This is a genomic window from Sinorhizobium chiapasense, assembly GCF_045277575.1.
Lineage (GTDB): Bacteria > Pseudomonadota > Alphaproteobacteria > Rhizobiales > Rhizobiaceae > Ensifer > Ensifer chiapasense_A.
In genome coordinates this window covers 342,829-444,306 of sequence record NZ_CP144207.1, presented here as the reverse complement: position 1 = coordinate 444,306, position 101,478 = coordinate 342,829, and the positions used below count along the sequence as shown (strand labels likewise).

General features: G+C 58.8%; 81 protein-coding genes and 6 pseudogenes (1 of these 87 only partly in view). 49 read left to right on the top strand and 38 right to left on the bottom strand.

Going from position 1 to position 101,478, the window contains the following annotated elements; genetic code table 11:
- Positions 1–313 precede the first annotated feature (313 nt).
- The 10 genes and pseudogenes from QM996_RS33215 to QM996_RS33170 all read right to left on the bottom strand — a co-directional run.
- A complete protein-coding gene (locus QM996_RS33215; protein ID WP_334141885.1) occupies positions 314–1,201 on the bottom strand; it encodes a DUF7007 domain-containing protein in 888 nt (295 codons plus the stop codon).
- Positions 1,198–1,674, bottom strand: coding sequence for a UCP036055 family protein (locus QM996_RS33210; RefSeq protein WP_334141884.1), 477 nt, complete (start codon positions 1,672–1,674; stop codon positions 1,198–1,200). The genes QM996_RS33215 and QM996_RS33210 overlap by 4 nt, the downstream gene beginning before the upstream one ends.
- A 96-nt stretch (positions 1,675–1,770) precedes the next feature.
- Positions 1,771–3,222, bottom strand: a pseudogene (locus tag QM996_RS33205) (plasmid partitioning protein); the annotation flags it as partial.
- 118 nt (positions 3,223–3,340) lie between these two features.
- Positions 3,341–3,973 (bottom strand): plasmid pRiA4b ORF-3 family protein, encoded by a 633-nt coding sequence (locus QM996_RS33200; protein ID WP_050746828.1) that lies wholly within the window; start codon positions 3,971–3,973, stop codon positions 3,341–3,343.
- Between the two features lie 89 nt (positions 3,974–4,062).
- Positions 4,063–4,563, bottom strand: a complete 501-nt coding sequence (locus tag QM996_RS33195; RefSeq protein WP_500270555.1) for a hypothetical protein — start codon at positions 4,561–4,563, stop codon at positions 4,063–4,065.
- Entirely contained in the window at positions 4,535–6,409 is a 1,875-nt protein-coding gene (locus QM996_RS33190) for an integrase (protein ID WP_334141881.1), read from the bottom strand. Before QM996_RS33190 ends, QM996_RS33195 begins: the two co-directional genes overlap by 29 nt.
- 3 nt (positions 6,410–6,412) lie before the next feature.
- A complete protein-coding gene (locus QM996_RS33185) occupies positions 6,413–7,369 on the bottom strand; it encodes a site-specific integrase (protein WP_500270554.1) in 957 nt (318 codons plus the stop codon).
- Positions 7,366–8,217, bottom strand: a complete 852-nt coding sequence (locus QM996_RS33180; RefSeq protein ID WP_334141877.1) for a site-specific integrase — start codon at positions 8,215–8,217, stop codon at positions 7,366–7,368. Before QM996_RS33180 ends, QM996_RS33185 begins: the two co-directional genes overlap by 4 nt.
- Positions 8,207–9,364, bottom strand: coding sequence for a tyrosine-type recombinase/integrase (locus tag QM996_RS33175; RefSeq protein ID WP_425536862.1), 1,158 nt, complete (start codon positions 9,362–9,364; stop codon positions 8,207–8,209). Before QM996_RS33175 ends, QM996_RS33180 begins: the two co-directional genes overlap by 11 nt.
- A gap of 379 nt (positions 9,365–9,743) precedes the next feature.
- A pseudogene (locus tag QM996_RS33170) lies at positions 9,744–10,049 on the bottom strand (ParB N-terminal domain-containing protein); the annotation flags it as partial.
- 354 nt (positions 10,050–10,403) lie between these two features.
- On the opposite strand from QM996_RS33170, the gene QM996_RS33165 reads away from it, so the two are divergent.
- Positions 10,404–10,679: a hypothetical protein gene (locus QM996_RS33165; RefSeq protein WP_334141873.1), complete on the top strand. Its 276-nt coding sequence runs from the start codon at positions 10,404–10,406 to the stop codon at positions 10,677–10,679.
- A gap of 203 nt (positions 10,680–10,882) precedes the next feature.
- Here the strand turns inward: QM996_RS33165 and QM996_RS33160 are convergent, their stop codons facing one another.
- The 4 genes from QM996_RS33160 to QM996_RS33145 form a co-directional block, all read right to left on the bottom strand.
- Positions 10,883–16,054, bottom strand: a complete 5,172-nt coding sequence (locus QM996_RS33160) for a helicase-like domain-containing protein (RefSeq protein WP_334141871.1) — start codon at positions 16,052–16,054, stop codon at positions 10,883–10,885.
- Between the two features lie 119 nt (positions 16,055–16,173).
- Positions 16,174–16,575 (bottom strand): DUF3085 domain-containing protein, encoded by a 402-nt coding sequence (locus QM996_RS33155; protein ID WP_334142289.1) that lies wholly within the window; start codon positions 16,573–16,575, stop codon positions 16,174–16,176.
- Positions 16,576–16,589: 14 nt separating this feature from the next.
- Positions 16,590–17,195, bottom strand: a complete 606-nt coding sequence (locus QM996_RS33150) for a DUF1419 domain-containing protein (RefSeq protein ID WP_334141869.1) — start codon at positions 17,193–17,195, stop codon at positions 16,590–16,592.
- A gap of 67 nt (positions 17,196–17,262) precedes the next feature.
- Positions 17,263–18,291, bottom strand: coding sequence for a DUF3991 and toprim domain-containing protein (locus tag QM996_RS33145; RefSeq protein ID WP_334141867.1), 1,029 nt, complete (start codon positions 18,289–18,291; stop codon positions 17,263–17,265).
- 221 nt (positions 18,292–18,512) lie between these two features.
- On the opposite strand from QM996_RS33145, the gene QM996_RS33140 reads away from it, so the two are divergent.
- The 3 genes from QM996_RS33140 (at position 18,513) to QM996_RS33130 (ending at position 20,148) form a co-directional block, all read left to right on the top strand.
- Positions 18,513–18,791, top strand: a complete 279-nt coding sequence (locus QM996_RS33140) for a hypothetical protein (RefSeq protein WP_334142293.1) — start codon at positions 18,513–18,515, stop codon at positions 18,789–18,791.
- 656 nt (positions 18,792–19,447) lie between these two features.
- The gene (locus QM996_RS33135) at positions 19,448–19,714 is read left to right on the top strand and encodes an antitoxin (RefSeq protein WP_334141865.1); all 267 of its coding nucleotides are present in this window, start codon (positions 19,448–19,450) and stop codon (positions 19,712–19,714) included.
- Positions 19,711–20,148 carry a type II toxin-antitoxin system VapC family toxin gene (locus QM996_RS33130; RefSeq protein ID WP_334141863.1) on the top strand — a complete coding sequence of 146 codons (438 nt, stop codon included), beginning with the start codon at positions 19,711–19,713 and terminating at the stop codon, positions 20,146–20,148. Before QM996_RS33135 ends, QM996_RS33130 begins: the two co-directional genes overlap by 4 nt.
- 209 nt (positions 20,149–20,357) lie before the next feature.
- Here QM996_RS33130 and QM996_RS33125 read toward each other — a convergent pair.
- From QM996_RS33125 to QM996_RS33110, 4 genes and pseudogenes are all read right to left on the bottom strand, one after another.
- Positions 20,358–21,316, bottom strand: a pseudogene (locus tag QM996_RS33125) (nucleoside hydrolase).
- 119 nt (positions 21,317–21,435) lie between these two features.
- Positions 21,436–22,065: a CoA transferase subunit B gene (locus QM996_RS33120; RefSeq protein WP_334141861.1), complete on the bottom strand. Its 630-nt coding sequence runs from the start codon at positions 22,063–22,065 to the stop codon at positions 21,436–21,438.
- A gap of 3 nt (positions 22,066–22,068) precedes the next feature.
- Positions 22,069–22,770, bottom strand: coding sequence for a CoA transferase subunit A (locus QM996_RS33115; RefSeq protein WP_334141860.1), 702 nt, complete (start codon positions 22,768–22,770; stop codon positions 22,069–22,071).
- A gap of 195 nt (positions 22,771–22,965) precedes the next feature.
- Complete coding sequence (locus QM996_RS33110) at positions 22,966–24,102, bottom strand: saccharopine dehydrogenase family protein (protein ID WP_334141858.1); 1,137 nt, start codon at positions 24,100–24,102, stop codon at positions 22,966–22,968.
- A gap of 179 nt (positions 24,103–24,281) precedes the next feature.
- On the opposite strand from QM996_RS33110, the gene QM996_RS33105 reads away from it, so the two are divergent.
- From QM996_RS33105 to QM996_RS33090, 4 genes are all read left to right on the top strand, one after another.
- Positions 24,282–25,295 carry a beta-keto acid cleavage family enzyme gene (locus tag QM996_RS33105; protein ID WP_334141856.1) on the top strand — a complete coding sequence of 338 codons (1,014 nt, stop codon included), beginning with the start codon at positions 24,282–24,284 and terminating at the stop codon, positions 25,293–25,295.
- A 165-nt stretch (positions 25,296–25,460) separates the two neighbouring features.
- Positions 25,461–26,978, top strand: a complete 1,518-nt coding sequence (locus QM996_RS33100) for a class I adenylate-forming enzyme family protein (RefSeq protein ID WP_334141854.1) — start codon at positions 25,461–25,463, stop codon at positions 26,976–26,978.
- Between the two features lie 41 nt (positions 26,979–27,019).
- Entirely contained in the window at positions 27,020–27,388 is a 369-nt protein-coding gene (locus QM996_RS33095) for a EutQ-related cupin domain-containing protein (RefSeq protein ID WP_334141852.1), read from the top strand.
- Between the two features lie 190 nt (positions 27,389–27,578).
- On the top strand, positions 27,579–28,937 hold the full coding sequence (locus QM996_RS33090; protein ID WP_334141850.1) for an IS5-like element ISRsp18 family transposase: 1,359 nt from the start codon (positions 27,579–27,581) through the stop codon (positions 28,935–28,937).
- Between the two features lie 74 nt (positions 28,938–29,011).
- Here QM996_RS33090 and QM996_RS33085 read toward each other — a convergent pair whose 3' ends face one another.
- Positions 29,012–29,539: a TetR/AcrR family transcriptional regulator gene (locus QM996_RS33085; protein ID WP_334141848.1), complete on the bottom strand. Its 528-nt coding sequence runs from the start codon at positions 29,537–29,539 to the stop codon at positions 29,012–29,014.
- A gap of 759 nt (positions 29,540–30,298) precedes the next feature.
- Here QM996_RS33085 and QM996_RS33080 point away from each other — a divergent pair.
- The 12 genes from QM996_RS33080 to QM996_RS33025 all read left to right on the top strand — a co-directional run bounded on the left by QM996_RS33080 (position 30,299) and on the right by QM996_RS33025 (position 43,097).
- Entirely contained in the window at positions 30,299–31,735 is a 1,437-nt protein-coding gene (locus tag QM996_RS33080; RefSeq protein ID WP_500270553.1) for a purine-cytosine permease family protein, read from the top strand.
- Positions 31,736–32,061: 326 nt separating this feature from the next.
- On the top strand, positions 32,062–33,501 hold the full coding sequence (locus QM996_RS33075; protein WP_334141844.1) for an aldehyde dehydrogenase family protein: 1,440 nt from the start codon (positions 32,062–32,064) through the stop codon (positions 33,499–33,501).
- On the top strand, positions 33,501–34,529 hold the full coding sequence (locus tag QM996_RS33070) for a phosphotransferase (protein ID WP_334141842.1): 1,029 nt from the start codon (positions 33,501–33,503) through the stop codon (positions 34,527–34,529). Before QM996_RS33075 ends, QM996_RS33070 begins: the two co-directional genes overlap by 1 nt.
- Positions 34,530–34,727: 198 nt before the next feature.
- Positions 34,728–35,903 carry a saccharopine dehydrogenase family protein gene (locus QM996_RS33065; protein WP_334141840.1) on the top strand — a complete coding sequence of 392 codons (1,176 nt, stop codon included), beginning with the start codon at positions 34,728–34,730 and terminating at the stop codon, positions 35,901–35,903.
- Positions 35,900–36,694 (top strand): SDR family NAD(P)-dependent oxidoreductase, encoded by a 795-nt coding sequence (locus tag QM996_RS33060; protein ID WP_334141838.1) that lies wholly within the window; start codon positions 35,900–35,902, stop codon positions 36,692–36,694. The genes QM996_RS33065 and QM996_RS33060 overlap by 4 nt, the downstream gene beginning before the upstream one ends.
- Before the next feature lie 12 nt (positions 36,695–36,706).
- Positions 36,707–37,861, top strand: a complete 1,155-nt coding sequence (locus QM996_RS33055; protein WP_334141836.1) for an NAD(P)/FAD-dependent oxidoreductase — start codon at positions 36,707–36,709, stop codon at positions 37,859–37,861.
- 29 nt (positions 37,862–37,890) lie between these two features.
- Positions 37,891–38,718, top strand: coding sequence for a 5'/3'-nucleotidase SurE (gene surE / locus QM996_RS33050; protein ID WP_334141834.1), 828 nt, complete (start codon positions 37,891–37,893; stop codon positions 38,716–38,718).
- Positions 38,719–38,759: 41 nt separating this feature from the next.
- Positions 38,760–39,575, top strand: a complete 816-nt coding sequence (locus tag QM996_RS33045) for an SDR family NAD(P)-dependent oxidoreductase (RefSeq protein WP_500270552.1) — start codon at positions 38,760–38,762, stop codon at positions 39,573–39,575.
- Entirely contained in the window at positions 39,542–40,366 is an 825-nt protein-coding gene (locus QM996_RS33040) for an SDR family NAD(P)-dependent oxidoreductase (RefSeq protein WP_500270551.1), read from the top strand. Before QM996_RS33045 ends, QM996_RS33040 begins: the two co-directional genes overlap by 34 nt.
- A 79-nt stretch (positions 40,367–40,445) precedes the next feature.
- Positions 40,446–41,195, top strand: a complete 750-nt coding sequence (locus QM996_RS33035; RefSeq protein ID WP_334141826.1) for an electron transfer flavoprotein subunit beta/FixA family protein — start codon at positions 40,446–40,448, stop codon at positions 41,193–41,195.
- 23 nt (positions 41,196–41,218) lie between these two features.
- Positions 41,219–42,151, top strand: a complete 933-nt coding sequence (locus tag QM996_RS33030) for an electron transfer flavoprotein subunit alpha/FixB family protein (protein ID WP_334141824.1) — start codon at positions 41,219–41,221, stop codon at positions 42,149–42,151.
- Positions 42,152–42,197: 46 nt separating this feature from the next.
- Entirely contained in the window at positions 42,198–43,097 is a 900-nt protein-coding gene (locus QM996_RS33025) for an alpha/beta hydrolase (protein WP_334141821.1), read from the top strand.
- A gap of 166 nt (positions 43,098–43,263) precedes the next feature.
- On the opposite strand, the gene QM996_RS33020 is transcribed toward QM996_RS33025, so the two are convergent.
- The 11 genes from QM996_RS33020 to QM996_RS32970 all read right to left on the bottom strand — a co-directional run bounded on the left by QM996_RS33020 (position 43,264) and on the right by QM996_RS32970 (position 59,857).
- Positions 43,264–45,474, bottom strand: coding sequence for a methyl-accepting chemotaxis protein (locus QM996_RS33020; RefSeq protein ID WP_500270550.1), 2,211 nt, complete (start codon positions 45,472–45,474; stop codon positions 43,264–43,266).
- A 1,010-nt stretch (positions 45,475–46,484) separates the two neighbouring features.
- Positions 46,485–47,684 carry an IS256 family transposase gene (locus QM996_RS33015; protein WP_334141816.1) on the bottom strand — a complete coding sequence of 400 codons (1,200 nt, stop codon included), beginning with the start codon at positions 47,682–47,684 and terminating at the stop codon, positions 46,485–46,487.
- A gap of 40 nt (positions 47,685–47,724) precedes the next feature.
- Positions 47,725–48,387: an HAD-IA family hydrolase gene (locus tag QM996_RS33010; protein ID WP_500270574.1), complete on the bottom strand. Its 663-nt coding sequence runs from the start codon at positions 48,385–48,387 to the stop codon at positions 47,725–47,727.
- A gap of 114 nt (positions 48,388–48,501) precedes the next feature.
- Positions 48,502–51,021, bottom strand: coding sequence for a methyl-accepting chemotaxis protein (locus QM996_RS33005; protein ID WP_334141812.1), 2,520 nt, complete (start codon positions 51,019–51,021; stop codon positions 48,502–48,504).
- Positions 51,022–51,220: 199 nt separating this feature from the next.
- Positions 51,221–52,285, bottom strand: coding sequence for a class II fructose-bisphosphate aldolase (fba, locus tag QM996_RS33000; protein ID WP_334141810.1), 1,065 nt, complete (start codon positions 52,283–52,285; stop codon positions 51,221–51,223).
- Between the two features lie 81 nt (positions 52,286–52,366).
- Positions 52,367–53,806, bottom strand: coding sequence for a dihydrolipoyl dehydrogenase (gene lpdA, locus QM996_RS32995; protein ID WP_334141808.1), 1,440 nt, complete (start codon positions 53,804–53,806; stop codon positions 52,367–52,369).
- 77 nt (positions 53,807–53,883) lie between these two features.
- Positions 53,884–55,170: a pyruvate dehydrogenase complex dihydrolipoamide acetyltransferase gene (locus QM996_RS32990; protein ID WP_334141805.1), complete on the bottom strand. Its 1,287-nt coding sequence runs from the start codon at positions 55,168–55,170 to the stop codon at positions 53,884–53,886.
- 1 nt (position 55,171) lies between these two features.
- On the bottom strand, positions 55,172–56,170 hold the full coding sequence (locus QM996_RS32985) for an alpha-ketoacid dehydrogenase subunit beta (RefSeq protein ID WP_334141802.1): 999 nt from the start codon (positions 56,168–56,170) through the stop codon (positions 55,172–55,174).
- Positions 56,171–57,202 (bottom strand): thiamine pyrophosphate-dependent dehydrogenase E1 component subunit alpha, encoded by a 1,032-nt coding sequence (locus tag QM996_RS32980; protein WP_334141800.1) that lies wholly within the window; start codon positions 57,200–57,202, stop codon positions 56,171–56,173.
- Positions 57,203–58,528, bottom strand: a complete 1,326-nt coding sequence (locus QM996_RS32975; RefSeq protein WP_334141799.1) for an NAD(P)H-dependent oxidoreductase — start codon at positions 58,526–58,528, stop codon at positions 57,203–57,205.
- Between the two features lie 336 nt (positions 58,529–58,864).
- Positions 58,865–59,857 carry a sugar-binding transcriptional regulator gene (locus QM996_RS32970; RefSeq protein ID WP_334141796.1) on the bottom strand — a complete coding sequence of 331 codons (993 nt, stop codon included), beginning with the start codon at positions 59,855–59,857 and terminating at the stop codon, positions 58,865–58,867.
- 416 nt (positions 59,858–60,273) lie between these two features.
- Here QM996_RS32970 and QM996_RS32965 point away from each other — a divergent pair, with 416 nt between their 5' ends.
- The 19 genes and pseudogenes from QM996_RS32965 (at position 60,274) to QM996_RS32875 (ending at position 81,468) form a co-directional block, all read left to right on the top strand.
- The gene (locus QM996_RS32965; RefSeq protein ID WP_334141794.1) at positions 60,274–61,830 is read left to right on the top strand and encodes an ABC transporter substrate-binding protein; all 1,557 of its coding nucleotides are present in this window, start codon (positions 60,274–60,276) and stop codon (positions 61,828–61,830) included.
- A 4-nt stretch (positions 61,831–61,834) separates the two neighbouring features.
- Complete coding sequence (locus tag QM996_RS32960) at positions 61,835–62,782, top strand: carbohydrate ABC transporter permease (protein WP_334141791.1); 948 nt, start codon at positions 61,835–61,837, stop codon at positions 62,780–62,782.
- A gap of 1 nt (position 62,783) precedes the next feature.
- Positions 62,784–63,626, top strand: a complete 843-nt coding sequence (locus QM996_RS32955; protein ID WP_334141789.1) for a carbohydrate ABC transporter permease — start codon at positions 62,784–62,786, stop codon at positions 63,624–63,626.
- 4 nt (positions 63,627–63,630) lie between these two features.
- Entirely contained in the window at positions 63,631–64,674 is a 1,044-nt protein-coding gene (locus QM996_RS32950; RefSeq protein ID WP_334141787.1) for an ABC transporter ATP-binding protein, read from the top strand.
- Positions 64,674–65,663 (top strand): carbohydrate kinase family protein, encoded by a 990-nt coding sequence (locus tag QM996_RS32945; protein WP_334141784.1) that lies wholly within the window; start codon positions 64,674–64,676, stop codon positions 65,661–65,663. Before QM996_RS32950 ends, QM996_RS32945 begins: the two co-directional genes overlap by 1 nt.
- Positions 65,664–65,674: 11 nt before the next feature.
- Positions 65,675–66,364 (top strand): hypothetical protein, encoded by a 690-nt coding sequence (locus tag QM996_RS32940; RefSeq protein ID WP_334141782.1) that lies wholly within the window; start codon positions 65,675–65,677, stop codon positions 66,362–66,364.
- Positions 66,315–67,019 carry a hypothetical protein gene (locus QM996_RS32935; RefSeq protein ID WP_500270549.1) on the top strand — a complete coding sequence of 235 codons (705 nt, stop codon included), beginning with the start codon at positions 66,315–66,317 and terminating at the stop codon, positions 67,017–67,019. Before QM996_RS32940 ends, QM996_RS32935 begins: the two co-directional genes overlap by 50 nt.
- A 595-nt stretch (positions 67,020–67,614) precedes the next feature.
- Positions 67,615–68,085 (top strand): IS66-like element accessory protein TnpA, encoded by a 471-nt coding sequence (gene tnpA / locus QM996_RS32930; RefSeq protein ID WP_334141775.1) that lies wholly within the window; start codon positions 67,615–67,617, stop codon positions 68,083–68,085.
- Positions 68,082–68,438 carry an IS66 family insertion sequence element accessory protein TnpB gene (tnpB, locus tag QM996_RS32925; RefSeq protein WP_291165224.1) on the top strand — a complete coding sequence of 119 codons (357 nt, stop codon included), beginning with the start codon at positions 68,082–68,084 and terminating at the stop codon, positions 68,436–68,438. The genes tnpA and tnpB overlap by 4 nt, the downstream gene beginning before the upstream one ends.
- 48 nt (positions 68,439–68,486) lie before the next feature.
- A complete protein-coding gene (gene tnpC, locus QM996_RS32920; protein WP_334141772.1) occupies positions 68,487–70,061 on the top strand; it encodes an IS66 family transposase in 1,575 nt (524 codons plus the stop codon).
- Positions 70,058–70,624, top strand: a complete 567-nt coding sequence (locus QM996_RS32915; RefSeq protein ID WP_334141769.1) for a UPF0149 family protein — start codon at positions 70,058–70,060, stop codon at positions 70,622–70,624. Before tnpC ends, QM996_RS32915 begins: the two co-directional genes overlap by 4 nt.
- A 170-nt stretch (positions 70,625–70,794) precedes the next feature.
- Complete coding sequence (locus QM996_RS32910; RefSeq protein WP_334141766.1) at positions 70,795–71,397, top strand: ANTAR domain-containing response regulator; 603 nt, start codon at positions 70,795–70,797, stop codon at positions 71,395–71,397.
- Positions 71,394–72,611 carry a CmpA/NrtA family ABC transporter substrate-binding protein gene (locus QM996_RS32905; RefSeq protein WP_334141764.1) on the top strand — a complete coding sequence of 406 codons (1,218 nt, stop codon included), beginning with the start codon at positions 71,394–71,396 and terminating at the stop codon, positions 72,609–72,611. The genes QM996_RS32910 and QM996_RS32905 overlap by 4 nt, the downstream gene beginning before the upstream one ends.
- Positions 72,612–72,924: 313 nt before the next feature.
- On the top strand, positions 72,925–74,169 hold the full coding sequence (locus QM996_RS32900; RefSeq protein ID WP_334141761.1) for an MFS transporter: 1,245 nt from the start codon (positions 72,925–72,927) through the stop codon (positions 74,167–74,169).
- Between the two features lie 17 nt (positions 74,170–74,186).
- Complete coding sequence (gene nirB, locus QM996_RS32895; protein WP_334141760.1) at positions 74,187–76,637, top strand: nitrite reductase large subunit NirB; 2,451 nt, start codon at positions 74,187–74,189, stop codon at positions 76,635–76,637.
- A 4-nt stretch (positions 76,638–76,641) separates the two neighbouring features.
- Positions 76,642–76,977 (top strand): nitrite reductase small subunit NirD, encoded by a 336-nt coding sequence (gene nirD, locus QM996_RS32890; protein WP_334141757.1) that lies wholly within the window; start codon positions 76,642–76,644, stop codon positions 76,975–76,977.
- 215 nt (positions 76,978–77,192) lie between these two features.
- On the top strand, positions 77,193–79,847 hold the full coding sequence (locus QM996_RS32885) for a nitrate reductase (protein ID WP_334141756.1): 2,655 nt from the start codon (positions 77,193–77,195) through the stop codon (positions 79,845–79,847).
- Positions 79,819–81,277: pseudogene (gene cysG, locus QM996_RS32880) on the top strand (siroheme synthase CysG). Before QM996_RS32885 ends, cysG begins: the two are co-directional and overlap by 29 nt.
- The gene (locus QM996_RS32875) at positions 81,277–81,468 is read left to right on the top strand and encodes a hypothetical protein (protein ID WP_500270548.1); all 192 of its coding nucleotides are present in this window, start codon (positions 81,277–81,279) and stop codon (positions 81,466–81,468) included. The pseudogene cysG and the gene QM996_RS32875 overlap by 1 nt, the downstream one beginning before the upstream one ends.
- Positions 81,469–81,789: 321 nt before the next feature.
- On the opposite strand, the gene QM996_RS32870 is transcribed toward QM996_RS32875, so the two are convergent.
- The gene (locus QM996_RS32870) at positions 81,790–82,206 is read right to left on the bottom strand and encodes a tripartite tricarboxylate transporter permease (protein WP_500270547.1); all 417 of its coding nucleotides are present in this window, start codon (positions 82,204–82,206) and stop codon (positions 81,790–81,792) included.
- A gap of 15 nt (positions 82,207–82,221) precedes the next feature.
- Here QM996_RS32870 and QM996_RS32865 point away from each other — a divergent pair.
- Positions 82,222–82,483: pseudogene (locus QM996_RS32865) on the top strand (transposase); the annotation flags it as partial.
- Between the two features lie 239 nt (positions 82,484–82,722).
- Here the strand turns inward: QM996_RS32865 and QM996_RS32860 are convergent.
- The 4 genes and pseudogenes from QM996_RS32860 to QM996_RS32845 all read right to left on the bottom strand — a co-directional run.
- Positions 82,723–83,374: pseudogene (locus QM996_RS32860) on the bottom strand (IS110 family RNA-guided transposase); the annotation flags it as partial.
- A gap of 301 nt (positions 83,375–83,675) precedes the next feature.
- A complete protein-coding gene (locus QM996_RS32855) occupies positions 83,676–84,197 on the bottom strand; it encodes a thioesterase family protein (protein ID WP_500270546.1) in 522 nt (173 codons plus the stop codon).
- 1 nt (position 84,198) lies between these two features.
- The gene (locus QM996_RS32850) at positions 84,199–85,869 is read right to left on the bottom strand and encodes an acetyl/propionyl/methylcrotonyl-CoA carboxylase subunit alpha (protein WP_334141751.1); all 1,671 of its coding nucleotides are present in this window, start codon (positions 85,867–85,869) and stop codon (positions 84,199–84,201) included.
- A gap of 19 nt (positions 85,870–85,888) precedes the next feature.
- Positions 85,889–87,028, bottom strand: a complete 1,140-nt coding sequence (locus QM996_RS32845; protein ID WP_500270545.1) for an ABC transporter ATP-binding protein — start codon at positions 87,026–87,028, stop codon at positions 85,889–85,891.
- Positions 87,029–87,222: 194 nt separating this feature from the next.
- On the opposite strand from QM996_RS32845, the gene QM996_RS32840 reads away from it, so the two are divergent.
- From QM996_RS32840 to QM996_RS32800, 9 genes are read left to right on the top strand one after another with little or no spacing between them, the layout of a single operon-like run.
- A complete protein-coding gene (locus QM996_RS32840; protein WP_500270544.1) occupies positions 87,223–88,320 on the top strand; it encodes a type 2 periplasmic-binding domain-containing protein in 1,098 nt (365 codons plus the stop codon).
- Positions 88,321–88,332: 12 nt separating this feature from the next.
- The gene (locus tag QM996_RS32835; protein WP_500270543.1) at positions 88,333–88,980 is read left to right on the top strand and encodes a TetR/AcrR family transcriptional regulator; all 648 of its coding nucleotides are present in this window, start codon (positions 88,333–88,335) and stop codon (positions 88,978–88,980) included.
- Between the two features lie 31 nt (positions 88,981–89,011).
- A complete protein-coding gene (locus QM996_RS32830; RefSeq protein WP_334141743.1) occupies positions 89,012–90,574 on the top strand; it encodes a class I adenylate-forming enzyme family protein in 1,563 nt (520 codons plus the stop codon).
- Between the two features lie 10 nt (positions 90,575–90,584).
- Positions 90,585–92,132: an acyl-CoA carboxylase subunit beta gene (locus QM996_RS32825; RefSeq protein ID WP_334141741.1), complete on the top strand. Its 1,548-nt coding sequence runs from the start codon at positions 90,585–90,587 to the stop codon at positions 92,130–92,132.
- Positions 92,129–93,853 carry an ABC transporter permease gene (locus tag QM996_RS32820; protein ID WP_334141739.1) on the top strand — a complete coding sequence of 575 codons (1,725 nt, stop codon included), beginning with the start codon at positions 92,129–92,131 and terminating at the stop codon, positions 93,851–93,853. The genes QM996_RS32825 and QM996_RS32820 overlap by 4 nt, the downstream gene beginning before the upstream one ends.
- Before the next feature lie 3 nt (positions 93,854–93,856).
- Positions 93,857–95,029 carry a thiolase C-terminal domain-containing protein gene (locus tag QM996_RS32815; RefSeq protein ID WP_334141736.1) on the top strand — a complete coding sequence of 391 codons (1,173 nt, stop codon included), beginning with the start codon at positions 93,857–93,859 and terminating at the stop codon, positions 95,027–95,029.
- Positions 95,029–95,436, top strand: a complete 408-nt coding sequence (locus QM996_RS32810; protein ID WP_500270542.1) for a Zn-ribbon domain-containing OB-fold protein — start codon at positions 95,029–95,031, stop codon at positions 95,434–95,436. Before QM996_RS32815 ends, QM996_RS32810 begins: the two co-directional genes overlap by 1 nt.
- A 3-nt stretch (positions 95,437–95,439) precedes the next feature.
- The gene (locus tag QM996_RS32805; RefSeq protein WP_334141732.1) at positions 95,440–95,883 is read left to right on the top strand and encodes a MaoC family dehydratase; all 444 of its coding nucleotides are present in this window, start codon (positions 95,440–95,442) and stop codon (positions 95,881–95,883) included.
- Positions 95,883–96,620 (top strand): SDR family oxidoreductase, encoded by a 738-nt coding sequence (locus QM996_RS32800; RefSeq protein ID WP_334141729.1) that lies wholly within the window; start codon positions 95,883–95,885, stop codon positions 96,618–96,620. Before QM996_RS32805 ends, QM996_RS32800 begins: the two co-directional genes overlap by 1 nt.
- Before the next feature lie 103 nt (positions 96,621–96,723).
- Here QM996_RS32800 and QM996_RS32795 read toward each other — a convergent pair whose 3' ends face one another.
- From QM996_RS32795 to QM996_RS32785, 3 genes are all read right to left on the bottom strand, one after another.
- Complete coding sequence (locus QM996_RS32795) at positions 96,724–97,458, bottom strand: NmrA family NAD(P)-binding protein (protein WP_334141727.1); 735 nt, start codon at positions 97,456–97,458, stop codon at positions 96,724–96,726.
- 154 nt (positions 97,459–97,612) lie between these two features.
- Positions 97,613–100,069 carry a GcvT family protein gene (locus QM996_RS32790; RefSeq protein ID WP_334141724.1) on the bottom strand — a complete coding sequence of 819 codons (2,457 nt, stop codon included), beginning with the start codon at positions 100,067–100,069 and terminating at the stop codon, positions 97,613–97,615.
- A 610-nt stretch (positions 100,070–100,679) separates the two neighbouring features.
- A protein-coding gene (locus tag QM996_RS32785) for a MerR family transcriptional regulator (protein ID WP_334141722.1) crosses the window boundary here: on the bottom strand, positions 100,680–101,478 show its 3' portion. It continues 5 nt past the right edge of the window; 799 of the gene's 804 nt are visible here — the last part of the coding sequence; the start codon falls outside the window, past its right edge; it ends in the stop codon at positions 100,680–100,682.

The window sequence follows — 101,478 nt, the reverse complement described above, 5'->3', positions numbered from 1 at the left end:
GGGCAAACCGGCACGGGCCCGATCCAACCAGGTGCTCAAAGGAAGATGGCGGCCGGGGACGCTACACGTCGTCGTCACTTCCCGAACTCGCCTCAGGCTCAACTGTCGCGATGACCGTCTCGACCGAAGGCTTCGACTTGGCCATCCGGCGCCTTCCCGCGCCGATATCCAGTTTGCCGTCCCGCGAGCTGCGGCAGGACCGATGTTATCCGGCGCAAGACCTGGCGATCGATCAAATCCAACTGGCGCTGCGTCTGCCGCCGCGCTTCTTCCATAGGCGACAGTTGCGCATGGTGGATTGGTGTTGCAGTCATCACGCAACCCTCCCCTGCCAACCCACAAAACTGGACGGGCCGTCATTGGGATTGTGACGGCCAGGATCGATGACGAAACCGAAGCGATCACGCGCAGCGTATTCGGGGCGGGGCACGAGAAAGCGCATCTCCTCCGCCTGCCCATCGCGCCGGCCGCCGCGTGTCGCGATGACCTCCGTCATTTCGGCATGGTGGCTGGAAATGATCGCGGAAATCACGATCCAGTCGCCGGCATGCTTGCGCTCGAAAGCTTCCCGGTCCTTTGTCCAGGATTGGCCGGGGGCGAGTTCGCGGCCGTGGATCTCCTCCCAGGCGGACGGCCAACTGTTGCGGATGGTCTTGTCGGCACATTCGCGCTCGTAGGCCGTGAACAGGTCCGGAAAGGAGAGGGCGACAATCGCCCATTCCGCGTCTTCCTCGTACCAGGGCGAGGACTTTCGCAGCATCGGCAGGACGCGGGCATTCCGCTCGGCCGACAGATGAAACCCGCCATGGCCGGCCGTCACATGGGAGACGATCCCCTCGGCATAGATGGTCGCGTGCTGCGACGAACCCCATGGCGTACTTGCGGCCACGCGGGTTTGGATCCGCCCGAGGGCGGAGAGTTCACGCTTATGCCGCGCCGTTTCGAACACACGCGTGCGGAACGCTGCCTCATCTTCGAGGCGCCCTTCGTGACCGTAGAAATCGGTGCGCGTCAGCTTTGACATCGGACGGACGAGCCGCCAGCCGCTTGCGAGGAAGCTGGTTCCATCCCGCGCCGGCACCATAGCCAAAAGGATATCTCCGAGGCGGGCGACCGGAAACCCGTCGGCGCTGACCCCTAATTCCACACCCAAATCCTCTGAAGTCGAGACCAGTTCATGCTGGAGATCGGGCGTCCTCATGCCGCAGCCCTCCCTTCGACATGAGCAGCAGCCGCCTCGTCGGCGGTCACCTCTTCGAGCACGGCGTTGGGATAGCCGTGTTCTTTCAGCCAGGCCGCCGCCGCCTCGCAATTGTCGGCGAGATGGACAAGCTCCGCGTTCGCACCGGCGCGATCGAAGACGCGGATAGAACCGAGGGCGGGGCGCTCGAGAACCTTGAAGGTCAGAACGGAATCGAGACAGAAGGTTCGGTGAATGCGCAAGACGACGCTATTCTTGCCGCCGAAATCCGCCTCATGCAGCGTGAAATATCCCGGAGAGACGTAGTTTCCGGATTGGCGCGGACCCTCCTTGCGGATCAGGCGGCCGCTGCTGTTGCGGGTCTGCCAGGCCGCGAGCTTTTTCTTGAAACGCTCTGGCGGGCGAGGCGAGCCGTCGGACCAGGCGACGATACAGCCGATCGGGGCGAGGTCGTAGATCAGGGACGCAGACATCAGATATCTCCTTGAAATTCTGCGGTTCATGGAAACGAAGCCGCCGCCGGTGGTGGCCGGCGGCGAGTGTCGATCGGATGAGAAGGGAAGTGCGGGCTATTCGGCCGCAATGCCGTAGGCGGCTTCGTCCTCGTCGGGCGCGCCGTCATCGGCCTCCGGATCGTTGACGTCGAGACCGGCCGCCTCGCCGGGAGTGCTGCCGTCGGCGAGCTCGCCGTCAAGACCAAGAGTCGCTTCTCCGGAAGCGGCCGCGTCCTCCTCTTCCACGATCTCGCCTTGCTTGATCAGATCGGCAAGATCCTTTGGATCGGGTGCGAACAGGGCTGCCGGATGGACGAAGTGCCCTTGCCTGAAGTGCTCGACGAGCGCAGCGCGGGTCTCGCGGACCTTGGGGCGCGGGAGAACCGAGGCGTCCTTGCACGAGGCCTCAAGTGCCTGCCGCGACAGGCAAAGCAGGAAGTCTTCCGTGCCCATATTCGGGAGATAGCCATCCGCGCCGATGGCGTCGCCGGCGATGCGCGAAGCGATCCCGCTGTTCGACATGCCGCGGCGGCAGGAGAGCACGTCGACCAGCATCGAGCGGGCGGCAACCCGCAACGTGTCTATGTCGAAGGAAAGCTTGCCGTCGCCGTCGATCAGCCGAACCGCATGGCGCGCAAACCGCTTCGTCCCGAAGACGGTGTCGTTTGCCCCGGAGTCGACCCGGACATTCATGCCGGCAAAGGCAAGCACGAGGAGGGCCATCAGCGTGTCGTCCTCGATCGGCGCGCGTGCGAGCGCCTCGTGCAGCGCATCGGTCCTGAGGTCACCGATCATGTCGTGGCCCTTTTGCGTGACATCAGGACGCGGCTTCGGCGCGTCGATCACATCGTCGCCCGCGGTGGCACCACCTTCGACAACCGCTCCCTTGCCCCCAGACTTCTTCTCCTCCGGCATGCGGTAATGGACGGTCTGAACCTTGCCGTTCCGATCCAGATACATGGCGGTGTGATCGCCCTTGCCTGGTTTGCCGTAGACGCGGCTTGCCTTCTGCGGCAGCTTCACGTCACCCCACTGTGTGACTTCCGCAATCATGCCCTTCTTGGGCAGATTGTTCGTCATCCACTCCTGCTGGGCGCCGAGATAGGCATCGACGTTGGTGGTGTAGCGGCTGTCCTCGTCTGCGGGAGCGAACAGATCCTCGATCCATTCGATGCCGTAGGCTTCCCTGAGATCGTCGCCGAAGCGCGCATCCTTGGCATACATGCGGGTCTTGCTCAGCGCGTTGGCGATCTGCCACCACGCAGCAGGCTGGCCCTTCTTTGGCTTCTGCGCCTTCCAGACTTCCTTCTGCTCATCGAGGCTGGCAGCCGCGATTGTCCGAAGCTGCTGCTCGTTCGGCATGTCGCCGAGAACCATCTGATCGAGCATTGCCGCGAAGACGTTGGCGAGCAGCCGCAACTTGCGGATCTGCCGGACGGGCAGTGCAAGCGCAACCGCGATCGCTTCCTCCGTCCAGTCGAGTGCGATCAGGCGCTCGATGCCACGCCACTGGTCGACGGGGTTGAGATCTTAGGTTATGCGTCAAGTGTCCTTTTAGCTGGAAGATACTGATTGTGGGGACTTTTCAGCTCTGACCGGTATTTCGAGTGTATCTTTGGCTCCGCAACTCTCTTGGAGCCGTCAATCAGGCACATTCGCGACGGAAGCGATAGTTGCCCTTTGATACGCGCATGGCCTTGGCAATCGCCTTATTGATGTCATCGAGATTGCAAGTTTCCGGATGGAACTTGCGGCCTACCCATCGCCGCATGGCTTTGTGCTCATCATGCTCAGGATCGAGCCAGGCGTCGAGGAAGTCGGCATAACCTGAAGTTCCTCCAACATCTTCTGGAGGCCCGGACCGTTTGCCGGCAATGCAGCGGGGATATTGCACACCTTCCTCGCGGGCGACGCGCTCCAGACGCAGCAGATGACGCCAATTATCGCCGAAGTCGTATTCGTAGAGGATCGTCAGAGCGCTTTCGTCGCGGTCGTACGGGAAGTGAAGGTCAATCATTCTGACCTCGGTCGCCTCAAAGGTCCGGCTGTCGGACAGACCGTCCTCATCGAACTCCGGGGCGCCGTAGATCAAACCGCCGATGTTGAACTGATGCAGATGACTGTCGGTCCAGCCGAAGGCAGCCTGCAGCACTTCGTGGAGTTGGGCGAGGTTGAGAGTGATTGGCAGTTCGAGAGTGCGGCTGATCTCGGGATCGATGTCGAGGATATGAACCTCGGCGCGCACGATGAAGCTATCTGGGTCAAACGGGTCGAGCATATCGGGATCATGCCGGGCATAATGGTCGCACGCAATGGATGAGCCAGCAATTGTTGAGTGTGGCGACACAAAGTACTCCGTGATCGCGATCAGGATTTTGGTCCGCGCGGGATAGGAACGGGTTTCATGCCGCGATCGCGTTCGGCAACAAGGCGGGCATTATGACGTTTCTGCCGCTCAACCTCCGTTTCGGCTTCGAGGATGCGCTTCAATAGGACGGCATTTTCCGTCACCATACGCCGCTCCTCGATCTGCAAGACCTGGATCAGAGCGCGCTGCTGGGCGAGTTTGTCTTCCCAGGCCGCCAGCTTCTCGGGGACGATCTTGCGATCGCTGGCGCGACGCAACTCGTCGAACATCGAGCGGTGGTTGGTGTAGATGGCGTTGCGGCCGACACGCGCTTCGCGTGCGAGCGTGGCAATGGTCAGACGGTAGGATCGCTTTTGCAGGTCCGGGTGTGTGGGCAGTCCCTTCACCAGGCGCTCCAGAGCCTCCCGCAGCTTGCGGTCGGTGTTGCGCAGGCGTTTTTCCTGCGGCGTCAGCGCCGGTGTTTTACTCAATTTACGTGCCATCGCGACCATCCTTTCCATGATCGAGTTCGCCAAGGATGCGATCGCATTCGGCGATCCGTGTTTCCGCAACCCTGCGGCTGACCGGGTCGAGGCCAGGATGAGCGAGAAGATCGGCATTGCGGTCGCGGCGCGCCTGCCAGACCGGTCGATGCCGGGCCGTGACGGCAAAGTTGGCGCAGGTGAGACACGTGCTTTCAGTCCGCAGCGCGGGGTTGGGTCCTTTCTCGTCGCCGAAGCAGGCAGCCGTTTCGACGCGGTAGACACAATAGCCCCAGTCGCAGACCCCGAGGCGGAGGTCCGTTTCTTCCATCAGGAAACGGACATAAGCCTGGACATCGCCGTCGCGTGTGCGCCCGCGGAACTGCGAGCGAGCGGCAATCATGCGTCCACCCTTGCCGGCGAGCGTCATCGCCGTCAGCACCTCTTCCAGGGCGGCGCGGGTTTCTTCCCGGGTATGCCGATCGATCAGGTCGTCAAGCGCGAAGTCGGTTCCGACATAGCCACGATCGGTCATGGCCCGGGTCACATGGCCGAAGTGCGCCTGAAGCGCATGTAGTCCGGTGCGGTCGCGTTTGCCGACAAAGCGCGCAAAGGTCTTTCGGCCCTGATGGGTGTTCAGATGCCAGGGCTCGCCCTCGTGGTCCGGCAGGCCGATGAACGGTGCGAACAGATCGTTCAGCCGCCGTATGATCGTGGAGACGACGGGCAGGTCAGTTCTCGCAGCGGGACCGACAAGGCCCGTGCTGGCCATCACCAGAAAGAGCTCGGATCGCCCGCTTTGGGCCCGCAGGCGAGCGGTCAGTTGCTCCATGACCAAGACGGCCCGTTCGACGGGCGCTGGAGCAACCCAGCGGTGGGCTTCGCCGTCGACGCCGCCCGCCGTCTTGTAGATCTGGCCGGCGAGATAGGCGAAGCTCTCGCTGCCATCACTGGCAGGATGCTGCTCGATGCAGCCGACCTGAAGGCCAAGGATCTCCGAGACGCGGGCGCCGACCAGATAAGCGATGACGACAAAGCATGCGTCGTAAATGCGATCTGCAAGATACCGCACCTGCTTAGTGCTGGTGACAGGCGCTTCATGCCAGGGAGATTCCTCTCCGGACAGGGTCGAGAAGGTAAACTCCCGGATCGCGTCGGTCGCGACGAACCCGGCCTTCGTCTGGCTGATGCCCCTGGCAAGGGCATCGTCATACGCAACCTGCGCCTGCGTTTGCAAAGCGATGACTTCGTCCGCCGGCTGTTCGATCAGCCGCAAGGCCGCCGAGACCAATGGCACGGCGACCGCGTCCGGCGTATAGGGGAGCCAGCCTCGGTCACGCCGAACGAACGGCGGCACGATTCCTGGGAATGGATCATCAATTGTCACTTCCGGGAACTTCGATCCTTGGAGATACAGAAGCGTCAGCAAATTTGCGTAGTGTTGCAGGGTCATGGCCGACAGCGCCTTGCCCGGCTTGCTGCCAGGACGCTGCGCCATCGCCGCCAAGAACCTATCGCTGCCATCGCGGTCGAGATCGGCGAAGCTGCGGTACCCTTGCGCCGCCATCCAGCGGATCAGCGTCCTCTGCATATTAAAGACGCGGACGATCGTCGAATCGTGAACGTTGCGGCGGCCTGCAGGCGGGTCCAGCTTCAGGCTCCACAGGAACAGTTTGGCCGCCTCTCGCCAGTCAGCCCATTGCGGATCGCTGAACCCGCTGTCGTCGGCCAGGGCAAATCCCCAGTCGAGCGAGAAGTCACTCCGGTTTGCGCCGGGGCGATGGCCGTCGAGATGCCAGACCTGGTCTGACCATACCGAGCGCGCCGATATTCGAAGCGCTGGCCTTGCCGCGGCTGCAAGATCGGGTGCCGTGGACGCTTGCATCGCTCACTCCAGCGCCGGCAGGATTGGCAGAGCCAACATTCGACCTTCGGCTTCCGCACGCAGCGACTGCGGGAAGTCCGGCAGGATGTCGTCGACCAGGATGCGCAGGCTCGGCGCATACAGAAGCTCGAAGCGGCGCGGATCGATGCGCTCGCGTGCGCGATCCAGTTCCTCCTTCGCCTGAAGGACACGCGCCATGTGCTCCGCATCGATCGGGATGACCAGTCCCGGGCAGCGCAGGCATCCGCCGAAGTGCCGGCAGATCCTGCCAGTCGCCGATCCAGGCGCTGTGCCAGTGGCCGGGTTGAGGCAATCATGGCTGAACGGAGCCGTCGCATCGCTCGCCAACGCAATCCGGTCACGTTGCGCCTGATCTCCGGCGTCCGCTCTTATTCCGATGATCCAACCGAGCATCAGCCCCTGCAACCGGGCGATGGTCTCGCGTTGGACGCGACGCGTCTCTGGCCCCTTGATGTAAAGCTCAGTCGTGTCGGCGCGAGCGTGATTGAGCACGTCTTGTGTCGCGACGATGTCGCCGCCGGACGCCTTGTAATATTCGGTGGCGACGCTGCCCCGCAGCAGAACGGCGGCAAAATCCGGCAAGAGTTGGCGTGCGCGCTCGGGCGCCGCCTTGTTCCAGATGGATATCCGGGCATTCGAGCGTTTGATGAACGCCTTCAGGGCATGCGACAAGGTCGCCTCCACGACGAGCGTCACCGCGTCCTTCTTCTCACTCTTCACCAGGAATAGCCGGTTGCGATCCTGGCGGCTGGCCCGGGCCGCGAGCGGCGCGGTCATCGCCAGCAATTTATCGATTAAGTTCGGCGCCGCATGTCGCCGACGCCGGTCGAAGGATCGCCGCTGCGCGCGCTTCACCTTCGCACCGGCCCGGGGCTTGGCCCATTCGACGATGATACGATGCTCATCGAGCGGATGCGCCACTTGGCAGTCGCGCGTCACCAGTCGCAGTGCATCCGGATTGCCCGCCGCCTGGATCGAAAGCGCGATAAAGAATGCGACGACCGTTTCGCCGGTAGATAACCGCCAAGGTGACGAAGGCCGCCATGACGATTGACCGCCGATATGTTGACGCCGCCGCGGATCGCAAGCGTCCGCGACGGCAGCACGCCGGCATTCACACCCGCAAGCGCCAGGACCAGGTGGCACAGCTCGGGATCGACGCCATCGACCGGGCCGCTCGCCGCAAGGATGGTCCGTCCCGTTTCGAAGCGCTCCCACGCCTCGTCGATTTCCTCATAGCACGCGCCCAGGATCGCCTTGAGATCCGCTGCGCCAAGACGCGGTCGCGTATCGGCATTGCGGCTCGGCCAGACCCGCCAAGGGAAGTCGATGCGGGCAGGCAGCCGGGACGGATGCCGGCGCTTGGTCCAGTCGATCATCTGGCGAAGCTGCATCAGCACATTCGCCCGCGATCCCTTCGACCAGGGCCGGTTCGTCTGTCCTCCAACCTGGCGATCCAGCCACGCGATGTAGCGCCCCACCATCGCACTGGTCAGATCGTCGGCGGACAGGACCTGGCCGTCCTCCACCACAAAGCGCGCGAACGTCCGCAGCGCCATCCAGCAATGACGCTGTGTCTCCCGGCTCGATGCCGCATGATGGTGGCGGAAAGCATCGGCCAAAAGTATCGCGATGTCCGACGGCAATCCGAGCGTGCCGGGCTCGTAGCGCTTTGTGACCTCGCCCCAGCCGTCGCGGAAGACGACGATGGTGTCGGCCGGCCGGTCCAGAACGATCGGTGTCGCAGCCGACAGCCGCCGGTCGATGTGCCCGCGTCTAACGGCCATCGGGGATCAACTCGCCATAGAGATAGTCGATGCTGTCGGCGAGTTCCCGGGCATTGAGCTCGACGCAGCGCAGGTAGATCGCCGTGCTCTGGATCGAGCTGTGCCCCAGCAGAACCTGCACGATCTTCAGCGGATTGAGGTCCGGCGTGGTCAATGCCTGCCGCTGCAACCGCACCAGCATCGTCATCGCGAATGTGTGCCTCAGATAATGCAAGGTTCCCGTCACACCGGCCGCCCGGAAGGCCTCAGCAAACACCGCCGTCAATCGCGCCTTGCTGACGGCGTTTCCCTGAAGGTTGAGAAAGAGCGTGGAGGGCGGCCGATAATCCGGTCGCTGGCGCCGCAACGCCCGGACCTGCGGCGTGCGAACCTCGTCGATATAGCGCTGCGTGCGGTCGACCAGGCGGATCGGCGGGTAGATCGTGCGCGGCTTGTCACCCTTGGTGATTGTCAGCGGCACGCCGATCAGAGGATGATCGTCGTCATCCAGATGCGCCGTCTCCGGAACCTGGAAGACGGCAAGGCCGCAAAGCTCCTTGCGCCGCAATCCCGTCGCCAGCGCCCATTCCGCCATCAACCGGTAGGGCATCTCGAGATGCGCAAACACCCGGCGCAACTGATCGACACGCAACGGTCTCGGCAGACGTTCGTGCTCGGCGACCGTCAGGATATTCGCCGCCATGATCCCCGGACGCCCATCCACATGCGCCAGGAATGATTGTCGCCGGCCGGAGCCCACTCGAACGTCGACGAACTGGAACGGCAGGCTCTCAATCCAGCCGCGGCCCTGGGCCCATGCATAGAACCGGCAGACCGTACGGACCCGATCGTTCACCGTCGAGCGCGCGTATGGCCGTTTCGTATGCGGGCTCGGCTGTGACAGCATGCGATTGCGCCAGGCCGCAATCTCCGCCTCGCTCACACCGCGCCAGTCGAGACCGGATTGCTCCAGGCTGTCGAACCAGTCATGCAAGTGCTCGCCGTAAGTCCGGATAGTTTCCGCGGCGTGGCTACGACCGGGAATCGTCGCCAGTTCCATCAGCCAGGCAAACGCCGGCTCGATGATCGACATCCGTTCCGACACCAAAATTGGAAAGCCGGCCGGGATTGCGGCATAACCCATCGCCGCCCTGATGATCCGCACCACGATCTGTCCTCTTTGCCCGCCGTCGCTCAAAACAACAAAAGACATCAGCAGGACCCAAAGCCCTGCCCAGCAACAAAGAAGACAGTTTCTCGAACCGGATGTTATCTTGAGCGGAGCGCCTTCGGCGCACTCTTCTCTTTTGAATGCGAGGGGTTCCCCTCGCGCTCTCCCGTTCGCCACGTGGCAGGGGTGCAGGACTTCGCCTACACCCCATCAAAAAAGCTTGTGGTGTCGCCGCCGCCTCAAGTGTTGTCCTCGCTACGCTGCGGGAACACTTGACCCGGACGTCCGTGTGCCTTCCTCGATATGCCCCGCGAATATGGCCCACAACCATGACGGTCATACGAACTCAACAGGACAGTTGCGACGCAGAACCTAAGAGCGGCTCCCTGGCGATGTTCTCGACCATCGACCGCATGGCGCCATTGTCGTTGGCGGCTTCGACGACGAGTACGTCGATTTCCTCAAGGCCCGCGGCGATCGCCATGCGGGTGCGTCGATGGCCGGCTTCGATGACGTAGCCGTTCCCGCCATCGGTTTCCGGAAAGATGACGGGCGGTTGGATGATGCCGACAGCCTTGATCGTGGCGAGCAACAGGGCGTCGGCCTGTGGGGTGGACTTCGACTGGCGGGTATTGTCCGGATTGTCCTTCAACGAGCGCGGATCGACCTTCATGATGTGCATGGGATTTTCCTCTTCCGGGGTGCGGGACGCGGCTTCGTTGCCGGTCCTTCCTGTCTTCATTTTTTTCGAAGACACCTCCCGGACCGCAGGGCGGGCGGCCCGCCGCAATTGCGGCCGAGCGTCCCTGCTGCGATGTCTAAGCGGGGCTTGAGAGCCCTGCGCAGGACGAGTGGCCGGGATGCGGAGGCGGCGGTTGAGAGCAAGCGGCGACGGGAGGACCGATCTGCGACCGGTTTCTCTTCCCTCTGCCTTCTTCTTGCGCTCCCTTCTTCGCGAAACTGCAGCTCACACTTTTGATAGTTCACACCAGCGGGAAAGGAGGCGTAGATAGGCCGTAGCTCGAGGAGGTTCAGGATGCATGATACGAAAGAGATATTTGCCTATCAGGTCATTCCAGGAACAGACGAAGTCCTGGCGTTCACGGAGACCTTGGGAACCGCCCGGCAAGAGGCGTCCCAACATTTCGAAGGCCTGAGAGCCGAGGACGAAAAGGTGGACGCCGGAATTGCAATCTACAAAGTCAGCTTGAAGAATCCGGATCTTTTCGACTTCGTAAATGTCCTGAACCACCCCGAGGATGCGAGGGAGCGGCTGGTCGAAACGATCGAGCGGGTCGAGCTGATTTCCTGAACGCAGGAAAACCGCGGCGAGGATGACCGCGTAGAGGCCGTTTCGGCGAACGGAAATCAGGTCAAAAAAAGAGGGCCACGAGAAAGCTCGGGCCCTGTAGGTATGAAGGTAATTTAAACCTCCAGAGGGGAACAGCTGCTGCGGCGGCACTGGGAGGAAAACCGCCATGTGCATCAGCTGGGTGCGTTATGATCGCTTTTTGATCAGGTGGAAATGAATTTTTGTGCAATGCAGCTATGCGAATGCTGCGTCGCATCTAAAATGGCGCCCTGATCAAGCAGCCTGGCTTCGGCGCCCTCAACCGCCGCAGCAGCGAGAGCATCGTCGACTTCGCGCAGCTGGCGGCGCTTTTCGGCAAGTTCGTCGGCGAAGGCGAAAGTGCCGCCTTCGCGCGAGCGATAGGAGGCAAGCCGCCGGTGCGCGTCATCCAGACGATGGCGATAGCGCTCCCGCTCGTCCTCAAACCCGCCGAGTGCATGCTCGAGGCGGGAAATGGCACCGAGCGGGGTCACGGTGACCCCAAGATCGATCTCGTAGCCGGCGCCGGTGCGCTGGAGCGTGGTGGAGTAGCGATATCCATCACCCTTTCCGAAGCGCTCGCCCTCATAGACCAGGTCGAAGCCGCCGATCGATGCGAGGCAAACCTCGCCCTGCTGTTGTAGCTGGAGAAGCGTGAGGATTTCCTTCATCAGTGCGCGACCGGCGTCCTTGCGCTCGTCGTAAGCCCTGCCGGCGATGTTCATCGAAAACACCTCGCCCGCAGTCGGCACAAGTCGTTCGATGTCCTGGCCGATCTCTGCGATGCGACGGGTCGAAACCTCGATGTCACGCTCTGCATCGCGAACCTGCCGGCGCACCGCATACTGGTCATCGTCGTGCGCCGAGCGCAGCCGTTCCAGCCGCGCGACATCGGCTTCGAGACCCGCTTTCTGCATCAGCCGCTCATCACCGGAGGCGATCGCCTTGGCCATGGCGAACTGGTTGGCTTGCCCTTCACTGAGGTCTTCGAGCCGGCGGATCGAAGTATCTCCGCTGAGTGCAGCCGCGATGAAGCGCGCCTTGCGCTCGTTGTTCTGCCACATGGAAGCGTCGAGGCTGCCCTCCGTCGCATAGGCGAAAATATCGACGACATCATGCTGGTTGCCCTGTCGGACGATGCGGCCCTCGCGCTGTTCGATCTGGGACGGCAGCCACGGCACATCGAGGTGATGCAGTGCCTTGAGCCGGAGCTGAACGTTGACGCCCGTCCCCATCGTCTCCGACGATCCGATCAGGAACCGTACCCGGCCGGCGCGGACATCACCGAACAGCCGCTGCTTGGCCTCGGTCTTCTTGTAATCCTGCATGAAAGCAATTTCAGAAGCCGGAACGCCCAGCCGGACGAGCTCGTCGCGGATCCAGCGGTAGGCGGAAAAGCCGCGGGTTTTCTCGACATTGATCGTTCCCAAATCGGAGAAGATCATCTGCGCGGCGCCGGGCAGGTCATAGGGCTTGCCATCCGGCCGGAGATAAGCGGCATCACCCGTTTCTTCCCAAATCCGAAAGGCATTGCGGACGAGAAGGTTGAGCTTGTTGTCCTCCTCGTTGTCGTTGGCCGGCATAACTAGGCGGAGATCAATCGCTGCATGGCGACCGTCGGTAATGACCGAGAGCAGGATATCGTCGCCGGGCTGCGCCGGTCCCTCGCGCATCTCGATTGCCTTGATGCGGGCGTCGAGGATCTGCTGATAGGCCTTGAACGCCGGCGTCGGCTTGGCGGTCAGGATCTGGCGCCGCCCGGTGGAGATATCAGGCACCCTGACGTAATCGCGGAGATCCTCCGGCATGACGACATCGGCAAAGGCCCGGAACATGGCAATAAGTTCGGGAACGTTGACGAAGCTCGCAAAGCGGCTGACCGGCTTGTATTTGCCGGACGGCTGGATCTCCAGCTCGGTCGTCGTATCCCCGAAGCACGACGCCCAGGCGTCGAATTCGTGCAGCCCGCGTTCGGCGAGAGCCTGATGACCGAGCAGCCGCTGGATCGAGAACATCTCACCGAGCGTGTTGGTGATCGGCGTACCGGAGGCAAGCACCAGGGCGCGCCCGGGATTCTTCGTTTCCACGAAGTGGGATTTGACATAGAGGTCCCAGGCGCGCTGGGAACCGTTTGGGTCGATGCCCTTCAGCGTCGACATGTTGGTCGCGAAGGAAAGCTTCCGGAACTCCTGGGCTTCATCGACGATGATCTGGTCGACACCGATCTCGGAGATGGTGAGCAGATCGTCCTTGCGGGTCGCAAGCCCTTCCAGACGTTCCTGCAAGCCTTCCTTCAAACGCTCAAGACGCTTGCGCGAGACGCGGTCCTCGCTGTCGACCTTGGTCAGCAGATCCTCGTAGAGTTGCAGCTCATCGTGGATCATCTGCTGTTCGAAGGCAGACGGCACGGCGATGAACCTGAAGGCCGAGTGCGTGATGATGATCGCATCCCAGGTGGCGGTGGCCGCCCGCGACAGGAATCGCGCCCGCTTGTCCTTGGTGAAGTTCGTCTCGTCGGCGACGAGGATACGGGCATTGGGGTAGAGCGCAAGAAACTCGCGCGCCGCCTGCGCCAGGCAATGGCCGGGCACCACCAGCATCGCCTTTGCGATCAAGCCGAGCCGGCGCTGTTCCATCACGGCTGCGGCCATTGTCATGGTCTTGCCGGCGCCGACCGCGTGGGCCAGATAGGTCGAGCCGGAAGAGATGATCCGCCAGATGCCGCGTTTCTGGTGCCCATAAAGTACGAAGGCGCCAGAGGTACCCGGAAGTTTCAGATGCGAGCCGTCGAACCGCCTGGGCGCGATGTTGTTGAACCGGTCGTTATAGACCCGCGCCAGCCGGTCGGTGCGATCGGGATCCGTCCAGACCCAGTTCTGGAAGGCTTGCTTTGTCTTCTGCAGCTTGTCGCGCGCCGCCTCGGTATCGACGACGTTCAGGACCCGCCGCTCGCCGCCGGCGTCCTTGAAGACATCGAAGATCTGCGGCACGCGGCTGTTCAGCGCATCGGCCAGCAGTTCGCCGGCATCACGGCGGCTGGTGCCCCATTCGGAGGTGCCGGCCGCACTATAGGAAAGCTGCCGTGCCTCGACGGTCCAGGAGCCGAGCTCCGGCATATGGTGGATCCTGATGTCGGCGCCCATCATCTCCTTCACGAAGGCGACGACGTCGCTTGCCGGAATCCACGGCGCACCGAGGCGCGCGGTGATGTCGGAGGGGCGAAGATCGGCGGGCTGTACCGCCTGAAGCGCGCGAACGTTGCGCTCGTAGGCCGGATCGAGCGCCGCGGCTGCTTCGGCGACAGCAAGCTTCGTGCGGACCGCTCCAGACAGGTAGGCATCCGAGGTCTGCCAGGAGCCATTGGCAGGATCCTGGAAGATCGCATCGCCGAGTTCGTCGACGACCGCGTCGACCTCTCTGTGCAGCAGCTCGGCGATATGCTCAACATCAACGCGACCACGCTCGTTGAGGACAACGGCCAACGCATCGGCAGCACTGGTGATCACAGGCGGGGCAGGGGGAGAAATCACGCGTTCGGAAAAGATCGGACCCGGCTTTGCCGTGTCGGTGTCGAGGTCGTAGTCTTCGATCGAAGCGACCAGCCAGCAATCTGGATCGTCGAGAAAGGGCTGCAGGTTCGGACGGCGGTGCGTTTCGCGGACCTCGCCGGATTGTTCGTCCTCGCTGATCGAAACCGTGGTCCGATTGATCGGACCGAAATCGCGCACGAAGCTCGACCAGGCGATCCTCAGACGTACCTGTGCATCACGCCAGGGCCGATCCAACTCCTGGGCTTTCAGCACTTCGCGAACGGCATCGCGGATGGGGATCAGTTTCCTGATAATGCCGATATGCTTTTCCGGGATGCCGTCACCGGTACGGCCCTTGCGCACCTGGACTTCGACTGGCGTGCCGTCGAGCATCTGCATGAGACCGCGGCGACTGTCGACAAAGAAACTACCCTCCCGGACCTGCCGGCTTTCAGGGCGAAGATCGACGATCTCGCCGAGCTCATCCTCGAGGTCGATGTCGATCTTGGTCGGCTCGCTGTCATAGCGGCCTTCGGGAAGGAGACGAATGGCCGTCTGCAGTGCCCCCTCAAGGTCCTCGCTGGCACGCAGCCGGCAGGTGTAGGTCTCGCCGAACGGCCCCGAGGTGAGGGCATGTTCGCCAAGCACGAATTCGGGATGCTCTGCGAACCAGCGGTTCACACGGATAGCGCCCTCGTCCTGCATCGCGGGCCGCACCGCCTCGAGATCGAGCCACGACAGATCGGCCTCGGCTTCCCCGACCTTGCGCTTGCGGAAGAAGAGAAGGTCGACGACGACATCCGTACCGGCGTCGCGGCGGAAGCTGCCCTCCGGCAGTCGGATCGCTGCGATCAGGTCGGCGGTCCCGGCGATATGCTCGCGCGCTGTCGCGTCTGCCTTGTCCATAGTCCCGGAGCTGGTGACAAAGGCGGCGAGTGCTCCGGGCTTCAGGAGGTCGATCGACCGGGCGATGAAGTAGTCGTGCAACCGGAGCCCGAGCGAACGATAGGCCCGGTCAGACCGGACGGTCCGGTCGGAGAAGGGCGGATTGCCGATTGCAAGATCGTAGATTGGCGCCAGATCGGTCCGCGCAAAGTCGCCGTTGATGATGCGGGCCTTCGGCTGCAGCAGCTTGACGATACGGGCAGTGACGGGATCGAGCTCGACGCCGGTGACGAAGCTCCCGTCGCGGAACGCCGCCGGCATCAGGGCAGGAAACAGGCCCGTGCCGATGCCTGGCTCGAGTACGCGGCCGCCGCGCCAGCCCATGCGCTCCAAGCCCGCCCAGATCGCCCGGATGATGAATTCCGGCGTGAAATGGGCATATTGCGTGCAGCGAGCGAGCGACGCGTAGTCGGCGCCCGAAACGGCGGTCTCGAGCGAGCTGCCGAGTTCGCTCCAGCCTTCGCGGTAATCGATCTCCCCGGGACGGCGGAACATCCCGTTCGCCAGTTCCGAGGCGCCGAACCCCGTGAAGCGGATGAGTTGCGCCTGCTCCTTCGGGGTGGCAGGTCGATCCTGCTTCTCGATGTTGTTCGCGATCAGGATCGCGGCAACATTGGCGCGGGCGCGATCCTTCCAGGATCCGGCCAAGCCTCGATCCGCATCGTCGAGGTAGAAATTCGATCGGTTGCCGCGTCGCCGGGGCGCCGGACGTTCTATCGCCGTTACCGGCAAGGCCGGGGCAGGAGAGGGCGGCGGCGGTTCGGGGTCGTCGTCGTTGGCGGCGACCGGCTCGAAGCCGCCGAATGCCGTGACGCCCAGGCCCAGGCCGGACGACAATGCGCTCCTGCCGAACATGTCGAGAGTGAAGGGATCGTTGCTCATGAAATTTCCTCTCAAGTGGGCGAGCGTCATCGACCCGCGGGAAACCACTTGCGGGATTGAAGAGCGCTCAGGGTTTTGGGGATTGGTAGCCGAAGGGGCCTGGGCTGGTCGCGAGAGGCCTAGGGCTTCGCGATCAGGGCGAGCTGCATCGAATCCTGAAGAAACGCGATGCGAAGGTGCGTCGCCTCCGGGGCGGCCGCCATCATGGCTTCCAGCTGTTCCGCATCGATGAAATCGACGCCATCATCGCCGCCAAAGGTCCGTCGTTTGACGTCGAACCAATCGTCATTGGTGCGAGGGTCGCATTCCTCGGCATAGACGACCAGCGGCCTTGTACCTTCGGGCAGTTTGCCGTTGGACATCAGATAGACGCCGTGATCTCCGACGAGGCAGAGACCCGGCTGTTCGTCCTTGCCAGGGAGCAGACCGTAATAGGGGTTGCGGAAGCCTCCATTGGCTTGCGCGTCGGCACGGCCGCGGGCGATCGCCTCACGCACGGCTGTAAGCGGGAAGGAAAGCACGAGGGTGGCCTCCTTCACGCGGCGATCGGCGAGGGGAGGTGGCGCAGCTGCACCGGTAGCTTGGCCGCGATTTCGTCGTCGGTCAGATCGTCCAGCAGTTTCAACGTGCTGCCCGTCTGGCCGTCGTAGAGTGTGATCGTGCGCCTGCCGCGCGCGGCTTCGGGCCAGCGATCGCCAGCATAGCCACGATAGTCGGCCGCCGTGGTGCTCCAGATGTGCTCCAGACGTTCGTCGCGCGTCATGGCGCATACTGGCCGGCTTTCGCGCTCGATGATCGCAACGCGCATGCGCTCGACGGCCCCTTTGTCGGAAAGATCGCAATAGCCATGGAAATGGCGGATGACGCCATCGATACGCAGGGCGAAGAATACGCTCGTCACCGATCCGGTCAGAAACTCGCGCATCGCGAACATCGCTCCACGAATCCAAAGCGGTGGCAGGATTTCGAACATGTAGTCATGCTCGGCCTCGATGATCTCGAACCATTCGCCGGTATAGAGCGGCGCGGCGTCGCCGTCCCAACGGTTCGGACGCTGGGCATGCCGGTCGAACATGCGGAACATTTGCTGACGTGAGGCGACACCCTGGAAGACCTTGCGGATTGCGGGAGAGGGATTCATCTGCGGCTCCTTCGAGATGGTTCCGGACCGAAGCGTGAGCACTGTCCTTCCGACCTTGCCATCCTCTTCAGTCCTTCATGACACCTCCCAGGCCGCCGGCATCGCGGCCGGCCGGGTCAAGGGCCGGCTCCGCCGGGCGAAGCTTCCCTTGACGCGGGCGGCGCGAATGCGGCACGCCGCCTTCCTTCCTTTGCCTCTTTTCTTTCTCCCTGATCTTCAGGGTCTCGTTCCAATCCTCCTCGGACGGGCGGAGCCGCGACCAGTCGCAGCCGGTATCGTCGGCGAGCCCACGCAAGCGCTCGGCAAACATCTCTCCTTGTGGATTGGCGTCAGTGGCGGCGACCAGGAGAACGTCAGGTCGTGAAGCCATCTCCCGCAGCGCCGCCTCCGTGGACGGCGACCATCCACCGCCAGTGCTCAGGTAAAGGGTGCCGTCCCGCAGCCCCTCGATGGCGGCAAGGCTCATGGCGTCGATCGCAGCTTCTGTGACGGCCAGGCGCAACGCTGTGTCCGGCCCCAGACGGAAGAGAACCTTCGTTCCTCCGGAGGCGAACCCTCTGTACTCAGGACCTCGCGCCTCCCAGCCGGTCACAGTTCCAGCGTTATCCGTATGCGTCGCCCACATGCTGCCATATGGGCCCTCCCGGAGACGATCTTGCCGGATCGCGGCGCGGAGCAAACGGGCCGGCAGGAAGCGCTCACCGTAGAGATAGCCCCATGTCGACGAGCCGGGCCAGGGACGGCGCCGTGCCTGCCAACGCTCGGGCAAAGAAAGATCGTATTCTTGATCAGGCCTCTGGCGCTGCAATTCCGGCTCCGTGATCGCAAAGCCGACGAGACCGGCGACCCTTCCGGCCCCTTCGAGAAAGCCGACATGATCGAGATGCTCTACGAGCCCGAACACATCGCCTTTCGCGTCGCTCAGCGGATCGAACCATCCGCGTCCCTGATGGGTGACGATGATGATCTCGCTCCCCCGGCGAAACTTCATCGCCCGCCGGGTACTCTCCTTCACATCTATCGCGAAGCCCGCCTTCTCGAGAACGGCAGCACAGCTGACCCGTTCGCGTAGGGCCTCTATTTCTTCTCTGTTCATGCCTCTTCTCCTTGGCCTTTCCTTGCCCGTCGCCGCGGGCACACTTCCACCCGCCGCGAAGAGCAAAGGCCGCAAGGGCGCGCCCGGCAATTGTCGGATCATGCAAACCGGCGTTGGCCGCGGCGAAGCCTCCCTTGCGGCCTGCCGCTCGCAAGCGGCAGGTCGGAACGGCCCAAGGACCGAAAGACGGCGGCTCAATGAGCCGCCCAAGGGAAAAATTCATGGACGATCTCAAGATCGTCATCAGCGTCGATCTCGTCAGAAGGGAGGACGCCGTATTCGCCGTCGACCGAGAAGAGAGTGACCGGGACTATCAGGTCGCGGGAGAGCTGGAAGGCGTGGGACTGGGCGAGAGAAAGGTCGTGCGACATTTGAGAGGCTCCATCTGGAGCGGGCCAATTCCCGCTCGATGGCTCCTCAAAAGGCCCGGCGACGGGCGCGATCACCGCGAGGCGAAGCCGGAGCGGCCGCAGCTTGCTAGCGGACCCTTTACGGGTTGATCGTGGAAGATCCGGCGCAGGGCCAGGACGCCATCAAAGAGAGCGGGGTTGGATTCTCTCTAATCGGCTCGGGCTCTTCGCGTGTCTTTTGTGAGTGTTCCGCCGTTCACGGGCATCAGCGTGGTGAACACGGCCTTCCGTATCAACGCTCATCATTGGGCGTCGGATCGACACTACGGTGAGTGTGCGCAATAGGTGGCACCGAAGCCGACCCAACCTGCCAGAGTTCCCTCAGATCATTCGGACTTGCGATGGTTTGCCTTGTCAGGTGGATCCGCTATCGGCTTTGTCGCGAGCGAGACACGCGCGTGTTCCAGATGCCGCTCAATTTCGGTAACGCTTTTGCCTACCCGCTGCCTTGATTGCGCCGCGCTCGAGTTCTGAAGATACATCGCGACATCCGCTCGCACCCTTTCTGGACCGCGCGACAGGGCCGCGTCCTGCTTCCCGGGGCGTAGCGGGAGCGCAGAGAAGGAAGGTGGGCGAAATGCTGTTTGGAAGAGAAGGGGCAAAGCCCCGATTCCACCAATCGGCGCTTTGGGCAACGGATCGTCATTTACCCGAAACTGGACCTTCACCGAGCAGGTCAGGCTCTCGCTTGAAATCTCCCTCGCCAGCATGTATATGCAGATGTATATGCAGAAGAGGAGAGTTTCATGCCGCAGACCAGACACCACGAACCTCCTGCAAGGGAAGCTAAGCTCTTCCGGAATAACAGGAGCCAGGCTGTTCGCATCCCGGCCGACTTTGAGCTTCCTGGCGATCGAGTGATGATCCACCGTGACGGGGATCGGCTTATCATAGAGCCGGTGCGCCGCAAGAACCTGCTGGAAGTCCTGGCAGGTCTGGATCCCCTTGGGCCTGAGGATCAGTTCCCCGATATTGACGAGACTTTGTTGCCCGCCAAGGAAATCGACCTGTGAGTAGCCTTTTCATGCTGGACACCAATATTGTGTCCGAGCTGGCACGGAACCCGAGAGGGCAGGTTGCTGAACGCATTGCCGAGGTCGGACCAGATGCAATCTGCGTCAGCATTATAACGGCGGCAGAGCTGCGTTATGGATGCGCCAAGAAGGGATCCCCGAAGCTGCTAGCCCAGATCGAAGCCATTCTCGGAAGTATTCTGGTGCTCGCACTCGACGTGCCCGCCGACACCAAGTACGGCGACATCCGGACTGAGTTGGAAGCCAAGGGCAAACCAATCGGCCCAAATGACCTATTGATCGCCGCTCATGCCTGTGCCGCCGAAGCAGTCCTCGTCACAGCCAATACCGGGGAGTTCATGCGCATTCCCAACCTCCGCGTTGAAAACTGGCTGGACTTGACCTCAAGGCAATCAAAGGGCGCCGCCAGCTGAGGAAACCTTGGGCGCCGGCAAATTGCCGTTATGTTATATCATTACTAAAATCACGTAAGAGTTATTATGGAACTTTTTTAACAGTTCTGTGTCGGCCAGTTCGTCAGCGTCTCTTGGCTGTGGCCGAACGAAGGAATTCTTCGAGGGCCCCTTCAAGACACAACTTCGCGTAAAACGCGCAAAAATGGTTTTGATTTTTTGGTACGCCCTCAAGGGAGCGTCCGAAGGCGATCGATCAAGAAGGCATAGAACTGATCGGCGTCGATGTCGTGCATGAAATCAACGTTTGGCTGGCGTTGCGTTACCTGCCACCAATCCACAACACTCATACCATAAGTCAGTTCCCCCTGAGCTCGATGCCCACATGAACTCGACGACCGTGAAACAACTCGGGCCGGAGCAAAAAGGCAATTGCACATGGGTCATGGAGAGGAGCCGCTTCCCAACCGTACTTCTCCACATCGAAAGACTCAGAGAAGGAAAGCATGTCAGCGACAGCGCGGCCGCAGCGATTGCCGATTGTCCGCATGGCTTCAAGCCGTGTCTCGGTGGTAAGGCATTTGTGCATCACGTCCAACGGGATCATCGTGATCGGCAAGCCGCTGCGTAAAACAAGATCGGCGGCTTCCGGATCGACATACTCGTTGAAACTTGCTGCTGGCGTGATGTTCCCGCCTTCAAGATGAGTTCCCATGATCATGACGAGCCGCTCAATCTTCTCCGCGATATCCGGAGCTTTGACGAGCGCTATCGCAAGATTGGTTACTGGACCTAGAGTAACAAGCGTAATGCTGCGTGCCGGATTTCTCCGAAACGTATCGATCAAGTAATCCACCCCGTGAATGTCGGACACCGGAACCTTAGGGTCGGATAAATCGACGCCATCAAGGCCGGTTTCTCCATGCACATGCTCCGCCGTAACGAGGTCCCGTCTCATTGGCCTGACGGCTCCAGCATAGATCGGCACGTCAGCGCGATCGGCTAATTCTCGTATTTGCTGTGCATTGCGAGTCGTGCGGTGAAGTGGAACATTTCCAGCAACAGTCACGATCCCCACTACTTCCAGTTCCGGCGACGCCAAAGCCAGCAAGATCGCAACAGCATCATCCTGACCGGGATCTGTATCAATAATGATTTTGGTAGAAGCTATGCTCTTTCTCCTCTGCATGAAGGTCATTTCGCTTGAGGTTGTTCTTCACCTCACCATTCTGAATTTGAAATGGCACGCGCTCAGCTAACGGGAGAAACGCTCAGGGAAAAATAATTTGCCGTCAGTCCGGATCGGTGTCACGCGATCACACGCGCCTCGGTTGCCTCGCGGAGACTATGTTCAGCGACCCCTGGCGCCAATTCCACGATCTTTAGTCCCGCGGGTGTCACGTCAAGCACACCAAGATTACTGATAATTCGATTCACAACCTGCTTTCCGGTTAGCGGCAGGGTGCATTTACGCAACACCTTAGACTCGCCGGCCTTATTCGTGTGATCCATCAGAACGACCACGCGCCTCACGCCAGCGACTAGATCCATAGCACCTCCCATACCCTTGACGAGTTTTCCCGGTATCATCCAATTTGCGAGATCGCCCTCCTCCGAAACCTCCATCGCGCCTAGGATTGCCATCGCGATTTTGCCGCCGCGGATCATGCCAAAGGAAGTGGCGCTATCAAAATAGGCAGTTTGCGGAAGTTCCGTGATTGTCTGCTTGCCTGCGTTAATCAGATCGGGGTCCTCATCGCCTTCAAAAGGAAACGGCCCCATTCCCAACATACCGTTCTCAGATTGCAAGGTTACCCGTATCCCCTCGGGGATGTAGTTTGACACCAAAGTCGGGATACCAATACCAAGATTCACATACCAGCCGTCCTGAAGCTCTTGGGCAGCGCGCGCTGCCATTTGGTTTCGATCCCAAGCCATACTTTAGGCCTCCTTTTTACGGACGGTTCGCTGCTCGATCTTCTTCTGATGCTGTCCCTGAATAAGGCGGTGGACGTAGATCCCAGGCAAATGGATGTGGTCAGGATCGAGCGAGCCCAGCGGTACGATCTCCTCAACCTCTGCGACGCAAATCTTCCCGCAGCTGGCGGCTGGCGGATTGAAGTTGCGGGCGGTTTTTCGAAAGATCAGATTACCTGTGGGATCGGCTTTCCACGCTTTCACGATCGAAACGTCGGCAACAATCGCGCGCTCGAGAATGAAAGTCCTGCCGTCAAACTCCTTGTGCTCCTTGCCGTCGGCTATGACCGTTCCAACCCCTGTTGGGGTATAGAAGGCCGGGATCCCCGCCCCGCCCGCTCGCATGCGCTCGGCTAGAGTGCCTTGCGGATTGAATTCCAACTCAAGCTCGCCACTCAGATATTGCCGCATGAATTCGGCGTTCTCGCCCACGTAGGATGAGATCATTTTTTTGATCTGCCGCGTCTTGAGAAGGATGCCGAGACCGAAGTCGTCGATGCCGCAGTTGTTCGACGCGATAACGATTTCTCTGGTACCCGCGTTCCTTATCGCCGAAATCAGAAGTTCAGGAATGCCGCACAACCCGAAGCCGCCCGAGGCGATCGTCATGCCGTCAAACAGAATGCCGGCAAGCGCCGCCTCGGCGCTTGAATAGATCTTGCTCATACTTGCCCTTCCCTCCCATTTCGCACCAGACCAGCGCGCCGACTTCCCCTGATTTCTCTCGCCGGAAAAATATCCGTCGAGACCTCATATTAAGCATCATCGAACGCGTGCTGCGTTGGCCGATTGGGCGGCAGCAGATGCTTCAGCATTGTAAAGTCAACGCCATTTCAACTGCGTCCACAATTGGGCCTGCATTCAAAAGCAGGTGGTTACAATCCCATCCGCGAAAGTCCCCGCTTCCCTCGCTAGGCGCAGGAAGTGATCGATGCCTTTCTGATAAGAAATGACCTCAACTCCATTTGCTCCCGCTGGGACGCTACCCTCTAAAAGCGAGAGGGCCGCAGCCGCCATGCCAAGTCCGGTGCCGCGACTCATGTCCCCCGCATCGGTGATCGACTTCATGATGACCGGAACGTTCTCCTGGGTACCGAGTACGTTGACTTGCGTTGCCGACGTCCGTTGCGCGCCTGGCTTCATCTCATGGCGTTTCCAGAGCAGCTTCCAAAGTACTTCAATCGGCTGGATGTCTTTGCCGTCAATCTCAACCGTTATATCGGTGTGGCCGAATCCTATCCGCCCGAGCGTCGAAAAAGCAGCATTCGCCCAGTTAGGAAAAAGCGACCCTTTACACTGAACCAGCGCCAGATCGGGTCGAAACCGCCCAAGCGTTACCGGCTCTGGATGGGCTGTGTCATAGGCCTCAATTCGATTGAACGGGGGCGGGACATCAAAGCTTTCCGCCGTCTCTGGAACAAACCCTTTGGTAAATTCCATCCCGCCGTTGCGCCACGTGGGGCAAGGCGCTACCGCCATGTGCAGCATGTGTCGCAATACAGCAAGACCGCCCGGATCGGGTTCCCGTGTTATCCAGACGATTTTGATGCCATCGAGTCCCGGATGGCCTTCAAGCAGGCTGCAGGCAAGCCAATTGGAGACGCCTGGCGAGAGCCCACCGCCGGTAATCACTGGCACGTTTTCGGCTTTCGCTGCCTCGTCGAGGGCAAGGATGGTCCTTGTGCCTTCAGCATCATCCCCAACGTCGACATAAGCCGCGCCCGCTGCAATCGCAGCCCGTGCCGCGCCATCCGAGCCGAGGAAGAAGGGGCCGGCGAAATTCAAAACCAGGTCCATGCCGGATGCATCCAAGCCTTCCCGTGAAATATCGCCTTGTCGACTTTCAACCCGGTCGGACGCGATAGCTTCGGCAAGGCGCAAACTCTGCGCGGACCGATCGACCACAACAAATCTTGCCGCCGGCAGCGAACGCGCAAGGATAGAGAGTGCGCTCCTTCCCATGTGACCGGCACCCACCAGCATAATCGTTGGAGACATCGCCTCTCTCCCGTAAATAACGAATGTTAATTCATTAAATGCTTCTATGTCGCGCCGTCAAGTGCTTTGCTCTGGCGCCGTCGCCTTTAACCCCAAAGTCCCACTTCACTAACGACCTTTACAGCATGACCAATATGCATTAACGTTCATTCACCTTGGCACAACACAGGGAGGTACTGATGTCACGCAAACCGAATACGGTAAACTGGGAGCAAGTAAATAAGTGGGTAGGCCGCGACGGTGCTCAGGCGAGCTGGAAAGTGTTTGGCTTTCCGTCAATTATGTCGATAGACCGAACTGCCTTTTCCGATGCCGAGCCAATGCCGAAATGGGAAACACCACCTAAGCTCATCCTGTCGACCGCGATCAACGGCGCCTTCTACACGAAGAACGAAAACCCCAACCAAGCGATCACACCGGAAGAGATTATCCAGTCTGCTGAGGCGTGCATCGCGGCCGGCGCACAGATTATCCATATCCACGCCCGGGACGATCGCGGCTACAATGTGCTCGACACCGGACTGTTCCGCGAGACGCTTACGCATCTTCGCACCCACCATCAGCACGTCGCCTTGGACGCCTGCCTCGTCGCAGTCAATGCCGACGAAGAGCGAATGATGGCCGAAATGATGAAGCTCGGCCTCATGGAAGGCGTGCCGGTCAACACGACAGCCCTCATTCTTGGTGACAACCACTTCGTCAAATCGCCAGCGACAATCATCGAAAAGACCAAGCGCGCGCTCGATGCCGGCCTCACCCCGCAGATAGCGGTCTACTCCGATGCCGACATCGACAATGCCCGTCGGTATCTGATCGACAGCGGCCTCATCCAAGGCCCGCTGAACTGGCTCGTTCTTCCCGGCCTTCCAGGCTGCAGCCCGATGTATTCGCCCGAGACAATGGTGGACGGATTCCTTCGGCTTGTCCGGCTTATCCGTCACATCGACGCCGACTCAACCATCATCGCGTGCACGGGCGGTCGTACCAGCAGTTATCTTGCTACTCTGGCCATCCTGCTTGGGGTCCATGTCCGCGTCGGAATGGAGGATACCGTTTGGAAGTGGCCGCACCGTGACGATAAAATCCAATCAAACGTCGATGTATTCCGGCAGATCTCCGGAATAGCAGCTGCTCTTGGGCGGGAGTTGATGACCGCCGATGAGTATCGAGATCTTATGACGCTGCGGGCGTAAACTGCAGCGGGGTCGGCCTCGTCAGGGGGGTCGGGTCGGTGATCTGCTCGGCGGTACAGTGGGAGCCTTAACCATCGGACGGCTCAGCCGATGGAGCCCGCAATTGGACCCGGCAGGTTCTCGGTTCAATCTTGATCGGCTGGTTTCGAAATGGGAGATAAATGAGTGACTGACCGCAACTTTCGGACGATACTTCATACCTTATTCGATTGGAGCCGTCGAACGCCTGACGCGATCGCGGTCACCGACGGTGATACGGAGATTTCCTATGCGGCGTTGACTTTCGAAGTGGAAGCGGCGTCCCGTCGGCTTGTCGCTCTCGGTGTCGGGAGGCAGGATCGGGTCGTGCTGGTCGGCAACAATACATGGCAATGGGTCGTGTGTTATCTGGCCACCATGCGCATAGGCGCAATCTCCGTGCCAATGAACAATCGGCTGGCTCCCGCACAAGTCGGCGAACTCGTCGAGATTCTCGGGGCGCGGATTGTTCTCGCCGACGATCTTCATCTCAGCATGTTCGAAGGATGCGCCGGAGTCGAGGTGCTGTCCACCACAGGTAACGCTGCTCGACCCTTCTTCGCAATTCAAGCAGACAACGAGCTCCCGGACATGCCCGAGGCGTTGGAAGACGCCGTGATCAGTTTCACCTCCGGTACGACGGGAGTTCCGAAAGGCGCGGTCATTACCCATAATGCGCTTAGACAGAACGCTGAGGTGTTTGCTGAGCTCATCGGGGGAAGCCAGCCACAGTCGACGTTGATCGTTGCTCCACTATTTCACAATACCGGCTTTGTCGACCAGCTCTGCACAATGATCTTTGTGGGCGGCCGATCCGATCTTCTTTCGCGCTACCGTTCACAAGCCGCCGTCGAAGCGTGCAGACGTCGGCCCGTAACCTTCGTTACCGCGGTTCCGAGCGTCCTTCGAATGATGATGACCGCCGAAGGTGCCGAGGCAATTTTCGGGTCGGCGCAACTGGTCCTGTTCGGTGGCTCACCGATGCCTGCGCCGTGGTCATTGGAGATGCATGAACGCTGGCCATCGCTACGGCTGGTTCATGGCTATGGACTGACCGAGTTTACGTCGTGTTGCACTCTCCTCCCCCCGGAACTGATTTTGACCCATGGCGACTCGATCGGCTATCCCGCTAAGGGAGTCGAACTCCGCTTGGTGGGTGAGGATGGTCACGATGTTCCAGAGGGCTCGCCGGGGGAGATCTGGGTGCGTGGCGAAACCCGCATGCGGGAGTATTGGCGCCGACCCGACATCACTGCCGAAAAAATTAGCGGTGAATGGCTTCGGACCGGCGATTTGGCAGAACGCCGGGAACTCGGCCTCTTATATCACGTCGGCCGCCGGGATGATGTGATCAACCGAGGTGGGGAAAAGATCCTTCCCTCCTTTATCGAGGCGACGATTGCGCGAATGCCTAACGTTGCCCAAGCCGTCGTTTTTGGAGTTCCTCATCCGGTAATGCAGAACAGCGTCATCGCGGCGCTCGAGCCTCGTCCGAAGGAAATGGTCGATGTCCCGGCACTGTTGGATTTCCTGCATACGCAGCTTCCAGGCTACGCCGTGCCCGAGGTAGTCATCGTCGCCAACGATCTTCCACGGACGGCTTCAGGAAAACTCGATAGACGGGCCGTGCGCACCGCATATCTCGCCTCCCCGCAAGCTCAGTAGGAGAAGCGGTTTCTTCTCAGCGGCCCAAGCAGGAACGAGCAATGTACAAAGAACCGACAATATTCCGCAAGGTTTCGACTGTATTTGGCACATATGGCGAAGGACCCGGTGAGGCTTCGATCGCGCGGCTTGTCGGACCACAAGACAGCTCGACGATGGGCGCCTATCTCGCCCGCTTCAATGGACGGTCAGTGCCTTGGACGGTACGCTACGATGAGGTCATTGCTTGTATCGAGGGCGAGTTCCGATTGCGCGTCGGCCCCACACTTTACGTTCTCAATCCCGGCGACGTGATCTGGATTCCCAAGGACACCGAACTCGCTTACGACGGCGCCGATAGTCTTGTTTTCATCGCGATTGCTCCGGTTGACTGGCGCAACCTGCCTCAACAAGAAACAGCTCAAATGTGAAGACCGGGGGCGTCGGCCGTGAAGAACTCGGAAGCCGCTGATTTGACGTAGGAATCGAGGGGTCTGCAGATCTTCTAATTGCAGGAAACGGCCGCCGAACAGGCTGTTTCCTTGCAATATCAGTTTGAGGTTTGCCTGGTTGGCGAAGCGTGATTCACTGGGTTTATCGCGGTGAATCGGAGAGCCAGGAATGGGTAAACCACGCGAACGGCGCCAAACGGGTGAACAGGATTTATTCCGATCCCGGCTCGACCAGATCATCAATATGAAGCACGAACTGGTGCGTCTGGCACAGGCTATCGACTGGCCTGTGTTGGAAGCCCGCTTTGGGACGGTGTATTCGGACGGAGCGGGCATGCCGCCATTGCCGACGCGGCTGATGGCCGGGCTGGCCATTCTGAAGCACACGTTCAACCTGTCGGACGAGGCACTGTGCGAGCGTTGGGTGGAGAACCCCTATTTTCAGTACCTGTGCGGCGAGGAGTTCTTTCGGCACGAACTATCGTTCGACCGCTCCTCGATGACACGCTGGCGGCAGCGCATGGGCGAGGCGCGGATCGGCGCGCTCTTGCAGGAGAGCCTGGCGGTGGCAATCAAGACAGGCGCGATGAAGCCGCAGGATACGCGGCAGGTGATCGTGGACACGACCGTTCAACCGAAGAACGTCATGTTCCCGACGGATGCCAAGCTTATTCACCGGGCGCGCGAACGGCTGGTGCGGCTGGCGAAGAAAATGGGGCTCGATCTGCGCCAGACCTATATTCGGGTCGGTAAATTCGCCCTGATCCAGCATCAGCGCTACGCGCATGCGAAGCAATTCAAACGGGCCGGCAAAGCGCTGCGCAAGTTAAAGACCTATCTCGGCCGCACCGTTCGCGACATCGAGCGTCAGATCGCCGGCGACGAACAACTCGACGCGATCTTCAAATGGTCGCTCTATCAGGCAAAAACGGTCATCGCGCAGCGGCAACGTCAGCGTGGCCGCAAGATCTACAGCCTGCATGCTGACGAGGTCGAGTGCATTGGTAAAGGCAAGGCGCACAAGCCCTATGAGTTCGGCGTGAAGGTGTCCGTGGCCACAACACTGAACCGTTCAAAGGGCGGGCAGTTCGCCCTGCACGCCACGGCGCTGCCCGGCAATCCTTACGACGGCCACACGCTCGCGACCGTCATTCCGGATATGGAAAAAATGATCGGCAACGAGCTCTCCCGCATTCTGGCCGATGCTGGATACCGCGGTCACAATGCTCCCGAAAGTCACAAGCTGAGGGTCTTCACCAGCGGCCAGAAGCGCCGCCTCACGCCCGCCATCAAGCGCCAGATGCGACGACGATCGGCGGTCGAACCCGTCATCGGACACCTCAAGAGCGAACACAGAATGGACCGGAATTATCTCGCTGGCGAACAGGGGGATGCCGTCAATGCCGTTCTGGCCGCCGCCGGATACAACTTCTCCCTCCTGCTGCGATGGTTCAGGCAACTTTTGTGTCTGTTCGCCGCACTACTGTTCACGTTCCAGAGCCGACCAACGCCGCAGCAAACTGCCTGAAAGCGAGTTCTTCACGATCGACGGGGGCCGATCGGCTCCGGTGGGACCAGCGCCAGCCGCGGTCCCGCCGCGTCCTAACTCTCTAGCGCACCCGTGGGTCCGAGCAGCATACTTTTCACAAGGCGATAGAAATGCTTGCAGATCTTCTCTGGCGTGTAGGTGCCACTCGGTCGATACCAATTTAGCACATTGTCGCACATTGTTATGACGGCCAGTGCGGTGAGCCGCGCCTCAGGCGTTGAACTCGTCGCCGGGGAGGGAATTGCCTCGATAATCGAGGTCAGCCGGTCGAGATGCTCCCTCATCATGCCCTTCACCCTGTGTCGAACACTCGGATCCAACTTGCTTAGAATACCGGATTCCAGGAGACGATCGTTTGCCTGCGCTATTCGTGAGTGATTGATCTGGTACATGATGTGAGCAGTGACGATGCTTTGAAGTCGATCAAGCGGAGTGGCATTGGGTGAATCAGCGGCCGCGATCGCGTCGTTAAATGCGCCCAACGCTTCCGCTACTGCCTCGGCTAGCAACTCCTCTTTAGATTTGTAATGGTTGTAGACCGCCGGCGCCTTGATGCCGACTTCGTTGGCAATGTCCTTCATCGAAGTCGCATCAAATCCCCTGGAGCCAAAAAGCTCAATGGCTGCACCGAGCAGTCGCTCTCGCGTGTCGGAGCGACTCGCTGAAGCTTTGCTCGCTTGGCTAGTTCGACGCGATAGCCGCTCTGCCTCGTCAGGGGCTGCCTCCCGACGGCTGCGTACGAGTTCGTTCACTATTTTAATCCTCATGAATGCTTATTCACATAATGCGTCAGTGGGGGTGATCTGTCAAAGGCGCATGCGGAAATTTCCCGCGTTACCCAAGAATCCTATGTGGAGGGCTACTCCAGCGTTTTGACTGAGTTAGACGCGGATTTCGTCTGGAACCCTTCAGCTTGCATGGCTTGACATACTCTCGATTAAGGAAGATGATTAATGATCATTCATTCATAGCGCTCTTCAACTGAACATACGTGGCGAACGAATGGGACTCTGCAGCTGGAGTCGACGAAAAAGAGCCGGCGACCGGCCGGAACATCCAAAAGAGGGAACAACGATGTCAATTGAACTGGAACGGGCCCATCCGCCCGAGACGAGAGAAGGGTTCGCGGCCGCTCTGGATTCCGAGCTCGCCAAACGTGTCCAATCTCTAGGAGAGCGTCCGCACATCGAGTCCGAGTGCTATGCCCCGACACGCGCCTGCTTCATCGAGGCAACGACCTGGGGGCTTCTCGGGGTCGCGATCTGGATCGCCACACTATACTACTTTGGTTAAGGAGGAAAACCATGAGCAGTGATATTAAGCTCACGCAATCACGCGTGATGGAAGAGGCCCTGTCGGGACGCCTTCCGTTGCGGAGCAGCGAGCGTGTCTACCAAGGATACGGCTCCTTCTTATGGACCTGCACCGCGTTCAGCGCGGCGACATGGGCGTTTCTCATCGGCGGCTTCCTTCCGTATGTAGGCGATGTCCGGGTGGGCGTCCTTGGCTACCTGGCCGGCATGCTGATCGGCATGGCGGTGGTTGTCCTCGCGTCGGGTCTGCCATCGTTCAAATATGGCGTGGAGCCGATCGACGCCGCCAAGGCATCGTTTGGCCCGTACGGAATCGTGCTGCCATTGTTCGGATTGCTCGCAACTTGCGTCGGCTGGACATATGTGGTGGTCGCGCTGACGGCCAGAGGCGCGGCGAATGTTCTGCAGACGGTGGAGCAATCTGATGTGGCGACGGCGGAGCCAATCGTGATCGGCCTGGCGCTTCTCACAATGGTCGCAGTCTGGCTGGTTGCCAGCAAGGGGCCGTGGCTGTTCGAACGCATCAGCAACTACATCGCGCCCGGCCACATTCTCGTGACCGTCGTGATGTTTGCAATCCTGCTCTATCACTACGGCTCCAACCTTTGGATACTACAGGTCCCTGCCGACCAGCGCCTCGCATCGACGCCGGGACAGGGTTTTGCACTGGCTGTTGAATTCGGCATATCGAACTCGCTGACCTGGTGGCCGATCATGGGCGGCCTGACACGCCTGGTGAAACGTCGTTCGCATATCGTCGGTCCGTCTGTCGTCGGGGTCGGCGTGTTGGGGGCTGCCTTCATATCCATGGTTGCGGCCTTTGCGGCTCTTTCTGCGGGAACGCCTGATCCGACGATCTGGATGATCAAGCTCGCCGGCCCGGTGTTGGGCTCGCTCATCATGACCTTCGTGCTTGCGGCCAATATCGCCACGATGGTGATCATGCTCTATCTCGCCGGCGTTTCGATCCAGCAGATCAAGCCGTTGACGCGTGTGCGCTGGGATATTCTGATTGCACTTATGCTGCTGCCTGGCGTCTATGTGGCGTTTCGGACGGAATGGACCCTCTCGATCGTCATGAGCTGGCTTTCCTATAACGGTGTCATGTTCGTTGGCATCACCGGCGTCACCTTTGTCGACTATTTCATCCTCCGCAAGGAGACGCTGGCGCCCGCCCATCTGTTCTCGCGAGATCCTTCGGGCAAGTACTGGTTCTGGGGCGGCGTGAATTGGGTGGCGGTCATCATATCCGTGCTCTCAGTTGGGCTATATCTCTATCTGTACAATCCCGTTACCACCGCCATGCATCCATTGGCGCACACGTTGGGCGCGGGCATACCGACCGTCGTCGTGGCGGGTGTCGTCTATTATCTGATCATGAGAGTTCTTGTTATCCCCAGTGGCAAGGGCGGGTACAAACAGGTTTCTGCCGGTGCCTCGACGGAAGTCGTCCCCACCCTTTAGTCAGGCGGAACTGAAGGGGGTCACGGCGACGGCTGGGCTGGGTCCGCCGTCGCCGTGACTGTTTTCGCTCAGTCGGCGAACCCAGAGTCAATCGAGTTCGCAAATTTAATGACGAGCGCCCCAAAAGACGGATTGACTAACTCGGCGATACGTGAATTAATGATCGTTAATTAATATAGAGCGAGCGACTGGGTCGCACGCCAAAAGCCGGGAACCGCCTGAAGCCAAACCTAAGTGCGCTGAGATTCGAAACCTGTCCGGGAATTCAGCTTCACTTAAGGTGCCTGACCAAGATCGGCTCCGATACGATTAAACAGGAGGAAAAAATGACAATCAGGGAACTACGTCCGCTTATCGGCGAGTCCTTCTGGTCGAAGGGAACTGACTTTGACGTCTTCGAACCGGCCACGGGCGATGTGATTGCACGCGTCCCAGAAGTCGGTGCAGAAGGGGTGAACGCCGCTGTAGCGGCCGCCAAGGAGGCTTTTGGTGGTTGGGCTTCGACGCCGCCGAAGGACCGCGCGGCTGCTTTGCTCGCATTCACCGACGAAATTATGGCCCGGGTTGACGAGTTTGCTGAACTCGAGGCGCGTGACGTTGGAAAGCCGCTCGAAAAAGCCCGCGCGGAAATGGCCTCGGCTGCGGACAAATATCGCTTTTTTGCGGGTGCATGCCGGACCATGCTGGTGCCGGCCATGGGCGAGTACAAGCCGGGCATCACGAGCATGGTGCGACGCGAACCGATCGGTGTTGTCGGTGCGATTTCCCCCTGGAACTATCCGATGGGGATGACCGCCTGGCGTATCGGTCCGGCCTTGGCAGCTGGGAACACAGTTGTTCTGAAGCCCACTCAGGTGACTCCGCTGACTGCCCTCCTCCTGGGCGAAGTCGCGCAGAAATTCTTTCCGCCGGGCGTCGTCAACATCGTTACTGGTTTTGGCAGCACCACCGGCACTCACCTTGTTCGCCATCCGGACGTTGCAATGGTTTCGCTCACCGGAGGCACGGAAACAGGCCGGTCCGTCATGCGGGACGCTGCCGAGAGTATCAAGGTCGTTCATCTCGAACTCGGCGGTAAGGCCCCGGTTCTGGTCTTCGACGATGCGAATATTGATCGGCTAGCGACGACCCTAAGAAGCGCCGCTTTCGGTAATTCCGGGCAGGACTGCACGGCTGCCTGCCGTGTCTATGTTTCAAAGAAACGAGAGAAGGACGTCGTCGAGGCATTGGCATCGATGGCAGGCGGGATCAAAGTCGGCAACGGCTACGCCGAGCGCGGGATCGATATGGGTCCGGTAGTCTCCGCAAAGCACCATGAATTCGTCTCGGGTTTCGTCGATCGGGCCGTCAGGAATTCTTCGGGGCGCGTCGTCGCTGGCGGATCGATCGCAGGACCGGGGTACTTCTACGCACCGACCGTTGTCGACAACGTCGAACACAGCGCCGAGATTATCCAGAAAGAGATCTTCGGGCCGGTCATTGCCGTTACCACGTTCAAAGACGAGGCTGACGCCATTGCCAAGGCAAACGACCTCGAGGTCGGATTGGCCGCGTCGATCTGGACGTCCGATATCGAGCGGGCGATTGTCGCAGCAGGGCGGGTCAAGGCCGGAAGCGTCTGGATCAATGATCACGGCCCGACGGCCGCTGAAATGCCATTCGGAGGCTACAAACAATCGGGGATTGGCCGAGATCTGTCGATTTACGCGATCGAAGCTCACACCGAGCTGAAGCACATCGCCATCACGCACCGGGAGCGAATCTGATGATCTCGATGATGTCTTCGACCAATCCAGAAACCGGCGGCGCCCGGTCTCGATGCATATTCGGGGACGATGTGCCCGCCCTTGTACGGGACACCGCAGTCAACCTGTTGGATCAATGGCGTTTCCTGCCTGGCGAGCGCGACATTCACTTCTCAATTCTGCCCGGCGGCGCGAACAACATCAACCTCGTACTCAGACATGGCGACAAGAGATGGGCATTGAAGATTCGTGAGACCGATGCGTCGTTCGCCGGCACATCGGTAAGCGCCGCTATTGAGGCCCAAGCCATGGCCGCGAGCCTCGGCCTGGCACCCGCGGTCATCGCCAAATGCCTGCCTGAAGGGCACTTCATGTCGGAATTCGTGGAAGGGGAGACGTTGCGCCCGCAACGCATCCGTCAGCCTTCCATTACTCCTCGGATCGTTGATGCCCTGAAGCAACTGCACGCGCATCACTTCTCGCCTCGAAAGTTTGATATCTTCGATGACCTTCGAGGTTTCATGGCGGGGACTGCGAAGCTGGGGGGCTCCTATCCGGCGTCATATGAAGTGCTATGGGGAATTGCCCAGCGTTTCGAGACTATTCTTGCTGAAGCGAACGCGCCAGTGGGCTTCGGCCACAACGATCTCGTGCCGCAGAATTTCATCGCATGTTCGGACGGCGTGAAGATGGTCGATTTCGATTACGCGGGTGAGGCCCTGCTGGCGATTGATCTGGCCAGCGTCACCTCGCAAGCGGAGATGTCCGACGATGAGACGACGGCATTTCTCCGGCTTTATGATCCACATCTCGATGAGAGCCAGATCGCCCGCGTGCAGCTGCTTCGTTTTGTGAATGCCTTGCGTGAAGTGGCCTGGGCCGCGATGGCGGAACCGTTCATGGCAGCCAAGACCACCCTCCTGGAGGGATGGAGTTACCGATCCCATGCCGATGTGAACATTCGCCTGGCCGAGGCGCTCATTCGCGAAAATCCGGCCGACGAACTCGCTTCCAAGGCCGGCTTTGTAAGACCCGGCGCCTTGTTTTGATGGAGGATCCGACGACCGCTGCTCCTCATTTTACGCCAAGCTGGCAAGGAACATGCAGAGCTTGCCAGGCAGCGGTCGAAATCCTCCTGCGCCCTCTCAAACTGAGAACGGCGCTCCCCCACGCGCATCGGGGAAACTAGATCACCGGACCGTGCAAACGGCTCGAACCGTAGTCGCAAGAATGAAGGAGTGGCACTCATGGCCCGTCCGTGGAAGGCAATTGTAATAGGTGCAGGCGGATCGCAAGCACAAGCCATGCTGCGCGGCATTGCGCGAGCAGGCGCAACCGAGGGCTGGCTCGCAATCGATCGCGCCTGGCGGCCACAAGCCCGTGCAGCAACAGAAGAGATGGGCTTCGCAGTTCAGGAACTAGATCCGCTCTCAGAACGAGATACTCTTCACAAGCTGTTGGAGACGACGAGCCTGGTCGTGAATATGGCCGGTCCTTACTACAAGACTGGCTTCACCGTCCTCGATGCGGCCATCGAAACGAAGACGGACTATCTTGATATCTGCGACGACGCGGACATCACCCTTCCGATGCTCGAGCGCGATGCTCGTGCCAAAGAGGCCGGGATTTCGGCGCTGATCGGAATGGGCTCCTCTCCGGGCACGACAAACATCCTGATCAGAAGCGCTGTTGACCATCTCGGCCCCGTCGATGACGTAGACATCTATTGGACCGTCGACGTCGCCGACCTGACCGAAGCGGCGATCAGACACTTCTGGCATTGCTTCAATCTGGTCGATCCTGACGGGACCATACATGAGGTAACCGGCTGGGATGGGCTTGAGCGCAGACAGATCGAATTTCCAGCGCCAGTGGGACTTCAGTCGGTCGTAAGGCTCGCCCATCCCGAGCCACTGACGGTGCCTCGCTTCCTTCCAGTGAAGCGGGCCTCAAATTTCGGCGGCCTCAATCCGGACGAAGCGCTGATTACCGCCTGGGCCCTCGCGCATATCGCCGACGAACAGCGCTCGAATGGAGAATTTACCGATCCCGCGGCCAATCTCTTCCGTCACTTCAGGGAGAGGCGTGTTGGAGCGCCGCGCATCGGCAGTGGTATGATCATCGACGTGCATACGGCCGGTTCCGGTTTGAGATTTGCAGCCGGCAGCGACGGTGGAATGGACGATTCGACCGGAATTCCCGCCGCAGCAGGCGCATTGTTGATGCTCGACGGAAAGATCGACCGCCGAGGTGCCTTTGCGCCCGAAGTCGTGCGGCCCACAGACTTTTTCGAGGTCCTCCGGCGCGTCAGCACCGGCGGCGGCGGCTTGTCGCTGTTCAGGCTTGAAGACGGAGTCGCAACGGAACGGCTGAGAATTCGCGATCTGGTCGCAGGAGATTTGAGCCAAAGGGAGGTGGCATGATGCGGGACCTTGAAGGGAAGGTGGCGCTGGTAACGGGCGGCGGCCGCGGAATCGGTGCTGGTATCGCCGAAGGCTTGGCTCAGGCTGGCGCCAAGCTCGCACTCATGGGTCGGAGCAGTGCTCCGCTTGAAGAAGTGGCGGCGCGGATTGCGGCCGGCGGAGGCAACGCAACGGTCCATACCGGTAGCGTCAGTGATCCGGATGAAGTCGAGGGGGTGCTGGACGCAATATGGGCCGAGTATGGCAGCCTTCAGATTGTCGTCAACAATGCAGGCATCGTCGACGAGGCCGAATTCCTCGATATTTCGCTCGAAGGCTGGAATAAGACCGTCGGCACGGATCTCACCGGTGCATTCCTGGTAACGCAGCGAGCGGCGCGCAGGATGCGCGATGGTACTGGCGGGTCGGTGATCAATATCGCCTCGATCGACGCGAATGGCTATGACGGCCCGCAAGGCTCCTATGTCGCAGCCAAGGCCGGTCTCGTCGGTCTCACGAAGAACGCGGCGGTCGAGCTTGCGAAACACAACATCCGCGTCAACTCCGTCAGCCCCGGCTGGACACGCACGCAGATGGTCGAGGAGTTCGTCTCTGAGAAGGCGCTTCGTCACATGATGACCGATTTCCAGCGAGTTCCGATGAAACGCCTTGTCGAAATACCCGAGCTCGCCAACGCGGTAGTCTTCCTTGCCTCCGACAAGGCCTCCGCCATTACCGGAGTGGACTTGCCGGTCGATTGCGGAACGCTTGCGACGCTATACGTCTACGAAACCATTCGTCCCTTGTTCTGAAGGAGGGCAGCCATGTCACCACGTATCGCCATTATCGGAGCAGGTGTCGCGGGCTGCGGTGCGGCACGCAGAGCGGCGCAATTGCATGCAAAGGACGTTGTCGTTCTGGAAAAAGGCACGCCGGCATCCGGCTCGTCCGGTCGCTCGGCCGGGGTATACAATACCCAGACACTCGACGCGTTGCAGATCGAGATCCGCGTCCGCTCGCGCGAAATACTGTTCGAACTCGAGCGCAAGCGCAGTCTGCCCCTTGCCCGCATCGGCAACATTCGCATTGCCACGACCGAAGCGGACATTCCAAAACTTGAAACCGCGCTCGCAACGATCAAGAGCTTCGGAGCAGACGATACACGGATACTGTCGCAGAAGGAGCTGCAGGCTCTCGTTCCCGACCTGCAGTGCGACGACGTCATCGCCGGACTGTATGGCGTCAATGACGGGCATCTGGACGGACACCTGCTTTGCTCTGCTCTGATTGACGAGGCCCGCGATCTCGGCGCGAAGGTGATGAACAACACCGAAGTTCTCGCTTATGAAAAGCGCGGCTCGACTCATGTGCTTTCGACAACCCGCGGCGAGATCGAATGTGACGTGGTAATCAACGCCGCCGGAGCTTGGGCCGGGCGCGTGGGTGATATGCTCGGGCACGCGGCACCAATCAAGCCCGAGGTGCACGAAGTCATTATCGTCAAGCTGCCGCGCAAGCTCGATTACGTCGTTCCCATGTGCAATTTCTACATGCCGGGCCAGAACGGCGCCGGCATCTACTTCAGGCAGGACGGCGAGGATTCGCTTATTGCTGGTCTTCACACCTATTACTCGGTTGAAGGCCACGAAGTGAGTAACCCCGACGCCTATAGCCCGCCGGATGGGGACGATTATTTCCTTGAGGTAGCTCAGCTCGTCAGCGATCGGCTGCGCATCGATGGTCTTGGCTTCAAGAACGGTTGGCACGGTCTTTATCCCTTGAGCGCCGATGGCGAGTTCCAGGTCGGTCCCTACGCAGCCGATCCTTCGGTCATCGTCGTCGCCGGCATGGGCGGAACAGGGGTGACCAGCGGCGCGCTGACGGGAGCACTTGCCGCGGAATGGGCCATTCTTGGCAAACCGGTGACTGTGCCCAACGCAGCAAGGCTGGTTCCGGACAGACTGTCGCGCGCGGCTTAAACCAGCATGTTTAGAAAGGTGATTTTCAAGTGAAAGTCCTACTGACAAATGACGATGGCTATCAGTCTCCGGGCGTTGCTGCGGCGCGCGACGCTCTGATCGCAGGCGGAGTGCAGGTGCTGACGGTCGCGCCCGACGGGCCGCGAAGCGGTACTGCGCGCTCAGCCTCGTTTCGCAAGGCAATCACGCAGACAAGGGCAGGCGGTGACGACGCTAATCCAATCTACGTGACAAATGGGACTCCCACAGATTGCGTTCGCGTCGCCGTTCTGTCTGGCCTTGCCCATGATGTGGATGCCGTCGTCTCGGGCATCAACGAAGGCGCAAACCTTGGCGATGACGCAACCTATTCCAGCACGCTGGGCTCGGCGATCGAAGGTGCGTTATTGGGTTTTCCCGCACTCGCCGCATCACAACAATCCCGGGATGGCCGGTTCCGGCTGGTGGATTTGACGGATTATGATTTCAGTCATGGCGCCAAAATCATGACTGATCTCACCAAGTTGATGATCCGCGACCGATCCAAGTTGCCGCCCCGGTCGGTCTTGAACTTCAATGCCCCTGCCCTGCCCGCTCGCGAAGTCAAGATCGCAAGCCTCGATCGCCGCATCTGGGACCCGTCGCGCATCCACTCCATCGAGACTGAGAACGGACCGGGTTGGCTGCTTTTCGGCACTCATCCGGAACGCGATCCGACCTTCGAGCACCGCTCCGGATCCGATTCCTGGGTCCTGTCGCAGGGTGACGCGGCTTTGACGCCCCTCAACTTCGAATGGACGCTGCCGAGCGCACGAACCGCGTTTACCCGATGGGCGCGCTCGGCCGTCGCTGAACTGAACAAAGCTCGAGCTTTGTAGCAATAGTTGGAGAAATTGGAACGATGAGCGACCTTTCCTGCGTGGTGATCAGCGGCGCCGGCGGCGAGATGGGACAAGCATTGGCGGCCCGGTTTGCGCGCGACGGACGAGACATCGTTTTGCTGGATCGGGATGTTGCCAACTTCGGACCGGCTGAAGAGGAGCTGCGTCGCGTCGGCGCCGGAACGGTTCATTCGCTAGCGGCCGACCAGACGGATCCCGACGGCCTCAACAGGGCTGTTGCCGAAATCGGTGACCGCTTTGGCTCGATCGGAACTTTCGTCGCCAATGCCGGCTTCGCGAGATTTGGCGGTTTTCTCGATACACCGAGAAAGGTTTGGGATCTTCACGTCGACATCAACCTGAATGGCACGTTTCATATCTGCCAGGCTGTTGCGCGCAACATGGTTGCTGGTGGCAAGGGGGGCAGCATAACCCTGATTTCTTCCTGCCTTGCCCAGTTCCACGCCGACCAGACAGGCGCCTACAGCGCCACCAAGGCGGCTCTTTTGATGCTGACACGAACGATGGCAGCGGAGCTTGGCATTTACGGCATCAGGACGAACTCTGTCCTCCCCGGCGTGGTCCAAACCGCCATGACCCGGCCAATGCTGGATGTTCCGGGCTGCACGGAAGCATTGCTGCAGGAGACGCCTGTGGGGCGTCTCGGCAAGCCTGAAGATGTCGCTGAGGCTGTCGCGTTTCTGGCCAGCCCCGCCGCCGGCTTCATAACGGGGGCATCTCTGCTCGTGGACGGTGGACAATCAATCTATGGCCAACCCCAATGGGTTCGTCAGGATCGCTCGAAGCGAGGCGATCCTCAATGGCTCTCGACGGCAAACGGACTTCCAATATGAGCAACGATCAATCAGCTATATCGCCGTCGCCGCGGGAGAACGCCGTTATCACAGGCGCTGCGTCCGGAATTGGTGCTGCGGTGGCGCGTCGCTTTCGGGAGCGCGGCGCGAATGTTTTCTTGCTCGATCGTGACATGCCTAGCCTGCACAGATCTTTCGGCAATGCTGACGACAGCAAGGCCAAGCTCTTCGAGGCGGATGTCTCAGACACCGCACAAATCAAAGACATCTTTGCTGAAATCGAACGTTGTCACGGTGGAGTCGACAGTGTCGTTCATTGCGCGGGCGTAGCGCGATTAGGAACAGTTATCGAAATGGATGAGGCGACTTTTGATTTTGTTCTCAAGGTCAACCTCAAGGGAACATTTTTGCTTGCCAAGCACGCGATGCCTTCGCTGCTGGCGAGAAAGGGCAGTTTCACAGCCATTGCATCTGACGCGGGCACGCAAGGCGCGTCTGGTTATGCCGCCTACTGCGCGAGCAAGCACGGAGTGGTGGGCCTAGTGAAATCCCTGGCCTTGGATCATGGCCCATCCGGCGTTCGGTGTAATGCGATCTGCCCGGGATTCGTAGAAACACCAATGCTGGAACAGCTCTTTGGGGATAATCCAACTGATCGCGCTTTTTATGAGAAATCTGTACCTCTTGGACGATTTGCCCGACCTGAGGACGTTGCTGAACTCGCGGCGTTCATATCGTCACCAGCAGGAGCTTACCTAAACGGAGCTATCGTGGCCCTCGATGGAGGCTCCACAGCTGGATATTTCAGCACCGCGGTCCTGTCTAGGTGAACGCACCCCAATACGTCTTTGTGCAGAGCATTGGGTCGCACACGCGGTGCAGCCTCTTGCGTTGATAAGGGAGATCAACATGAAAATTCTCGTCCCCGTGAAACGGGTGGTTGATTACAACGTGAAGATCCGCGTCAAGCCGGATGGTACAGGCGTTGAGCTTGCCAACGTCAAGATGTCGATGAACCCGTTCGATGAGATCTCGGTCGAAGAGGCTCTGCGCCTGAAGGAAGCCGGCAAGGCTGAAGAAGTGGTCGTCGTCTCGATCGGACCGGCCAAGGCCGAGGAAACGCTGCGCACCGCGCTCGCCATGGGCGCCGACCGCGCCGTCCTCGTCGAAACCGACGATGCCGTCGAGCCGCTCGCCGTCGCCAAGATCTTGAAGGGCGTTGCCGACGCTGAAAAGCCCGGCTTGATAATCGTGGGCAAGCAGGCGATCGATGACGACAGCAATCAGACCGGCCAGATGCTCGCTGCCCTCCTCGGCACCGCTCAGGCAACCTTCGCCTCGAAGATCGAGATCGGCGACGGAAAGGCAACAGTGACCCGCGAAGTCGATGGCGGTCTGCAGACGATCGAGATCAAGCTTCCGGCCGTCGTCACCACCGACCTGCGCCTTAACGAGCCGCGCTATGCCTCGCTACCGAACATCATGAAGGCGAAGAAGAAGCCACTCGACAAGAGGAGCCCGGCTGATTTCGACGTCTCCATCGCACCGCGCCTCAAGGTGCTGAAGACCGAAGAGCCGTCCGGCCGCAAGGCAGGCGTCAAGGTCAAGTCGGTCGCCGAGCTTGTCGAAAAGCTCAAGTCCGAAGCCGGCGTCCTCTAAGGTTCGAGAAAGGATTTACGAGCATGGCCATTCTTCTTCTGGCTGACCACGACAATATCAGCCTTTCCGACCAGACTGCCAAGGCGCTGACGGCTGCGAACCAGATCGGCGGCGACGCGCATATCCTCGTTGCCGGCAAAGCCGCCAAGGCTGCTGCCGAGCAGGCCGCAAAGCTTGCCGGCGTCTCCAAGGTGCTGCTGGCTGAAAGCGACGAGCTTGCCAACAATCTCGCCGAGCCGCTCTCAGACCTGATCGTTTCGCTGGCAGGCAGCTACGACACGATCATCGCGGCTGCGACTTCGACCGGCAAGAACGTGCTCCCGCGCGTTGCCGCCCTGCTCGATGTCGCACAGATCTCTGAGATCATCGAAGTCGTCTCCGCCGACACCTTCAAGCGCCCAATCTACGCCGGCAACGCCGTCCAGACCGTTCAGGCAACCGACGCCAAGAAGGTCATCACTGTGCGCTCGGCATCCTTTTCCCCGGCCTCCCAAGGCCCAGCTGCTGCCGTCGAGGACATCTCGGCGGCAGCTTTTTCTTCCAGCCTCTCGACTTTCGTCAAGGATGCTCTTTCGGCCTCCGACCGTCCGGATCTTACCTCCGCCAAGATCATCATCTCGGGTGGTCGTGCGCTCGGTTCGTCGGAAAAGTTCCAAGAAGTCATCCTGCCGGTTGCCGACAAGCTCGGCGCGGCTGTCGGCGCCTCACGCGCTGCCGTCGATGCAGGCTACGCCCCGAACGACTGGCAGGTCGGACAGACAGGCAAGATTGTTGCCCCCGATCTCTACATTGCCTGCGGCATTTCGGGTGCCATCCAGCATCTTGCCGGCATGAAGGATTCGAAAGTCATCGTCGCCATCAACAAGGACGAGGAAGCGCCGATTTTCCAGGTCGCCGATTACGGCCTCGTCGGCGATCTCTTCGAGGTGCTGCCGGAGCTCGATCAGGCCCTGTAACGGCTTAGGACAGAATCGAGACGGCTCTCTGCATAGGAAATTTGATATGCGAATTGACGTAACCTTCTGGTCCGAAGGTGACCAGCTACGCGGGTGGTTCTATCGACCGCTGGACCGCACGTCGGGTTTTCCGACTGTAATTTTGACCCACGGATTCTCTGCCGTAAAGGAGCAATATCTTGATCGCTACGCCGAGGTGTTCGCATCCCACGGACTAGGCGTACTCGTTTACGATCACGGTTGCTTCGGCGAGAGTGAAGGACAGCCTCGCTATGAAGTTGACCCAGAGCGCCAAAGGCGCGGTTACCGGGACGCCATAACTTTCGTCCAGACGTTGAACGGTCCTGATCCCGATCGAATTGGCATTTGGGGAACCAGTTACAGCGGTGGCCACGTGTTGGTGGTCGCTGCTCAGGATCGACGAGTCAAAGCAGTGGTCGCCCAGGTGCCGACAATCAGCGGATCGAAGGTCGCTGTTCGCCGAGCAAAAACGCCGCAAGCTGCCGACCTAAGAATGCGCCTCTCAGAGGATCGAGTAGCCAGAGTTCTTGGAAAAGGCATCTCCTACGTTGATGTGGTAGCACGTGACCCGCAACTCCCCTGCGCATTGCCGGGCCAAGATAGCTTCGATTACTTTAACAGCACCTCTTTACAGGCTTCAAACTGGCACTCGCAAGTGACGTTGCGAAGCCTAGAATTGGCAAGAGCAAATGAACCTGGTGCATTTGTTCGACTGATTAGTCCGACGCCGCTGCTGATGATCGTGGCTGAAAATGATCACTTAACTCCGACGGACCTAGCTCTAGACGCGTTCGACCGGGCTGGTGAACCCAAAAGCCTCGAAATTCTGTCAGGCGGGCATTTTTCTCCCTATGTTGAACATTTTACTAGATCGAGCCATGTCGCGGCCTCCTGGTTTGTCGAGACGTTGAGCGGCAAAGCGTAGAAGGCAATGGAAGCGTTCGTCCGTAAGCGAGCGCGTGCAGCGCTCGGTGGTAGCAGTCGCACGCGATATCAGAGTGGAATGCCGTTCTTTTAACTGCCTCCGGCACCTTATGTTACCGTTCGGTTTGACTGCGATTATCCTGTTGGGCGCAGATTTCCGGCTTAGATTAGGCGGCACGGTCAACCTCAGCTTCGTTTCTGTCTGGGGTGCTCTCACAAAATTGAAACCTGTCGAGCAACGCCCGCAATCTCTGCATTTGCTCATTGAGTGTGTGGCTCGCAGCAGTCGTCTCTTCGACCATTGCCGCATTTTGCTGCGTCGCGTGGTCCATATCGTTAACCGCAGACGTAATCTGTTTCAGTCCACCACTTTGCTCGTACGACGATCTCGCTATCTCTTTCACACGCCGGTTTATCCCATCCATACGTTCAGCGATAACGGTCAGAGCCTCACCGGCCTGGCCCACATGATCAGACCCCTCTCTTACCTGAACAGTTGACGCCGATATCAGACCCCTTATCTCCTTTGCCGCCTTTGCGGATCGCTGCGATAGGTCGCGTACTTCCTGAGCAACAACCGCAAAACCTTTGCCTGCTTCACCGGCGCGGGCCGCTTCAACCCCAGCGTTTAGGGCAAGGAGATTGGTCTGGAATGCAATCTCGTCAATGAGGCTTGTTACGCGAGCGACCTCCTCGGAAGATTTCTGAAGTGCCACCATGGAGCCAACTGCTCCCCCTACGACCGACTTTGTATCGTGGGTGTCCTTGGTCATTTGCTCCACGTCGGTGGACGCTAATGACGCGTTTTTCGAGTTACTTTCAACTTGAACCACCAGTTCGTTTATTGCCGCAGCAGTCTCCTCCAAGTTCGCCGCTTGGCGTTCCGTCCGGAGAGCAAGATCATTCGCTGCATTGCTAATTTCTGCCGTTCCGGCGCTTATCTCTCGGGTTGTTTCTGCGACCGTCCTTACGGTGCTCTCCAGTCCGGTGAATGCAGTGTTCAAGTCCTGGCGAATCCTCTCGTAATTTACAGGGAATTGGCGGGAAATTCGATATGTCAGATTTCCCTGAGCTAACTGACGCAGTGCTTCTCCCACAATCGAGACAATCTCCTGTTGTTCTGCGGCTTGCTGCAATCTTGCGGCTTCGTTATCAGCACGCTCGCTGTCAGCCACCCTGCGATGTTCATCCGCTTCCAATTTCACACGTCGCGAGCCGTCAAGCGCCACGCGAAGCTTATCCAGAGCTTCCGCGATGACACCAATCTCATCGGTTCGTTCGCGCGCTGAAATTGGGGAGTCGAAATCATTATGCGTTAAGGCTTCAACTGACGCTACCAAACGGACAATTGGCCTTTGGATCATATGTCGTATCGTGAGGAATAAGGTTACGAACACCGCAACCAAAACCCCAAAAGCGGTGAAAGCAAGTAACCAGCCTTGTTCGTGCGCAGCAGCGGTCATGGCGTGAACCGGAATATCGATACAGACCGCCCATTTCACGTTCATACCGGCAACTTCAAATGGAAGGACGAGACGGTCAAATCGCACATCCTCAATCTCAATGCCTTTTATAATTGCCGCCGTCCCACCTTCTAAGGCTTGCTTCACCTCCGCTGCCCCCACGTCTCCGTAAGGTTTTGTTACCTTCGCTTCGTTGTCGGCTACAATCCAATTTCCGGCGCTTGAAATGAGACGAACTCGCCCGTCGCCAAACGGGCGCAATTTGTTGAGTTGATTAGACAATGCACTGAGTTCAAGGTCGAGGCCGCTGACGCCGATAAGCTTGCCGTCGGCCAGTACCGGGAAAGTCAGCGACGCAACCAAATACCGTCCCGTCGGATCTTCCCAAATATAGGGTTCCGTTGCGTGCGGCTTTTTCGAGTTCGCAGCTACTTGATAGTATTCGGCATTGTTGTCGACCTCGAGCGGGGACAGAACGGTACCCTCCTTCGTCTTCATCCAATTGATGGTCAGCCTCCCATGCTTGTCTTGTGATTTCAACACGGTACCAGTGAATTCAGTATCCCGTCCGTCGAACGCGTTCGCATCCTCAAAAAACCAACTTGCAACAACCAAATCGGGCTTGGCTGCCAACCTCGTAAGTCTGACCACCTTCTCGCGATCGAGGTATCGCTGCTGGCTTCCCTCGGCGATTTGATTGGCCAATAGCGCTGCAGCACCCGATATGGGTGTTAACTGCGTGTTTACCTCGTTGGCGATGCCGACCGCCACAGCTTGCGCCTCGCGCATGACCAATTCACTTGTCTTGGATCCTGTTGCGTAGACCAAATAGGCGTTTGCCACCAAGAGTACCAAGGCAATCGATCCTGTGGTTATTGCGATCAATTTTAATGCAAGATTGCCTCTAAGTGTCATGTCCCGTCCCTCCAAATGCGAAATGTTTAACTAATGCTCGTTAATTAACAATTGAAAACGCTAAAGATCCTCTTCGACGCCCGTGCGATCTTGGCACACTCTTGTTCTCCGAATGCATCAAAGAAACCGAAGAGCCACTGAGCCGCGACGCCCCGATCTGGGCGCCACAGCGGCTACCAACGATTGATAGCCGCGACTTCGCCGCCTCTCTCCAATGTTTGAGGATCTATTCCCAAAGACATTTTCCCGGTCACGGACATATGGTAAGGACGCGAGGTCGGGCCAAATCCGCGTGGATCATCATATGTTTGCTGTGGCGAGAACGATGTCTCAGGTGCCTACGAATCTGTCCTAGAGAGCATGCGTCAGTTTTGACAACACGCGATGGATAATCTCAGTGATCGATAAATGACTGTTAATTAATCTTTTGCATCTGGCGATTTGCTAGGCACATGAGATGCATCAATTGGAGGACGGCGGAATGATCGGCATAATCGGAACAGGTTCCATGGACAGTGCGATCACGGAAGGCTTTCTTCCCCTTAGGTGTCGAGGTGACTGCCTATAATCGCACAGCTTCAAAAGCTACTTATCGAATGAGGCTTAGAGTGCAGTCCGTACGATCACAACAGCGGGTCCTCGATCCGCAATATTCTTGATGAAGAACTCGTCGAATCCTAACTCCTGTGCGGTGTGCCTTTAATTGCCGTGGAATTGGAAGTTACGTGTTTTCCGGTGGGGGCAAAAAACAAGCACGAGGCGGGTTTCTTGGTTGGTTGCAGGGGCCGGAACAACAGAGACTTATAAATTCGCTGCAGTTAAACCGACTCGAACCGCAGGCGCCCGGATTTTAACTACGGCGACAAGACCGACTTTGATCAATTGACGTTGAATCTCCGCTCATGAAATACCAAACTATGTGGCTAACACTGGAGTTGGATCGGATGACGTCCCAGGGAGTGGTGTAGCTTCGGCGATCGCCGTGCTTTCCGGACGGAGCCGGGAATGGGTCAGCTTGCCGCAGCGGGCAGGCTGATGAGCGGATCATCGCTCATTGCGGCGATGGTCTCAAGGGTCAGGTATCTGGAGCGCTGGACGGCCCACTCGTCGTTCTGTTCGAGCAGCAATGCGCCGACGAGGCGGACGATGGCGTCATCGTTGGGGAAGATGCCGACAACCTCGGTGCGCCGCTTGATCTCCCCATTGAGGCGCTCGATGGGGTTGGTGCTGTGAAGCTTGGCCCAGTGCTGCCTGGGAAAGGTCATATAGGCGAGCACGTCTTCTTCAGCGGTGTCCATGAGTTGGGCGAGCTTCGGCACTTTCGGCCTGATCTGGTCGGCGACGTTACGCCACTGAGTGCTTGCGGTCTCCGGCGTATCTTGGGCGAAGGCTGTGGCGATGAAGGCGGAGACCACTCGTCGCCCGCTCTTTCCGGCATGGGCCAGCGCGTTTCTCATGAAGTGAACCCTGCACCTCTGCCAGGTGGCCGATAGAACCTTGGAGACGGCGGCCTTGATCCCTTCATGGGCATCGGAGACGACGAGCTTGACGCCTCTGAGACCCCTTCGCGTCAGTTTGCGCAGAAAATCCGTCCAGATCGGCTCGGCCTCGGACGTGCCAATCTCCATGCCCAAGACCTCGCGCCGTCCGTCGGTGTTGACGCCGACGGCGATGATGACGGCGACCGAGACGATGCGGCCACCGCGACGAACCTTCAGATAGGTGGCGTCGATCCACAGATATGGCCAGTCGCCTTCAATGGGGCGGCTGAGGAACGCCTTCACCTTGTCGTCGATCTCCTCGCACAACCTCGAGACCTGGCTCTTGGAGATGCCGCTCATGCCCATCGCCTTGACCAGGTCGTCGACGGAGCGGGTCGAAACGCCCTGGATGTAGGCTTCCTGTATCACGGCCGTCAGAGCCTTCTCGGCCATGCGGCGCGGCTCGAGAAAGCTCGGGAAATAGGTGCCGGTACGCAGCTTCGGGATGCGCAGTTCCACGGTCCCGGCCCGTGTTTCCCAGTCGCGCTCGCGGTAGCCGTTACGTTGGGCAAGCCGAAAGGCGCTCTTCTCGCCATAGGCTGCGCCCGTCTTCGCCCCGACCTCCAGCTCCATCAGCTTCTCGGCGGCAAAGCCAATCATCTCCCGCAGCAAATCCGCGTCCGCGCTCTTCTCAACAAGCGAGCGCAGGTTCATCATCTCGTCGGTCATCGGTGATCTTTCCATCAGGTTGAGCTTGAACAACCCGACCCTACCGGAAAAACACTGATGGCCGCCTTCCTGCTACACCACTCCCTGGGACGTCATCTTGGATCGACAGTGACCCGTCCGCCGAAACCACCGGACGGATGCTGATGTAGTGTTTAATAGTCGGGAAATCCCGCCAATCTATGCCGTGACCGGCGGCGGTTACCACCAGCACGTCTGCGCCCGCCGCTCGCCCGGCCTTTACGCCTGCCTCAACATCCTCGAAAACAAGACAATTGGAAGGCGAGACCCCGAGCCGCTTTGCTCCTAAAAGAAAACACTGGGGGTCTGGTTTACCTACGGCGACGTCCTCCCCAGTCACCATAACGCGAGGTATGGTCAACCCCGCGGCTTCAAGTCGCCTTTGCGCGAGCTGTCTTGAAGCTGAAGTGACAATCGCCCAGCGATCATCAGGAAGCGAAGCTAAGAACTCTGCGGCTCCTGCTATCGCGACAACCCCCTCAACATCCTCGATCTCGGCTTTCGTGATGTTGGCCGCTTCAATCTCCGGGTCCAAGCCGGGGAGTTCCAGCCGACGAATGGTGTCGATCGCTCTTTGCCCATGCATAGTTGGCAAGAACGCAATTGGATCCAGGCCCTGGCGCTGTGCCCACGCACCCCAAACTCGCTCAGCAGCGGCTATGGAAGTCAGAAGTGTCCCGTCCATATCGAAAAGGAAGGCCGAGAATTTTCTATTTTCATCGAGTTTCAATAGATCAACTATCCTTATTTCATGCTGCTAGGTCGTGGGGTGAGCCGCCGCGAGTTTGGCCGATCCAGCCTAAGCGGCCTTTTCGGTGCGAACGATTGGCGTTTCATTCAATGCAAAGGAATCGACCAGCTGAACAAGGTCGTCGACTTGCTCCGCAAGCCGGCGAGTGGCTGCGCCGGCCTCCTCCGCCATTGCCGCGTTGAGTTGCGTCACCCTTTCTATTGTACTGACGGCGTCATTGATTTCGGTGAGGCTCTTTGCCTGGCTTTGGCTCGAAAGTGCCAGCTGGGCGACATCACGCGAAACGTCACCAATCTTCAGCACGATATCGTCCAGGGCGTGGCCAGTTTGCTCGACAAAGTCCACCCCTGCGTCCACCTCGCTGGTCGAATGATGAATAAGTGCTCCGATTTCTTTTGCCGCCAAAGCGGCACGTTGGGCAAGTTCTCTGACTTCATGCGCGACGACAGCAAATCCCTTCCCTGCTTCTCCTGCCCGGGCGGCCTCAACTCCAGCGTTCAAGGCCAACAGATTTGTCTGGAATGCGATGCCATCGATGACGGTGACGATGTTCGTTATGCGATCGGATGCCTCCTTGATACGGGACATTGCACCGATGGCATTCCCCACGATAACAAGTGAGCCATCTGCTTCCAGCTTGACTCGCTGTACGATGTCAGCGGCACTTGCTGCACGCTTTGACGCTTCCCCGACTGTTACGGTGATCTCTTCGATTGCTGCCGCAGTTTGTTCGATCGAGCCTGCTTGCTGTTCATTTCTGCGAGAAAGTTCTTCGGAGGCTTCTGCAAGTAGCCGGCCATTGATGTAAATTTCGGCTGACGTCGCCCGGACGTCGAGCATGGTCGAGCTCAGGCCGCTGATGGTGCTGTTGAAGTCTCGTCTGAGCGTATCCAGATCCCCAGCGAATGAGACATCGATAGTCTTCCGCAGGTCTCTGCTCGCCAGATTATTAAGGCCGTTTGCTAGTTGCGTTACCGCTAGTTCGATATTTTTCTGGGTCAGAGCTCGTTCGCGCTCGTTTGTCTCCCGCTCCGCCTCTGCCATTCGATGAAGATCTTCCGTATGCGCCTGTATGGCAATCTTCTGAGATGCGTTTTCCTTGAACACTGCTAGTGCACGCGCCATTTCGCCAATTTCATCTTTTCGTCGGTCTCCTTCAATCGCGATGTCCAACGAACCGCCGGCCAAGCGGCGCATAATGTCAGTAATTGAGCCGATCGGCCGCTTGAGCGTGATGACGAGTGCAGTGCCTGATGCTAACGCGATGAAAAATCCAAAAGCCATCGATGTTAGCGAGACTGAGTTCGCCAGCGACCGTTCAGTCGATGCCATTTTCCGTTGACCGTCCGCAAATGCGTCCATCAGTTCCCAGATCTCGTTGATCTTGTCAGTCGCGGATCGGTACTGCTCCTCGGAACCGGCTCGATTGGCTTCCAGTCCGGCGGCGCTTTCCTGCAAATCGTCGGCGATCGCCTTAACTGTATTGGGGATCTCGCCGAAGTAGGGATCAATCTGGACCAACTCCGTCAGTAAGTTTACCTCGCCCGTATAAACGAACAGGGCTCGCTCTACCGCCTTCACATTATCCTCAGTCGGTTCGCCCAGAATGCTGGCAAAGGCGATTTTTACATCGCCGCTGTTGCTCACGATAGACCGGAGCTTTTTCGTCACCTTGTCGGCGTCGAGTGAACCCCCGTTCCGATCAATCAGATCGGCAGCGACCTGATTGACGGCTGCCACGCTCTCCGCTCGCAATGTTTTCGATAAACCAGCCAGGTCGTTTGCGATGGCCGACTCCTCAGGTTGGCTCCCCGTTTCCTGGACCCCGTTTGTTTTCAGGAACGCCAACATCCGGTCGGCTATACTAGACCCGCCTCGCACACCGAATGAATTCAGGAGACGATCAGATTTTGACAGTTTGTGTGCAAAATTTTCGAAGGACGCTCGCACAGCTGTTCCTTCCCGAGGAAAAGACCAGCCGTCCGTCGACCGTAGTTGTATTGCGAGATTTTCGCAGTCGTTTAGGATCGATTGGAGGGCCAGCGTCTCGGAAAGCCTCGATTTTCGTTTATTGTCCAGCTGAGTAGCTTGCGCGACGATCTTGAATGCGTGTTTACCAAGTTCCATCTGCAGGGAATTCAGTGCGTCGAGTTGTCTGGCAATGTTGTCTGTCAGCCGCGACCGGTCCTGTCGAATCCTCCATATCTCGCTTACGTATGACAGGATTGTTCGCGTAGCCTCCTGCGCCTTCCGTAATTCAGTAACATCCTGGGCGTCCGGAATTCCTTCGATCGCACGGTCGATTTCGCTGATCTGCGCTGCCGTTATGCTGGAGGCTCGCGTGAATGTCTCATCATTGGGCTCGCGAAGAAACGCCGTAATGCCGGCATAAGCACCTTTGAACCCTGAGAGTAGCCGGACCACGTCATTCGATACGTTCAGTCGCGCTTCCAGTACCCCTGTCGCATAAAGTCCCGTGACGCCGACCGCGGCGATTGTGATCAACAGCGGCAAAACCAGTATCACGACCTTCGTCTGAATCCTGAAACGCGCGAGAACCCTGTCCATTTCGCTCCCCCAAAGCATTGCTCTCCAAACCGAGGCACTCTGGCACGAATAACTTAAGTTTACCTTTCAGTTTTACAATTCACCGTAATTCAATCAAAATGTTCACTATTTGAAATGATCAAGCGGCAAAACGCGGCAAACATTCAACTATTTTTTTCTTACAAAGACAAAAGTTCTCACAGCTGTGCCGCATTTCCGGTTAAGAAAAAACTGGATCGAGCGACCCGGATGCATAGCGCTTCGCCATCGCCGAAACGGGAAGGGGCGTAATGCGCGCCGCCATGCCGGCGGTGCCGAACTGCTCGAAGCGCTCCTTGCAAAGCTTGGTGAGCGCGGTCATTGCCGGCTTCAGATATTTGCGCGGATCGAATTCGCCCGGATCTTCCTGCAGGATCCGGCGGATCTGCCCGGTCATCGCCATCCGACCATCGGTGTCGATGTTGACCTTGCGCACGCCATTCTTGATCCCGCGCTGAATCTCTTCGACCGGCACACCCCAGGTGGGCTTCATCCGGCCGCCATATTTGTTGATGATCTCCTGCAGATCGAACGGAACCGACGACGAGCCGTGCATCACAAGATGCGTATTCGGCAGCTTGCGGTGAATCTCTTCGATGACATTCATCGCCAGCACCGAACCATCGGGCTTGCGCGTGAACTTGTAGGCGCCGTGCGAGGTTCCCATGGCGATCGCCAGTGCATCGACCCGGGTTTCGCGCACGAATTTCACTGCCTCGTCCGGATTCGTCAGCAACTGGTCGTGTGACAGCTTGCCTTCCGCGCCGTGCCCATCCTCCGCTTCGCCCATGCCGGTCTCGAGGGAGCCAAGCACCCCGAGCTCACCTTCGACCGAAATGCCGCCGAGATGCGCCATCTCAGTCACTCTCTTGGTCACACCCACATTGTAGTCCCAGTCGGCCGGCGTCTTCCCGTCCGCTTTGAGCGAACCATCCATCATGACCGAGGTGAAGCCCGCCTGGATCGCCGTCATGCAGCTCGCCGGGTCGTTGCCGTGGTCCAGATGCACGCAAACCGGGATGTGCGGATAGATTTCGACGACTGCATCCATCATGTGCTTGAGCATGATGTCGTGGGCATAAGCGCGCGCGCCGCGTGATGCCTGGATGATGACAGGAGCATCAGCCGCATTCGCAGCCTCCATGACGGCGAGCGCCTGTTCCATATTATTGATATTGAAGGCGGGGACGCCATAGCCCTCGTCTGCCGCGTGATCCAGCAACTGCCTTAGGGTTATTCTTGCCATCCGAGACCTCTTTCCCCGGCGTTTCTACCAACGCCGCCCGCATGTTTTGACACAAGATGAAACCTAATTTTGTCCGATGACTTAGGCGTTCAGCACTCGGCCGTAAGCGTCGAGCACTGCTTCCTTCATCGTTTCGGAGACGGTCGGGTGCGGGAAAATCGTGTGCATCAGCTCTTCTTCGGACGTCTCGAGGTTCATCGCGACGACAAAACCCTGGATGAGCTCTGTGACTTCCGCGCCGACCATGTGGGCGCCAAGCAGCTCGCCGGTCTTCTTGTCGAAGATCACCTTCACCATGCCCTGGTCTTCGCCGAGGGCGATCGCCTTGCCGTTCGCCGCGAAGGAGAAGCGGCCGACACGGATGTCGCGGCCCTGCTCCTTGGCCTTGGCTTCGGTGAGACCGACCGAGGCCACCTGCGGATTGCAGTAGGTGCAACCTGGGACCTTGCCCTTGTCTGTGGGATGAACGTTCGGAAGGCCGGCGATCTTCTCGACGCAGACGACGCCCTCGTGCTCAGCCTTGTGCGCCAGCATCGGCGGGCCGGCGACATCGCCGATCGCATAGATGCCCGCGACATTGGTCTTGCCGTAACCGTCGACGACGATGCAGCCGCGGTCGGTCTTGATGCCGAGCCCTTCAAGGCCGAGGTTCTCGATGTTGCCCTGAACGCCGACCGCCGAAATCAACCGGTCGGCGGTGATCTGCTGCACCTTGCCATCAGACGTCTCAACATGGGCGGTGATGTTTCCCGCACCCTTCTCGACCTTGGTAACCTTGGCGCTCGTAAAGATCTTAAGGCCGCGCTTTTCCAGCTGCTTGCGGGCGATGGCGGTGATTTCGGCGTCCTCGACCGGCATGATGGTCGGCATGACTTCGACGACTGTGACATCGACACCCATGGAGCGATAGAAGCTTGCGAATTCGATGCCGATCGCGCCGGAACCCATGACGATCAGCGACTTCGGCAGGACGTCCGGCTTCAGAGCTTCGAAATAGGTCCAGATCAGCTTGCCGTCGGGCTCGATGCCGGGCAGCGCGCGCGGGCGGGCGCCGGTCGCGATGATGATGTGCTTGGCGGTATAGGTGCCCTCGCCCTTGACGTTCTTTGGCAGCGGGTGCTGCGGCTCGACCACGGGTTTTGACGACTTGCCGACGACGATCTCGCCGGGCTTGGTAAGCTTTCCTTCGCCCCAGATAATGTCGATCTTGTTCTTCTTCATCAGGAAGCCGACGCCGGCATTGAGGCGGGCAGACACGTCGCGCGAGCGGGCAACGACCGCCTTGGCATCCGGCTTGACCGTGCCTTCGAGAACCAGGCCGAAATCCTTGAAGTGATTGGCATGATCGAGCACGTCGGCCGAGCGCAGCAGCGCCTTCGTGGGAATGCAGCCCCAGTTCAGGCAGATGCCGCCCATGTGTTCCCGCTCGACGATCGCGGTCTTGAGACCGAGCTGACTGGCGCGGATGGCGGCGACATAGCCGCCGGGGCCCGAGCCGATGATGATGACGTCGTAGGACATCTGTTTTCCTTGAAAAGATGGGGGATCCGTCACGACGTGTTGGCGTCGTGGCAAGATCCCCCGAGGCTGGGAGGAAACTAGATCAGCATGCTCATCGGGTTTTCGATGAGCGTTCGGAATTTACCAATCAGCTCTGCGCCAAGAGCGCCATCCACCGCGCGATGATCGGTTGACAACGTCACGGTCATTACAGTCGCACTCGAAAGGTCGCCCTGTGCATTGACGACGGGCCTTTTTTCTCCCGCGCCAACGGCCAGGATGGTTGAATGGGGAGGATTGATGATTGCTGCGAATTCCCTCACACCGAACATGCCGAGGTTCGAAATCGCTCCTGTGCCGCCCTGATACTCGGCCGGCTTCAATTTTCCTGATCTGGCGCGGGCAGCCAGATCCTTCATCTCATTGGAGATTGTCGAAAGCGTCTTGGATTCCGCATGCCGGATGATCGGTGTGATCAGCCCGCCCGCCACGGAAACTGCAACTCCTACGTCAACGAAACGATGGCGCAAGAGGCTCTCTTCAGTCCAAGACACGTTCGCGTCGGGCGTTGATCCGAGGGCCAGCGCGTAGGCCTTGATGACCATGTCATTGACCGACAACTTATAGGTTGGCGTGCCATCCACCACTGGCGCTGACGCATTCAGCTCGGTTCGCAGCCTCAGCAGAGCATCGATGTGACAATCAACCGAGAGATAGAAATGCGGAATGGTTGTCTTTGCTTCCAGCAATCGCCGGGCAATCGTCTTCCTCATGGATGTGTGAGGCTGCAGATCGAACGTGCCTCCGGCGAACTGCTTCAATGCTCCATCAGAAGAAGCTCGCTGACCATTATCCCCAGCGCCGGTGGGCGCTGGCAGCGCAACCGGCGCCTCAGCAATGCGAGCCTTCGAAACATCGGCGCTCACGATCCTTCCATGTGGGCCGGTCCCGGCCACGGATCCCAAATCGATGCCGCCTTCCCGCGCTAGACGCCTTGCCAAGGGCGTAGCCCTGATTGCGCTTCCGGCATCCGCTGATGCAGTATGGTTTTGTCCGCTGACCGGATGGGCGGCGGTCGCGTCGATAGCCCCCGCCGTTGCGGGAGCGGCCGGAGCAGACGGCTTAGGGGCGGCCTGATATTCCTCGCCCTCTTCGTAGACCCAAGCGACTGCAGACCCTACCGCGATGTCAATGCCTTCTTCGCCGGTGACGTTCCGGAGAATGCCCGTAGCGGGAGAGTCTATTTCCATTGCCGCCTTGTCGGTTTCAATCTCGAACAGGACGTCGCCCTTCCCGACGCGGTCACCTTCTTTGAAGAACCACTTCGAGATCTTGCCCGTCGCCATATCCATGTCGACCTTTGGGAGGATGATTTCTGTTGCCATACTATCGCGCTCCCCTCACAAGATCCCGCGCGGCACTTAAAATGTCTGGGACTTGGGGAACGGCAGCCTTCTCAAGCTCCGGATTATACGGAATTGGCGTTTCGGAGCCACCGAGACGGACGATCGGGGCATCCAGATAGTCGAACGCATCGCTTTCGGCGATCATCGCACTTATTTCTGCACCGACGCCAAGCGTCTTGACGCCCTCATAGACACAGAGGAGCCTCGTCGTCTTCTTCACGCTTGCAATCACGGTTGCCCTATCGATCGGCCGCACCGAACGAAGATCGATTACTTCGACATCAATGCCTTCGCTAGCCAGCTGTTCGGCGGCCTCGAGGGCCTTATGAACCATGATCGATGTCGCGACGATGCTAAGATCCTTGCCCTGTCGACGAATCTCCGCCTTGTCGAGAGGGACCGTATAATGACCTTCAGGAACCGGGCCCTTCATTTTGTACAGAAGCTTGTGCTCAAAGATCATGACCGGGTCTGGATCGGCGACAGCGGCAAGCAGCATGCCTTTGACATCGTATGGCGTCGCGGGCTGAATGACCTTCAGGCCCGGCACATGTCCCAACCACGCCTCCAGGCTCTGGCTATGCTGGGCGGCCGCCCCTGTGCCAGAGCCCGCCGGAAAACGCATGACAACCGGCACTGACACTTCGCCGCCAAGCATATAGCGCATTTTGGCGGCCTGATTGACGATTTGTTCCATCGCCAGCGCCGCGAAATCAGAGAACTGAAACTCGAAAATCGGTCTCAATCCGGTCATCGCGGCACCGACTGCGACGCCTGCGCCGCCTAGTTCGGAAATCGGCGTGTCCATCACGCGATCAGGGCCGAACCTGTCGATGAGATCGCCGGTTACCTGAAACGCGCCACCGTAAACGCCGATATCTTCGCCCATCAGAATGACGCGCTCATCCGCATCCATCGCAATCGCCATCGCTTCTTGGATGGCCTGGGAGTAGCTGAGTTCTCGAACACGGGTGTCCATTTATGCCTGCTCCGTATAAACATTCTCAGCCAACTCAGCGACGTCAGGCGCCGGACTTGCCTTTGCGAATTCGATACCTGCCGCGATCTCATCGCGAACGGACTGACGGATTGCCTCCAGCTCTACGTCATTTGCGACACCAAATTCCCGGAGCTGGGTTTCGAACCGGATGATGGGATCTCGATTGCTCATCCAGTCATCAATTTCGTCTTTCGTGCGGTAGCGGTTTCGGTCGCTTTTGGAGTGGCCGCGGTAACGATACGTCTTGCATTCGATGAGGGATGGTCCTTCGCCGCGCTTCGCACGCTCAACGGCATTGTGAGTGGCTTCGGCCACCTCGGAAAGCACGTTGCCGTCGACAATTACGCCCGGCATGCTGTAAGCGCCGGCGCGGTCGGCGATATTGGCAACCGCCGTCGAGCGCGCGGTCGAGGTCGACATGCCGTAGCCGTTGTTTTCACAGACGAAGATAACGGGAAGCTTCCAAACTGCAGCCATGTTCAAGGCTTCGTGGAAGGCACCTTCGTTGTTGGCACCGTCACCAAAGAAGCAGACGACGACTTTCCCGGTCTTGAGCCGCTTGGACGTCAGCGCGGCGCCAACAGCGATCGGCAAGCCGCCCCCGACGATTCCGTTCGCGCCGAGATTGCCGGTCGTAACGTCCGCAATATGCATGGAACCGCCGCGGCCGGCGCAATAGCCAGTGGTTTTCCCGAAGAACTCCGCGAACATGCGTTTGACGTCCGCGCCTTTGGCGATGCAGTGCCCGTGGCCTCGATGGGTCGACGTGATCTGATCCTGTTGCGTCAGCGGGAGACAAACGCCCATGGCGCTTGCTTCCTGGCCGATCGACAGATGCATCGTCCCATGAATGAGACCACGCGTGTAGCTTTCTTCAGCGCCTTCCTCGAACTGGCGGATGAGGTGCATCTTCCGAAGAGCGTCCAGCAACTGCTCGCGCGTATATTGTCGGTAGATGAAGGGAAGATTGCTGGCCTCGGCACTCTTCATCGCTCTTGCTGAGTTCGCCATTTATGCCTCCCTGCCGTAAACAAGGGCGTCTTGCCGGGCGCGCAAGGCCGCAAGACGAGAGCCTTCCGCGACCGATGCGTTGGCGTAGGTAATCAACTCACCCTTCTTGATCGGCGCGGTAACCTTGCCACCTTGCAGCATGCCGCAGGGAATAGCAGCGGCGCTTCGAGCTTCAGGTGCAGTCATGATCCACGCGCGGTAGCAGCACTCGCCGATTGCATCGAGCTTGTCGCCAGGCTGGAGATCCTTCTTGGCCACCGCACATACTTCGGCCACAGGTGTAGACAGAGGGACCATGTCCGGCTTCCCGTAAAGAACGACACGGGCACAGGTGAGTGGCACTTCCAGTGACGTCAGATGATACGGCCGGTGGAAGGTGAAATACGGCCCCTTCCCCATCTTCAGGTCTTCCATCCGCTCCGAGATTCGGGGATGGGACATGTCAGCGACAACGAACACGCCAGGGGCCACACCCTTCCCGATGGAATAATCGACAACACCAACTTTCGTGAGAACGCCGCCGTCCTTTTCAGGCACGAGCACCGACGATAGCTGGTCAAGGGTGGCCGCCGGCCCGTGCATGCCGGGTTTATCCGGTACAAGACCCGTTGCATTTGCAATTGCGGCCATTTCCACCATGGTCTTTGAGCCGTCCACGAATTCGACAAGCATGCGAACGTTCATGTTTCGGCGCGCCGCTTCTTCGGCGTATTGATGCGGAACCGCATCAATGTTCAGGGGGTTGTTTTTGCCTTTGCCTGCCGCAACGATCGGATGGCCCATTGCTGAAACAAACTCGATCAATTCAATGCAAGACGATGGTTCGTCTCCAGCGCCGAGGGAGTAGGTCACTCCGAGCCGCTCGGCTTCGCTTTTAAGATAGGCGCCAATCGTGACGTCCGCTTCGACATTCATCATCACGAGGTGTTTGCCATGCTCCATGGCTGCCAGGCCGATTTCGGCGCCCACGGCCGGGACGCCGGTGGCATCGATAACGACATCGATCAGTCCGCTGTTCAGGATATTGGCAGAATCGGCCGTAATGGCGATCTTCCCGGCTTCAATCACGGAATTGAGCTGATCAGCATTTGCGGCTTCGCGATGATGGCCACCGGCCCGGTAAGCGATATCAACAGCTTCTCGAGCACGGCCGACGTTGAGATCGCAGATTGCCCCGATCTCGATCCCGGGCATATGGGCGACGCGGGTGACGATGTCCGTGCCCATCTCCCCACTGCCGATCAGGCCGATACGAATAGGCTTTCCCTCGGTTTCTCGACGCACGAGATCGCGTGCGAGCCCGGTTGGCGCAACGTTAATGGGCATTCCATTCCTCCCAAATTCATTCGGGAACGATTGGTAGTGTACATTTGTTATTTCGTCAACATCTATGTTCTACATTGCACCCTGTTTAGCCATAATTCCCTGTTTTCCGCGACATGATTTGAACTTTTATCGCGCAACAGAACAGTCGGTCGCACGCTTGGAGGACACGCTTAATGATCGCCGCCAAAAGCGGCTTGCGCCCTTGGTCGCTCAATTTGGCTTTGGATGTGCAATGCTATGGTCGGCAAGTCTGCTGCGAAGGGAAAGGCCTTGCAGAGCTGAAACGCCGGGCGCGTAGCGCCAGCCTATTGATGCAAGAACAAAATAATGGGCTGTCTACGCTCGTTCGCGCTCAGGGCCTGCTGCCACCAAATTGAGCAGAGCGCCCGCGGTCTGTTCATCGGTCACGAAAGTTGTCGGCTTGATCGTAACTAGAGAGGCGCGAAGCGCCTCCAGCTTTTCCGGCCCTCCCGAGATCAAGACGCGTTCGGGGGTGCGCCGCAATCGCTCGAGATTGACCGATATGACCCGAGCGTTGACCTCGTGGTCAATGACATTCCCGTCCTTATCAATGAAGTTATAAAGAACGTCTCCGACTGCGCCGGCGTCTATTAGAGATCGACGATCTGCTTCAGTCAGATATCCTGTTCGATAGCTTGTGGTCAGTGCAGAGATACCGCCGACCGAAAGAAGCGCGACGTCCAGCTTATCCGCCATCTCAAAGATAGCGGCAAGGCCGCATCTTTCCAGCAACGCATGTTTTGTTTCGGGGCTGTCAACCACGGCTGGCGCTGTGACGAGGAAGCCTTCACCTTTAAACAGCTCTGCAAACTGCCAGGCAAACTCGGCGGGATTGAAACGACGGGCGGCAGAAATACCTCCGAGCAGCGAGACGACGCGAAAGTCATCAAGGGCGGCACCGGCAATAAATGGCAACGTGTTGTAAAGGGTGCGCCCCCAGCCTACGCCGACGATCATACCAGAACGCATCAATCCGGTGATCAGTGCTCCCGCTGCTGCCGCAATCACCTTGGTCGGGTCACCTTCAGCATCAGCGAAGGGCGCGACAATCACTTGCTTTATCCCGAAGGTCGTCTCCAGGCCCCGTTCAAGAGCGATCATATCGGAAAGCGGCGAGGATATCGTAACACGCACCTCATTACGGCGACGAGCTTCTGCAAGGAGTCGAACGACCATTACGCGGTTAATGCCCAATTGGGCGGCAATGTCGTTCTGCGTGTAATTCTCTATGTGATAGAGCCACGCCACTCGCGCCCGCAGCCTTTCAGACTCGCTCTGAATCATGACAACTGGAGGCGTGGTCTGCATCTAACTTCCTTCCGCATGTAGCAAACTTGGCGCGGATAACGCGATGCGGGTTGAACGACTCTCCCGCCAACTCACCGCTCTGGCGCCGAATTTGGATTTCCTGTCGTGTACAAGATTTATCTCGCAGAGGATAGATCGACTTCAGTGCCCATCGAATGGCAAGAATGGGGAACACCCGGAATGCCGCGCTGCACAAAGTTACGCATCAATGCCTAGATGTTCGCGTACAGACTCGCCAGACGCCGCAAAAAATGGATTGACAGCCGCCTAATATGAACACATTGTGTTTTCGAGTAGCAATTGTTCGTCATTGGGGCGGATGAGGGCTACGGCGGGGAGCGGAGTGGAGGCCGCACCAAAACAGTCTTGCCTCCATTGGCATTCAACTGATTTATTCAGATTGGGAGGAGTACAACGTGACAATCTTAAGTTCGGGCGTATCGCGCCGCGGATTCCTGAGGCATTCCGCAGCTTTCGGGCTCGCTGCAGGCGCAGCCTCGGCCCTCAGGCTTCCCGCGTTCGCGCAATCGGGTCTGCCAGATATCCAGTCCGTTTTGGACAAGATTTCCGTTAAGGATTATGTTCGTGAGGACTACCGTAAGCTGTACAAAATGTCGGACGATCCACTATGGGATCCAGCGAAGGACTGGATTCGTACGGTAGATTGGGAAAAGATTCGCTCGGAACAGAGCGGTAAGACCGTCAGATTTGCCGTAGGCGCTGCTGACCAGGAGTCCGCGGCAGAAGGGCTGAAGCCTTTTGAACAGCTGTCAGGCATCAAGGTCGAACTTGTTCCGATCCCCGACGACAGCTTTTATGACAAGGCGGTTTCCGAGTTCATTTCCGGCAACGCATCCTTCGATGCTTTGCAGTTCTTCTCGCCCTGGCTCGGAGATTTTGCAGGTCCAGGCTTCCTTGCGGATCTCAGCGAATATGCGGAGAAATGGAAGCTACCGCTCGATGACTTCTACGACACCTACCGTCTGAACTACGGCTACGTCGGCGGCAAGCTGGTCGGTATCCCGTTCGACTGCGACGTGCAGATGGTGCATCTGCGCAAGTCGATCATGGAGAAGATTCTCGGCGGCCCCATCGATCGAGCTCAATCCGTGCCGACCTACGACGAACTCATTCGGATCACTGCAGAAGCAAACAAGCTTGGTGGTGGCGTAGCCGGCGTCGGCTTAATGGCGGCCCGCGGTTTCTGGGCAACTTACACCTGGGAACATATCGCGGCGCAAGCCGGTCTTTCCCTGTTCGACAACCAATGGAATCCGCAACTCACCAGTGATGCCGGAATGAAAGCCATGGATATTATCATGGCTCTTCAGAAAAATGCCATCGAAGGCGTTTCCGGTGCAGGATGGGGCGAAAACCGCGCCGCCTGGCTTGGTGGCCAGGTTGCAGCAAACATCAGCTGGCAGGATAGCGGCACGCAAGCCATGCGGCCTGATCAGTCGAAGATTGTCGATGACTTCGTCACCATCTACGAGCCGCGGATTCCGGGCGGTGTATTCGCCCCGCCGAACATTGCTGGTTCCACCTCTTGCGTAGCAGCCACGTCGCAGAACCCCGAGGGCGCTTTCCTTATGCTCGCGTTCCTCACCACTTCGTCTATCATGGCGATGAACGAAGCGAATGCGAATGGCGTTGCTCCGGGCTATCGCTCAGTTCTCGGAAATGAACGTCTTCAGGCGGTTAGCCAACCCATGAAGGTCTGGGCGGACAGCCTGGAGCACGCATGGTGCGCGCCCCGAATTCCTGGGATGTTCGAAATGGAGCAGGCGCTCGGAAATGAAATCAACCGGGCGATCACCGGTCAGATTTCAGCCAAGGAAGCCCTCGAGAACGGGCAAAAGGCCTGGAAGAGTATCTTGGAGAAGAATGGCTTCTCCGGTGGAAACGCCCCGATCGCTTACGCGGAAGCGGAGCCGGGACTCTATGTAGGCAAAGGCAAGGCACTGCCTTTCTAAGATCATGACACATTCGACTCAAAGACTTGAATCGGAGGCGGCCTTTGCCGCCTCCACCGTAAAGGTACACGCAAGACCTCGTCCCCGCTCGGCTACCGCGAGGAAGGTCTTCCCGTATCTCTTGGTTGGACCTGCTGTAGCCTACCTGCTCGCGATTACCCTCTATCCAGGTCTATTCGCGATGTATCAAAGCCTCTTTGTCGTCAAGTTCGTCAACTGGTCTTGGGTGGGGCTCGGCAACTACACGCGGATCATTCAGGATCGCGAGTTCTGGGCCGCTTTGGCAAACACCGCCATCATCGGCGGTATCTCCCTGGCCCTGCAATCCGTGATCGCGATGGCTGTGGCCTTCTTCTGTTACCGTGACCCATTTGTTCGTGGCTGGCGCATCATTTTCCTGATGCCGATGCTGTTCATGCCGTCGGCAGTGGCATTCATTTGGAAGCTGGCTTTCAATGACGGCCGGGTAATCTCCGACATCCTCATGTCGATCGGAGTGGTCTCCAACAATGTCGACTGGCTTTCGTCCATCTGGCTTGCCAGACTTTCGCTGATCGTTGCTGACGTGTGGCAGTGGACGCCCTTTCTTTTCATTATCTTTGTCGGTGCTCTTCAGGGGCAGGACGAGGAAATCGAGGAAGCGGCCCGATTGGACGGGGCAAGCTGGAGCAGCATCTTCTGGAACATCTCACTGCCAATGATGAGGCCCATCATCGTGGTTGCCGTAACCCTGCGCGGCATCGACATCACGACAATGTTCACGAACGTCTACATCATGACCCAGGGCACACCAGGCGGCGCGACGGAGACGATGAGCTACTTCATCTATCGCCAGGGCTTCAGGATGTTCAATTTCGGATACGCGTCCGCGGCATCGGTGCTGATGCTGATCTTTACGATCGTAATCGCACAAACTGTGGTGAAACGCGCATTCAAATCCGGGAAATCATAACATGGCTAGCATCCGAAAAAGCGGCGGTGAAAGCCTCCTCCTTCGCTACATCATCCTTGTCGCATGGGCGCTCGTTTGTCTCGTTCCGATCATCTGGTTCCTGACAATCGGCTTCAGGCCGAGAACGGAAATCATTGTGCCAAGGCCGATCTACTGGCCCACCTGGAGCTTGGACGCCTGGCGCCTGCTCGTCAGCGACTGGCCCATAGCGTCCTATCTCCGAAACTCGGTCCTTGCAGTCGTGGGCTCAGTCGTTATTGATCTGATTTTGGCTATTCCCGCAGCCTTCGCGTTGGCTCGCTATGAGTTCCGCGGCCGAGAGGATATTGGTTTTTACATCCTGTCGACGCGGATGATGGCGCCGGCCATCGTCGCAGTGCCGATCTTCTTCCTGTTCAAGAATATGGGTTTGCTGGACTCCGTCTGGGCTCTGATGCTCATCTACGCGGCCATCAATCTCAGCCTCGTCACTTGGATCATTCGCAGCTACATGCTGGACATTCCAAAGGAACTCGAAGACGCTGCCCGTACCGACGGCGCAGGAGATCTAACCATTCTTTGGGAAATAATGATCCCGGCGTGCCTCCCCGGGATCATAACGGCTGCGGTGATCGCCGCCATCTTCGCAATCAACGAATTCCTCTTCACCCTCCTCATCGCATCGACCTCCAAGGCCTATACGATGTCCGTTGCGCTCGCCAACTTCACCGGTGGTTCCGACGGGGTGATCTACAATGCAATCGCGCTCGTCTCGTTCCTCGCATTTGCTCCGATCCTGATCCTCGTCATCCTGATCCAGAAGCATCTCTCGCGCGGCCTCACGATGGGCGCTGTGAAAGGATAATTCCATGGCCTCTATTGAACTTAAAAACGTCGTGAAGAGCTTTGGCTCCTTCTTTGGTGTTCAAGACGTGACCCTCGATATCGCTGATGAGGAGTTTCTCGTTCTTTTGGGACCGTCCGGCTGCGGGAAAACCACGACCATGCGTATGATTGCCGGTCTAGAGCAGCCCACCGGGGGCGAGATCCGCATCGGCGGCAACGTCATGAACGAAATCGATGCCCGAGATCGCGACGTTGCCATGGTCTTCCAAGGCTATGCCCTGTACCCAAATATGTCGATCTACGAGAACATTCGGTTTCCTCTGAGAATGAGGCGCATACCCAAGGATAAACATGACAGCCTCGTTCGCCGCGCGGCGGACATGGTCGAGCTCGGACCGTTTCTCGAACGCAAGCCTGGCGCGCTTTCGGGTGGCCAGAGGCAGCGCGCTGCACTCGCGCGCGCTATTGTTCGCCAGCCGCAAGTCTTCCTCATGGACGAACCGCTTTCGAACCTCGATGCAAAACTGCGCGCCAGCATGCGAGTCCAGATCAAGCACATGCAGCGCGACTTGAAGGTGACCACAGTTTACGTGACGCATGACCAGATCGAAGCCATGACGCTTGCCGATCGAATCGTCATCATGAACAAAGGGGTCATTCAACAGATCGGCACCCCCGATGAGATCTATTCGAATCCGGCGAATACCTTCGTCGCGGGGTTTATCGGATCACCCCCGATGAACTTGGTGTCAGGGTTGGCGCAAGGTGGAATCTTCTCGGCGCCTGGCGTGAAGGTCACGTGCCCAGCAATGCTCTCCGGTCAGGTTACCCTCGGTTTCCGGCCGGAGGATTGCCTGATCGGTGGCGAGAATCTCCAAGGCACCGTCTACGGCGTCGAGCCGACCGGCGACATCACCTATCTGTCCGTCCGTACCCCCGAGAGGACGTTTGAAATCAAAGCCGGCCGGGATTTCCGTGCGAAGATCGATTCCACCGTATCGATCGGGTTTGATCCTAGCCGGCTCTACTACTTTGATGGTGACGGCAACAGGATCGGAGGTCAGTGATGTCGGCGACCTTTGATTTCAGTTGCGTCGGCTTTTACACTTTCGATGCTCTTTGCCGACCGGTCGCGGATATCCCACCAGGAGGCCAAACCCTCTTCGTGGAAGACTTCACCCTGGCCGTGTCCGGCGCTGCCGGCTCCGCCGCCATTGTGGCTGCCAAATATGGCCTGCGGGTGCAAGCCGTCGGAGGAGTGGGCTATGATGACATGGGCGACTGGGTCCGCATGAAGCTCCAGTCCTTCGGCGTAGACACCACCATGATGCGTCGTTACGAGGGCTACTCAACGTCTTGCTCGATCGTGACGACGCGGCCGAACGGTCAGCGGCCGGCACTCCACAAGCGCGGTGCGACCGATGCATTCTTCGTATCGGATTCAGAAATAGATCGCGTTCTTGACACCAAGATCCTGCATGTCGGTGGCGTGGGTCTGATGAACAGGATGGATGACTGTGGGCGAACTGCTGAAATCATGGCTGAAGCGCGTCGCCGCGGTGTGATAACAACGCTCGATGTCTTCGCCTCAACATCCAACGATCTCCCCAAGGTCGAAGCCCTCTTACCCTACACGGACTATTTCCTTCCCTCTGAAGAGGAAGCTCAGGCCCTTTCAGGGTTGACCCGCAATCAGGATCTGGCGGATTTCCTTCTTAGCCGAGGAGCGAAATGTGTCATTCTGACCTTGGGAGCAGAGGGCGCATACTATCATGACGAGACGGGCCTGGAGTTCCACTCGCCGGCATTCCAGGTCGATGTGAAATGCACATGCGGGTGCGGCGATTGCTTCAACGGCGGGTTTGCGAGCGGCTTGGTAAAGGGGCTGTCGCCCCAAGATGCAGTCGAACTCGGCCAAGCGTCCTCCGCATTAAACGCCACCGGCTTGGGAAGTCAGGCTGGCGTGGCGAATTATGATGCGACTCGTGCGTTTATTAAAGCTACACCGAGGCGTCAATTGCAGTCTGATGTCGCGGCCCTGACAGAGGCGCACTGAGGTAGGTTGGCATGTCGCCCGATTTCGCTCCACAAACGACGCATTTGAAAGACGTGCTGAGGTCGTTGCGTTATGCACTCAGAAGGGGGCGTGACACGGTGAAGGAGACAGCCCCACGGCGACTCCCGGCACCGGCATCGGAGATCGCCCTGTCCGCGCTTGGTGAGATTGAGGTGCTCGCCCGCAACGTTGATCAATTTGCGTGCAAATTAGCACACTCACTCCTCGAGCAGTCGGCGAAATCCAAAAGCTTCCACGAAGTCATTGCTTCATCGCGGGCGCAATACGAATTTTCGGTCGCTTTCTATGAGACAATGAAGCTTGTATTGAGCCATCTCGGCGCCAAGAGAACGCTGATCAATCAGAGCGCCGCTCTGCGAGCCTTTGTACGAACGACTCGGTCCCAAGACGTCTACCAGCTTGCGGCCCAATTGACGTTGCACCTTGCGGATGACAGATCGATCACAATTGATCAGTTGGATGACCGGTTACCCGTGACGCGCCCCGGCATAATTGTCGTCGCGGTTTTTGCCGGGATGCTCTCACTGCTCGCGGAACCGGATGACGCCGGCAGAGAAGCGATGATCTTTGCCGCGACTGATATAGCGGTCGCTCTTCAAGAGAAGATCCTGGATCTTTATCAGGAGAAAGATGGCTCTGCTTTGGCCGCGCTTTTTGAACGGTGCGCCAGCCATGTTTGATTTGTCGCGATCGGTGCACAATCTACCCCGAACCAACAAGCCGTTAAGGGTGGCAGTCAGGCAGTTGCATTGGTTCAAGGCAGCCTTTCATGCACACGCCGTGTTTTGCGGCGAGGCGATGGGTTGCGACTTCGCCATCGATGACGTCAAGCTAGCAGGAGCATTTGTTCGCTGGCTGGATAACATCGACCGCCAGAAGCCGAAGGAGAGGACGGAGCGACGCGAGTTTTTTCAATTTGCGCCGTCTCTCGTACTGCGCGAACTCGTAGCGGATATGCCAATCAAGGCAATACGCGCTCCTACCGGCGTTGACCCGAAATCACCAGCAGCGTTCTGGCCTGAAGGATATGTGGCGACGACTTTTTGCCTGTCGGTCTATGCTGCCACGATGGGGCAGGAATTTCACATGGACGTCCATGTGAGCCAGATGGTCGATGATCTTCGAAGCTGGTGGTCGTTTCGGGAAAACGCGAGCCAAGACACCGACTACGCGGCCGGCTTTTTTCAGATGTTGCTAGGCAACGACCCCAATTGGTGGATGCCGAGCAGTTTCAACGCTCGCACCCGTCCGGTAATTGATGAGCCCGCAGCCGAAGCTGTAGATTCGGCCGAATGTGGACCCGTGAGGGGAGTACCTTCCGCGAAGGATCGGTGAGGTCATACAGGCTACCCCCGGGCCTGTGCTCGCCATGTCTCAATATTGGTCATTGGGCCTTCTCTCCATTCGCCGCCACTCGATCCTAGCGAAACTCATGGGCCACATGAGACACATGCAGGCGGACTGAGGGGATCTTGAAGGACCGCACTCAACCCCGATTGCTGCAAAGCTATCGATCGATAGAATGGCCTCTCACGCTCGGTGCGAAGCGTCGGCGCAATAGCCTACCGCGGCTCTCGACGATAACTTTACGCGTTTTCAGAAGCACAACCTTGCAATGTAAGGAACCTATTCGGGCAGACATGCGAGAGGCCGCTTCGCAGCGGCCGCACTCAAGGTGTCCTGCAACTCGACCGAAGACTGCTCCCCGCGGCTTTTTTTGCAAGGCGTACCCAAATCAAGGATTCAGACCTTCCCTCCTCGGAGATTTGCCTCCAACCTCCTTCGGCAAAGATTGTAAATCCTGGGCTTGGAAGGGAGGGGGCCTGCTCGGTACCCGAAACCGCTATCCGTGAGCGCGACGAACATCCCACCTTTCCTTTTGTGATTGAGGCCGCGAGATAAGCTCCTTCATCGACAGGAGCGGAACGGAATGGTTGGAGATCGCGCTGATGCCATGCTTGAAGTCATGGATGAAGGCATGCATGAAGCCAGGCATGAGGGAAAGTATCGTCGGATCGAGGTGATCACCGGTCGACGCCAGCGGCGGAATTGGACTGACGAGGAGAAGGCGCGGATCCTTGCGGAAAGCGCAGAGCCCGACGTGAACATCTCGGCCGTTGCCAGGCGCTGGGGCGTCAATCGCGGCTTGCTGAACGTCTGGCGTCGGGAAGCTGGGCTGACCTCTCGTCGCTTTGCCAAGACCTGCGCGCAGCAGGCCGTGTTCGTGCCGGTGACGGTGGTTGGCCATCGAACGTCTCCCGAGAGCTCGCCATCGGATGTCGCCCACTACGCCGCGGGTCGTATTGAGATCGAGTTTGCCGGGGCACGCATGACCGTGATCGGCTCGGTGGCGCCCGAGTTGGCGCAGGCGATGGTGGCGGCTTTGCGAGCACGCCGGTGATCGGACTTTCGCCGAATGGCGTGAAAATCATGGTGGCGACGCAGCCGGTCGACTTCCGGCGCGGCATGAATGGCCTGGTGGCCCTGGTGGCGTCAGCGCTTGCGGCCGATCCCTATTGTGGCGACGTGTTCGTGTTCCGCGCCAAGCGTCTCGATCGCCTTCGCTGCATTTATTGGGACGGATCAGGCATGATCCTGGCGACGAAATGGCTTGAGGCGGGCAAGTTCGTTTGGCCGCCGATCCGCGATGGCGCGATGCAAATGAGTAGCCAGGAGTTCTCGCTTTTGCTGGCCGGCATTGACTGGACGCGCGTCAAACGAAACGCAGTAAAGCGGCCGACGAAAGCAGGCTGATCCTATTGGTTTTGCTTGAAGATTCAGGCTTGTATGGTAGGGTCTGCCATGCCGCTTCGACCCGACCCCTTGCCTCAGGATGCCGCGCAATTGAGCCGGATCATTCTCTCGCTCGATGCAGAGAATGCCGACCTCAAGGCGCGCGTTGCCTTCTTGGAGCAGCAGCTCTTTGGGCCGAAATCGGAGAAAATGACGACGCTCGACCCGACCCAGGCGACACTCGACCTAGGCGATCTCAGCCCCATTCCCGAGGCGGCCAATAATGATGTCGCGCCCGTCGCCGAGGAGACAACGCAGGCTCGACGGGCGCCATCGCGTAACATCGGTCGTTTGCCCAAGCACCTTCCCCGGTATGACGAGGTCATCGAGCCGGAGAGCAAGATATGCCCGTGCTGTTCGTTCGAACTGCATTGCATCGGCACGGATGTCAGCGAGGCGCTCGACATCGTGCCGGCGGTTGTACGGGTGAAACGGACGCTCCGACCGCGCTATGCCTGCCGGGCATGCGAAAGCGTCATCGTGCAAGCGCCCGCGCCGGCGCGTGTGATGGACGGCGGCATGGTGACCACGGCCTTCGCTGCCCATGTCGCCGTTTCGAAGTTTGCCTGGCATTTGCCGCTGCATCGCCAGGCGCAGATGCTTGCCTCCTGCGGCGTGATCATCGATCGCGGCACGCTCGGCGCCTGGGTGACGCGGGTCGCCTGGTGGCTCGAGCTTCTCTACGACGCACTTACCGCCTTCATCCGCTCCCAGCCAAGGGTGTTCTGCGACGAGACGCCGCTTCCGCGGCTCGATCCGGGGCGCAAACGCACCAAGCTTTGCCAACTTTGGGCGCAGGCGGTCGACGATCGGCCATGGAATGGTCCGGCGCCGCCGGCGGTGGCCTATATCTTTGCCGAAAGCCGCAGCGCTCGTGAGGTCGAGGGGCAACTGTCGTCGTTTGCCGGCGTGCTTCAGGTTGATGGCTATCAAGCCTATAAAACCTTGGCCAAGCGCCGGGGAAAGAGCAATGTCGCGCCGCTGCGGCTGGCCTTCTGCCTTGCCCATGCGCGACGCAAGTTCGTCGATGTCGTCAAGCTGAGCGGCTCCTCGGAGGCGCTGTCGATCTTGGCCAGGATCGCCGAGGTCTATCGCATCGAAGCGAAGATCCGAGGCGAGAATGACGATACCCGGTTGAGGGTGCGGCGTCGCGAGGCAGCGCCCATCATGAGCGAACTGAAGGCCCAGCTCACCGAACTGAGCGACGAGGTGTCGGCAAAATCGGCGCTGGGCAAGGCCGTCACCTACACGCTCAACCACTGGAACGGACTGGCAGCCTTCCTGGAGGATGGCCGGATCGAAGTGGACTCCAATGTGGTCGAGCGTTCGATGAAATCGGTGGCCCTGACGAGGAAGAATTCGTTGTTCGTGGGCAATGAGCGCGGTGGCAAGACCTTCGCGGTCCTGGCATCGCTCGTCAACACAGCAAAGCTCAATAGTGTTGACCCCGAGGCCTGGTTAGCCGATGTGCTGGAACGCATCATCTCCGGCAAAGTGAAAGCCAGCGAGATGGAAAGTCTCCTCCCTTGGAACTGGAAGGCTGAGCGCGAGGCGATGACAGAGCAGGAGCGACGGGCGGCATGACGCACAACAACCAGGGCATGACGACCGCACGACCGAAGCTTGATGATGAGGCGTTCGAGGCGTTTATCAGGGCACGTCGTCCAGCATCGCCAATCTGGTCAATGAGCGGTCTCGATGGTTATCTTACGGCTCTCATCATCGGCCCGAAGTTCATCGACCCACGCAAATGGATCCCGGAACTGACCGGTCCGGATGCGCTGAACCTGCCGATGGAGACAACAGAACATCGGGCCGTACAGACGATCGTTGCTGAGTATAACCGCATCTCGGCGAGCCTTTCCGAAACACCGAAAGACCATCGGCCCAGGTTCACCAGGATCGATGATCAGACCTTTGATCAGTTCGATTGGGACCTCTGCTTTTTGTTGGGAACAGGATACGCGCCGAGGCTTTGGCAGCCGGTCCTTCGAGGTCATGCCGGGACTGGCGATATCATCGCGCCCATCCGCAGGCTCGGCGAGACAAAACGAAAAGCGACCCGCCAGGATGCTGCTGACGTCGCCGAAGCACTCGTCAATATCCGAACCTACTTTATGCCGAAGCGGGCAAAACAGAAGTTCTGACCGAGAGCCAGAAACCTATTTAGTCAATCACGAAAGCCGTGGGCCATTCGTTGCGCTCACCGCTATCCGGCGTCGGCCCGCAGTAGTCGACCGCTTCGTTTAGCGAACGTTTTGTCCTCTTCAACACCAGTTCCGCATTTGAATGTCAGCAAACCTGTGTCGTCTGTTTTATGAAACCTAGCAGCCTGAACGTACTGGTCATCGATGAGAACCGCATTCGCGCATCCGTCATTGAGGACGGGTTGCGGGACGCGGGATACGTTCGGGTCACGATCATCGCCGACATGAATGGTCTTGCCAGAAGGATCACCGAGATCGATCCTGATGTCATTGTCATTGATCTCGAAAATCCCAACCGGGACATGTTGGAAAGCATGTTCCAGATATCGCGCGCGGTTAAACGGCCTATCGCCATGTTCGTAGACAAGTCCGACGAAGCATCAATCGAAGCTGCCGTGGACGCCGGCGTCTCAGCATACATTGTCGACGGTCTTAAACAGGAACGCGTGCGTCCTATCCTCAAAATGGCGATCAGCCGTTTCAATGCGTTTTCGCGACTGAGCCGTGAGCTTGAAGACGCACGGGGCGAGTTGGAAAACCGCAAATTGATCGATCGTGCCAAAGGGTTGCTGATGCGCACCCGTGGGCTTTCCGAGACGGAGGCCTATGCCTTGCTGCGACGCACGGCGATGAGCCAGAACAGGAAAATCGTCGAGATCGCTCAAAGCCTTATCACTGCGGCAAGCCTGCTCGACCCAGGAGCGGACGCATGAAGAAGAACCGGCATGAAATCACGGCGGGTTTCCTGCCGCTTCTCGACAGCGCTCTTTTGGTCGTTGCCAAAGAAAAAGGCTTTGCAGAAGTCGAGCAGGTGGACCTCACGCTCGTGCGTGAGCGCTCCTGGGCAACGGTCAGGGACAGATTGGCCGTGGGACATTTCGAGGTAGCCCACATTCTTGCGCCTATGCCGATTGCCTGCAACCTTGGACTCACGGCGCCCGCACCGCGAATGATCGTGCCGATGGCGCTTGGGCTCGGCGGAAATGCCGTCGCGGTTTCGGGCAACCTTTGGTGGAAGATGGTTGACAACGGTGCAGCCGGCGATCTCGACGCCCGCTCAAGCGGCGCCGCCCTGCGGCAAGTGATTTCACAGCGGACAGGAGACCGGCTTCGTTTCGGTGTCGTGCACCCCTATTCCGGACATAACTACGAATTGCGGTACTGGCTTTCTGCGAGTGGCATTGATCCCGACCGTGAGGTCGAGATCGTGACCCTGCCTCCTTCGGATATGGGGGACGCGCTGAAGGCTGGTTCCATCGACGGCTATTGCGCTGGCGAACCCTGGAATACGTTCGGGGTTGTGAAACGTGGAGCATATCTGGCGACGATCAAGGCAGCGATCTGGAAATCCAGTCCGGAAAAGGTACTCGGGGTGAACGGCCGTTGGGGCGACAGTCATCCTGAAGCGCTCGCGGCATTGCTGAGGGCGCTCTACAATGCGTCACTCTGGTGCGCCGACGCGGCCAACCATGAGGAGCTTGCCATGTTACTCTCGGGGCCTGCGTACATCGACAAGTCCGCGGACTGGCTGCGTCCCGCCCTGACGGGCGAACTTAGAATTGGCGGTCGCAACACGCGAACAGTGAAGGATTTTTTCGTACCGAACGCTAAAGCGGCGACGTTTCCGTGGAAGAGCCACGCACTCTGGTTCTATACGCAGATGGTTCGCTGGGGACAGGTCGAGCATACCGCCCCCCATCAACGGGTCGCAGGCAATACCTATAGACCGGATATTTACCGGAATGCCCTTAAGACACTCGGTCTCGCGATGCCGGCCGCTAGTTCCAAGGTGGAAGGCGCGTTGCGCATCGAGACGCCGGTCGGCTCCAGTGGCGCATTGACGCTCGGCCCTGACGGCTTTTTCGACGGTAACCTTTTTGACCCCGATCGCATCGAAGAATATCTCGCTGCCCAAAAACAGCTGTGACTTCTGCCCATAATCTATGCAGTGCACAATTTTTAGCACCGTCAGCTGAGTATGTTGGTTACTGCCTTAGTCAGTTCGGGCAGGATTTCCCCCCAAAACGCGCGAAACCATACCAATTCTGAAACTGGCATGCGTCTTGCACAATAGTTTCTGAGCCGAAAGGCCGCACAGCGTCCAACGACGGGCGCCTCAAGCAAAGCCGCTGAGCAGGATATCCCCGTGCACTTTTGTGCGCGTGTCCTGACGTGCGGCTTTTCGCATTTCTGACCCTCAACGTTTCATGGGCACGACCTTGTCGGGCCGCGGAGAAGTCATGTCTAATTCTAAGAGAAACTGTTCGATGTATGCCGGCGAACCAGCGAAAGCGCTGTGGATTTCCACGGCTGCTTTCACCGTCTGTTTCGCGGTCTGGACGATCTTTGCGATCATCGGTGTTCGCATTAAGCAGGACCTCGGCCTCTCCGAGGCGCAGTTTGGTTTGTTGGTTGGCACGCCCATCCTGACCGGATCCGTCGTCCGTCTCGTCCTTGGAATTTGGACTGGGCGTTATGGTGGCCGTTTGGTCTACACGCTCACCATGCTGGCTTCGGCACTGGCGACCTTCCTGCTCAGCTATGCGACAACTTATACGGAAATGCTCATTGCAGGCCTAGGTGTCGGTCTCGCCGGAGGATCCTTTGCGGTCGGGGTTGCCTATGTTTCACCCTTCTTTCCGCCAGAAAGACAGGGAACGGCACTCGGCATCTTCGGCGCAGGAAATGTCGGCGCTGCCGTCACGAAGTTCGCAGCACCGTTCATACTGATCGCCTGGGGGTGGCAGATGGTAGCCGAGATCTGGGCCCTTGTCCTCGCGGCAACGGCAATCATTTTCTGGTTTTCGACCACCGACGATCCTGCATTCCGTGAGCGCCGTGATCACGGCGTCGTGTCCAAGAGCCTCCTGCAGGAATTCGCTCCGCTGAAGAATGTACAGGTCTGGCGCTTCTCGCTCTATTACGCCTTCGCCTTTGGCGGCTTCGTCGCCCTGGCGCTGTGGCTCCCGCGCTATCTGGTCGGCGTCCATGGCTTCAACCTCGAAGTCGCAGGCATGATCGCCGCCGCCTATTCCATACCCGGCAGCATCTTCCGCGCCTTTGGGGGCTTCCTGTCCGACAAGAAGGGCGCGAGAAGCGTGATGTATGCGATGCTGCTTGTTTGCGGCGCAGCGACCCTTGTCCTTTCACTACCGGCGGCGGCGGTCACTCCTTCCCTCTTCATCGTCGTCATCTTCGTGCTCGGGTTCTTCATGAGCCTCGGCAAGGCGGCCGTCTTCAAGCACATCCCGGCATACTATCCCGACAGCGTCGGCGCCGTCGGCGGCATCGTCGGCATGATGGGCGGACTTGGCGGCTTCTTGCTCCCAATCGCCTTCGGCCTCCTCAAGGACATGACCGGCCTGTGGTCCAGCTGCTTTCTGCTGCTGTTTGCGATCATCGCGATCTCCCTCATCTGGATGCACCTGTCCGTAATGCGGATGGAGCGCCAGGTGCTTTCCTCGGCGGCAGCAGCAACTGCCTAATCTAGGGACTTGGAAATATGACCCAAAAGCTCGTCATCATTGGCAACGGCATGGCGCCCGGGCGCATGCTGGAGCATCTATTCGAACAGGCTCCCGGACAATATCAGGTCACGATCTTCAACGCTGAACCGCGCGTCAACTACGACCGCATCATGCTCTCGCCAGTGCTTTCGGGCGAGAAGGACTACGAGCAGATCATCATCCACGGCGACGGTTGGTACATCAAGCATGGGATCACGCTCTACAAAGGCCATAAGGTCGTTGCGATCGACCGCGCGAAGAAGACTGTAACCTCTGATCACGGTGTCACCGAAAGCTACGACAAGCTCGTCATCGCGACAGGTTCCGTGCCCTTCATCATTCCGGTCCCGGGCAAGGATCTGCCCGGCGTCATCACCTACCGCGACCTCGACGACGTGCAGGCAATGCTGCTTGCCGCCCAGTCGCGCGAAAAGGCCATCGTCATCGGTGGCGGTCTGCTCGGGCTTGAAGCGGCCGCTGGCCTTGCCTCTCGCGGCATGGACGTCACCGTGCTGCACGTCATGCCGACGCTGATGGAGAGGCAGCTCGATCCAGCCGCCGGCTACCTGCTGCAAAAGGCCGTCGAGGAACGCGGCATCAAGGTCATTTGCAAGGCCAATACCAAGGCCATCGTCGGCGACGGCAAAGTCGAAGGCATCGAGCTCGATGACGGTCGCATCATCCCGGCAACGCTGGTGGTGATGGCAGTTGGCATTCGGCCGAATGTCGGCCTTGCCAAGGACGCCGGCCTTGCGGTCAATCGCGGCATCGTTGTCGACGACGGCATGATGACCTCCGACGGCGACATTCTGGCTCTTGGCGAATGCGCCGAGGTCGGCGGCATGGTCTACGGTCTCGTCGCACCGCTCTACGAGATGGCGCGTGTCGCCGCATCGCACCTGGCCGGCGACCGCTCGCCCGCCTTCGTCCATTCCGACACGCCGACGAAGCTGAAGGTCACCGGCATCAACCTCTTCTCGCTTGGCGACTTCGCCGATGGCGATGACCGCGAGGAGATCGTGCTACGCGATGCAGCCGGCGGTGTCTACAAGCGGCTGGTGCTCAAGGACAACCGCATCATCGGCACGGTGCTCTATGGCGAGACGGCCGACGGCGCTTGGTTCAACGACCTGAAGAAAAAAGCCACCGACATTTCCGCCATGCGCGAAACCCTGATCTTCGGCCAGGCCTACCAGGGAGGATCTCCGCTGGACCCTATGGCGGCCGTTGCAGCCTTGCCGGATGATGCGGAGATCTGCGGCTGCAACGGCGTCTGCAAGGGCAAGATCGTCCAGACAATCGGAGCGAAGGGCCTGACCTCGCTCGACGACGTGCGGGCTCACACCAAGGCGTCCGCCTCCTGCGGCTCCTGCACCGGCCTTGTCGAGCAATTGATGTCGCTGACGCTGGGCGATAGCTACAATCCGGCCGCCGTCCAGCCGATGTGCACCTGCACCGAGCTTGGCCATGACGACGTGCGCCGGCTGATCAAGGCCAAGGGCCTGAAGACAATTCCCGCCGTCATGCAGGAACTGGAGTGGAAGACCTCCTGCGGCTGTGCCAAGTGCCGCCCTGCGTTGAACTACTATCTCGTCTGCGACTGGCCGGACGAATATGCCGACGACTACCAGTCGCGTTTCATCAACGAGCGCGTCCACGCCAATATCCAGAAGGACGGCACCTATTCGGTCGTGCCGCGCATGTGGGGCGGCGTCACCAACGCCCAGGAATTGCGCGCCATTGCCGATGTCGTCGACAAGTTCGAGATCCCTCTGGTCAAGGTGACCGGCGGCCAGCGCATCGACCTGCTCGGCATCGAGAAGGAAGACCTGCCGGCCGTCTGGGCCGATCTCGGCAAGGCCGGCTTCGTCTCCGGCCAGGCCTATGCCAAGGGCCTGCGCACGGTGAAGACCTGCGTCGGCTCCGACTGGTGCCGCTTCGGCACCCAGGATTCGACCGGCCTCGGCATCCGCATCGAGAGGTTCATGTGGGGTTCCTGGACGCCGGCCAAGCTGAAGATGGCGGTCTCCGGCTGTCCACGCAACTGTGCGGAAGCCACCTGCAAGGACATCGGCGTCATCTGCGTCGACTCGGGCTTCGAGATCCATTTCGCCGGCGCCGCCGGCCTCGACATCAAGGGCACCGAAGTTCTCGGGCTGGTCAAGACCGAGGACGAGGCGCTGGAGCATATCGTGGCGCTGACGCAGATGTATCGCGAACAGGCGCGTTACCTCGAGCGTATCTACAAATGGACCAAACGCGTCGGCCTCGACGAAATCCGCCGCCAAATCATCGGCGATGCCGAGAAACGCAAGGCCTATTTCGACCGCTTCGTCTTCAGCCAGAAATTCGCCCAGGTGGATCCCTGGTCGGAGCGCGTCTCGGGCAAGGACAAACACGAGTTCCGGCCGATGGCGACGGTCGGTTTTTCTGAAGCTGCGGAGTGAGGTGATGGACATGAACTGGCATCCGATCGGCGACATCTCCGACATTCCGCTGAGGGGCGCGCGCTGCGTGAAGACGCCCCAGGGCAAGATCGCGGTGTTCCGTACCGCCGAAAACGACGTCTTCGCCATCGAGGATCATTGCCCGCACAAGGGCGGGCCGCTGTCGCAGGGCATCGTCCACGGCGCGGCGGTGACCTGCCCCTTGCACAATTGGGTGATCTCGCTCGAAACCGGCAAGGCCCTTGGGGCGGACGAGGGCGCGGTGCGCACCATCCCGGTGCGCATCGACGGCGGCGCGCTGTTCATCGCACTCGAAAGCCTGCTGGTCGCGGCGGAGTGAACTCATGAATGATACCGTCCCTCGTCCTGTTCCGGCTGGTGACACCCCGCGCGCATCCTCATCCCTGTGCTTGTCACAGGGATCCAGCGGCGTCGTGTCTACGGCGCGAAAAAGTCCCTTCACGCGAACGAGTTCGCGTGGACGGATTCCTGTGAGGAGCACAGGAACGAGGGCGGAGGGGCCAGGGAAATCCCGTTCAGCAGTGGGGGCCGGCAATGTCCTCTGAGACGAGAACGACCTGTCCCTACTGCGGCGTCGGCTGCGGCGTGATTGCAACGGTCGATGACAACGGCGCGGTCGCGGTTCGCGGCGACGCCGATCACCCTGCCAATTTCGGCAGGCTCTGCTCCAAGGGTTCGGCGCTTGCTGACACACTTTCCATGGATGGGAGGGCGCTCCACCCCGAAATCCATGGCAAGCGTGCGGACTGGAATGAGGCGCTCGATCTCGTCGCCCAACGTTTCGCGCAAACGATCACTGAACACGGGCCGGACTCGGTCGCATTCTATGTCTCGGGTCAATGTTTGACCGAGGATTATTACGTCGCCAACAAGCTGATGAAAGGCTTCATCGGCTCGGCCAATATCGACACCAATTCGCGGCTTTGCATGGCCTCCTCGGTCGCCGGCCACCGCCGCGCCTTCGGCTCGGACACGGTGTCCGGTTGCTACGAGGACCTGGAACTCGCCGATCTGATCGTACTTGTGGGTTCGAACCTCGCCTGGTGTCACCCCGTCCTCAACCAGCGCATCCAGGCGGCAAGACAAAGCCGACCGGAACTGAAGATCGTCACCATCGATCCGCGCCGTTCGGTAAGCGCCGATCTGGCGGACACGCACTTGATGATCAAGAGCGACGGCGACGTTGCCCTCTTCAACGGGTTGCTTGCCCATCTCGCCGGATCGTCGGCATTCGACAACGATTACACAACGGCCCATACGATTGGCTTCCAGGATGCGCTTGAAGCGGCGCAAACCAGAAGCATGTCGGATATCTCGGAGGAAACAGGCCTATCGATCGCCGAACTGCGAGCCTTTTATCGTCTGTTTGAAACGACGGAAAAGGTCGTCACGTGCTACAGCCAGGGCGTCAATCAATCGACGATTGGCAGCGACAAGGTCAATGCGATCATCAACTGTCATCTGGCAACCGGGCGCATCGGCCGGCCGGGCATGGGCCCCTTCTCCCTGACGGGACAACCGAATGCGATGGGCGGGCGCGAGGTGGGCGGACTTGCCAACATGCTGGCCGCGCACATGAACATTGAGGAGGAGGCCGCGCGTGATCGCGTGCAGCGCTTCTGGAATTCGCCGACGATAGCGACAAGGCCCGGTCTCAAGGCTGTCGAGATGTTTGAGGCCGTCGCCGACGGCCGCATCAAGGCGCTGTGGATCATGGCCACCAATCCGGTCGTTTCGATGCCGGATGCCGATCGGGTGCGAGACGCCATCCGCAACTGCCCCTTTGTCGTTGTTTCCGATATCCAAAAGAACACCGATACCGCCGCCCTCGCCCACGTGTTACTACCCGCCACCGGCTGGGGAGAGAAGGACGGAACCGTCACCAACTCCGAGCGCCGCATCTCCCGCCAACGCAATTTTCTGGATCTGCCCGGAGAGGCAAGACCGGACTGGTGGCACATGGCAGAGGTTGCCAAGCGCATGGGCTTCGACGGCTTCGACTACAACAGCCCTGCCGAAATCTTCACCGAGCATGCCGCTCTTTCAGGATTTGAGAACGACGGCACCCGCGACTTCGACATCGGCGCGAAAGCCGGGATCTCAGCTGATGCCTTCGAGGCCTTGACACCGTTCCAATGGCCGCATCGTGACGGCACCCCCGAAGGCGTCACGCGTTTCTTTGCCGGTGGCGAATTCTACACGCCCGACCGCAAGGCCAGGTTCATTGCTGTGAAATCCGAGCGGGAGGAGCGCTCGGGCAAGGATACACCCTTCATTCTCAACACCGGTCGCATTCGCGACCAGTGGCACACGATGACCCGCACCGGCAAGGCGGCGCGGCTCTCGTCGCATCTCGCCGAGCCCTTTGTCGAAATCAACCCGGCAGACGCTGCCGAACTCCTGATCGACAAGGCCGGACTGGTGAGGCTGGAGAATGCTTTGGGTTCCGTCGTGCTTCGAGCACTGATCACGGAGCGGCAGCCGCGCGGCAGCGTCTTCGTGCCGATGCATTGGAACGACGATTTTGCGGCCAATGCGCGGGTGACCACCTTGCTGGCGCCACGCACGGACCCTGTTTCCGGCCAGCCGGCGCTGAAGAATATTGGCGTCAAGGTCAGACCTGCCGACATCGCGTATTACGGCTTTGCGGTTGTCGCCTCGCGCCCCGAGCGACTGGACGCGCCTTATTGGGCGATTGCCAAGGCGGAAGCCGGCTGGCGCGTGGAATTCGGCTTCGACAAGCCGCTTGAAGATATCGAAACGTGGTGTCGTGATACCTTCGGTCTTTCTGACCGTGGCGAGCATCTCGCTTATGCAGACCGCCCGACGCAACAGCAACGTCATGGTTTCTTTGACGGAGAACAGCTGTTGCTCGCCTTTTATGCAGCACCAGAGCCTGTCGGCGTATCGCGCGACTGGGCCGTGAAGCAGCTCAGCACTCCATTGGAGACGGTTCGGGCTCGTTTTGCAGTTCTTGCCGGCCGGCCGGGTGCGGACCAGATGGACCCCGGCGCCACCGTCTGCTCCTGCTTCTCGGTCGGCGTCAACCAGATCATGGGCGCGGTCGCGGGCGGCTGTCATACGGTCGAAGCGATCGGCAAGCACCTCAATGCCGGAACCAATTGCGGTTCCTGTCGTGTCGAAATCAAAGGGATTATCGATGGTTGCCTCCGTCAAGCCGCGGAATGATCGACAGGAGCGTATCGCCCCGCTCGCTTCGCTACCGCTGTTCTTCGATCTCAAGGGGAAATCCGTGCTGGTCGCCGGTGGCAGCGACGGCGCAGCGTGGAAGGTTGGCGGCAGCGGGTGCGGAGGTCCATGTCTTCTGCCCGACGGATCAGCTTTCGGAAGTCTTTCAGGAAAAGCTTGATCAGTTTGTCCACCATGATGCGCTTTGGCAGGTGGCGTACTTCAAGAGCTTTGCTTTGGCTGTCGGCGACTGCGAGACCGACGAGGAAGCATGTGGCTTCCACGATCGCGCGGCAGCCGCCGGAATTCCCGTCAACGTCATCGACAAACCGGAATTCTGCCAGTTCAAGTTCGGCTCGATCGTCAACCGTTCGCCCGTTGTGATCGGCATCTCGACCGATGGCGCCGCTCCCATCCTCGGCCAGGCTATCCGCAGGCGGATCGAGACGCTCCTCCCGCAGTCGCTCAAATCCTGGGCTCAACTCGCGCAGGCCGTTCGTACCTATGTGACGGACACCCTCACCTCGGTTCAGCGGCGAGATTTCTGGGAACGTTTCGTTGATCGCACCTTTAAAACTGGCGAGCCAGGCGCGGATACAGTGCCGGACCTCATCGCAGATGCCGATCGTATCCGAAGCAATGCTGGCACTACCGGCCACGTTACACTCGTGGGCGCTGGCCCGGGCGACGCCGAACTGTTGACGCTAAAAGCCGTGCGAGCCCTCCAAGCTGCCGACGTGATCCTGTTCGATGACCTTGTTTCCGGCGAGGTTCTGGAACTTGCCCGCCGCGAGGCAAAACGCATGCTGGTTGGCAAACGCGGCGGCCGCGAAAGTTGCAGGCAGGAGGATATCAACGCGACAATGTTGGCTTTCGCCAAGGCCGGCAAGCGCGTCGTTCGCCTCAAATCGGGCGACCCGATGATCTTCGGCCGCGCTGGCGAAGAGATCGCCCATCTCGATCGCGAGAATATCCCCGTCGACGTTATCCCCGGCATCACGGCAGCAAGCGCCATGGCCTCTTGTCTCGGTATCTCGCTCACCCACCGCGATCGCGCCCAATCGGTACGCTTCGTCACCGGCCATTCCCGCCATGGCGGACTGCCCGCCGACATCGACTGGGCGGCCGTCGCCGATCCTCGTACGACAACCGTGTTCTACATGGGCGGCAGGACAGCACCGCTGATTTCCGAGCGGCTGATCAGCGAGGGCCTGCAGCCTTCTACTAGGGTGATCGTCGTAAGCGACGTCAGCCGGGCCACTCAGCGGGAATGGCATGGCAACCTCGCGGAGCTTGCCGGCGGCATGGAGAAGATCGGATATGAAAGTCCCGTCCTGATCGCCGTAGGCGACGCTTTAGCAGCCCGCGGAAATGCCGCGGTGGACGCCGGTGGCGTCGCCGGAGCTGTGGGCCAGGCAATGTTTCAGTGATGGCGCTGGGCCTGATTTCACCGGTATTCCTCGTCCTCGCGATCGGCCTCAGTTGGAACCGGTTCGCGTGCGTTTTCAGCAGGGAGTCGGGCGCTGCGCTGGCGGCCGCGCCGCTTACCCCCGCAGCCACCGCCATCAGCCTGTCGGTCTTGGGGCTTTCGCAGGCAACACACCATGGTTTGGATTCTTGATCGTAGTGGCCGGCGTGCTCATCGGCTCGACCATGAAGAGACAGCCTGCCGGGGTAACCGTAGCTCTATCTGCGATCAGCCTCGCTGCGTATCTGCCTTTCTCTCCGGTACCTTAAGCCGCGCGTTAGCCAAAGAGTTTGCCAGTCAGCGAGAATGACTGAAGAATTTCGCTTGACCGTTACGACCGTAGTGAAATGAAACGGTTCGAGGATGCCAAGCGCCAACGACATCCGGGGTAACGCGCCTCGTGGAAAGGGGCGCGGACCCGGGGTTACACTTGCGTTCCTTGTATTGGCCCGCCACGAGATTTCGATCAGCAGGCTACTCCGCGATGGCCTCTTCCTTTCGCCGGCGGATGTTTGGCACGATCATCGCGGCCAGCGCGAGCAACACGGCGCTCACGGGGCGTTCAATGAAGACGCTGACGTCACCCCGCGAAAGGACCATTGCTAGCTTGAGATATTCTTCCAGCATCGGACCCAGGACGAAGCCGATTAACAACAAAGCCGGTTCGAATTCAAGCTTGATGAGAGCATCGCCGATCAAGCCGAAAGTTACCGTTTGGTAGACATCAAAGGCGGAGTTGTTGACGGAATACCCTCCGATACCACAGAAGACGAGGATCGCGGGGCAGAGGTACTTATAAGGTACCTTCAGCAAGGAGACCCAAACGCCGACGAGAGGCAGGTTGACCTTGCCCCGTTGAAATAATCCATTTTGAAGTAAGCTCTGGCCCATTGAGAGGACCAGAGAATGAAGCGCAACCGTTTCACAGACCAACATTATCGGCATTTTGAAGGAGCACGAGGCGGGCACGCCGGTGTCGGAGCTTTGCCGCAAACACGGCGTCAGCGATGCCAGCATCTATAAATGGAAGGCCAAGTTCGGCGGCATGGACGTGTCCGAAGCCAAACGGCTGAAGACGCTGGAGGACGAGAACACGAAGCTGAAGCGGCTTCTGGCGGATGCGATGCTCGACAATGCGGCTTTAAAAGACCTTTTGGGAAAGAATGTATGGTCCGCCCCGTGCGTGCAAGGGTTCGCGACGTCGCAAATGACGATTCCAGTTGCGTAAATGTATCCTGCCTCTCGCGAGTGGACTGCTGTTGCAGCCAGGCCATGATGAGATCCGCGCACGCCGTTCCCAATAAATGGTTCGGGCACGAAGCCCGCTTTTTTTGCACAGGGTTTACGGCATGCTGATCCACTGTTTCGTCATCACTCGTCTCGAGCCTTGCAATCGCGCCCGGAGCCTCAAGCGAAAGCAGGATCCCTGCGTTCGTAGAGTGCGCCCGGTTTGTTTAGGACGACCCAGACGATCCGTGCCATCTTGGCCGCGAGTGCAACGACGGCCTTGTTGGGATGCCTTGTTGGGATGCATCCGCGCTTCAAGGCCGTCGAGCCAGTTGCCCAACCGATCGCGCGTCCGGTCGAGATGTCGGAAACACGACCGTGCGCCGTGCATCAGCAGCTTACGGACATAGCGATTGCCGCGCTTGCTGATCCCCAGCAGCGTTTGATTTCCGCCGGTCGAGTATTGTCTGGGCACCAATCCCAGCCACGCCGCCAGATCGCGGGCTTTGCGGAACTGCAGTCCATCGCCGATGGCGGCCAGTAAAGCGGTTGCGCCCAATGCGCCGATCCCAGGGATCGTCATCAGGCGGCGCGTGACGTCTTCGCGATCGGCGATCGCCTCGATCTCTTTGGTGACTTGGCGGATGCGCTCTTCGAGGCGCAGGAGATCGGCGTGTAAATCACCCAGCAGCCGACTCATTGTCGGGGACAGATCATTCTCTGGGTCATTCAAAGCCGTTGGGAGATTACGTTTGAACAACTGCCGCTTCACATCGTGCCGATGGGCCAGCTCCGTGACCGTAGCGCCAGAAACTCCAACCGACATGACAATGTCGAGCTTCTGTTCATCACCCCACCGACGCCGCCGTTCCTGCCCAAGAATTTCGACACGCATCCCATACCTCGCCTAAGACACGTCGCTAACGACGTCGTTAAACACGTGTCTTAGGTCATCAAGGCGCTATCCGGCAGGCGGTACCAATCGGGCGCTTACCATCGCCCTCGGGGCGATGGTTTGCGTTGCGAGACGGTCTGCCGCCAGCACTCAGATGACGTGTCACTCCCGTGAGCCAATCGCTCCGCCCGGTATGACCATTGTCTGGAGCAAAGATAGTCGTCAGTGGACCCCGAGATTAGGAGCTTCTTGGTGCCTTTATCGATGCAGCAAGCCCTTTGGGCGCATTTACCGGCCGCCAGGAATCCAACGCTCTCTGCAGGCAGCCGCGCATATAGTCGTTGATGGGTGTGGACCGACGTTTAACTGTGTCCACGTGCACCATCATGTGCTCACCTGTAGCAAGCACGATATCTCGCGCGACATCCACAACGTACTGGTAAATGTGTAGCTTCGTATCGTCGTAGCCAATCATTTCGGTATATACGCGCAACGGGGTGCCTAGCCGACACTCCCGAAGATTTCGTTGGTGTCCTTCGACGGAAAAGAAACTGTATCCCTGAAGACGGTACTCTTCAGTGAAACCCATCGCCCGCAGATAATTTTCACCAGCATCTGCTAGCACCTTGTAGTACTGCCACTCTGTCATGTGGCCGTTGTAGTCGATCCATTGGTCGTCGACCACGACCTCAAGGGTCAGTAGAGCGTTGATTTGAGGGCGCTCGTGTTCCGCCTCGGATTCAAACGGTGCGACCGGCATATCAGTCGAGCCCCATGAGATCATCTCCGGTTTCAATGAATGAACCCGTCTCGACATTGATCGTGGCAACCACTCCTGCTTCTTCGGCGAGAATGGACTGTTCCATCTTCATGGATTCCATGATTGCGACAACGTCACCACGGGCAATCTTGTCTCCCTGCTTTACACAGAGCTCCAGTACCATTCCCGAAAGCGGCGCCTTAATACCAACGCGATAGGTGGGAACATCGACTGCACCGTCGGGCTGTTCGATCATCGACACTTCCGCAATGTCTTCATCCGCCGCGGTGCCCTTGTCCCGCAGGGCCGAGGCTTCCTCGGCGAGCCGTGAGAGTTCAACGTCGATCCAGCGGGTGTAGACTCCAAATTCCTGACGATACTCCGCGACAAATTCCCGGCGTTTCACGATGGCGCGATGGAGCGGGGTCACCGCGCTCACTCCCTCAATGACCAATTCACCAAGTGCGCGAGCCGCGCGTTCTATTGCCTGCTCGCGGTCACGACCGGTCACAATTAATTTCCCGACCAGGGAATCATAGTACGGCGGTATCGTATCGCCTTCGGCGTAGCCGAAATCCAGCCGCACCCCCGGTCCGCCTGGGAGCCGCATGCGCTTGATCTTGCCAGGCACAGGTCGGAAATCGGCCCACGGGTCCTCCGCATTAATCCGGAACTCGATCGAATGTCCGCGGACCGGCGCGTCCGTAAAGGGCAATGGCTTACCCTCGGCAATGTTGAACATCTCCCGGATGATATCAATCCCCGTTACCTCCTCGGTCACGGGATGCTCAACCTGCACGCGGGTATTTACTTCAAGGAAATAGATTTCGCCGTTGTTCGTTACGAGGAATTCGCAGGTCGCCGCACCGCAATAGCCTACTTCCTTGAGGATGCCGACCGAAGCTTTTCTCAGAATGTCAATTTGGTCGTTGGTCAAGAATGGTGCTGGCGCCTCTTCGACTAGCTTCTGCTGTCGGCGTTGCAGAGTACAGTCACGTGTCGAAATGACAGCAACGATACCGTGCTGATCGGCGAGGCACTGGGTCTCCACATGGCGGGCATGCTCGGCATATACCTCGACGAAACACTCTGGTCTCCCGAAAGCAAGTCCTGCCTCGCGTTCGGCAGCGGCCATGAGCGGCTCGACCTCTTCCATCGTCCGGACGATCCGCATACCTCGGCCACCGCCACCATTCTGGGCTTTGATAATTACCGGCAGACCGTGTTCTTCGGCAAATGCCCGAACCTGCTCGTGAGTAATTGCGCCGTCGTCCAGGGATGGAAGAAGTGGAGCTCCGACTTTGCGGGCAATGGCTCGGGCTTTCACTTTATCGCCGAGCTGGGCGATCGCTTCAGGAGGCGGCCCGATCCAGACGAGCCCGGCTGCTTGTACAGCAGCGGCGAACGTTTCGTTCTCGGACAGCAGGCCATAGCCAGGATGCACTGCGTCAGCCCCGCTGCGCTTGGCGATGTCGAGGATGGCTGCTTGGTTCAAATATGTTTCCAGGGGCGAGTTGCCTTTAAGCGTGAACGCTTCATCGGCAGCGCGAGCATGCAGGGACTGCATATCAGCCTCGGAGGCGATGGCTACCGACTGATAACCTGCGTCCCGGCACGCCCTGACGATGCGCAGGGCAATTTCGCCGCGGTTTGCTATAAGGATCTTCTTCATTTTTCTTCCCCCCGAGCTCTCAGTGATCGACCAGCACGGTCGATGCAACTTTCCAGGTTAGCCAAACCTCCACACCAGAAGGGGGGATTTGTGACTGCGAGCACTCTACTAGAAACGTTGCGCCCGATTGTTCAGAAACCGTAACGATGCAGCGACTTCCCAGAAAAAGCTCTTTTTCGATATGAACTCTGATCGGAGGTGCATGCGCCTCATCGACTGTATTTGAGCCGAGCAGGATCATGTCCTCGGGGCGAAGGACTATCGACAACGAAGAGTCCTGTTTGAGGATCGAGCGCGGCAGTGACAAGGAAACCGAGCCGAGACTTGTCCGAACCAAGGTCCTTCCATCGGCGCCTCGTTCCAAGCTCAACACGTCGATCAGGTTCGCCTCACCTAAAAAGCGGGCAGCGAAACGGGAGTTGGGGCGAAAATAGAGTTCTGCGGGCGTGTCGTACTGAAGGATTTCCCCGCCATCCATGATCGCGACTTTGTCAGAGAGGATAAACGCTTCTTCCTGGTCGTGCGTAACATAGACCGTGGTGATGCCGGTACGCTGTTGGATTTCCCTAAGATCAGCACCAAGCTGCTGCCGAAGCCTACGGTCCAGGGCACCCATAGGCTCGTCGAGGAGAAGCAGCCCCGGGCGATAGACGAGCGCGCGCCCGATCGCCACGCGTTGCTGCTGCCCTCCACTGAGCTCTCCCACCGCGCGATCGGCTGCATGGGGCAATTCAATAAGATCGAGAATCTCCTTCACTCGCCGCTGGCGATCAGCTTGCGGCCATTTGTGAAGTTTCAATGGGTACTCAATGTTTTGAGCCACGCTCATGTGCGGGAAGAGCGCGTAATTTTGGAATACGAACCCGATGTTGCGCGCTTGAACCGGGAGGCGCGTTACGTCTTTGGCGCCGATCGCGATAGAGCCCGAGCTTGGTGTAAGAAGCCCAGCGATTGTCCGTAAAAGCGTCGTTTTTCCGGATCCGGACGGGCCAAGCAGCGTGCAAAACGAACCGGGTTCGATGACAAGACTTGTCTTCTTCAGCCCGAAGTAGCCGTTCGCGAAGCGGACCTCGACATCTTTTACATCGATACCGTTCGCCCTCTCCTTCGTCTTTTTATCCAAGCTCGAGCTCGTCGTCGCAACGCCCTGGCTGATCATTTTGTTACCCCTGTTTAGCTGGCCGACCGGCGCGGACGACGTTTTCCTCCATCCGCAATCTATAGCCATCATAAAAGCGTCTGCCGGTTTTTATCAAGACACCTGTAATAAAACAAGTGGACTCAGCCTTGCGCTCCGGAATCTTTTTGTTACAGTTGTCTTAGAAAATGCAAACCAGAGGAAGGGGAATGCCAATGAGGAAATCAACCACTACGGCTGCTTTTATGGCTGTTAGCGCAGTGCTCATGCTTCAGTCGGCGGGCGCGTCATTCGCTGCCGACGTGCTGCCAGCAGAAGTTAAGGAAAAGGTGTCGGGCGAGCTCGTCTGGCACGACGCTTCTGGCGGCGCGACTACCCGTGCTCGCGAGGAAACTGTTATCAAGGACTTCGTGGCCGAAACCGGTCTCCAGGTTAAAGGCGACTTCAATTCCGACATGACGAAGTTCTTTGCCGCCATGGATAGCGGCGCTTCCATTCCGTGGAGCATGATCGAATTTCCGACGAAAGGCGACTTCATCAAGGCGCGCGATGCTGGCTACGTCCAGAAACTGGATCCCAGCATCGTCGACCTGAACAAGCTTGGCCCGACGGCCCACGACGAATACGGCGTGGATGTGCTGCGTTACGGAATTGTATTCACCTACAACACGAGCAAGTTTGCAGCGGACAACGCCCCATCCAGCATCGTTGACCTCTTCGATATGAAGCGTTTCCCTGGCAAGCGGTGCCTGTTCAAGTACCCACAGTTCGGGGGTGTGCTGGAAGCAGCACTTCTGGCCGACGGCGCAACTCGGGATAATCTGTATCCGTTGAACCTCGACAAGGCATTCGCAAAGCTTGACACCATTAAGGGTGATATCCTGTGGTGGTCGAATGGTGACGATGCCATCCGCCTGCTTTCAAGCGGAGAATGCTCGATAGGCATCGCCTGGAGCGGTCGCGTCTACGGTGCAGTGAAGAACGACAACGCGCCGCTCGCAGCGAAATGGGAAAACTCTCTGTATTCGCAGGCCGTCTACGCTGTCCCGACTGGTGCACCCAATGCGGCCGCCGGCCAGGCTATGATCGCACACTTCATCGCCGATCAAGATGGACAGAAGGCGCTCGTCAAGCAGATTACTTATGCCACCGACATTGTCGGGCTCGACAGCACCGCGTACGGCCAAGATCTGGAACATTGGATCGTTGCTGGTGATAATGCTAAGAAAGCGATCGAGGAGAACGCCGACTACTACGCGAAGAACATCACGGAAGTAGTCGCCCGCTTCAACCGTTGGGTCGCTCTAAACTAGAGAAAGAATGACATGCCTCGCGTGGTGGATCACAACGAACGACGGAAGCAGATCTGCGATGTTCTATTGGACATCGTCTCGGAGGCCGGGATAGCCGCGGCCACGATCCGGGAGGTTGCAGATCGTTCGGGCTGGTCCACCGGCGTAATCGGTCACTATTTCAAAAATCGCCAAGATCTCCTGCTCGGCGGCCTCCGCCGGGCGGCTGAAATCCTCGGTGAGCATAATACACGTGTCATAAATACGCTCGAGGGCATCGCTGCCCTTGAGCAGATCCTTGAAGGAAGTATTCCCCTGGATAAGCGGCGGCTTGCGCTGTGCCGGATTTTCTTCTTCTTCTACGCGGAAGGCATGACAGTAGCCGATCTGCGGCAAGAGCTTGAAAGCTATCTCGTGGGATGGAGAAAGTCGGCGACGCGAGCCATTCGCCAGGCTCAAGCCCACGGCGACCTTCCTGCCGACCTTGAGCCGAAACGGGTCGCGGCAGACCTCGTTGGGCTTGCGGACGGTCTGAGCATTCATTCGCTGCTTGACCCGAGAGTGATGAGCCAACTTCGGGAACAGTCGCCCATCAGATACTGGATTCGTCGCCTGGGCACCGAAGTGCCGTCGGGTGACAAGGGCGAGTCAGCACCGCCTACCCGATATGCCTCTGCATAGCGGGCAAGAATACACTTAACTGGGAACGCACATGTCGCACGTTATTTCCTCTACCCTCGGGTGGACCGTATCCTCTATTCTCGGTGATACTGGTTCGCAGGTTTTGCACCAGCCGGAGAAGCTCGCCCTCGTGTGGGAACACGGATCGCTTACCTACAAGCAATTGCGATCCAAAGCGCTCAAGCTAGCCGGCTCGTTTCGAGCGGCCGGACTCCAGACCGGCGATCGAGTTGCCTCGATGCTGTTTAACCGGGGCGAGATTTTCGAGCTGTATTACGCTTGCGCGTTCGCGGGTCTGGTGTTCGTGCCTGTCAGTTTCCGGCTCACCTCCAGCGAAGTGGCCTCAATTCTCGATGACAGCGGTGCCAAGCTGTTTTTCGTGGAAACGGAGACCGCGCCGATAGCCGAGGAAGCGGCGAAGGCTTTGGCAAACGGTCCGAAGCTGATCACTCTCGAGGCCACTGCAGGAGGATCACAATATGAAGCCTTCGCCGATGCTTATCCCGCGCTCACCTCCGCAATCCCACACGACGTGCAAATGATCTTGTACACCTCCGGCACCACAGGAAAGCCGAAGGGTGTCGTAATGCGCTCGCTCGCCGTTATGTGGTGTGCCATGCAGCAGGCCAGCATCTTCAAGCAGATGAACCAAGATACGGTCATGCTTCTCAATGCGCCGATGTACAACACGGCCGCATTGAACGAGAGTTCCATCCCGACATTCCTAGTCGGCGGGACCGTCGCCATCATGCCAAGCCGTGGATGGAGCGCCGAGCGCCTGGGCGAGTTCGTTCAGAAGTGGAACGTGACGCATGCCCTGATTTTCCCATCAATGTTCCGCAACATGATCGAGGCAGACGATCGCGCCCCGTTGCCGCTGGGGACCATGAAATGGTGGTACACCGGAGGTGAGAACTGCCCGCCAGCGCTGATCGCCGAAGCGCGCCGCCGCTGGTCCCACATCCACCTGGCAATCGCGTACGGCTCCACCGAGTCGGGTCTGCCCACGCTCGTTGACGGCGACGACATCGATCTTCATCCAGGGTCTGTGGGACGATGTGTTCCCGGCCAGTCGATCCGTCTTCTCGACGCGGATGGGAGCGAGGTTCCTCCGGGAGGTGTGGGCGACGTTTGGACAGCAGGCCCGTCGGTCATGAGCAACTACTGGAACGCTCCCCAGCTCGACGCGGAAACGGTTCGTGACGGCTGGCTCAAGATCGGCGATCTGGCGACAATCGACGAAGATGGATGGATCCATATCGTCGGACGGAGCAAGGACCTCATTATCTCTAAGGGGCAGAACATCTACCCTGCTGAGATCGAGAACGTCATTCGCCAGCATCCCGCAGTCATCGACGTTGCCGTCGTGGGTCTCCCGGACGAGGAGTTCACGGAAGTAGTTTGCGCCGCGATCGTCCCACGCAAGGATGCGGCCGCTTCAAAGGATGAGATCATGGCCTTCCTCCTGACGAAGCTGGCCTCCTACAAGAAGCCCCGGCACATCGTATTTGTCGACAGTTTTCCAATCCGGAACGCAACCAAGGTGGACAAGAAGGAACTGGCGAGCATCTGCGCCAAAATCCTGTCAATCTGAGGAGGAATCGATGACCCAGAACATTAGCCCCGAATGGCAAGCTCTGCTGGCAGAGCTGGAACGTCGCCGCGAAATAGCTCTTGCGTCGAGCGGACCCGAACGGATAGCGCGCGAGCACCGCTACGGTCGCACTACCGCCCGCGAACGCATCGCCAAAATCGCCGACCCGGACAGCTTTCTTGAAATCGGGACGTTCGTGACGACCCCTACCGAGGACGGCTCGCTCCTTGCGCCAACGTTCGTTTGCGGTCTCTGCGAAATCGATGGCCGTCCCGTCGCTATCGGTGCGGAGGACTTCAGTGTCGAAGGCGGCGGCGCGGGCGTACACTTGGCGCGTTACAAGGGCGGTTGGGGTGGATTCATCGAAGAATTCGCGCTCGGTTACAAGATTCCGTTCGTCATGCTCATCAACGGTGTCGGAGGTTCCATTCTCCTGCAGGATCAGATCGGTTATCCGGAACTACAGTCTGCCAATCCCACCTACCCCATGTTCGACCTTCTGCAGCAGGTACCTGTGCTTGCCGCGGTATTGGGCCCGACGGCCGGCAGCTCCGCCGCCCGCGCTCACATCTCGCACTTCTCGGTGATGACTTCGGACAACGGATGTCTGTTCGCGGGCGGTCCTCCAGTGGTCAAACAGGCCCTCGGTCTGGAGATCGACAAGTTCTCGCTCGGTGGCGTGGCCATCCATACCCGGTCATCCGGCCTGATCGACAACGCCGCTGAAAACGAGGACGCGGCACTAGCTCAGGTCCGTCAGGTGCTTTCATACCTCCCGGACAATGTTACCAGCAGGCCTGCCGTGATCGAGACGTGGGCGGAGAACGATCAGAACGAGCTCTTCTCGATCGTATCCCCGAGCTTAAGACGCGCCTACGACGTTCATAAGCTGATACGGTGCATCGCAGACCAAGATACATTTTTCGAAATCGCGCCTGACTACGGTCGTTCACTCCGCGTGGGGCTGGCAAGGATCGAAGGGCACACGATCGGGATCCTGGCTTCGGATGCACGGTTCGTTGCCGGTTCGCTCGATGTGCAATCTTCTCTGAAGCAAGCAAAGTTTGTTGAGCTTTGCGACCGATTCCACATACCGATCGCATATCTCGTCGATGTCCCTGGTTTCCTTGTAGGCCCGAAGGCCGAAGAAGCTGGCGTACTGACATTCGGTGCGATGGCGCTTCGTTCAATTCAGCAGGCGAAGGTACCCGTCATAACCGTGCAAATCCGCCGGTCCTTCGGGCTTGGAGGGGTCGCGACGGGGAGCCGCAATCCAATGAGCCTGCGGCTTGTATGGCCTAGTGCCGCATGGGGCGACATGCCGATCGAAGGTGGGGTCGAGGCGGCATTCCGAGCCGAATTGGAGGCTGCTCCTCCCGAAGAACGTGCAGCCTTGAAAGAGAAGCTCACAAGGCGGTTCGAGGAACAGACGTCCATCTGGAAAGCTGTCGAGAATTTCGGGGCTGAAGAGATGATCGATCCCCGAGACACCCGCAAATATCTCGCTCGACTCCTCAGGCTCGCATACCGCATGCCGCAGGAAGGTCGCAACGGATGACATATGTTCGGGTCACCTCCCCTGCCGGGGAACGGCCTTTCCTCGGCACTGCCGCGACGAAGATTGCCTTGCTACTCCCGGCCATCATTGTCCTCGCGCTGTCATTGGGCTGGCCGCTGCTAACGATCATTATGCGCAGCGTACACGAAAAGGGTCGTTCAAACTTTTCCGAGCCGCTTTACTTCGGCCACTACACGGCCATCGTACAGGACGATCTCCTGCGTCAAGTCGCGCTTCACAGTGTGATGCTCGCCTTCGTGTCGATGGTTGTCACTGTGCTGTTGGCGTTTCCGGCGGCCTACGTGATCTCCCGCCTCTCAAGGCGCGTCTCATCGCTGATGATGGTCCTCGTACTTATGCCGTTCTGGGTATCGATCATCGTCAGACTTTTTGCCTTTACGACCATCCTGGGTACGCAGGGCATTATAAACTCCGCAGCGGGCGCACTTGGACTGGGTCCCTTCCCACTGCTGTACAACACTTTCGCGACGATCGTCGGCATGGTGGCATACCTGTTGCCATACCTCATCCTGATCCTCGTTTCGGCAATGATGTCCATCGACACCTCGCTGCTGACCGCCGCACGGACTATGGGTGCATCTGAAGGTCGAGTGTTCCTCGATATCTATTTCCCGCAGGTCCGTCCGGCGCTCTTGGGGGGAAGCGTGCTTGTCTTCGTGCTAGGGCTTGGTTTCTTCCTTACCCCCGCCATTCTCGGTGGACCGCACAATCTGACAATTCCGATCTTTATCCAGCAGCAGGTTCAGAACTATCAGTGGGGCAAGGCGGCGGCGATGGGCATCGTGCTCCTAGCGGTCTCAGTGGTTGGTTACGCGCTAGCGCTCAAGATCGGCGGCAAAGGTATGCTGTCGCCCGTCCAGCAAGGCTCGCGGGGAGCAAGCGCCCGCGACCCCCTCCGACCAACATCTGTGACCGGATTATGCGTTGCAGTGCTCGTCTTCGATCTTGTGCTGCTGATACTACCGCTCCTCGTCGTTATTCCGACATCGGTCACGCAGACAACCCAGATCCAGTTCCCTCCAGTCGGCTTCAGCACGAAGTGGTTTATCGAGGCTCTGACATCTCCGATATGGATCGATGCATTCCTCAAGAGCATAAGGGTTGGTGTGATGACCGCGATTTTCGCTACGCTCTGCGGCCTCGCGCTTGCAAGGGTTGGAACTCGCTCGAAGTCACCCACGCTCAAATCGGCCATTCAGATCGCTGCTATCATACCACTCATAGTCCCGGTCATTCTGCTTGGCATTGGCATTTACGATGTACAAGGTCGTTTGGGATTGCTTGGCACCGATTTCGGACTGGTTGTCGCCCACGCCGTGCTTTGTCTGCCGCTCGTCTCTCTCGTGCTGGCCAACGCCCTCGCCGCCGTCGACATCTCAATCGAACAGGCAGCCTGGTCGATGGGCGCGAGCAACACTCGAGCCTTCTGGGACATCGTCGTGCCGCTCGCCATGCCCGCTCTGGTTGGCTCGTTCCTGATATCTTTCGTGACTTCATGGGACGAGGCCGTGCTCGCGATGTTCCAGACGGAACTCGATAAGACACTCCCTGTCACGATCTATTCCTTCCTCCGAAGCGGCATCACTCCGGCGGTCTCAGCTGTTGCGACAATCATCATCGCACCGGTTTTGATCGGCACGATTATCGTCGCCGCAAAATCCTTCACCACAAGTCGAAGTGCTACAAAGGCGAGAACCTAGCTCATGGCAACCGAACGTTTTCCAAGCGGCTCCGCGTCAATCGTGGGCGCCTACGAATCCCCGCGCCGAAAGGCCCCCGGAATCCACCCATATCAAATCCATTCAGAGGTCATAGCTGGAGCGCTCGCCGATGCTGGCCTGACACTCAACGATGTCGATGGTTTCGCAACTGCCGCTTCATTTCCCTCAGAGGCGGGTTGGCAGTTGAACGCCGTTGAAATTGCCGAATACGTGGGCATCAACCCCTCATGGGTATGCAGCACCGACATCGGCGGAGCGGCCCCTCTTAGCCATGTCGGAAATGCCGTTGCGGCGATCCAGGCCGGGCTCTGCAACACAGTCGTAATCTCCTACGCATCTTCCGGCCGCTCATGGCCGCTAAACGCCAGCGACTTTAATACAGGCCAAACCGGCCCCGGCGAGTTCGAAGTGCCATATGGCGTTTCAACGATCTCCGCATACGCTCTCGCGACTACGCGATACATGCACCAGTATGGCCTGAAGCCAGAGCAACTCGCCGAAATTGCCGTTCAGGCGCGTCGCTACGCACATATGAACCCGCAGGCGATGTACCGCGACCTGATTACGATCGACGACGTGTTATCATCGCCGATGATCTCTACACCCCTGCACAAGCTGGACTGCTGTGTTGTCAGCGATTCCGGCGGGGCGATCGTGGTCACCTCCAAGGCTCGCGCACAAGACACGCATCGAGGTGGCCCATGTGTGCTTGGCTTCGGGGAAGCGATCAGCCATGGCCAGATGAATCAGATGCGCGACATGACCACCACCGTCGCAGAGCATTCCGGTCGTCGGGCCTTCCAAACGGCCGGGCTAACGCCTGACGACATCCGTGTCGCGCAAATCTACGACTCTTTCACGATCACTGTAGCCCTCTCGCTCGAGGCCCTGGGTTTCGTTCCCAAGGGCGAAGTTGGAAACTTCATTTCCGGCGGTGGGATTTCTCCGGGCGGAAGATTGCGAATCAACACAGATGGCGGAGGGCTCTCCTCAAACCATGCCGGAAGACGCGGGATGTTCGCGATTATCGAAGCAGTGCGTCAGCTCCGCGGCGAAAGCCCCGGCCTGCAGCTTAGGTCACCCGAATTGTGCCTCGTCAATGGCACAGGCGGCTGGCTCTCGGCCACGGCCACTCTCATTCTTGGAGGTAAATAATGATCGAAATGACCTCTGTTCATCCGGTTCACAATGCTCTTTCCCAGCATTGGTTTGACGCAGCTAGCAAGGATGTTCTCCTCATTCAAAGGGATCCGGTTACAGGCGCAGCGCAAATGTATCCCCGTGCACGCGTAGCCGGGTTCCCGGAGCGGGAACCTGAGTGGGTTGAAGCTTCCGGACGTGGCTCGCTGTATTCCTTCACCGTGGTCGAACGATCGATCCACAAGGAGTTCGCTGCGATGACACCGTTCGTAATCGCGATTGTCGACCTTGAAGAGGGCGCGCGTATTACGAGCTGGATCGTCGATACCCCTACCGAGAAGATCCGCTGCGACATGGCTCTCAAAGTCGTGTTTCGAGAAATTCATCCCGGCGTAAAAATGCCCTGCTTTGTGAAGGCCTGACTAATGGAAACTGTGTTCAACGACATCCAGGAAGGGGCGGAATACGTATCCGCAGGCCGGACCATCACGGAAGCGGACATCGTGAACTTCGCGGGCTTAAGCGGGGATTTCAACCCGCTCCACATGGACGAAGAGTGGGTCCGCGAGAATACAAAATATCCCTCGCGCATCGCACACGGTCTCCTCGTGCACTCAATCGGCGAAGGCCTCAATTGCGCAGAACTCTCCACGTGGAAAATTCTAGGCTTCCTTGAAACGCAACGGCGGATGCTTTTGCCAGTCCTACCGGGTGATCGGATTTCCCAGAGCTACGTCGTCAAATCGAAAAGGCCCAGCTCAAAGGACCCGTCGCGCGGCGTGGTCGAGGTGGAGGTCGCCATCCGCAATCAACGCGACGAGATCGTGCAGGACGGTTACAACAGATATCTAATTGGAGGTAAGAGCTAATGCGTGGCTTGAAGGATAAGGTTATTGTCGTAACGGGTGGCGCGCAAGGAATAGGCCGAGCGACTGCTCTCCGCTTGGCCGAGGAAGGTGCGATCTTGGTGATCGCGGACCGTAATCTCGAAGGGGCAACAGCGACGGCCAAAGAAATCGAAACATCCGGCGCCCGTGCCTTGGCCATCTCGCTCGATGTTTCGGATCGCGAAAGCTGGGCCCAAGCGGCGATCAAGATCAAGGAGACCTTTGGCGGAGCAGATGGCCTTGTGAACAATGCCGGCCTGACACGTGACAAGTCCTTGCTCAAGATGGGCGAGGACGATTGGGATGTGGTCCTCAACGTCAACCTGAAAGGCGCATGGCTTGGATGCCAGACCATCGTGCCCCTGATGGTAGGTCGCGGTGGCTCGATCGTAAACCTGTCGTCCGAAGCTCGGTGGGGGGCGTTTGGTCAGTCGAACTATTCGTCGGCGAAGTCGGGTCTGGTAGGTCTGACGCGGACCGTTGCTATCGAGCAGGCACGTAACGGTATTCGGGTAAATGCCGTCGCTCCGGGAACGACTACAACCCCGATGGTTGAAGCCGTGCCGGAGCAAATCCGCCAAGGATGGCTTGAGAGCATCCCGCTGCGGCGGGAGGCCAATCCAGCGGAAATAGCCTCGGCAATTGTTTTCCTTCTCTCCGATGACGCCAGCTACGTGACAGGCCAAGTGCTGGGGGTAAACGGCGGCTCCGCTCTGTAAGTTGAAAATGCATTCCGACGCGATCATCAGCCGCAACGGTCTGATGGTCGCTTTGCGAATTTGAATCGGCCGATGTCACGTCGCCACAGATGGGCGCTTTCGTTTACATACTGATGAAACGACAGAGAGGGTCGCCCCAAAATGATTTCAATCGCGCCAGATACATCCGAGAATTCTTGCTGCACAGGAATTCATACACGGCACGGGGATGCTTAATGACCTGGTTCGATAGACCTGAATACGCGGGCCCGGACAGATGCTCCTCGATATCGGCATCAACGTACCACATCTCATGACCCGCCGCTTTCGAGATTATCTGTATCGCGTCGTGCCAAGTGTGGGCGCTTGGACCGGTCAAAGTGTAGGATCTCCCGGCATGCCCTGCCCCTAAAAAGACTGTAGCCGCTACGTCTGCAATGTCGCGGGTATCGACGAACGCAGTTGGCCAACCCTTCGTCGGCACCCTGATCTCGCCCTCGTCGCGTAACTTCGGAAGGTAGTACTCTGGTGCTGAGAAGTTCTGCATAAACCAATGGGGGCGCAAAATCGTCCATTCGAATCTCGAAGATTCGATCAGCCGCTCGACGCGTCGTTCGTCGAGATATTCGTTCCTTGATTCAGACGCGATTTCTGACAAAAGCACGATGCGCCGGACTGACTTTGCGTCGTCCAGAAAGCTCGCCACCGTAGCTTCAACGTCCTTCACAGCACCATAGGCGTTCGGTTTGACGAGGTAGACGCTGTCAACGTCGTGGAGAGCTGCTTTCCAGGTTTCCGGAGCAGTCCAGTCGAACGCTCTTCCATCGGATACATGCGGCTGCCTAGACGCTGGGATCACCTCACTGTCGACCTTCTTTGAAGGCTTTCGACAAGTTTGCGACCGGTTTGACCGATGGCTCCCAAAACTAACACCTTCGTCATCGGGGTATCCGTTCAGGTCGTGGTCACATAGCCGTGGCTGGAACCCTGTGTGTTCCAGCCACGGCTAACTGCTAGCTCTTCACCTTCTCGCTACGCGGGTCGTACCAAGCGCCGAGTTGGATTTCGATCGGGTAGCGTTTCATGGCGACCTCGACCTCCCATTTGCCACTGGCCAGCCATTCCTTGGTCACGCCCTCATTGGACGAGACATAACCAAGGCCCAACGAAGCCTTGACGCGATGCCCGTAGGCACCCGACATGATCGAACCTACGATTGCGCCGTCACGCATGAGCGGCTCATAGTGGAAGAGCATCGGGGGTGTATCGTCGCCCTCACTAGCGACCTTTACCTGCACAAGACGCCTCTTCAGCGTGCCCTCCGCCTTCTGGCGAACCAGAACGTCTCGGCCGATAAACCCGCCTGGCTTGTCCAGCGCTACGGTAAAGGCTACGCCACCCTGCAACGGCGTATCCTCTTCACCGATATCGTGGCCCCAGTGACGATAGCCCTTCTCCATCCGCATCGAATTGAGTGCAAAGAACCCAGCGTTCTTAAGCCCAAAATCTCGTCCGGCTTCCATCAAAACGTCATAGACATGGGCCGCCATTTCACTTGGGATGTAGAGTTCGAAACCCAATTCGCCGACGAATGTCAACCGGCTGGCACGGACGCGCGCGTAACCGACATCAACCTCGCGGCTCGTACCAAACGGGAAGGATTCGTTCGAGAAATCATCAGAAGAGACACTCGCGAGCAGGTCGCGGGACTTCGGTCCCCACAGCGCGAGCATCGCGAGTCCAGAGGTAACATCCGTAATGTATACTTGGGCGCCTTCAGGCACACGTCGCTTGAACCAAGCAATATCGCGTCGCTGTGACACAGCCACCGTGACAACCAAATAAGACTGTTCAGCCAGTCGAGTGATGGTTACGTCGGCCTCGATACCGCCGTTCTCGTTCAGCCACTGTGTGTAAACAACCTTCCCGATCGGCACATCACATTGAGCCGCGCTGATCCAATTCAGGGACTTTAAGGCATCTGGGCCTTCGACCATGTATTTGACAAAGCAGCTATGGTCAAAGAGCGAAACGTTCTCAGCCGTGTTGGCGCACTCAGCCGCGACATTGTCGAACCAGCTCGGTTTTGAATACGAATATTCGATGTTGGCGAGTTCGTCCTCTGTGCCGTAGAATCCAGGGCGTTCCCATCCTGCGAGTTCTGTCATGAACGCGCCAGATGCCAACAAGCGGTCATGGAACGGCGAGCGACGAACGCCTCGCGCGGTTTCGAATTGTTTTCCCGGCCAATGCATATCGAAGAGCGTGCCAATAGTCTCAACGGAGCGGTCTGCGAGATACTTCTTGTTCCGCTGGAACGATTGCGTTCGGCGAACGTCAACATCCAACAGTTCGACCGGCGGACGACCTTCGGCGATCCATGATGCCATTGCCTTCCCGACACCACCCGATGAAAGGATGCCGACGGAGTTAAAGCCAGTCGCGGCGAAGAGACCGTCGATTTCCGATGTCTCACCAAGATGGTAGCGATTGTCCGGAGTGAAACTTTCCGGCCCGTTGAAGAAGAGCTGGATGCCAGTCTGCTGCAGAACAGGGACGCGCTCCATCGCCATTTCAAGGTAGGGGCTAATGTGATCCAAGTCCTCGGGGATCGTATCGAAGCAGAAGCTTTCGGAAATGCCCTTCTGACCCCACGGCTTCGCGCCCGGTTCGAAGAAGCCAATAAGAAGCTTGCCGGCATCTTCCTTGTAATAGGCCCACTCATCGGCCGTGAACATGACCGGAAGGTTGCGCGGCAGCTCAGGGATGGCTTCAGTCACCACATAGAAGTGTTCTGCAGCATGCAACGGTATCGTCACGCCAATTTGAGCCGCGAGGTCACGGGACCACATCCCGCCCGCGATGACCACTTTCTTGGCGGAAATCCTTCCCTGCTCGGTCATCACGCCGACAGCCTTGCCGCTCTCGGAAAGGATTTGTGTAACCTTGATATTCTCAAGGATCTTGGCGCCGCCCTGGCGCGCTCCCTTGACGTAGGCCATCGTTACGTCGGCAGGATTGACCTGACCGTCGTTGGGGAACCAGAAACCGCCCACGAGTCCTTCCGTGCTGATCGGAGACCAACGCTCCTTGATCTGATCAACGGTCATAGCTTCGACGGGCAGGCCGAAATTCCTCCCCATCGACGCACCCCGTGCCAATTCCTCATAGCGAGCCTGCGTCTTGGCAAGGCGCAAAGAACCGTTCTGCTTGAAACCGGTCGCCTGTCCAGTCTCCTCCTCGAGCCGCCCGAAGAGCTCCCCGGTGTATTGCGCAAGTTCCGTCATACGCTGCGTTGCGCGGAGCTGCGTCACAAGACCCGCGGCGTGCCACGTCGTTCCGCTGGTGAGCTGTCGACGCTCACAAAGAACAACGTCCTTGATACCAAGCTTCGTCAGATGATAGGCGATCGAGCAGCCCGCAATACCGCCGCCGATGATCACGACATCGGCCTGTGATGGAATATCCATTCCTGTTTCCTTTTAGATTTGGAGCCTGCCCCGCCCTCGTAGCTCCTGCTGGCGGAAATCGTTCTATCCGGCGATCAGGGGCATAGATGGCAGGTCTTAATCTCGCCGGGTCGCCCGCATCCGGGATCGGTCCGTCTGAAACGATTTCATATCACATTCAGACAAAAACTCTACAGAAATCATGTCGGGTTTGCGAATCTCTATTGAAGTCCACCGACGCGATAATCTGCCTCATCTCCGGGCGCGAATATTAATCTTGGGCCTCCTGCCGCCCAGAGACAGACCGTGGTGTCGGACGTTGAACAGTTGAAGGTTTTCGACTTCGTGACCAGGCGGGTGCGATGCTTGCCCTTTCGGAGCTTTACATCAAGTGCCTTCCCCAGCAGCTTCGCTATGTTGCGGTAACCCCAATTGCGTTTTACGAAAAAGCAATCAGGTATCAAGGTTTAGGGAAGTGTAGCTCAGATGATCGGGATGAATGGTTCCGTCGGTCTCGCCGTCAAACGATCCTCAAGATCGCGCCTTGCGGGTAATGATCCGGAGTTATGAGAAGTGCAATCCGGCAGCTCGATATTGTCGCCACCTTCGTCTTTTGACGCACGTATCGGGGTTAGAAAGTCGGCGGGGTGTTCACCCAGAGCAGCCTGCATGGCTTGGAACCGACAGATCGCCATGAATGCGCCCTATGGCTTTCAAAATACATCGCGTCGCCCTCGTTCAGCGTTGCTAGTCCCAAACCCTCCACTTCGATCTCGAAGCTGCCTTCCAGCACCCGGATAAATTCCTCCCCCTCGTGCCGATAGAAACCTTCGCTTCCTGCACCAGGAGCCAAAGTCCATTCTTGGCAATCCATCATTCGCGGGCCCGAGGCCAACTCCCGGATCTTAATCCCCTTCCCGAGTGATGGAAGCTCCCTGCCCTCCCCACGCCGCACCACAGCCTCGCGCGTTTCCACCGAGCTTGCTGTCAGTTGCGTTACCGTCACCCCCAAGGTTTCGGCGATTGCCCGAAGCAGAGGAACGCTCGCCCCGCGTGACGTACGTTCGAGGGTGCTCACGACAGACGGCGATACATCCACCAGTTCAGCGAGGCCTACAATAGTAAGTTTCTTCTCTTTCCTAAGTCGCCGGATCTCATGGCCGAGCCGGGACGTCGGTAGTTCGTCGCTTGACGCTTCTTGGGCCACGAGAGCACTGCCATCAAGAGAGGATTTAATTGCGGCCAGGTTCAAACCTTGAACCGATCGCAGACGCACGATCTGGTGAACACGTGCGAAATCGTCCTCCGAATAAAGGCGGTAGCCGCTTGGAGTTCGCGACGGCATGATCAATCCATGCTGTTCCCACAACCTGAGGGTCGCCGGTGGAACGCCAGTCGCTGCTGAAAGCTCCGATACTTTGTAGTGCTTG

What these genes read in the sequence shown, in the direction of transcription:
- QM996_RS33215 (WP_334141885.1), bottom strand. Translation starts at nt 1,201, where the DNA reads ATGAGGACGCCCGATCTCCAGCATGAACTGGTCTCGACTTCAGAGGAT.
- QM996_RS33210 (WP_334141884.1), bottom strand. Translation starts at nt 1,674, where the DNA reads ATGTCTGCGTCCCTGATCTACGACCTCGCCCCGATCGGCTGTATCGTC.
- QM996_RS33200 (WP_050746828.1), bottom strand. Translation starts at nt 3,973, where the DNA reads ATGCTCGACCCGTTTGACCCAGATAGCTTCATCGTGCGCGCCGAGGTT.
- QM996_RS33195 (WP_500270555.1), bottom strand. Translation starts at nt 4,563, where the DNA reads ATGGAAAGGATGGTCGCGATGGCACGTAAATTGAGTAAAACACCGGCG.
- QM996_RS33190 (WP_334141881.1), bottom strand. Translation starts at nt 6,409, where the DNA reads ATGCAAGCGTCCACGGCACCCGATCTTGCAGCCGCGGCAAGGCCAGCG.
- QM996_RS33180 (WP_334141877.1), bottom strand. Translation starts at nt 8,217, where the DNA reads ATGGCCGTTAGACGCGGGCACATCGACCGGCGGCTGTCGGCTGCGACA.
- QM996_RS33165 (WP_334141873.1), top strand. Translation starts at nt 10,404, where the DNA reads ATGCATGATACGAAAGAGATATTTGCCTATCAGGTCATTCCAGGAACA.
- QM996_RS33160 (WP_334141871.1), bottom strand. Translation starts at nt 16,054, where the DNA reads ATGAGCAACGATCCCTTCACTCTCGACATGTTCGGCAGGAGCGCATTG.
- QM996_RS33150 (WP_334141869.1), bottom strand. Translation starts at nt 17,195, where the DNA reads ATGAATCCCTCTCCCGCAATCCGCAAGGTCTTCCAGGGTGTCGCCTCA.
- QM996_RS33145 (WP_334141867.1), bottom strand. Translation starts at nt 18,291, where the DNA reads ATGAACAGAGAAGAAATAGAGGCCCTACGCGAACGGGTCAGCTGTGCT.
- QM996_RS33140 (WP_334142293.1), top strand. Translation starts at nt 18,513, where the DNA reads ATGGACGATCTCAAGATCGTCATCAGCGTCGATCTCGTCAGAAGGGAG.
- QM996_RS33135 (WP_334141865.1), top strand. Translation starts at nt 19,448, where the DNA reads ATGCCGCAGACCAGACACCACGAACCTCCTGCAAGGGAAGCTAAGCTC.
- QM996_RS33120 (WP_334141861.1), bottom strand. Translation starts at nt 22,065, where the DNA reads ATGGCTTGGGATCGAAACCAAATGGCAGCGCGCGCTGCCCAAGAGCTT.
- QM996_RS33115 (WP_334141860.1), bottom strand. Translation starts at nt 22,770, where the DNA reads ATGAGCAAGATCTATTCAAGCGCCGAGGCGGCGCTTGCCGGCATTCTG.
- QM996_RS33110 (WP_334141858.1), bottom strand. Translation starts at nt 24,102, where the DNA reads ATGTCTCCAACGATTATGCTGGTGGGTGCCGGTCACATGGGAAGGAGC.
- QM996_RS33105 (WP_334141856.1), top strand. Translation starts at nt 24,282, where the DNA reads ATGTCACGCAAACCGAATACGGTAAACTGGGAGCAAGTAAATAAGTGG.
- QM996_RS33095 (WP_334141852.1), top strand. Translation starts at nt 27,020, where the DNA reads ATGTACAAAGAACCGACAATATTCCGCAAGGTTTCGACTGTATTTGGC.
- QM996_RS33090 (WP_334141850.1), top strand. Translation starts at nt 27,579, where the DNA reads ATGGGTAAACCACGCGAACGGCGCCAAACGGGTGAACAGGATTTATTC.
- QM996_RS33085 (WP_334141848.1), bottom strand. Translation starts at nt 29,539, where the DNA reads ATGAAGGACATTGCCAACGAAGTCGGCATCAAGGCGCCGGCGGTCTAC.
- QM996_RS33080 (WP_500270553.1), top strand. Translation starts at nt 30,299, where the DNA reads ATGGAAGAGGCCCTGTCGGGACGCCTTCCGTTGCGGAGCAGCGAGCGT.
- QM996_RS33075 (WP_334141844.1), top strand. Translation starts at nt 32,062, where the DNA reads ATGACAATCAGGGAACTACGTCCGCTTATCGGCGAGTCCTTCTGGTCG.
- QM996_RS33070 (WP_334141842.1), top strand. Translation starts at nt 33,501, where the DNA reads ATGATCTCGATGATGTCTTCGACCAATCCAGAAACCGGCGGCGCCCGG.
- QM996_RS33065 (WP_334141840.1), top strand. Translation starts at nt 34,728, where the DNA reads ATGGCCCGTCCGTGGAAGGCAATTGTAATAGGTGCAGGCGGATCGCAA.
- QM996_RS33060 (WP_334141838.1), top strand. Translation starts at nt 35,900, where the DNA reads ATGATGCGGGACCTTGAAGGGAAGGTGGCGCTGGTAACGGGCGGCGGC.
- QM996_RS33055 (WP_334141836.1), top strand. Translation starts at nt 36,707, where the DNA reads ATGTCACCACGTATCGCCATTATCGGAGCAGGTGTCGCGGGCTGCGGT.
- QM996_RS33040 (WP_500270551.1), top strand. Translation starts at nt 39,542, where the DNA reads ATGGCTCTCGACGGCAAACGGACTTCCAATATGAGCAACGATCAATCA.
- QM996_RS33035 (WP_334141826.1), top strand. Translation starts at nt 40,446, where the DNA reads ATGAAAATTCTCGTCCCCGTGAAACGGGTGGTTGATTACAACGTGAAG.
- QM996_RS33030 (WP_334141824.1), top strand. Translation starts at nt 41,219, where the DNA reads ATGGCCATTCTTCTTCTGGCTGACCACGACAATATCAGCCTTTCCGAC.
- QM996_RS33025 (WP_334141821.1), top strand. Translation starts at nt 42,198, where the DNA reads ATGCGAATTGACGTAACCTTCTGGTCCGAAGGTGACCAGCTACGCGGG.
- QM996_RS33020 (WP_500270550.1), bottom strand. Translation starts at nt 45,474, where the DNA reads ATGACACTTAGAGGCAATCTTGCATTAAAATTGATCGCAATAACCACA.
- QM996_RS33015 (WP_334141816.1), bottom strand. Translation starts at nt 47,684, where the DNA reads ATGACCGACGAGATGATGAACCTGCGCTCGCTTGTTGAGAAGAGCGCG.
- QM996_RS33010 (WP_500270574.1), bottom strand. Translation starts at nt 48,387, where the DNA reads ATGGACGGGACACTTCTGACTTCCATAGCCGCTGCTGAGCGAGTTTGG.
- QM996_RS33005 (WP_334141812.1), bottom strand. Translation starts at nt 51,021, where the DNA reads ATGGACAGGGTTCTCGCGCGTTTCAGGATTCAGACGAAGGTCGTGATA.
- fba (WP_334141810.1), bottom strand. Translation starts at nt 52,285, where the DNA reads ATGGCAAGAATAACCCTAAGGCAGTTGCTGGATCACGCGGCAGACGAG.
- lpdA (WP_334141808.1), bottom strand. Translation starts at nt 53,806, where the DNA reads ATGTCCTACGACGTCATCATCATCGGCTCGGGCCCCGGCGGCTATGTC.
- QM996_RS32990 (WP_334141805.1), bottom strand. Translation starts at nt 55,170, where the DNA reads ATGGCAACAGAAATCATCCTCCCAAAGGTCGACATGGATATGGCGACG.
- QM996_RS32985 (WP_334141802.1), bottom strand. Translation starts at nt 56,170, where the DNA reads ATGGACACCCGTGTTCGAGAACTCAGCTACTCCCAGGCCATCCAAGAA.
- QM996_RS32980 (WP_334141800.1), bottom strand. Translation starts at nt 57,202, where the DNA reads ATGGCGAACTCAGCAAGAGCGATGAAGAGTGCCGAGGCCAGCAATCTT.
- QM996_RS32975 (WP_334141799.1), bottom strand. Translation starts at nt 58,528, where the DNA reads ATGCCCATTAACGTTGCGCCAACCGGGCTCGCACGCGATCTCGTGCGT.
- QM996_RS32970 (WP_334141796.1), bottom strand. Translation starts at nt 59,857, where the DNA reads ATGCAGACCACGCCTCCAGTTGTCATGATTCAGAGCGAGTCTGAAAGG.
- QM996_RS32960 (WP_334141791.1), top strand. Translation starts at nt 61,835, where the DNA reads ATGACACATTCGACTCAAAGACTTGAATCGGAGGCGGCCTTTGCCGCC.
- QM996_RS32955 (WP_334141789.1), top strand. Translation starts at nt 62,784, where the DNA reads ATGGCTAGCATCCGAAAAAGCGGCGGTGAAAGCCTCCTCCTTCGCTAC.
- QM996_RS32950 (WP_334141787.1), top strand. Translation starts at nt 63,631, where the DNA reads ATGGCCTCTATTGAACTTAAAAACGTCGTGAAGAGCTTTGGCTCCTTC.
- QM996_RS32945 (WP_334141784.1), top strand. Translation starts at nt 64,674, where the DNA reads ATGTCGGCGACCTTTGATTTCAGTTGCGTCGGCTTTTACACTTTCGAT.
- QM996_RS32940 (WP_334141782.1), top strand. Translation starts at nt 65,675, where the DNA reads ATGTCGCCCGATTTCGCTCCACAAACGACGCATTTGAAAGACGTGCTG.
- QM996_RS32935 (WP_500270549.1), top strand. Translation starts at nt 66,315, where the DNA reads ATGGCTCTGCTTTGGCCGCGCTTTTTGAACGGTGCGCCAGCCATGTTT.
- tnpA (WP_334141775.1), top strand. Translation starts at nt 67,615, where the DNA reads ATGGTTGGAGATCGCGCTGATGCCATGCTTGAAGTCATGGATGAAGGC.
- tnpC (WP_334141772.1), top strand. Translation starts at nt 68,487, where the DNA reads ATGCCGCTTCGACCCGACCCCTTGCCTCAGGATGCCGCGCAATTGAGC.
- QM996_RS32915 (WP_334141769.1), top strand. Translation starts at nt 70,058, where the DNA reads ATGACGCACAACAACCAGGGCATGACGACCGCACGACCGAAGCTTGAT.
- QM996_RS32910 (WP_334141766.1), top strand. Translation starts at nt 70,795, where the DNA reads ATGAAACCTAGCAGCCTGAACGTACTGGTCATCGATGAGAACCGCATT.
- QM996_RS32905 (WP_334141764.1), top strand. Translation starts at nt 71,394, where the DNA reads ATGAAGAAGAACCGGCATGAAATCACGGCGGGTTTCCTGCCGCTTCTC.
- QM996_RS32900 (WP_334141761.1), top strand. Translation starts at nt 72,925, where the DNA reads ATGTCTAATTCTAAGAGAAACTGTTCGATGTATGCCGGCGAACCAGCG.
- nirB (WP_334141760.1), top strand. Translation starts at nt 74,187, where the DNA reads ATGACCCAAAAGCTCGTCATCATTGGCAACGGCATGGCGCCCGGGCGC.
- nirD (WP_334141757.1), top strand. Translation starts at nt 76,642, where the DNA reads ATGGACATGAACTGGCATCCGATCGGCGACATCTCCGACATTCCGCTG.
- QM996_RS32885 (WP_334141756.1), top strand. Translation starts at nt 77,193, where the DNA reads ATGTCCTCTGAGACGAGAACGACCTGTCCCTACTGCGGCGTCGGCTGC.
- QM996_RS32875 (WP_500270548.1), top strand. Translation starts at nt 81,277, where the DNA reads ATGGCGCTGGGCCTGATTTCACCGGTATTCCTCGTCCTCGCGATCGGC.
- QM996_RS32870 (WP_500270547.1), bottom strand. Translation starts at nt 82,206, where the DNA reads ATGGGCCAGAGCTTACTTCAAAATGGATTATTTCAACGGGGCAAGGTC.
- QM996_RS32855 (WP_500270546.1), bottom strand. Translation starts at nt 84,197, where the DNA reads ATGCCGGTCGCACCGTTTGAATCCGAGGCGGAACACGAGCGCCCTCAA.
- QM996_RS32850 (WP_334141751.1), bottom strand. Translation starts at nt 85,869, where the DNA reads ATGAAGAAGATCCTTATAGCAAACCGCGGCGAAATTGCCCTGCGCATC.
- QM996_RS32845 (WP_500270545.1), bottom strand. Translation starts at nt 87,028, where the DNA reads ATGATCAGCCAGGGCGTTGCGACGACGAGCTCGAGCTTGGATAAAAAG.
- QM996_RS32840 (WP_500270544.1), top strand. Translation starts at nt 87,223, where the DNA reads ATGAGGAAATCAACCACTACGGCTGCTTTTATGGCTGTTAGCGCAGTG.
- QM996_RS32835 (WP_500270543.1), top strand. Translation starts at nt 88,333, where the DNA reads ATGCCTCGCGTGGTGGATCACAACGAACGACGGAAGCAGATCTGCGAT.
- QM996_RS32830 (WP_334141743.1), top strand. Translation starts at nt 89,012, where the DNA reads ATGTCGCACGTTATTTCCTCTACCCTCGGGTGGACCGTATCCTCTATT.
- QM996_RS32825 (WP_334141741.1), top strand. Translation starts at nt 90,585, where the DNA reads ATGACCCAGAACATTAGCCCCGAATGGCAAGCTCTGCTGGCAGAGCTG.
- QM996_RS32820 (WP_334141739.1), top strand. Translation starts at nt 92,129, where the DNA reads ATGACATATGTTCGGGTCACCTCCCCTGCCGGGGAACGGCCTTTCCTC.
- QM996_RS32815 (WP_334141736.1), top strand. Translation starts at nt 93,857, where the DNA reads ATGGCAACCGAACGTTTTCCAAGCGGCTCCGCGTCAATCGTGGGCGCC.
- QM996_RS32810 (WP_500270542.1), top strand. Translation starts at nt 95,029, where the DNA reads ATGATCGAAATGACCTCTGTTCATCCGGTTCACAATGCTCTTTCCCAG.
- QM996_RS32805 (WP_334141732.1), top strand. Translation starts at nt 95,440, where the DNA reads ATGGAAACTGTGTTCAACGACATCCAGGAAGGGGCGGAATACGTATCC.
- QM996_RS32800 (WP_334141729.1), top strand. Translation starts at nt 95,883, where the DNA reads ATGCGTGGCTTGAAGGATAAGGTTATTGTCGTAACGGGTGGCGCGCAA.
- QM996_RS32790 (WP_334141724.1), bottom strand. Translation starts at nt 100,069, where the DNA reads ATGGATATTCCATCACAGGCCGATGTCGTGATCATCGGCGGCGGTATT.